Genomic DNA, 115,343 nt, shown 5'->3' on the forward strand with positions numbered 1-115,343 from the left:
TGCACTGAGTGTCTATAGTTGTATAGTCTGCTTGTTAGTTGTTAAGTATAAGGCAATCAAGCTGGGTATGTAATGTTGTTTTGCTTGTGAAACGGTTGGCGTGGCAACCGGCTTCATGCCACAATACTTGTTTGTTAACTAATGTGAATACATGCCATGACTCCGATTTTGGCTTTCGATATTGAAACCGTTCCAGACGTAGCCGGTATTCGTGTGCTGAATCATTTGCCGGCAGAAGTAAGTGATGCAGAGGTGGTGGAATTTGCCTTGCAGCAGCGACGTGCTAAAACTGGTGGTAATGATTTTATGCAGCTGCATTTGCAGCAGGTGGTGGCCATATCATGCTGTATGCGTTGGGGTGCGGATAAAATCCATATTGGTAGTATCGGCACACCTGAAGACAGTGAAGAAACACTGATTGCGCGCTTTTTTGAGTTGATAGAAACTCATACGCCACAGCTGGTAAGCTGGAATGGTGGTGGTTTTGATTTGCCGGTATTGCATTATCGTGCTCTGATTTATGGTATCAGTGCTGCGCGTTACTGGGATATGGGGGAGGGGGATTTTGGCGACAGCCGCGATTTTAAATGGAATAATTATATCAGTCGCTATCATGCGCGCCATTGTGATTTGATGGATTTACTCTCCTTATATCAGGCACGTGCCTGTGTGCCACTGGATGACATGGCCAAGCTGTGTGGTTTCCCGGGGAAGCTGGGTATGGATGGCAGTAAGGTATGGGCGGCCTATCAGCAGGGTGAGTTGGCGCAGATTCGGCACTATTGTGAAACCGATGCTGCCAATACTTATTTAATGTATCTGCGCTTTAATCTGTTGCGCGGATTTCTGAATGCGGATGAGTACGAGCAGGAAATCCGTTGCCTGAAAGCTTATCTGAACGGGCAACAGGCACCACACTGGCAGGAATTTCTGGCTGCATGGGGAAGCTCAAGTTGACTATCAATGTGAAAGAACCGGGTGCCGGGATGATGGTTTGTGTGGGGTATTTGCTGATATGAGTATGCACAGGCTGGTGCTGATTGGGGTAGGCCTGATTGGTGGTTCGCTGGCACTGGATTTAAAACGTGCCGGATTGGTAGACAAGGTAGCCGGTATTGACATTGATGCAGATAATCTGACCCGGGCTGTGGAACGACACGTAATTGACTATGCCTATACACGGATTGATGCTGAGAGTGTGGCTGATGCTGATATGGTGTTGATTGCCACGCCGGTTAATACATTACCGCTAGTCTGTCGCGAGCTGGCGCCATATCTGCCTGAACAGTGTATTGTTACCGATGTGGGCAGTACGAAGCAGCTGGCACTACAGGCTTTTGCGTCTGAGCTACCGCATCACTATCCGCGCTGTGTTGCAGCTCATCCGATTGCCGGTTCTGACCGGCATGGTGCACTGGCGGCGCAGTTTGGCCTGTTTGTGCAGAAAAAATGCATTATCTGTGCGCATGAACATCAGGATGAAACAGCATTGCAGGCAGTAGTGGCGATGTGGCAGGCAGTACAGGCGCAGATTTATCATCTAGATGTGGCCAGACACGATGCGATTTTTGCAGCAGTGAGTCATTTGCCACATATGCTGGCTTATGCGTATGTTCACCAGTTGGCAGAAGCAGCGAATGCAGATGAGCTGTTGCAGTTTGCCGGTAGTGGTTTCCGTGATTTTACGCGGATTGCCGCTAGTCATCCGCAGATATGGACGGATATCTGTCTGGCCAACCGTAAGGTGCTGGCTGGTTTGTTACAGCAGCAACAGCAGGAGCTGGTGTATTTGCAGCAATGTTTGCAACAGGGTGATGCGCAGAAATTGACTGCTTTTTTTGCCAAAGCACAGAAAATACGCGAAGGCTGGCAGAATTAGAAAAAAAAGCACTGTAAGGGGTAATTGTGGCAGATAAAGACATTATTCTAGCTAAGTTGTGGTTGAATAAAGTATTTTTTGGTGTTTTTGACTGCGCCAGATAGATGCAGTTAATCAAATTTGCGGCATTTTTAATTAAAATGACTCTATTTTATCGAATTAATACAAAATATGACTTGCCATGCATGCGTATTTGATGCATAATTCGCTTCGTTAAATCAGCTCCTAGTTGGTTTAACAGTTTCTCCTCTATTTCTCCTTTGTAGACTTGGCGCACACTTAACCGTGTGCGCATTTTTTTATCTATTTTTCTTTATGCTTATGGAATATATGACTGGTTATGCCCGATTGCAGTATCTCTGCCTATATATGTGTCATCTGAAAATGTTGCTTTAGCTGATTGTTGCTCATGTGTATCAGAATATTTGTCACTTTGTCGATGCGGTGACTGGTTGGATAGTGCTATTGTCTGAACATAAATACTGCTAGGATAAATGTTTTATATTTTGAACAGGAAATGACGATGTCTGGTGAACAGAATCTGCGAATTCTGCTGCAATCAGCTGCGCCGCAGCATAATCCGGGGAAATATGTGTTCTGTACTGTGCAGCAGCCTGAACCGGCATTGTTGACTGCTGCTGTGGCTACTATGCAGGAGAGTGAGGGCACTACGCTGATTCTGCCACAGGCTGTGGCTGATGCACAGCAACTGGGCTATGAATATATTGCTGGCTGGATTACTTTGAAAGTGCATTCTTCTCTGGCGGCAGTAGGGTTAACCGCAGCGTTTTCGCGTGCACTGGCGCAGCAGAATATTAGCTGTAATGTGGTAGCTGGCTATTATCATGACCATATTTTTGTGGCTGATAATGATGTGCCGCAGGCTTTGCTCATTCTGAACAGTTTGGGTGAATAATTGTGGTCGGATAATGGGAATTTGGCTGGCTGATAGTAAAGCTGAATAATTGGCGGAAATGATGAATGTACAAATGTACAGATGATGCAATATCAAACTCCCTATACAAAAGAGATTGGTGATTTATTGCATGTTGTAGTTCATGTCATTGATGCTGATATTTACATGTAAGGCTAGCAGGAAGTATGGTGCTCTACATCTGCTAATCACCAATATGTAGCTGAATGATTGCACTGCATAAATCAGTGGATGGTTATGTTAAATGGCAGTTTGACAGGGTTTATCAAACCGATTTTAAAGCACTGAAAAATTGTTCCTGTGTCCTTATGTTTATTATTAAGTCAGACGTTGAGATGATGCAGCAAGGTAAGTTATTGCCGGAAGTAAATTAGGTTGCTGTTGTGCGGTACTCATACTGGTTGCTGGCATGACCGGCATTGCATGGTTAGGATGTGCTTAGGCGTTATCCACTGATTGAAACTGCTAGCTATAAACAGCAGCAGTTGTCTTTCCAATAGATTACTGTAGCCGAAAACAGGGCATTCACCACAGTTGATACAGTTAATCAGGGTGCGGGCTTACGGCTGGTTGCCAGAAGAGTAGATTCAGGCTCAATTGACCAGTACTTAATACAGCCGGCATTTATTCCAGATGTAACATCTGTTCTTCTTTTACTTCTTCCATAACAACATAACTGCGGCTTTCGGCTGCGGCTGGTAGTTGCAACAGGATATTGCCTAGCAGGTTGCGATATGCATGCATATTGGGCAGGCGTACTTTAATTAGGTAATCGTATTCGCCGGAAATCAGGTGACATTCCAGTACTTGCGGAATGGTCAGTACTTCACGGCGGAAATCTTCAAAAATATTGCCGGATTTGGAACGCAGTTTGATTTCCACAAACACCAGCAAGCTCTGGTTTAAGGCGCGTGGGTTCAGGCGTGCGTGGTAGCCGGTAATGATGTTTTCTCGTTCCAGTCGCCGTACGCGTTCGGTGACGGGAGTAGTGGACAACCCTACCTTGTCAGCCAGTTCGGTCATGGTGGTACGGGCGTTTTTTTGTAGTAAGGACAATATCTTCATGTCCACTTTGTCAATATGGTGCATGGTTTATCTATGATATAAATGTGATAATTTGTCAAAATACTCCTTTTTTTGGTTTAAATAAAGTGAAATTCACTATCATTCTTTGTTTACACTATGAAAAGTAACTAAATGGGCTGTTTGAGGATTATACAATTGAACGGCTGAGCTTATTCCGTTTGATTACTAAGGAGACGAGGGAATGAAAGTATTGATTATGGGGGCAGGTATTGTTGGGGTGAGTACTGCCTGGTATCTGGCTAAAGCCGGACATGAAGTTACTGTGCTGGAGCGTGCTGATCAGGCCGCGATGGAAACCAGTTTTGCCAATGCCGGCCAGTTATCCTATGGCTATACCACCCCATGGGCAGCACCGAATATACCGGCTAAGGTATGGAAATGGCTGTTCAGGGAGCATTCTCCTTTACTGATTCGCCCTGATGGCAGCCTTTCTCAATTGCAATGGCTGTGGCAGATGTATCGCAATTGTAATGCACAGAGCTATGCAACTAATAAAGAACGCATGGTACGTATTTCTGAGTATAGCCGTGAGATGTTGCAGCAGCTGGAGGCAGAAGAAAATATTCAGTATGAAGGGCGCAGGCAGGGTACTTTGCAGATTTTCCGCACGGAAAAAGAGGTGATCGACTCCCGTTCTGATATAGCTGTTTTGCAGGAATTCGGGGTGCCGTTGCAGGTACTCAATAGTGTTGCTGAATGTACGCAGTATGAACCGGCGCTGGCGCATATGGCCGGAAAGCTGGCCGGTGCATTGTATTTGCCTCAGGATGGTACGGGCGACTGTCATTTATTTACTACTCAGTTGGCCGAAAAATGTGCGGCTTTGGGCGTGAAATTTTTATACCGGCATGCTATTTCGGCCATCCATCAGGATAAATGCTCGATTAAAGGCGTGCAGGCTAATGGCCAGTGGTTTACTGCCGACCATTATGTCTGTGCGTTAGGTAGTTTCAGCCGCAATATGCTGAGCAAGCTGGGGATTAATCTGCCGGTTTATCCGGTGAAGGGATATTCACTGACTATCCCGATAATTGATCAGGATAAAGCACCGGTTTCTACGATTATTGATGAAACTTATAAGGTGGCGATAACACGTTTTGATGAACGCATCCGAGCTGGTGGCATGGCTGAACTGTCTGGTTATCGTATTCACCTGAACCCGAAACGCAAGGCGACGCTGGACTTAGTGGTTAATGATCTGTTTCCGGGCAGTTGCCATACTTCTGAGGCTTTTTTCTGGAGTGGTCTGCGCCCGATGACACCGGACAGTACGCCGATTATTGGTGCCAGCCGTTTTGTGAACCTGTCGTTGAATACTGGCCACGGTACGCTGGGCTGGACGATGGGGCTGGGTTCGGGAAAAATTCTGGCAGATTTAATTAGTGGGGTTAAGCCGGAAATTGAAACCAGTGATTTATCGTTGGCGCGTTATGTTTAAGCAAACAGTATCGTTTGAATAAATGTATTTGTCTGTGTGGTACTGGTGCCAGAAAATGCAGTTTTTTAAAGATATACAAGAGCTGTAAGAGCTTTATTATGTTTAATATGTTATTGATTTGTCCTGTTTGTGGATAAGGTATATATACGGCCAATGATAAAGTTCTGTTACGGGAAGTTGCTCCTGTTGGCCGGATTATAGAATTTGATACGCTAACGGCTACGCACCGAACACAGGTGAATGAACTGCATGATTTTCATGATGGTATGGCTGTTGACCGACACCTCCAGCGGCTGTTTTATTCGAGCATGGGACGGATAAAGGAACCGGAGTCACTTGAATTTTTTCAGGCTGATGGCATGATTGCAGAAGTTTTGCTGGATGAGGCTCATCGGCATGAGCTGGTGGGCAATGGTTTGTTTATCACTGGTAAACAGGTAGTGTTTGATGAACAAGAACAGCAGATTTACTGGTGTGGCCGTTCGGGACTGCGTGTCTGCTGTTATGATGTGGTAAACGGTAGAATAGAGGTACTGGTACAGACTGGTTTGTATCCGCGTGATGCGCATCAGTTCTGTGATCTATATTACAGATCTGGGCGGTAATCTGTGGCGGTATGATATACAGCAGCGCAGATCATTGCGTAAATTGGCATAATTTGGTTCGTTTACAGGGATTGCTTTGCTTAAACAATAAAATTTGGTAACCATGATAACAGGGGAGTCATTATGCGTCCGTTAGTTGCGCATATTCGTGTAAATCACTTACGTGATAATTTTCTGGCTTTAAAACAGATGCATGGCGGTGGAAAAATGCTGGCAGTGGTGAAAGCCAATGCTTACGGACATGGTGCAGTGCGTTGCGCTCAAGCGCTGGCCGATATGGCCGATGGTTTTGCGGTAGCTTGTATCAGTGAAGCGGTGCAATTGCGGGAAGCGGGCATACAATTGCCGATTGTGATGCTGGAAGGTGTTTTTGCCGCTGAAGAATATGCGTTGGTAGATCGTTACCAGTTATGGCCGGTTGTGGGTAATTTGTGGCAGTTGGAAACTCTGCTTGCTTATGACTGGCAAAAACCAGTAACGGTATGGCTGAAAATGGACTCGGGCATGCACCGTACCGGCTTTTTTCCACATGATTATGCACCAGCCTATCAGGCGCTGGCACAAAGTGACAAGGTAGCCGATGTGGTGAAAATGACCCATTTTGCCTGTGCCGATGAGCCCATGAAGACGATGACTGCTGAGCAGATTCACACTTTTGAGATGGTATGTGCCAATTTGCCCGGAGACGTGAGTCTGGCCAATTCAGCAGCGATAATGGCCTATCCGCAAACCCAGTGTGGCTGGGGACGAACCGGACTAGCACTGTATGGAGTTTCACCCATGGGTGGTGCGGATAGCCGCTTTAAGCCGGTGATGCGGCTGGTAAGCAAGGTATTTGGTGAGCGGGTGTTGCAGATGGGCGAACCGATTGGCTACGGTGCCAGTTTTGTTACTAATCGTTCAACCCGGGTAGGGCTGGTGGCCTGTGGTTATGCCGATGGCTATCCGCGCCGTGCTGCGACAGGCACGCCGGTAGCCATTGATGGCGTACGCAGTAGGGTTCTGGGGCGGGTTTCCATGGACATGATGACGATACAGCTGGATGACCATCGGCAGTCATTGGGTAGTGAGGTGGAATTATGGGGCGATGTTGTCAATGTGAACGAGGTGGCCGCTGCTGCCGGAACCATTGCCTATGAATTACTGTGTAATGTCAAACGGGCAGACATGGTATATGAATAAATTGCCATGGATTGTCAATTATTGGGTAAATGTTTGGCAAGACAGAAAAATTGGTTTATAAAGATGTAATATGTTCTCAGGCAGCCTCTCAAGCTGCCTGAAGTTATTTTTTTTGAGTTTATGATAATGGAAATAGAAACACTGAAACTGGCCAAGGCTTTGATTGCACAGCCCTCTGTTACACCAGATGATCATGGTTGCCAGCCGCTGCTGATGAACCGGCTAACAGCACTGGGTTTTCGCATTGAGACCCTGCGGTTTGGGGAGACTGATAATTTTTATGCGGTTTATGGCGAACAGGGGACACTGGTGTGCTTTGCTGGTCATACTGATGTGGTGCCGGCCGGAGATGAAAACTGCTGGACTTCGCCACCATTCACGCCTACCGAGCGTGATGGCCGGCTGTATGGTCGGGGTGCTGCTGATATGAAAAGCAGTGTTGCTGCTTTTGTCACTGCCTGTGAGCGCTTGCTAGCGCAACAGCCGGATTTGCCACTGCGTCTGGCCTTGCTAATTACTTCTGATGAAGAGGGCGACGGACATAATGGCACTAAACGCGTGGTCGAAATTCTGCAACAGCGTGGTGAGCATATTGATTACTGTATTGTAGGTGAGCCTACTGCTGTTGATACGCTGGGGGATATGATAAAGAATGGCCGGCGTGGTTCGTTATCCGGCACGTTACGGGTACATGGCCGTCAGGGACATGTGGCTTATCCGCATCTGGCAGCTAATCCTATTCATCTGGCCACAGCGGCACTGGCTGAGTTAACAGCCACACACTGGGATGATGGTAATGCCTATTTTCCGCCTACTGGATTTCAGATTTCCAATATTCATGCTGGTACTGGTGCTACCAATGTGATTCCGGCTGAATTAACGGTGCAGTTTAATTTCCGTTTTTCGACTGAATCCAGTGCCGAAAGTTTGCGCCAGCGTGTGCATGCCATTTTGGATAAGCATGGTTTACACTATGATTTGGACTGGGCATTGTCGGGACAACCATTTCTGACCGCAGCCGGGCGTTTAACCACCGTGGCACAGACAGCCATTGACCGTGTATGTGGAGTAACTGCACAGTTATCTACTACCGGTGGTACTTCTGATGGCCGCTTTATTAAAGCCATTGCCAGTGAACTGATTGAATTGGGGCCGGTGAATGCAACCATTCATCAGGTAGATGAGTGTGTGGATATTGCTGCCATAGCACAGTTATCGGCGATTTATGAAGATATACTGCAACAGCTTGCCCAGCCTGATTCCTGCCAATCTGCATAAGGAGAAAATAATGAGTCTTGTAAGCCAGAAACATTTTTTAAAGCTGCTGGACTATACACCAACAGAAATCCAGACGTTGCTGGATTTAGCCGCCAGACTGAAAACCGAGAAGAAAACCGGTGCAGAGCAGCCACGTCTGACGGGTAAAAATATTGCTCTTATTTTTGAAAAAACTTCTACTCGTACCCGTTGTGCCTTTGAAGTGGCCGCACATGATCAGGGTGCGCATGTAACTTATCTGGATAGCAGTGGCAGCCAGATAGGCCATAAGGAAAGTATTCGCGATACCGCAAGGGTTCTCGGACGCATGTATGACGCCATTGAGTATCGTGGTTTTGGTCAGGAGATTGTTGAGCAACTGGCCGAATATGCGGGAGTTCCGGTAATTAATGGGTTAACCAATGAATACCATCCTACGCAAATGCTGGCTGATTTGCTTACTATGAAGGAAAACAGCAGGAAACCTTTAAACCGGATTACCTATGCTTATGTAGGCGATGCCCGCTACAACATGGGTAATTCTTTGCTGGTGGCCGGTGCTCAAATGGGTATGGATGTACGTATTAGTGCCCCACGCGCTTTTTGGCCGGATGATAATCTGGTGGCACAGTGTCGCGAGATTGCGGCGCAGACAGGTGCGCGGATTACCTTAACAGAAGATGCAGCCGCCGCAGTTAATGAAGCTGATTTTATCCATACCGATGTCTGGGTATCGATGGGAGAGGCGAAAGAAATCTGGAAAGAACGTATTGAGCAGCTCACACCGTATCGGGTCGATGCCCGGCTGCTTGCAGCCAGCCACAATCCTGAGGTGAAATTCATGCACTGCCTGCCAGCGATTCATAATCGTGATACTCAGCTAGGGCAATGGCTGTTCGATGAATTTGCTCTGGATGGTGCGGAAGTGAGTGATGATGTATTTGAAAGTACCGCTTCTATAGTATTTGAGCAGGCGGAAAACCGGATGCATACGATTAAAGCCGTACTGGTGGCGTTACTAAACACCTGAACGGATTTAGCCTGTTGTTAATGGAGAAAATGGTTATGCAAGCTTCCCCCAATCAGTTACTGATTAATCCGCACTATCTGGCATTGCTGCTGGCGGTGATGGTGGCCATTATGCCATTTTCCACGGATATCTATCTGTCTTCTGTGCCAGAAATGGCTACTTCCTTACATGCACCGATTTATCAGGTTGAACGCAGTTTATCCAGTTTTATGTTTGGAGTAGCGCTTGGACAATTGCTTGGGGGAGCACTATCGGATATAAAAGGGCGCAAAGTTATTGCCATGATTGGCCTGAGTATTTATCTGCTTTCAGCCATTGCCATTGTCTTCATTGATTCAGCCGGCGAACTGCTGTTCTGGCGCTGGATTCAGGCTCTGGGTGGTGGCATGGCAACTGTCACTGTAGGCGCTACGGTACGTGATTTTTTTCAGGGCAATGAAGCGGCCAGAATGTTCGCTACCATAGGCATTATCACTCTGGCGGCACCGCTGGCTGCTCCGATGCTGGGTACAGCACTGGCCGCGCTGGGTGGCTGGCGTATTATCTTTATTTTTCTGCTCGTATATGCTCTGATCGTGCTGATGTGTGTGTGGCGGTTTATGCCACAGGTTAAAATGGACTTTCAGCCATTAGACAGTCAAATTTTTCATAAAATAAAACAGAATTTTTCTGTGGTTTTTCATGAGCGCGAAGCGCTTGGCTTCATGTTTTTACAGACTGCTGCTTTTGCGGCCATGTTTGTCTTTTTGACTGAATCTTCATTTATTTACATGAATATCTATGGCCTGAGTGCACATCAGTATTCTTGGGCTTTTGCCGCCAATATAATTACCATGATGCTGTTTAACCGGGTCACTGCCTATCGTTTGCGTACCACGCCGGCGCGAAATATTTTACTTAGTGGTGTGCTCCTGCAACTGGGCTGTAATTTATTATTAACCATGGTGGTGTGGAGTATGGATCGGCCACCGTTTTTCCTGCTACTGGCGCTAATCATGTTTTCCATTGGTTCGCAGGGGCTGATTGGTTCCAATACGCAGGCGTGTTTCATGAGCTATTTTCGTAAAATAGGCGGCAGTGCCAACGCCGTGCTGGGTACCATGCAGTTTCTGATTGCCGCTATAGTGGGCTGGCTGACTACATTGCTGCATAATGGTTCGACACATGTGATGCCGACGATGATGCTGATTTCCACCAGTTGTGGTGCCATTTTGCTATGTGTTTTGTCACGTAGTGCATGGCAGAAAAAACATAAATAATTCTGGGCAGCCGTAGCAGGCTGCCTTTTTCATGTCTTTCTTGAACAAACTATTAATAACACTACTAATTATGTCTGATAATGATAAACTCAAACCACATCGCGATGCCATAGACCAGATTGACAGCGAAATTTTGCGGTTATTAAACCAGCGTGCCGGCCATGCTCAGGCTATTGGTACGTTAAAAGGAGAAGGTATAGTATACCGCCCTGAGCGTGAAGCAGCGGTTTTACGCCGAGTACAGGAGCAGAATCCGGGACCATTATCCGGTCAGGCGGTTGCCCGTTTACAGCGGGCAATTATGAGCGAATGTCTGGCATTGGAACGGCCGTTAACTGTGGCTTATCTTGGCCCGCAGGGCACGTTTACCGAACAGGCTGCCATCAAACATTTTGGTCAGGCAGCACAGACACATCCGTGTGCTTCTATAGATGAAGGCTTTCGTCTGGTAGAAGCGCAGCAGGCTGATTACGTGGTAGCACCCATCGAAAACTCTACTGAAGGTTCAGTGGGGCGTACGCTTGATTTGCTGGTAACCACACCATTAAAAGCCTGTGGTGAAGTCAATTTGCGCATTCATCATCAATTGCTGCGTGCTGTTGCTTCTGAAAAGGGCATCAATAAAGTTTACGCGCATGCTCAGGCATTGGCACAGTGTCGTAACTGGCTGGATAAGAACTTGTCTGAGCAAGTGGTACGGATTGCCGTGGCCAGTAATGCTGAAGCAGCAAGGTTGGCGGCCGCTGACAGTGGTGCCGCAGCCATTGCCTCACTGATGGCTGCGAATCATTACCAGCTCCAGACACTGGCACAGAATATCGAAGATGAACCCAACAATACCACCCGTTTTCTGGTGTTGGGGCGCAATATCACCACTAGCAGCGGGTGTGATAAAACTACGCTGATTGTGGCTGCACCCAATAAGGCTGGTGCTGTACATGATTTACTCCAGCCTTTTGCAGACCATCATGTTTCCATGACCAAGCTCGAAAGTCGCCCTAGTCGTGGTGGTTTATGGGAATATGTATTCTTTATCGATATTGAAGGCCATCAACAGGATACAGCTGTAGCAGCAGCGCTGACTGCCTTGCAGCAGCGTTCGGCATTCTTGAAATTGATTGGTTCTTATCCGCAAGCTGTGATTTAAACGTAAAACAAATATTGGCCTGAAACAGGCGCAAATCACCTCTGGCATGGAGATAACAAGTATGAAAAATATCGTTGTATATTGTGGTTCCAATTTGGGACAGAACAAAGCCTATTTCGATGCTGCACAGCAGCTCGGACAGGAAATGGCACAACAGGGATACCGTCTGGTTTATGGTGGTGGCAATATCGGTCTGATGGGCACAATCGCTTCGGCCGTGCTGCAACATGGTGGTGAAGCCATTGGTGTGATTCCGAGTTTCCTGAAAAATATGGAAGGCGCACATCCGGGGCTGACTGAATTGTATGAAACAGCTAATATGACCGAGCGCAAAAACAAAATGATTGAACTGGCTGATGGTTTTATTGCCATGCCCGGTGGTCTGGGCACTTATGAAGAGTTGTTTGAAGTGTTATCACAGGCACAATTAAAGCTGCATCCTCATCCGGTTGGGATTCTGAATGTAGCCGGCTTTTTTGATCCGTTAATTCAGATGTTGCAAAATACCGTGACAGCCGGCTTCATGCCACCAGAAAACATGGATTTACTCTGCTGTGCCACCATACCGGCAGAACTGCTGGAACAGATGCGCCACTGGCAGCCACGGGATGCGGTGAAATGGGTTACCCCGCAATGGGCGCAGCAAACCAGAGAAACGCTATGTTAACTCTGGCGCTGCTTAATCACCTTATTCAGCAGAATGTAGAGCTCAAAACGCGCTGGCAGCAGCACCAGCAGCGGGTTATTGCATTGGTGTTACCCATGCTCACACTTAAGGGACGGATTGATGCACAGGGTTTCTGGCAGGAGGATTGTGCCGAAGCTGACACCACAATTACGATTGCCTCAAGCGCACTGAGTAAAATGCTCAGTGGCACACAGCCGGGTGTGGGCGATGTGCAGATTAGCGGTGACCGTGCACTGGGTATGGCCATTCTGCCGCTTATACAGGCATTACAGTATGACTGGCGTGATGACCTTGCTCGGCTGCTTGGTGATGCTGTAGGCGGAAAAGTGGCACTGGAACTGGAAAATCTCTATCAGCATGGCCGTGCAATCAGCCACAGTATTGCAGCGCAGGTAGCTGATTATGCGCGGGAAAGCGATGCTGCTGTGGTGGGGCAGATGCAATTGCAGCAGTTTGCTGCTCAGGTGGAGGCATTACGCGATGACAGCGCACGTCTGGCCGCCCGCATTGCTCGCTTGCAGCAGAAGCTTAACTAAACTCCACTATGCCCGAACAGGATATAAGCCGTTACTGTAGCAAAGAAACGGCTCTGGTATAATTTCGAGAATTTTTACTGGATTTCAACGATACATCAATCATGACACAACAACGCAAAATACTGGTTACCTCTGCCTTGCCCTATGCAAACGGGAACATTCATCTGGGGCATATGGTTGAACATATTCAGACAGATATCTGGGTGCGTTTTCAGAAAGCCCGCGGACATGAGTGCTACTACGTCTGCGCTGATGACACGCATGGTACGCCGGTGATGCTGGCTGCACAAAAACAGGGTGTAACACCAGAAGAAATGATTACCAGAGTACGTCAGGATCATCTGGCAGATTTTACTGGTTTTGGTATCGGCTATGATAACTATTACAGTACCCATTCTCCTGAGAATGAAGCCTTATCCCGCAGCATCTATCTGGCTTTGAAAGCCAATGGCAAAATTGAAAGCCGTACCATTGAGCAGTTGTTTGACCCGGAAAAAAACCTATTTCTGCCCGACCGCTTTGTTAAAGGTGAATGCCCGAAATGTCATGCGCAGGATCAGTATGGCGACAATTGTGAAGCATGTGGTACTACCTATAGCCCAACCGAGCTGATTAATCCGTATTCTGCCATTTCTGGTGCTACTCCGGTGCTGAAAGAATCAGAACATTTCTTCTTTAAGCTAGGGGAGTGCGCTGATTATCTGAAGCAATGGACTGCCGGCAACACCCAACTGGCAGATGGCCGCCAGCAGCCACATTTGCAGGCAGAAGCCCTGAATAAAATGAATGAGTGGCTTCAGGATGATAATCTGAGTGACTGGGACATCAGTCGTGATGCGCCTTATTTTGGTTTTGAAATTCCGGATGCGCCCGGTAAATATTTTTATGTCTGGCTGGATGCGCCTATTGGTTACATGGCTTCGTTTAAAAATCTGTGTGAGCGCAGCGGAGTGGATTTTGACCAGTGGTTCCGTGCTGACACCGATACCGAAATGTATCATTTTATTGGTAAGGATATTCTGTATTTTCATGCACTATTCTGGCCGGCAACGCTGCAATATGCAAACCTGCGTGCACCGACAGGCGTATTTGCTCATGGTTTTCTCACCGTAGATGGGCAGAAAATGTCCAAATCGCGCGGGACTTTCATTACAGCACGCTCCTATCTGGAACAGCGTCTGAATCCGGAATGGCTGCGGTATTATTTTGCGGCCAAGCTCAATAGCAAAATTGAAGACCTGGATTTAAATCTGAACGATTTTATTGCCCGTGTTAACAGCGATTTGGTTGGTAAATACGTAAATATTGCTGCCCGTGCTGCTGGGTTTATCAGCAAGCGTTTTCAGGGTAAATTAACCGATGTCAGCACCAGTAAGCTGTTGCCACAGTTACAGGCACAAAGTGAAACCATTGCAGCCTGCTTTGAAGCACGGGAATATGCGCGTGCCTTGCGTGAAATCATGGCACTGGCCGATGTGGTGAATGAATATGTAGATGCCAACAAGCCATGGGAGCTGGCACGGCAGGAAGGTCAGGAAGTGCGTTTGCAGCAGGTATGCAGCGAGCTGATTAATGCTTTTCGTATCCTTACTGTTTATCTGTCGCCAGTATTACCGCAGCTGGCTACTGAAGCGGCAGCTTTTCTGAATGTGGCGCCTCTAAGCTGGATAGACAGCACATCTTTATTGCCAGCAGGTCACAGTATTAATGTCTATCAACACTTGATGCAGCGGGTGGAACAAAAGCAGATTGATGATTTGGTGGCGGCTAATCGCCAGAATATCCAGCCAGCACCAACAGTTGCTACTGCCGCATATGAAGCTGTGGCTGCTACAGCTTCCTTTGATGATTTCATGAAAATCGATATGCGTGTGGCCAAAGTGCTGGCATGTGAAAAAGTTGAAGGTAGCAGCAAACTGCTCAAATTTCAGGTTGATCTTGGCTTTGAACAGCGTACGATATTCTCTGGTATTGCAGCCAGCTATCCTGAGCCCGAAAAACTGGTTGGACGCATGGTAATCGTGGTGGCCAATTTTGCACCGCGTAAAATGGCCAAATTCGGTATGTCTGAGGGCATGATTACTTCGGCTGCCGGTAATGGCAAACTGTTTTTACTGGATGTGGACAGTGGAGCTGAACCGGGTATGAAAGTCGGCTGATTATTCATTCTCAAAAAAACAGACCAGTTGATATTAACTGGTCTGTTTTTTTGTGTCTAAACAGAAGAGCTTATACTTGAATGAAATGATTATTTCAACACTTCATGCAAGCGCTCTGAATCCAGACCTTTTTCCCAGCGTGCAACAACAATAGTGGCACAGGCATTGCCAACCAGATTGGTCAGGGCGCGGCATTCAGACATAAAGCGATCAATACCCAGAATCAGCGCCATTCCTTCTACCGGCACAGACGGTACAACGGATAATGTGGCCGCCAGTGTGATAAAGCCGGCACCGGTTACCCCTGCTGCACCTTTGGAACTAAGCATCGCAACCAGCAGCAACAATATCTGTTGTTCCAGTGTCAGATCAATATTACAAGCCTGCGCGATAAACAACGCGGCCAGAGTCATGTAAATATTCGTACCATCCAGATTGAAAGAATAACCGGTAGGTACCACCAGCCCAACAATCGATTTCTTGCAACCAGCTTTTTCCATTTTTTGCATCAGCGTAGGCAGGGCGGCTTCAGATGAGCTTGTGCCTAGTACTAATAGCAGTTCTTCCTTAATGTATTTCACCAGCTTGATAATAGAAAAGCCGTTATAGCGTGCTACAGTACCTAAAACAATTAGAATAAACAATACTGAAGAAATATAGAAAGTCAGAATCAGATAGAGCAGATTGCCAATGGAATCAATACCGTATTTACCAATGGTAAAGGCCATCGCCCCGAATGCGCCCATAGGTGCCGCACGCATCAGAATGGATACCATTTTGAAAACCGGTGCTGACAAATCGTGGAAAATATTGATCAGCGGGCGGGCTTTTTCACCAATCAATGCCAGAGAAACACCAAACAGAATAGCAATAAACAGGGTTTGCAGGATATTGCCATTGGTAAGCGGACTCATTGCTGTAGTTGGAATGATGTCCATCAGAAAACCAGTCAGACTGGATTCATGCGATTTCTGCACATATTCATGAACCTTGGCACTTTGGAGGGTGCTCGGGTCAATATTCAGACCGTGTCCCGGCTGGGCAATATTGGCCACAAGCAAACCAATAACCAGTGCCAGAGTAGAGAAAGTGAGAAAATAAACCATAGCCTTGCCGGCTACACGTCCCATGGTTTTCATATTGGTCATCTCGGCAATACCGGTTACCACGGTGAGGAAAATAACCGGGGAGATGATCATTTTGACTAATTTGATGAAAGCGTCGCCCAAAGGCTTCATGCTTTCGCCAACACTGGGGAAAAAGTTACCAAGTAAAATACCAATAATAATGGCGATAATTACCTGTACATATAGAATCTGATACCACCGCTGTTTTTTTGGTGGTGGATTCATTTCCTCAATTTCGAGTGGTAACATGTTAATCTCTCAAGGATTAGTGTTTAAAAACTACAGGGTTTTAAAGTTATTGTGAGCAATATTGAGACATAGTTCACTGATTATAAAGCCTACGTAACTTAACGGAAAAGCATTATTAATTACTAAATGATAAACATACAGTCAAGAGAAGCATACTATAAAGGATTTTTTTATAAAAACATTAGTTTGGCAAAGATTTAATTCCGTTTACGATGATTTGTTTTGTTTCTACAAAGTATAAATATTATTCTTTATATTGTAATAATAAAGTCATTTGACATAAATTACCCGGTTGTAAAAAAACCGTCTGCTCATGTTGAACAGACGGCTTTAAATATATGGTCGGAGTGAAAGGATTCGAACCTTCGACCCCCTCGTCCCGAACGAGGTGCGCTACCGGGCTGCGCTACACTCCGAAAGAAGTTGTGCATTATAGGCAGCGCGGTGCACCTTGACAAGAGCAGGGCGCAAATTATTCTCAAAAAATGTCAAGGGGGTATCAGCCAGCATACAGCACAAACAGGCATGGCCTTTTTTTCAGTTGCGGCAATACTTTCATGCTTCTCCATGCTGCAATGCTCTGACTAATAATGGTTTGAGTGGGCATGGTTAAATCAGCCGCAATACACAGGCGGGTTTGCGGATGCAGACTGGCAATCGCATCAGCCAGTAAAGCATCATTCCGATAAGGTGTTTCAATGAAAAGCTGGGTTTCATTTTCCTGTCGCGAACGATTTTCCAGCACACGCAGGCGTTCAATACGTGTGGTTTTCTCCGCAGGCAGGTAGCCTTTAAAGGCAAAACACTGCCCATTGGCACCAGAGGCCATCAGTGCCAGCATGATACTGGAAGGGCCAACCAGCGGCATAACGGTAAAACCCGCCTGATGTGCCAGTGCTACCAGTTGTGCTCCCGGATCAGCTACTGCCGGACAGCCGGCTTCACTAAGTAGACCCATACTGCGGCCAGCCTGTAAAGGTTGCAATAATGCAGCAATATCGCGCTCTGCTGTGTGTTCGTTCAGCGTATGCAGATTCAGTTCACGAATCGGCGTGCGTACGCCAAATGCCTTTAAATGAGCACGTGCCGTTTTTTCGGCTTCAACAACAAAATCGGTCAGATTAACAATGTATTCCCGTTCATATGCAAGCAGACAGGGCGTGTCTGCCGTTCCTAGTGGTGTAGGAATCAGATAGAGTACAGGGCTGCTCATAAAATATTTATTCCTTCAGCCAGTAGAAAGTCCACCAGACGAAAAACCGGCAAACCAATTAGCGCATTTGGGTCTGTGCTTTCAATACGTTTAATCAACAGTGCGCCCAGTCCTTCACTTTTGGCCGCACCGGCACAATGTATTGCATCAGGTTCCAGCGTCAGATAATAATTAATCTGCGCATCTGTTAAAGTACGCATCATAACGCGCGTTTCATCAATATGTTGATGCAGGCGGTTTTCCGCAACATTCAGTACTGTCAGGGCACTGTAAAACACCACCTCCTGACCACTTAAAGAGTGTAACATCTGTTGTGCTTTTGCTACGGTTAGTGGTTTACCCAGTTGCTGTTCGTGACACCATGCTACCTGATCGCAGCCGATAATCAATGCATCCGGATAAAGACTGGCTAGCGAATATGCTTTACCACTGGCCAGACGCAAGGCAGTTTGTGGTGCGGTTTCGTCAGGTAGTGGTGTTTCCACAAAATCAGGGTTGACTGCCTCAAAAGGGATGTGCAATTGCTGAAGTTGCTGCTGGCGAAAACATGAACTGGAAGCCAGAATCAGCTTTTTCTCAATTGGCATAATTGCGAACTCATTGACATTAGAAGACTTAAATTATATCATCCGCCGTTTATGTTAGACCCTATTTTGATTGATACAGCCACGTTCACACGTGAACAGCAGCAACGCGGTGGTCAATTGCAGCTTCAGGCGCTTGACCGGCGGGTTTGGTCACATGAACTTTTGGCGCAACGCGATGGCATCATCCAGTATAAAGTCAGCGGTGGTATTGACCGCTGGCAGCGTCCTTTTATCGATATCAGCATAGAAGGTGAGTTGCAGCTGGTGTGTCAGCGCTGTTTACAGGCAGTTTCCTGGGCGCTGAATGACCAGTCGCATATAGTGCTGTTTGCCAGCGAACAGTTGCTGGACGAGGCCATGGCCGCTGATGAATCACTTGAAGGCGCAGTATGGAGTGCAGAATATAATCTTACTGCACTGCTGGAAGACCAAATTTTAATGGCGATTCCGGTTGCGCCGCGACATGAAGATTGCGATCACACTCTGGCAACCCAAACCAATCAAGACTCTGGCAATCCTTTTGCCAGACTGGCAGGACTGAAAAGCGGCCACTAACGAATTAACTTAAATTATCCAGGAGCTTTAACATGGCAGTACAACAAAACAAAAAATCACCTTCAAAACGTGGTATGCACCGTTCACACGATGGTCTGACCGCTGTACAGGTTTCTACTGACACCACTACTGGCGAAGTACATCTGCGTCACCACATTTCTCCAAACGGTATGTACCGCGGACGCAAGGTAATCAAAGCCAAAGGTGAATAATTCACACCTGTGATTATTAAATGCGTATGAAAGCCAGACATTGCATTAGCAATCACTGGCTTTTTTGTATCCATTGTTAGCAGGATAATTTATCCTGTTAAAATAAAATACTTCCACTTTTCCAGCAGCCATCAGTGGCCTGCTCTTTATATTGACCCGGGTTTCCCATGAAAAAAATCTGGTATAACTACGAAGACATACATCGTGCCATCAAACAGTTGGCAGAAAAAATCCAGAAATCAGAACATTCATTTGATGCAATGATTGCTATCGGTGGTGGTGGATTTATTCCGGCTCGTATATTGCGTAGTTTTCTGAATATTCCTGTATATACTGTTACTTTGTCTTATTATGACATCAACGACTGTCCGACCGACTGTCCACAGAAAATCCAGTGGACTAATGGTTTTGATGAAAAAATGAAAGACAAAAAACTGCTGATTGTTGACGAAGTGGATGACAGTCGAGCCACACTCGAATACTGTATTCGTGAATTACAGCATGAAGGTTTCCAGCAGCTAGGAGTTGCCGTATTGCACGAAAAACGCAAACCCAAAAAAGGGGTATTGCCAGCTGATTTACCTTTCTATAGCGCAATACAGGTTGATGACTGGTGGATTAATTATCCTTGGGATGCACTTGATATTGATGAGCACTATGAAAATGTTGCAGCCCAAACGACACCTGAGGCATAACATATGACCTTGAAAACCATCGCAGTTGATGCAATGGGCGGTGACTTTGGACTGGAGGTAACCATTCCGGGGGCGCTGACATTTTTACAGCAGCAAGCAGATGCGGCACTGATTCTCGTTGGTGATGAGACTAAAATCAGAAATGCATTAACTGAAGCTGGCGCCTCCATGGAGCGGATTACTATCTGTTCTGCCAGTGAAGTGGTAGGGATGGATGAAGAACCAACGTCAGCGCTGAAGAATAAAAAAGATTCTTCCATGCGTGTAGCCATCAATCAGATTAAGGAAGGTCAGGCGCAGGCTGCCGTATCGGCTGGTAATACCGGTGCCCTGATGGCCACCGCACGTTTTGTATTAAAAACTATTGCTGGTATTGATCGTCCGGCTATTGCCAAATTTTTACCCGGTCGCAATAATCATGTCACACTGGTACTTGATCTTGGTGCTAATGTTGATTGCAGTAGTGCTCAGCTTTTGCAGTTTGCCATTGTTGGCAGCCAGCAGGTAGCGGCGCTGTCGCCTGAAAATACCCGTCCGCGGGTGGGTTTGCTCAATGTTGGTACCGAAGATATCAAAGGTAATGCCGCCGTCAAGGAAACCCATCAGCTTTTACGGCGCAGCAATCTGAATTTTGTCGGCAATGTTGAAGGTAATGCCATTTTTACGGCTGAAGTCGATGTACTCGTAGTCGACGGTTTTACCGGCAATGCCATGCTGAAAAGTATTGAAGGTGCTGTTAAATTCATTGGTACAGTTGTTAAAGAGGAATTTACCCGCAGTTGGTTTAATAAACTGGCCGCTTTAATCGCGTTACCAGCATTAAAAGGCTTTAAACAACGGCTGGACCCACGACGCTTTAATGGTGCTATTTTTCTTGGTTTGCGTGGTGTGGTAGTCAAAAGCCATGGTGGCACCGATGCTACCGGTTTCTGTTTTGCACTGCAGGAGGCTTACAAGGCTATCAAGGCAGATTCAATCACGAAAATTCAGACCGGCGTAGCCCAGCAACTGGCTGCACTGGAAGAATAAATCATCCTGTTACAAAGGCAGACAAGTTAAATAACTTTGTTTAAAATGTGGCCTTTGTCGTAAATAAAGACTATGCCATGCTAAATGCTCATATTCTAGGTACAGGCAGTTATCTGCCTGCACGCCGTCTATCCAATGATGACCTGAGCAAAATTGTTGATACTTCTGATGAGTGGATTGCCACACGCACTGGTATCAAAGCGCGCCATATTGCTGCTCAAAATGAACAGACCAGTGATCTAGCTGTTGCTGCAGCAAAGGCCGCACTCGCCGATGCTGCTATAGCCGCAGATGACATCGATCTGATTATTGTCGCTACATCAACACCAGACATGACGTTTCCGGCTACTGCCTGTATCGTACAGAACAAACTTGGCATTTCTGGTTGCCCGGCATTTGATGTTCAGGCAGTCTGCGCCGGATTTATGTATGCAATGGCTACGGCCAACGCCTATATCAAAAGTGGTATGGCGAGCAAAGCACTAGTTATTGGTGCTGAAACTTTCAGCCGCCTGCTAGACTGGCATGACCGGCGTACCTGCGTACTGTTCGGTGATGGCGCCGGAGCCGTGATTCTGGGTGCCTCCGAACAGGAAGGTGGTATCATCAAGACCAGATTACAGGCAGATGGCGGCTATAGCCATATCTTGCAAACGCCGGGAAAAATTGCAGCCGGTGCCATTGAAGGGTCACCCTATCTTTATATGGATGGTCAGGCAGTATATAAATTTGCTGTCAAGGCGCTGGCCAATATTGCCAAAGAAGTTATTGAAGAGTCTGATTTACAGCCAGCTGATATAGACTGGATTATTCCCCATCAGGCCAATCTGCGTATTATCGAATCCACTGCCCGTCATCTGGGTGTACCGATGGACAAAGTCATTGTTACGCTGGCAGAGCAGGGTAATACCTCTGCTGCCTCTATTCCGCTGGCTCTGGATGAGGGGATTAAAAGCGGTCGCATCCAGCATGGCCAGACTTTATTACTCGAAGGTATTGGTGGTGGCTTTGCTTGGGGTGCGATTACCCTGAAATACTAATATCGTTCTTATCAGAGTTAGATTATGCTACCTCAATCTGCGTTAGCTAGTATGTATCCGGTTATCATGTCACCTAGTCATGATGGCCGTTACTTTGGTAATTATGTGCAGTCGTTGCTGGCTTTGGTGGCGGCGCATACCAGTGCTGGTTTTCCGATACAGGTATTTATGCATCAGGGTGAAAGTCTGATTACTCGGGCGCGCAATAATTGCGTAGCCGAGTTTCTGGCGCATCCTGAATGGACACACTTGTGCTGGATTGATACCGATATCGGCTTTTCACCGGAAGCATTTCAGCGCCAGCTGCTGGCAGATCGCGATATTGTTGCCGGCGTGTATCCGCTCAAATGTGAATCATGGCCAGCAGAAGGTATTGATGCGCATATGACTCAGCAGCAGTTCAATGCCACCTATACCCGCTATACCATCAATATCAGTCAGGCTGATACCAATAATGAAGTGCATGTACAGGTTGATGACGAAGGCTTTATCGAGCTTCCGGAGGCACCAACTGGATTCATGGTTATTAAGCGTCAGGTTTTTACCCGTCTGATTGAAGCTTATCCTGAACTGCAATATCAGCCTGATTCTCTTGGTGTTGCCGATCAAGGCTATCATTACCGTTTTTATGACTGTATGATTGATCCGGTAACCAAACGCTATTTGTCTGAAGATTTCAGTTTTTGTCGTTTGTGGAATTGGCTGGGCGGTAAAATTTATATTGATGCGCGTTCTAATCTGACCCATATGGGCAATAAAATCTATCAGGGGCCGTTTGCCCAGTCATTGGAAGCCAATCTGGCCTATGCAATAGGGGCTCCAGTCGGTGCCAGAATGTTTCTGCATCATAACCAGCTTTCACCGGCCAAGCAGCCCCCATCGAAATAATTATCTGGACATTAGCTCCATTCAAATCAAGGAAAACCATGACTATTGCTTTTTTCTTTCCCGGTCAGGGGTCACAAAGTCTCAATATGATGGCCGGTTTCAACGACATGGCCGTTGTTAAAGAAACGTTTGAACAGGCCTCGGCAGTACTTGATCAGGATTTATGGGCACTGATGAATGGTGAGGATAACACTGCCCTGAATGAAACTGTTAACACTCAGCCACTGATGCTGACTGCCGGTATTGCTAGCTGGCGCATATACCAGCAACTGCACGGGCAGATGCCGGTGATGCTGGCAGGCCATAGTCTGGGCGAATACACTGCTCTGGTAGCAGCCGGTAGTCTGTCCTTTAATGACGCGGTTAAACTGGTTCGCTTGCGTGCTCAACTAATGCAGGAAGCTGTACCGGCTGGTCAGGGCGCAATGGCAGCAATATTGGGACTAGATGATGATATCGTGCGTCAGGTTTGCTTACAGGCGCAAAACGAATTGTCTGGTACCGTTGCTGAAGCAGTAAACTATAATTCGCCCGGTCAGGTAGTGATAGCCGGAAGTACTGCGGCCATCTCCCGTGCCTGTGAATTGGCTAAAGCGGCCGGTGCCAAACGTGCCCTGCCTTTACCTGTATCTGTACCTTCTCACTGCTGCCTGATGAAACCGGCTGCCGCCAAACTGGCTACAGCTTTGGCACAGATTAAAGTTGAAACACCACAGATTCCAGTATTACATAATGTAGATGTTGCCGTGCATTCAGAGCCGGAGGCGATTAAACAGGCACTGGTGCAGCAATTGTATTCACCTGTGCGCTGGACCGAAACAGTGAACAAGCTGGTGGCAGAAGGTATTACTGAATTTGCAGAATGTGGCCCGGGTAAAGTGCTGGCTGGTCTGGCCAAACGAATTGATAAAAGTGCCAGTTGTGCCGCATTAACCAGTGTGGAAACCATGGAAAGTTTTATTGCTGCGCACTCTGCCAGCTAAAGGAAGGAATTATGAATCAGGATTTAACAGGTAAAATCGCTCTGGTAACTGGTGCTACCCGTGGGATTGGCGCAGCTATTGCTCGGCTTCTGGCTGAAAAAGGAGCTAAGGTAATCGGTACGGCAACTTCTGCTACCGGTGTGGCCAGTATTAATCAGGCACTGGCTGATGTTGGCGGTGAAGGACGGGAATTACGTATTACTGAGGAAAACAGTATTGAAAATCTGATTGCGGATATCGAAAGTAATATCGGCAATATTGCGATACTGGTGAACAACGCGGGTATTACTCGCGATAACCTCTTGATGCGCATGAAAGAAGCAGAATGGGATGAAATCATGCAGATCAACCTAAAATCAGCCTTTCGTGCTAGCAAAGCAGTAACGCGCAGCATGATGAAAGCACGCTGGGGGCGAATTATCAATGTGACTTCCGTGATTGGCTTTACCGGTAATGCCGGTCAGACAAACTATGCTGCTGCCAAGGCCGGCCTGGTTGGATTTAGTAAATCCATGGCGCGCGAAGTAGGTTCACGTGGGATTACCGTGAATTGTGTTGCACCCGGATTTATTGAAACCGATATGACACAAGCCTTACCTCAGGAGCAACGTGATTTCTTTGCAGCGCAAACTGCATTGAATCATTTTGGTACTGTGGAAGATGTGGCTGCAGCTGTATTATTTCTGGCCAGTGAAGAAGCACGTTATATCACAGGACAAACGCTGCACGTTAATGGCGGAATGCTAATGCCCTGATACTTGATATCAGTTAAAAATGCTTACATAGCCATTTTGTACAATGTGTACAAAATGGCTATAGTATAAGTAAATTGTTAAATTGAAAAATCTTCTTCGAAAGAAGAATACAGCGCAGATTCAATCCGCGCACGGGTTAGCCTAGGAGCGAATAAAGCCAGAAATTCATAGCCAAAGCCGCGCAGATAAACATCCTGCCTGAGTATAACCTGTGAAAACGAAGGTTCAAATAAATGTTCAGCACTAATTAACTGCAAACCCTGATCCTGTGTGCTGTCAAAAGCCATGCTGGCCAGTAGCCCAATACCCAATCCTTGTTTTACATAAGTTTTTATTACATCTGTATCAGTTGAAGCCAGTACCACTCTGGGTAAACTACAACCCTCCTGAGTAAAGGCACGGGCGATTTTGGATTGTTCACTGAAAGCAATATCATAGGTAATCAGCGGATAAGCAGCAATGTCTTCCAGCCGTAAGGGTCGTTTCAGACCTAGCAAGGAATGGTTGTCGGGAACAATGACACTGCGATTCCATGCCTCACAGCTCAGTTTACGCAATTCGGGGTGCTCAATTCCCATTCCCATGCCAATGGCAAAATCCACCTCTCCATCCAGTACCATATGGCTGATGGTTTTCGGACTGGCTGTATGAATGCTTAATTGAACCTGAGGATAGCGCTCAACAAAAGCAGATACAACTTCAGGTAAATCATAGCGCGCCAATGTATGGGTAGTGGCAATAGTCAGAGAACCAATATTCTGATCCGCAAATTCTGTGCCGATGCGCTTGATATTCTGTACTTCACGCAAAACCCGTTCGGCAGTTTCCAGTACAATTTTGCCCGGTGCCGTCACTGCAACCATACGTTTGCCATGGCGGATAAATAGTGGTACGCCCAGCTCTTCTTCCAACATACGAATCTGCTTGGAAATACCCGGCTGGGAAGTAAACAGTACCTCTGCTGCTTCCGAGACATTCAGATTCTGACGATAAACCTCAACTGCATAGCGTAACTGTTGCAGCTTCATATTGCTTCAGCCCCTTTATAAGTTTGGCATTATTTTAATTGTCGCTCAAATACAACAAAAAAGCTTCTTTATCTGTATCATAACGCAATTTACCCATTCTGACATGGAACACTTTCACTTAAGGCAGAACAAATTTACAAGCTAATCAGCCTGCTGTGGGTGATCAGGTCAATAGAAGCTTGCATGTTGTTTTAATGCAACTTAATTGGAGTGAAGGCGTGAATTTAGTTGTAAATAAGTGACACAAAGCTATTTTTTAGGCATGATGCACAGTTAGGAAGCGGGTCGTCTAGCAGCTTCGCCTTGGTGGTTTGCATATTGACAGTTTATACTGCGGTTTTTTATAGTATAGACCTGATTTACCAAGCTACCCGCCCGGTTTGAGCGGCCTGTAAATGGTATTTGTGTTTTGATCAGGCGAATTTTCAGGCTGAATCAACACATAACAAATTTTTTGATGAGGGAATAACATGACCAAACAGCTAAAATTGAGCGCATTGATCGTTGCTATGGCTGCTTCAACTGCCGCTTTTGCCAATGGTGTTGTACCGGGTGCCGACTGGACCGGTGAACCTGCTGGTGCTTACAATGGCTATACTACTAGTTCTGCTCCTGAAAAAGGAACTGGCGAAATTCTTGTCACCCGTGAAAACGGTGCTGATGGTACACCTGAATGTGTAAAAAACCGTTTCAACAACGATAACGAACCTACTCTGGGTAACAACTGTGGTCACCCAGTTGTTGCTCAGGCTGCTCCTCAAGCACCTAAATTTGTTGATGAAACTATATCTTTGTCTGCTAATTTCTTGTTTGGCTTTGATAAATATAACTTGCGTCCGGAAGCAATTGATACTCTGAATCAATTGGCTACCCGTTTGGCTGACAGCAGCGTACAAACTGTACGTGTTGAAGGTCACACCGACTTTAAAGGCTCTGAAGCATATAACCAGACTCTGTCTGATCATCGTGCTCATGCTGTTGCTGAATATCTGGTTTCCAAAGGCGTTCCAGCTGAGAAAATCTCTGCTGTTGGCCTGGGTAAATCTGAAGCACGCATGACCGAATCCTGTCAGGCTGAAGTTGCCAAGCTGGGCAAAAAAGTTTCAGCTGCCAAGAAACGTGCTGCTTTGATCGAATGTATCGCACCTGACCGCCGTGTAGACGTTAAAATCCGCACTATGGTAGCTAAAAAAGTTAGATAATTTTCTACCTTACTGATAAAAAACCCTGCTCTAAGCAGGGTTTTTTTGTATCGATGATAATTCAGATAACTTCAAAATTTTTTAGATTAGTGCTAGCGTGATTTACAAAAATCGTTACTTGTTTCAGTCACTAATTACGGTAATATTTTGTTTGTTACTACTGCTTTTTGCTAATTCTATTAATTATAAATGTTAATACATGTTATTATGTGAATAGGAAATGCTTTAATGTAAAGTTTATTGGTTGGATTTAATTGTATTGCTGAATTTTGTTAAAAATGTATTCAGCATATAGGATTGTTGCTCAAGTAAAACGAGAAAATGTCGATTAAATTCTTATCCGTTGGGTTTAAACTGAAACCAAGCGCTGAATAATGATAAATATTTATAAAATTCAAATTAATATCGTTTCAATGATGCAACATGTAAAATTTCTGTTTTTAATTTTATGTTGTTATTTTTGTGCTGCCTGTACTGCCCAGTTTCATCGAATCCCTAATATTTCTGGGGAAAAAAAACATGTTATCGTAAAATTTCAACGGCAAAATACAGCTCCGCAAACTGGCGTAGTATTAATTGAACCAATGGACTTACAAAGTGGTGATATTTTATTTTCTGCTGATTCTAGCCTGAATTCACGCGTTTTGCGTCTGTTTGGTAATACATCGGTCAGCCACGCATTTCTGTATCTGGGCGATGGGGAAATCGCTGAGGCTGTTGGCGGCGGTGTGCATATTATGTCACTAGCTGAAAGTGTTGATGAAAGCCCATTACTGGTGGTCTATCGCCATCCACATTTGAATAATTTGCAGGCTGAAAAAATTCGGCAATTTGCCAAGGCCGAAGCTGGGGGAAAATATAATTATCTGGGTATTATCAAACAAACTCCTTATACTTTCACGCGTAAAGTATGCGAATTACCAGTAATTCCCCGTGCTTTTCGCCACCTGTGTCTGAATACCATGGCATTGGTGCAGGTGACTCCTTTCTCTTCTGATCGCTATTTCTGCTCGCAGCTAGTAGTAGCCGCCTATGATTATGCTGGGCTACCTTTAACCAAAACCCCGGCTGAGTGGGTTGCACCCGGTGATTTACTGCATATGCGCGCTGGTGATATTCCTTCTGTGCTGCCGATTTATCCATTGCAATATGTTGGCCATTTGCGTTGTAAAACATCCTTATGGCAACGCAGTTGCACTCTGGCAGATATCTGAATATTTAATATTATTGTATAAATTGACTGTAAGGCAATGGTTACTATTCTGGTTAAATAAAACCATCAGTTCGATGTCGATGAATCAGATAGCGAAGAACCATTATTCGGTTGATTAATTGTGATAAAACTGTGTTGTCCCATGAATTAGACTCACTATCGAGTTGGTGTGCTAATGAAATATTTGTGGCTAATATAAGCAGATTAACTGGATTATTTATCTAGTCTGAAAAATACATTAATTCGCAGTATAAATAATTAACTGTATCCAGTTCATGGATATTGTCAGCTTTGGTTGCCTGATGAATACTGGGATATTTTAAATGCAGAATTGAAAGGGAATAGTTTCAGCCAGTGCTGCAGGTGCATACAGAAAGTGTAATACCCGTCTGCCATTTGTTCGGATGGCTTTAGAAGATGAGTGCACAATAAGCGGGCGCATAATAACTGCACCACCTTTAGGTAAAATACATTCCTGCTCTCCTTGTTGATCACGGAGCAGGGGCAGTTCTGATTCAGCAATTCTGCCGTGCTGATGTGTACCGGCAACCACTTTGAGCGGACCATGCTCATGCAAGCAGTCGTCTATGTGCAATCTAACTGCAACAAGTTGTTGCATATATTGCACGGGTGGTTGCACAAATAATATATTTTGTTTGTGAGACCAGCCTGTGAAGCGGCTGTCAGAGAATCGGTGTCTGACAGCTATACTTAAATCCTGATGTAGCGGTACTAACCAGTTTTTGTCTGCTGATTTTTTGAATAAGGTGCATTGAATCGCAATCGGTTTTTCTGGAAGCAGGGCAGATAGTAGAGTGTTGTTTTTTAAATTGTTGGCAAGTAGCTGACACCATGGCTGTGTAAGTAATTCATGGTTACCAGCAGTGGTTAAATTAACCTGTTCTAGCTGTTGTTCTATTTCTGTTAGTTGTTGCGGCGTAATTAATGCATTAATAACAGCATAGCCATTCTGTTCGAAATAATCTTTTGTGTACATATTTATTTCATAAGAGTTTATTCAGTTCAATGGTAGAATAATTTACTCTGGAAATATATATTATTGAGTAATTACATTTTAGCTTTAATATTAGTTTTTTGTGAATATTTTTCTGAATGCCGCATAAAATTGCGTATAACAGTCAATTTGCAGTATAAAAAATGAAAGTTAAGTGCTTGCTGGATAGTATAATTAACACATTTAATCTGAATAATAGGGTGAGAAATATGGCGATGATTAACTTATATTCTCTGCTAAAGGTTAGTTTATCTGCTAGCGATGATGAAATCCGTTGTGCATTGAAAAGGGCAGCAGATGAGCAGATTTTAGATTGGGAAAGATGGCAAACCTGTCGCAAAGTATTGCTTAACCCTGATTTGCGGGCAAAATATAATGCTAAATTGCTTACAGAAAATCCACAGTTAAGGCAGGAGATAATTCCTGAACTATTAGAACCTGTTGAAACTAAAGTAGGGAAGTCTGAGGAGTATAGACTGTTTAACGAAAATGAGTATCGGCCAAAGTATTCATTTACTATTAAAATTCCTTTTTTGGCTTTAAAACGTAAGCTAACGCCTATGTTTAATCCAGATACAGGTGAATTTAAAATAGCATATACGGGACTATCTATAACGCCTTTTTTTATGGGTTTCCTTACTCCATTATTAGTTAAAGATGTGCGAGGCTCATTGTACTGGTTTATCTGGTGCGTAATAATTTCCTTTCTTAGTGCTCAGCTTAATTTTCCCAGATTGGGGACACTGCTATTTATTGTAGTCATGTGCTTTTGTTACTGTAATCAGTATACAAAGCATTTGCTTAAACAAGGATTTAAATTTTGTGGTACTTCAGAACAAAATTATTGCGCGGCCAGAATTTTAAAAATGGAATTAAATTCAGCCAATACAGTATCTGATGTTAAAGTAACTCAGATTAAGAATGGCATACTTGATAACCTTGTCAGGTTATTTATTTTCTTTCCAATAGCAATAGTTTGTTTATATCTAATACGAATAGTTTATTCAGTGCTGACTGAAGTATTTATAAATTTATCTCTTATATTTATTTCTGCAAAATAAATATCTATCCCAGTAAGAAATATATTACAAGATAATGCTATTACCGTAGTAGATAATCTGAATGATTAAGATTCTGGGATATTGTGAAGATATAAATATGCCTTTAATGAACCTAATACAGCTTATACTTTAATATGGCACTATAAAAAGCTTGATGGTTTAGTTGAAGTCATATTACGGCATGTGGCTAGTAGTACAAGCTATAATAGTAAAAGAAGTTGATTGTGAAAGGCACAGTTCGCGTTCTGTCGAAGAGGAAGATGGTATTGTCGAGGCATTTCTGGTCATTTGCTGATCATTTAACGTATGAAGATTATGGCACAGCTGGTGCAATAATCGACACGGTAAACGCATTGGTCAAATGATTGAACCTAATATTTATAGATGCCAATTAGATTATATTTGCAATAAAAAACCGGGTGGCGCATAAATGCCATCCGGTTTTTGAATTTTTTAAATTATGAATCTTACAGAATATTTTTTTTATCAGTTAATTGAGGTAGCAATGCATCCTGATTTACTGATAACAGCCCACTCTTGGTATAGATTCCCAGTTTATTACGGGTATCGGCAATATCCAGATTACGCATGGTGAGCTGGCCTATACGATCGGCTGGAGAAAAGGCAGTATTATCGACTTTTTCCATACTTAGCCGTTCCGGCTGGTAGGTCAGATTCGGCGATTCGGTATTAAGAATAGAATAATCGTTACCGCGACGTAATTCCAGAGTTACTTCACCAGTAATGGCTTTAGCTACCCAGCGCTGTGCAGTTTCGCGCAGCATCAGTGCCTGTGAATCAAACCAGCGTCCCTGATACAGCAATCTGCCCAGACGCAAGCCATTGATGCGGTACTGTTCGATGGTATCCTCATTATGAATACCGGTGAGCAGACGTTCATAGGCAATATGCAGCAATGCCATCGCCGGCGCTTCATAAATACCACGCGATTTGGCCTCAATAATGCGGTTTTCAATCTGATCAGTCATGCCCAAGCCATGACGGCCACCAATTCGATTGGCTTCCAGAATCAGTGCTACCGGATCATTGTATTCAACCCCATTTAAAGCTACTGGTACGCCTTCTGCAAAACGTACGCGTACTTCTTCTGCTTTGATGGTTACCTGTTCGTCCCAGAAAGCAACCCCCATGATTGGCTGTACGATTTTCATGCTGCTATTGAGCATTTCCAAGTCTTTGGCTTCATGGGTTGCACCAAGCATATTGGAATCGGTTGAGTACGCTTTTTCTACTGACATTTTGTAGTCGAAGCCCTGAGCAATCAGGAATTCCGACATTTCATGCCGCCCGCCCAGTTCATCAATAAACTGCTGGTCCAGCCATGGTTTGTAAATGCGCAAAGCCGGATTGGTTAACAGGCCATAGCGATAGAAGCGTTCAATATCGTTGCCTTTATAAGTTGAGCCGTCACCCCAGATATGGACATCGTCTTCTTTCATTGCAGCCACCAGCATCGTACCGGTAACAGCACGACCTAACGGTGTGGTGTTGAAATATGGCATACCACCGGTATGTACATGAAAGGCACCGCTTTGAATGGCTGCAATGCCTTCATGAGCTAGCTGGGTGCGGCAATCAATCAGACGTGCTTTCTGTGCACCGTATTCCAGTGCTTTTTCTGGAATGGCATGGTAATCGTCTTCATCCGGCTGTCCCAGATTGGCTGTATAGGCGTAGGGTAACGCACCCTTCAGTTTCATCCATAGTAATGCTGTTGAGGTGTCCAGCCCGCCGGAAAAAGCAATGCCGACTTTTTCGCCCACGGGCAGGTTTTGCAGGATAGTACTGTGATTGCTCATATTCACTCCTTTGAGTTGTGCATTTGTAGCATCTGAAAAAAATTATTGCCACATCAATAAGGCATGGTTGCGTTTACCGCGACGTACAATGGTGTATCGTCCGAAACGTTTATCGCTGTCGCTGAATACATAATCAGCACTGTCAATTTTTTGCCCGTTAACCATTACCGCACCCTGACTGATAAAGCCACGCGCTTCGTTGTTGGATTTGGCCAGTGTTGCTGTGGTTAATGCCTGTACGATATTAATGGAATCGGTAATGGTAAAGGCGGGCAGACCGTCCAGAGATAATTGCTGGAAATCGCTTTCAGTAAGGGCACTCTGGTCTTCGGCAAACAGGCTGGCAGAAATACGCTGAGCAGCTGCCAGTGCTTCTTCACCATGAATTAACCGGGTCATCTCTTCAGCCAGAATACGCTGCGCTTGCGGCTTGGTGCCGCTGGCCTGATCATTTGCTTCAATGGCATCTATATCGGCAACGCTGAGGAAAGTAAAGTATTTGAGGAATTTGTATACATCGGCATCAGCAACTTTTAACCAGAACTGGTAGAACTGATAGGGGGAGGTCTTCTCTGCACTTAGCCACACTGCGCCACCTTCGGTTTTGCCGAATTTGGTGCCATCAGCTTTGGTCACCAGTGGCAGGGTTAAACCATATACAGTCGCCTGATGCAGCCGGCGGGATAGGTCAATGCCACCAGTGATATTGCCCCACTGGTCTGAACCACCAATTTGCAGTACGGTACCATGGCGGCGATACAGCTCGGCAAAATCATAACCCTGTAGCAGTGCATAAGCGAATTCAGTAAAAGAAATACCCACATCATCACGGCTTAGGCGCTGTTTTACAGACTCCTTATTCAGCATGGCGTTCACGGAAAAGTGTTTACCGATATCGCGCAGGAAATCCAGACAGTTCATATTGCCGAACCAGTCGTAATTATTAGCCATGATGGCCGCATTTTCACCGCTAAAGCTGAGAAATGGCTGCAACTGGGCACGGATTTTGGCTACCCACTGCTGTACGGTTTCCAATGTATTGAGTGAGCGTTCCTGAGCCTTGAAACTGGGGTCGCCAATCATACCAGTGGCACCACCTACAAGGGCAATGGGCGTGTGTCCGGCCAGTTGAAAACGGCGCAATACCAGAATAGGTAATAAATGTCCGATATGTAGACTGTCGGCAGTGGGGTCAAAACCACAGTAAAGAGTGATTTTCTGTTCGTTTAATAAGGTATCAAGAGCCTGAGCATCAGTGGTTTGGGCAATCAGGCCACGTTGCTGTAAATCGTGAACAACACTGGTCATGGTGAGATTTTATACTTTCAAATTAAATAAAAATGGCTTAAACCGGTTTTTTCTGGTGGCATGAAAAAGCCAAAGTAGCAAATATCATAAAACGTTTTGGCTGATTCTGGCTAGTTAGCCTGTTTTCCAGTTAGCTAATTAATAATGATGCATTATTTTACACGATTTGTTTGTTACTGCATTTGTGCTTGCCATAAATTGATAAATCATTAGTTTGGCTATGGTAAAAGAAGTTGTATCTGTTTTTGTCGGTGCTAAGGCTGTTAATATGCGCATTTGCATTTTTGATGCATTAATTATCATTAAAATCAGTGTTTAAGCTGGTGTGTATAGCCGTTTTACCGATATATTGTCATGCAGAAATAGGAAAATTTTTGTCGGCTGAAATCAGGGAATTTAATTTTTACTGTCTGGTGAGGGGATTTTGCCAGTTTAGATCATGACTTGCTATGAACTGAAATGCATAAAAAAGCAACAGCCCGGGCAGGGCTGTTGCTGGGTAGTTGTTACTATTAGTTAAACATTAAACAGGAAGTGGATGACATCGCCGTCGTTCACTACATATTCTTTGCCTTCGGCACGCATTTTACCGGCTTCCTTGGCTTTGGCTTCACCACCACAGGCAATAAAATCGGCGTAGGCAATTACCTGTGCGCGGATAAAGCCACGTTCAAAATCAGTATGTATTACTCCCGCAGCCTGTGGAGCGGTATCACCTTTATGAATAGTCCATGCTCTGACTTCCTGCACACCGGCAGTAAAATAGGTTTGCAGGCCAAGCAGGTCATAGCCGGCGCGAATCAGGCGATTCAGTCCGGGTTCTTTTAAGCCCATTTCTGCTAAGAATTCTGCTTTATCAGCCTCGTCCAGATCTGCAATTTCACTTTCCATGGCGGCACACAGGGTAACAACAGGCGCATTTTCCTGTGCGGCTAGTTGTTGCAGGCGTTGCAGATGGGGGTTGTTATCGAAGCCATTTTCGGCCACATTAGCCACATACATGGCAGGTTTAACTGTCAGCAGGCACAGTGGTTTAATTAGCGCCAGCTCGTCCTGATCCAGCCCGGCTGCGCGAACCGGTTTACCTTCCAGCAGGTGTTGCTGTAGGCGTTCCAGAATCGCCACCAGTTTTTGTGCTTCCTTATCACCGGATTTGGCTCGTTTACCTTCACGCACAATGGTTTTTTCCACGCTGGCCAAATCGGCCAGTGCCAGCTCGGTACCAATAACCTCAATATCGGAAATTGGATCTACTTTGCCGGCAACATGGACAATATTGTCGTCATCAAAACAGCGTACCACATTAACAATGGCATCAGTTTCACGGATATTGGCGAGAAACTGGTTACCCAGACCCTCGCCTTTGCTAGCACCAGCTACCAATCCGGCAATATCGACAAATTCAACAATGGCCGGCTGGGTGCGTTTCGGGTTAACAATTTTGGCCAGTTCAGCCATGCGTTCATCTGGTACTTCAACAATGCCGACATTTGGCTCAATAGTACAGAAAGGGTAGTTGGCAGCTTCAATGCCAGACTGGGTCAGGGCGTTAAACAGGGTGGATTTGCCCACGTTGGGTAAACCCACAATGCCACATTTCAAACTCATGATATTCCTTGGAAATTGGCTGGATATAAAAATGGCTGAATTGTATCATAAAGCATAGTGATACCTGTGCTGAACCAGCGAAGAATTGCGCTGTTTGCTGCAAACGCTAGTTGAGGCTGATTTGACTGTATAACAAAATTAAATAAGCGCGAGTGAAATAAAATTATTTTTTAAAACAATTATATAATAATTTTTTGCTTAGCTGGTACTTGCATGTGCGAAAAAATATCGTATAATTGCGTCTCTCTTGAAAACGAGATACGGCGAATTAGCTCAGTCGGTTAGAGCAGAGGAATCATAATCCTTGTGTCCGGGGTTCGAATCCCTGATTCGCCACCATATAAATCGCAAATTCCGATTAGGATTTGCGTTTTTTTATGCCTTTTTATTTTTATGCTATTTAAATATTTTGACATGATAAGTTAATACGCCTATATTTAGTAGTCATTGATCAGATATATGGCTAGTTAATAGGTGTTGTGTCTGGAGCAAATTCAATCCAGATAATCAGTCTTGTTATTCTATCCAGCTATCAGCCATCATTAAATAAATGTGATTTATCCAGACGGTTGATTGCATCAATTTGTAGGCGGCCTTTAGTGTAATTTATAGGCGGCCTGTCACGCTGGAAGCAGATTGATGCCTGAATTTTCCAGTTAGATTGCGCGATAGCTGTATTTTTAAGATGTCTGAACAAACTATAATTCTAAATACGCTGATCCATTTCCTGCGCCGGACTTTCATGCTTATCTGTTTTGCTAATAACTCGTGCGGGTACACCTACTACTGTTGAGTATTCCGGAACATCGTTAACTACTACGCTGCCCGCACCCACTTTGGCACAGGTGTGTACCCGAATATTGCCCAGTACGGAAGCATTGGCACCAATCATAACGCCATCACTGATTTTCGGATGTCGATCTCCGCTTTGTTTACCCGAACCCCCGAGAGTAACACCATGTAGCAGGGAGATATTATTGCCTAGTACTGCTGTTTCGCCAATGACCACGCCGGTACCATGATCAATCATGATGCCATATCCCATTGAGGCGGCAGGGTGAATATCAACACCAAATACTTCAGAGGCACGGTTTTGCAAGAAATAAGCCAGCGTATGGCGATTCTGCTGCCAGAGCCAATGGTTAATCCGATGAGTCTGTATGGCATGAAAACCTTTGTAATACAATAATGGCAGGGAGTAGGTATCACAGGCCGGATCGCGCTCATAGTAGGCAATAATATCGGCCAGTGCAGCATGAATAATTGCTGGATCCTGATGCAATGCTTCCAGATATATTTCGAACAATGCCCGCGTATCCATTACCGCACTGGACATTTTGGTGGACAGGTGAAAGGCGAGCATACGGGCAAAGTTTTTATGGCGTAGTACGCTCAGATGCAGAAAGCTGGCCAGTATCGGCTCGTTACGCACCGCATTTTCAGTTTCATGGCGAATAGTTTGCCACAGGCTTTCTGCCTGAGCAGCATTAGGTAAGTTCATACGTCCAGTTTCTCTGTTGCAGAACAAAATTATTGCAGCACAATGTCATATTGTTCCTGATTGTAGGTGGCTTCTACTGCCAGAGCAATCGGTTTACCGATAAATTGACTTAACATGTGTAGAGAGTTGGCTTCTTCATCCAGAAATAAATCAATGACACTTGGTGAAGCAAGTATGCGAAATTCTTGTGCATTTATACGGCGTGATTCACGCACAATTTCGCGCTGAATCTCATAGCATATGGTTTGTGCGGTTTTCAGTCGGCCGCGCCCTTGACAGGCCGGGCAGGGTTCGCACAGGATTTGGGACAGGTTTTCGCGTGTACGTTTGCGTGTCAGCTCAACTAGTCCGAGACTGGTGAAGCCGTTAAGGGTCACTCGAGTGCGGTCATAAGCCAGTGCCTGTGCCAGCTCAGTCAGAATTTCCTCTTGATGTGCTTCGTTAATCATGTCAATAAAGTCAATAATAATGATGCCACCCAGATTACGTAAGCGCAGCTCGCGTGCAATCACGTGGCATGCTTCCAGATTAGTTTTAAAGATGGTTTCTTCAAAGTTGCGCGCACCTACGAACCCACCAGTATTGACATCAATGGTGGTCATGGCTTCAGTTGGCTCTATAATAATATAACCGCCAAAGTCCAGATTTACCCGAGGCTGTAGAGATTGGGTGATTCTGGTTTCGATATTGTGTGCTTCAAATAGTGGGCTGTCATTCTGGAATAATTTTAGTTTATCCAGTGCGCCTTGAGAGTAGTTCATGGCAAATTCACGCATGCTCTCATAATTGGTTGTTGAATCTACAATGATATGGTCAATATTATCACTATACATATCGCGCAATACGCGTAGACTTAAAGGTAAATCCTGATACAACAATGTTTCCGGCGGGCTGATTTTGGATAACTGTTGAATATGCTGCCATCGTTTGGTTAAATAGTTGATATCAGCCTGTAATTCTGTATCCGTGGCATTTTCTGCACTGGTACGGATAATATAGCCATGGCCTGCATCATCTGGTAACAGCTTTTGCAGCCGTTCACGCAAATGGTTGCGTTCTTCTTCGTCTTCAATACGTTGCGAAATACCGATATGCTGATCCTGTGGCAGGTGTACCAGAAAGCGACCGGCCAGCGATATCTGCGTAGACAGGCGCGCCCCCTTGGTGTTGATCGGGTCTTTAATTACCTGTACAACAATTGATTGTCCTTCATGCAACATGTGTTCAATACGTAGGGGTTGCTCGGGTTTCTGACGCTGCTCCAGAATATCAACAATGTGCAAAAAAGCAGCACGTTCCAGACCGATGTCAATAAAGGCGCTTTGCATGCCGGGCAATACGCGCCGGACAACACCCAGATAAATATTACCTACCAGACCATGTCCGCTGTTACGTTCTATGTGAATTTCACATAGCCTGTTTTCTTCCATAACAGCTACTCTGGTTTCTTGCGGGGTAATATTCACCAATACAGTTTCTGCTGGCCGCTGGATATCCTTTGGCAGCGGTATGTCGCTGTTATGCATGATGTGGCTTTCAATTTAATCAAATTACTTTGTGCAGTTTTTGCCTGTACAGATAAAAACTGCACAAAGTAATCTAGGCGGATATTTACATGGAAGCTGATATCATAGCGCAGGCATGAGCTTACTGCCAAACGCAGTCGCATAAAGTTGTATAGCAGAAAATGCAAAGCAGGAAAGAAAGCAAAATCAACTCATAGCTACAGAGAAGACTGTTAATATTTGCAGTGAGTCCGGATGAGGTGTGATTAGCAAAAATATAATGCTGATACAAGAAATTGTTGTAAATTTTACTACCCGGAAAGGATGTTATTTTAGCTGGCCGCAGGCATTGATGCATTCTTTGATTAGCTTGGGGCCGCGAAAGATCAGACCGGAATACAGTTGCAATGCAGTAGCACCAAGGCGAATTTTGTCAGCGGCATCAGCACCAGAGGTAATTCCGCCGACACCAATCAGTGGAATTTGCGAATCAAGCAGGGCAGATAGTTGGCGCAGTACATGGTTACTTTGTGTCTGTACTGGCAAACCAGACAGACCCCCGACTTCCTGGGCAAATTTGTGGTTACCCAGAACAGTTTTATCAATGGTGGTATTGGTAGCAATAATCCCGTCTATCTGTGTGTTCAGTGCGACATCAGCAATAGCTGTAATTTGTTCTTCATCCAGATCAGGTGCAATTTTAATGGCAATAGGTACATAACGGCTTTGCTGGGTTGCCAGTTGTGCCTGCCGGTTTTTCAGATGATTTAATAATCTGTCCAGTTCACTGGCACTTTGCAGGCTGCGTAAATTACGCGTATTGGGCGAAGAAATATTGATGGTTATGTAATTAGCGTAAGGGTAGGCTTTTTCCAGACAAATCAGATAGTCGTCTGCCGCTTTCTCCAGTGGTGTGGCCGCATTTTTGCCAATATTAATGCCGAGTATCCCGCGATACTGGCTGTTTGCAATATTGTTAATCAGGGTATCAATACCATAGTTGTTAAAACCCATGCGATTAATAATTGCCTGTTGTGCTGGTAATCTGAATAAACGCGGTTTGGGATTGCCAGCCTGCGGTAATGGGGTAACAGTTCCTACTTCTATAAAGCCAAAGCCAAGCATAGCCAGTGCATCTATATATTCACCATTTTTATCCAGCCCTGCTGCTAAACCTACCGGGTTGGGCAAAGTCAGACCCATCAGCGTCGTTGTACTGCTGCTATTGCTTTCGGCCAGTGTATTATTGGCATGATTGTGTTTGTCTTTAAGTAAAAAACCGCAATGATAGCGGTGCAGTAACTGCAAACATTTTAATGTCAGGTGATGGGCAGTTTCTGGATCCAGTTGGAATAACAGCGGCTTGATGATTGAATACATGGTATTGGGGCTGGATAAGGGGAAAATATTATAACCAACAACTCTATCAAATCGAGTGGAAAACAATTAAATTCAGTATGTGTTGGTGAAATACACTGCTTGATTACAGGCAGAGCAGGTTTGATAAATTTGTGTCACTAAATAGTGCTGGCACAAAAGTATACTTAAATTTGTGCGAGTAGTGATACTGAGTCATATAACGATATGCCCATTGCTGCTCCTGAAGAGATTGCGGAAACATAAATGGGCATATATAGTCAGAAAGCCGGATTAGCTATTGGTGTCAATAGCAGAAGTTACCATGGTTTGTTCGCCATGCCCTGAATATTTTGCTGCAATGTACTGCTAATACCTTTGCCAAGGCGTGAGCCCCAGCCGGTTTCAGAGGTGTAATCTACCAATTCCGGTGCACCAATGACATCGCGTGCAACAGTATAGACATTCCCAAAGTCATCTATCAGGCCAACTGCTTTGGCTTCTTCACCGGTATAGGCACGACCACTGAAGATGTCTGGATTGTCAGCAATTTTTAAACGGTTACCGCGCCCCTGTTGCACGGCCTGAATAAACTGCTTGTGAATGCTGCTTAACATTTGTTGCCAGATTTCTGCCTGTTCCGGTGTTTCTGGTACAAACGGATCGCCCATATCTTTATTGTTACCGGCAATTTTTACCCGGCGTTTAATGCCTAGTTTGTCTATCAGGCCGGTAAAATCAAAGCTGCTGCCAATAACCCCGATACTGCCAACAAGACTGGATGGATCCGCATAAATTTTATCTGCGGCACTGGCAATGTAGTAGCAGCCAGAAGCGCACATATCTTCGGTAACAACATATAAAGGTATGCGTGGATGCTTAGCTTTCAGGTGACGGATTTCTTCATAGGCGATACTGGAAATGACCGGAGACCCGCCCGGACTGTTGGCACGAATAATAATGCCCTTGACGTTACTGTTTTTATAGGCTTCTTTCAGGCTTTTACGTAATAAATCTGCCTGATTATTGTCGCTGCTGATAATACCATCCAAGTCTATAACCGCAGTATGTGCACCGCTTGGTTTTGTGCTTCCTAAAGAAGTAATGACGACGACAATAATGCAAATCCAGAACAGCCGCCAAAACCAGCGCCAGATTCGATTACGCCGTTGCTCGCGATAAACTTCAAGTAATAGTTTTTCCAGCATATTGCGTTCCCAGTTGCTGTTTTCTTCTGGATTGCCGTCTGTTAGGCCTGATCCTTTAATTTTCATTTTCATCTGGTTTATTCTCTGGTTTTTGTATTGATATTTGAGCATTAGCTGATTTATCGAGCAAGTCTACTCTATTGTGTTTAATCAGCAAAATAAGTGATGTCTGAAATTATATCTGAATTTTATCGTGATGCATCTTTTGTTGTGGTGAAATCTCTGGCTAAACTTTATCCACTCAAGTGTCTACATTATAATAGCGCTGTTGCCACCTTGCTAGCACAAGTCAATCAGGTGGGCTGGATGTAAAAAAACAACATAAAGTAATATATTGTCTTGCAGGCAAGCAATATATTTTATGTGTGCAGTTTGCATCTTATGTTGAATGCTGACAACAGGCTGTTTTTGCCACAATGTCCAGATAGCCTGAAGATTGAATCAATTACTCTTTGTATTAATTATACCTGTCAATTATTTATTATAACTTTGGAAAATTATGTCCAGATTCTTTTTTAATGAACGTAAACAATTGGTTAATGAGGCTGTTGAGGGTTTGGTGATTTCGGCGCCGCAGGGCAATCTTGTTAAACTGGATACGGATCCTGCAATACGGGTAGTTGTACGAGGTGACTGGGACAAAAGCCGGGTAGCCGTTATTTCTGGTGGTGGTTCTGGACATGAACCTGCACATGTCGGTTTCGTTGGCAAAGGCATGTTAACTGCGGCTGTGTGTGGAGATTTGTTTGCTTCACCCAGTGTCGATGCGATATTTAACGCTATTGTTGCGGTAACCGGTGAACAAGGTTGTTTGTTAATTGTTAAAAACTACACTGGAGACAGACTAAATTTCGGGCTGGCGGCAGAAAAGGCTAAAAGTCATGGCCTGAATGTAGAAATGGTTATTGTCGCAGACGATATTGCGCTGCCTGATAACAGACAACCCCGTGGTATTGCTGGTACAGTACTGGTGCATAAAATAGCAGGCTATGCTGCTGAAGAAGGCAGATCATTAATTCAGGTACGTAATCTGGCGCAGCAGGCGTGTGACAATCTATGGAGTTTGGGCGTAGCCATGCAAACCTGTAATTTGCCAGACTATCAGGAAGAAAAGCGTATTAAAGACGGGCAGGTAGAGCTGGGGTTGGGTATTCATGGCGAACCCGGCGCGTTGGTAGTGAATACACAAAATAGCAAGATACTTATTGATACTCTGGTTAATACATTGCAACAGGCGGCAGGAGAAGGACGTTTTGCTGTGTTAATTAACAATTTGGGTGGTGCTTCTGCTCTGGAAATGGCTTTATTAACCCGTGAATTGGCACATTCTGCTTTAAGTAAACAGATTGAATGGCTGATTGGCCCTGCACCGCTGGTTACTTCGCTGGACATGAAAGGTTTTTCCCTGTCATTACTCAAGCTGAACGATGACTTTAAGCAGGCGCTTAATGCGCCAGTTGAAACGCAGGGATGGCAGAAACCAGTAGTGTTAAAGCCATTAAAAACACTTGCCTGTAAACCTGTATACACACAGTCAGATTACACGCCGTCTGAAAATTCTCAGGTAGCTGCCTATGTGACCGCTATAACAGATACGCTTATCGGGCTGGAAAGTCGCCTAAATGCGCTGGATGCAAAGGTGGGTGATGGTGATACCGGCAGCACTTTTGCTCATGGTGCTCATGCCGTTGCTCAGCAACTGGCACAACAGCGCTTACCTCTGAATGATTTGTCGCAGTTATTACTGTGTATTGGAGAGCGGCTGGCTGTTGTGATGGGCGGTTCAAGCGGTGTCTTGATGTCGATTTTCTTCACCGCAGCCGGCCAGAAGTTGCAGACAGGGGGTACGCTGGTAGAGGCTTTGTTAAACGGGCTGGCACAAATGAAGCATTATGGTGGTGCAGACCTGGGTGACCGTACCCTGATTGATGCCTTGCAACCAGCATTGCATGCATGGCAGAAACAGAATATTCAGGCTGCGGCTCTGGCAGCTAGAGAGGGGGCTGATGCAACTGCTACCATGCATAAAGCCGGAGCAGGCCGCTCATCGTATGTTAATCAACAGAATTTGGCCGGAGTGGCAGATCCGGGGGCAGTTGCTGTAGCTGAGGTATTGGCTGCACTGAACGAACTGGAATATAAGCTGGCAGATTAAGTTTATCCGATGTTGCTACATAAAAGTTTTCATCATCAGTAGTAACAAGCGGTTCTACTTGGCAGAGTGTATATCTGAATTGAGCAAAGATTTTCTTTTATATTTTGTTTGTATATAAATCATATGTTTGCGTGAATAATCATCTTATTGGAATGGAAAAAATTAAATGAAAGCTGTTATCCCTGTAGCTGGTTTAGGTACACGTATGTTGCCCGCAACAAAAGCCATTCCTAAAGAAATGCTGACGGTAGCCGATAAACCACTCATTCAGTACATCGTACAAGAGTGTGCTGCTGCAGGGATCAATGAAATTGTTCTGGTCAACCATGCTTTTAAAACTGCGATTGAAAACCATTTTGATACTGTATTTGAGCTGGAAACACAGTTGCTAAACAAGGGTAAAACTGCTTTGCTGGCTGAGATTCGTGCTGTTTTACCTCCTGAAATGCAAATTATTCAGGTACGTCAAAGCGAAGCAAAAGGTCTGGGTCATGCAATGCTGTGTGCACGTTCTGTGATTGGTGATGAACCATTTGCTGTCTTGCTGCCAGATGTATTGATAGATGAAAGTACCTGTAATCTAGCTACAGATAATCTGGCGGCAATGTTGAGGCATTTCGACAAAACACAGCGTAGCCAGATTATGGTTGAACGCGTGCCGATGAGTGAAGTCAGCAAATACGGTATTGTAAATTGCAATAATCAGCAGGCTGCTGCCGGAAGCAGTATCGCCATGAGTGCTATTGTCGAAAAACCTGCGCTAGAACAGGCTCCATCTGATATGGCGGTCGTTGGTCGCTATGTACTTTCAGCCAGTATCTGGCCGCTGCTGGAGAAAACAGTGCCAGGCGCAGGTGGTGAGATTCAGCTTACAGATGCCATTGCTGCACTGATGCAACAGGAAGCTGTAGATGCGTTTATGATTCAGGGTTATTCACATGATTGTGGCGACAAACTGGGTTATATGAAAACCTTTATTGAATATAGCTTGCGTCATGATAAATGTGGCGCTCAACTCAAACAATGGCTACAGCAACAATCATTTTAGGCACCACTAAATTCAGTTTTAACTCTGCTGTGACAGTTTGTCCGAAACTGCTGGCAGATTATGCAGAAACTGCTGCAAGTCATCCGGTAGAGGGGCGGTAAGTTGTAAAATATCGCCACTAACCGGATGTGCCAGCGTTAATTCTGCGGCATGTAAAAACATTCTTTTCAAACCGGTTTTGTGCAGGCGCCTGTTTATCTGGTAATCACCATAACGTTCATCCCCAGCGATCGGACACAACTGTGATTGCATGTGCACACGTATCTGGTGGGTGCGGCCTGTTTTCAGCGTCGCTTCCATCAGGGTTAATGCTTTTATGCCTACGGCGTGTAACTGAGTACCTGCATAATGTTGCAGTACCCGAAACTGTGTATGTGCCCGTTGTCCCTCCTGAGCATTACTAGCAATGCGTACCATTTTTTCTCCCTGAGCTCCAGTGTATTTCAGTAGTGGCAATTTGACTTGATGTACTTTTTCCGGCCATGTGCCGACGGCCAGAGCCAGATACACTTTATGTGGATGATTCTGGCGAATTGACTCATGCAGTTTGACCAGAGCACTGCGTTTTTTGGCAATCATAAGTAAACCGCTGGTGTCTTTATCCAGCCTGTGAACCAATTCCAGATAACGTGCCTCAGGACGGGCACGACGTAACTGCTCAATGACACCAAAGCTGATACCACTACCGCCATGGACTGCGATACCAGAAGGCTTGTTAATCACCAGCAATACATCATCTTCATACACAATAGCAAATTCCTGCGCAGGAATAGCCGGTGCAGTGGCAGACGCATGACTGGAGGCTACACGAATGGGTGGTAAACGAATCTGGTCATTGGTGGCAATACGATCTGTGCCTTTGCAGCGTTTCTTGTTCAGACGTACTTCCCCACTACGGATAATGCGCTGAATATGACTTTTTGGCACACCTTTCAACTCCCGTATCAGATAATTATCCAGTCGTTGCCCAGCGCTTTCCGCACACACAGACAAAAACTGCACTGAATCTTTGCTTAAAACCGTCATATTGCTTATAATCCGTAAGCTTTTATAAATAAATAGAAGTCATCAGTTGTCATGGCCAGAAGCATTAGTGGCAGACGATACTGAACCGAAAAAGGGCGCATTTGCCCGGAGCTGAAAAGCGCCTGAACGCGCATTTTGGCTGCAAATAATGAAATGTTAACGTATTTACTGGAAAAACGCACTGTTGCAGGCGTATTTCCCCGTGTTGTTGACCAGCCGTCAATAGCAAGGGTTAGTGATTAAGTTTGACTCCATCAGGTGGCAAGCCACGGCTTCAGACGTGATCTGGCAAGACAAAACCGGATAACGCAGCCGCTACTGCGCCCAAGCACCTGACAGAATAACAGAAGAATGGCTACCCCAATTAAGTGCTGTGACCGTTTTTATCGGCTATCGGGCACACGCTGTTTAGCAGGTATTGTGATGCTGGATAGCGAATATGATCTTTACACCTTCTTTATGATGAAAGCCTGCTTAATTTGCCGTGAACAATTCAATCTGGCAAGGCTGCGGGTGTCAAATACTAATTACAACGCCTCGTCAGTGCACATCACGAGGTTTTCATGAAACGAATGTTATTCAATGCCAAGCAGGCGGAAGAATTGCGCGTGGCAATTGTGGATGGACAAAGTCTGCTTGATCTGGACATCGAAACACTGGGTAAGGAACAGCGCAAAGGCAATATCTATAAAGGTATTATTACCCGTATCGAACCTTCACTGGAGGCGTGTTTTGTTGACTATGGCACAGATCGTCATGGTTTCTTGCCATTTAAGGAAATATCACGCAGTTATTTTCAGAATTATGAAGGTGGTCGTGTCCGTATTCAGGATGTACTGTCAGAAGGCGTAGAAGTCATTGTACAAGTGGAAAAGGATGAGCGTGGTAACAAGGGGGCAGCCCTAACCACTTTTATCAGTCTGGCCGGACGTTATCTGGTACTGATGCCGAACAACCCCCGTGGTGGTGGTGTTTCCCGCCGTATTGAAGGTGAAGACCGGCAGGAACTCAAGCAGGCCATGAGTGAGCTTGATACACCGCGCGGCATGAGCCTGATCGCACGTACGGCTGGTATTGGCCGCAGTGCAGAAGAATTGCAATGGGATCTGAATTATCTGGTGCAGCTATGGCGTGCAATTGAGCAGGCTGCACATCAGCATAATGAACCCTATCTGCTGTTTATGGAAAGTTCACTGCTTATCCGTGCCGTTCGCGACTATTTCCAGCCAGATATCGGAGAAATTCTGATTGATTCGCGGGAAGTTTATGATCAGATTCGTGAATTCATGTCTTATGTTATGCCGGCCTATATCAATCGCTTACGGCATTATACTGATCATACCCCTCTTTTCTCCCGTTTTCAGATTGAGCAGCAGATTGAATCTGCCTTTTCCCGCGAAGTCGCCTTGCCATCAGGTGGTGCTATTGTTATCGATCACACCGAAGCACTGGTATCCATTGACGTTAACTCAGCTCGCGCAACACGCGGAGCAGATATCGAAGACACAGCATTCAAAACCAATATGGAGGCTGCTGAAGAAGTTGCACGACAAATGCGTGTACGCGATCTGGGTGGGCTGGTGGTTATTGACTTCATTGATATGGAGAACAGCAAAAACCAGCGTGATGTTGAAACCACTCTGCGGGAAGCGTTGAAAAAAGACCGTGCACGGGTACAAATGGCCAAACTGTCCCGTTTCGGCTTAATGGAATTGTCGAGACAGCGCCTGAAACCATCTCTTGGAGAAAGCAGTCATACTATTTGTCCGCGCTGTGCAGGTACTGGTTTTATTCGCAGCATTGAATCAACAGCATTACATATCTTGCGCATCATTCAGGAAGAATCGATGAAAGATAATACTGCTGAAGTGCGGGTGCAAGTACCTGTAGATGTTGCCACTTTTCTATTGAATGAAAAACGTGCTGAATTGTTTGGGCTGGAAGAGCGGCTGGATGTCTGTGTACTGCTGATTCCGAATATTCATCTGGAAAATCCACATTACAGTGTTACCCGTGTACGCACAGATAATGTCGAAGAAAAAACCATTCCCAGCTACCATCAGGTACAGGAACCGGAAAACCTCGGTGAACTGCCATTCTCTATAGGGCAGAACAAACCTGTCAGACCTGAAGCTGCAGTTAAAGGTATTCATCATACTCAACCTGCTCCTGTCATTGAGAAGACGCCCACAGTTAAAACTGTAGCAGCGCCAAATATGTGGAAAAAACTGTCTGGTTGGCTGAGTAAACTGTTAGGTGGTCAAACTGCCGAATCTGCTGTGCAAAACAGTGCCATACCAGAAAAAGCAGTTAAAACCACACAGCAGAAAAGAAATCAGAAAACCCAGCCACAGGAACGACGTCAGTCGCGTGCTAACCGGCTGGCTAAAAATACCGATTCTGGCAAAAAAGCTGACGTTACTGCTGAAAGTAAAACAGCAGTTGATGGCACACTGGCAAGTCGGCCAGTAAATGAGCAGCGTAACCGGCGCGAAGAGAAACGTGCCGACAAATATGCAGCAGCACAAACCGATACAGCAACCGATACCGCTCAGGGGCACAGTGGCCTTAAACAGGAGCAAAATCCTTCTCGTCGCCGCCGTCAACGGGCATCAGGTAAAACAGAGACGCCAGCACAGCAGACAAACGTTATTGATTCGATTGACGAAGCTCAGGCCGGTGATCCACTGATTATTACCCTGTCTGCTGGTGAGGCGAAAACTGAGCATCATAAAACACGACACGATAAAAACAGCCGGCGCCAAAATGGCAAGAAAAAGCGCAGCTACATTATATCGGCTAGAAAAGTCAGCCGGAATATTGATATCCACACTATTACAGCACAGATACAGCAGACTACTGAGCATGTGCTTAATCCTGTGCAGCACAGCAACAGTGTTAATACTGCCCAGTTAAGTGAAACTCATGATGGCATCGTGCAGCATGCAGTAGTGCAGGCACAACAGGCCATTATCCGTGTTCTTGCCCAGTTAGAGCACGATCAGCAGAGATCGACTGGTGATAAACCTGTTGTGATTAACCTTGAAACGACAGCACAAATTCAACCGGTTGTTGTCACTCAGGTAGAATCAGTAACGACGAATACAGCAGCAGATATTAATCTGTGCCATATAGCTGAACAGGGTGGGCTGATACTGGTTGAGACTAACGCGGATAAAACTGCATCAATCAGTGATGATGCAGTCATTGTGTCGGAGCCGCCTAAATTGCGGCGCAAAGATAGAGTGCTTAAGCAGCCAGATAGTGTGCTAGTAGTGCCAGCAGTACTGGAACAGGTTGAAACCAGAATATAGAGATATCTGTTTCATCCAATGGTATTTTATTTGTTGATATATTTGCCTGTATCAGTAAAATCCTTATTGCTGATATAGGCAACTTGATGCATAAACGAAGGTATTTACAAGTTATTCATTACCTTGCAAAATAGTATCAGTATTGTAGTAAAGTACAAAATGATGGATTACACCTTGTACACTAGATGTGTGGTGACCATTTTGCTGTAACTGCTCAATATGATTATTTAATTCAGTTATTGTGTTGAAAAACTACAACACTTTTATATGCTGAAAATATTTTATTTTAATGTATTATTTTTTGAATAATATATTGAATTTATTGAATAATATTGTTTTTTGGTTATTGTTTGCCTCAGTTTGATTTGTCAAAAGTGTTGTGTGTTTGCAAATGAATTTGTTTTTTTGCAACTAAAGCATTATATTGACAGCCATGAAATCGCTAACGCGGCGATTAATGCAAAACTTTAAAAGCTCTTCATTAGGTTTTTGAAGTTTGTTTTTTCGACATAGAAAAGGAATACAGCAATGAAAAAAACCCTGATTGCTTTGGCTTTGACCACTTTGCCGGTTGCCGCTATGGCTGAGGTTGTTTTGTATGGCCAAATGAAAGCAGGCTATGAAGTTAATTCATCAAAAACTACTGGATCACCAGATGTTAATGAAGATCGTGGCCCATACTTAAACGGTATCGCTGATTATGGTTCTCGTATCGGTGTCAAAGGTTCTGAAGACTTGGGTAATGGCCTGAAAGCTATTTGGCAGGTTGAATCTCGCATTCACTTGGGTCACAGCAATGGTGGATCTGATGGCTGGGCTAACCGTGACTCATTCATCGGCTTGCAGCATGACCAATTGGGTACTGTACGTGCCGGTCGTATCAGCAATGCTATCAATGCTAACATGGACGTTGTGGATGCTTGGGAATATGGCGATGGCAGCGATGCATTGGGTCTGGGTAAATTCACCCGTACTGATGCTCGTTATGTAGGTATTGCCTATGATTCTCCAGAGTGGGCTGGTTTCAATTTCAACGTATTGTACTCTCCACGTGATAACGTGAACGGTGGCAATCGTGATGGTAAAAATGGTGAATACGATCGTGGTATCGGTTCTGGCGACAAATACAGCCTTGGCCTGAACTATAAAAACTCTGGTTTCTATGCTAAATACGGTTTTGATTATCTGAAAAACTCAGCAGTAAAAATTGATGAGTCCTCTATCATTGAAAATGAAGATGGTGAAGTAATTGGTTGGACTGGTCAAAGAAAAGATGGTCAGGTACACCGTATTGAAGGTGGTTATGATGCCAATAACCTGTTTGTAGCTGTGGGTTATCAATACACCAAAAATGCAACTTCTTATTCTAAATTTACGGATGAAGTGAATGAGTATGTTAAAATTAAAGCACTTGGTGTAGGCGACCACAATATGACTGTAGATAACCAAGGTCAGGAAGCTGCTCTGACTGTTGGCTACCATTTTGGTAACATTTTTCCGAAAATCTCCTATGCTCATGGCTGGGATGTAAAAATCAACGGCACCAAAGAGAAAAACACCAAATACGATCAGATCGTGTTAGGTGCTGACTATGACTTCTCTAAACGCACTACTGCTAACGTACAAGCTGGCTGGTTGCGTGAAGGCCTAGGCGAAGATGAAGGCAAAATCAAAACTACCGCTTTTGGTGTTGGTCTGAAACACACTTTCTAATTAGTCTTTAACCCTTACTAATTAGTAGTTGAACCTAATCCCTGACTGAAGAACAGATTGCACTGTTCATCAGTCAGGGATTAACTTATTTTATAAACATCATTGAATTGCATTAATAAAATCTTGATGCAGATGAAACTGCATATAGCAATAAAAGCATAATTATTATTACTTATTAAGCATATCGGATATTAAAGATTAAGGGATAAAACCTTAGCCATAATGACAAATATGTAGTTAAAATCATTGAAAAAATGGCGCAGGAAATCACAAGTAAAATAACTTACTTATCTACTAATTATATCTATTTGATATTTAATAATTAAATTGCTCTATCCATAGCTGGAAATTAGATAGATAAGCAATATGATAGACTGCATCTATAACCATACCTGAGCATGGTTTTAAGGATTATGGGTTAATACATTGACAATAGTTGCGTGAAAATTTTTGTTTTCCGTAAGCATTCTTGTTTTGGTTGTTGTATACGACTTTTCTGAATAATATTTTGCCTATATATAAAAATGTATTGCTAATAGTAGGTAATGTGAAAATACTGTAGCAGAAAGTCAGTTTAACGATAAAACCAGAGGCTTTCACCGTCATTTGGATACATTTCTGATATTTATTTAACCTGTTCTTTAATAGCAGAAACTATCTCAGTCTGCTATTCAGAATCAGTGGTTTGCTTTTTTATAACCTGACCAGTATATTCCGCACACTCGTCATGATGGCGATTGATGTAAAACTTCAAAAGCTCTTCATTTGGTTTTTGAGGTTTGTATTTTTGACGTTGAAACTAGGAATACAGTAATGAAAAAAACCCTGATTGCTTTGGCTTTGACTACTTTGCCAGTTGCTGCTATGGCAGAGGTTGTTTTGTACGGCCAAATGAAAGCAGGCTATGAAGTATCTTCTACTAAAACCAGTGGTGACAGCCGTGGTCCATACCAGAATGGTATTGCTGACTATGGTTCAAGAATTGGTTTTAAAGGTTCTGAAGATTTGGGTAACGGTCTGAAAGCCATCTGGCAAGTAGAATCTGCCATTCATTTAGGTAACAGCAATGGTAAAGCAGATGGCTGGGCTAACCGTGACTCTTTTATCGGTTTACAAACTGATTTCGGTACAGTTCGTGCGGGTCGTATCAGCAATACCATGAAAGCCAATATGGACGTTGTTGACCCATGGGAATACAACAATGAAGTTTTAGGTTTGGGTAAATTTACCCGTACTGGTGAGCGTTATGTAGGTATTGCCTATGATTCGCCAGAATGGGCTGGTTTTAAATTCAATGCCTTATACTCTCCACGCGATAATGTGAATGGTGGCAATCGTAACAGTGAGTATGATTATGGTATGGGCGCTGGCGATAAATATAGCGTAGGCCTGAATTACCATAATGCCGGTTATTTTGCAAAATACGGCTTTAACTTCCTGAAAAATTCTGCTGCCATGATTTCTGAATCTGGTCATACCAAACTTAAAGATGGTCAGGTGCATCGTGTTGAAGGTGGCTATGATGCCAATGACCTGTTTGTAGGTGTGGGCTATCAATATAGCAAGAATACCAGCTCCTATTTCCGTGGATTGAAAGGCGCATCAATTCCCGTGGGCGGAGAGGGTAATTTAAACACTATGAATGTTGGTGATCATAATGTGACCTTGGATAATCAGGGACAGGAAGCTGTTTTGACCCTCGGCTATCACTTCAATAATGTTTTCCCGAAAATCTCCTATGCTCATGGCTGGGATGTAAAAATTAACGGTAGCAAAGAGAAAAACACCAAGTACGATCAGGTTGTATTAGGTGCAGATTACGACTTCTCTAAACATACTACTGCTAATATTCAGGCGGGTTGGCTGCGTGAAGGTAATGGCTACGATGAACTGAATCAAAGTAAAGGTAAAAACAAAACCACTGCTTTTGGTGTTGGTTTGAAACATACTTTCTGATCAGGCAGTGTGAGCTGATTTTAGAAAAACAATAAACCCCGCTGTGGCGGGGTTTATTGTTTTTGGCTATCTGGGTAAAACAGATCAGGCTGTATTAAAGTTGTCTGTTTATCGAAAAAATAATGTACATTTTTACTAAAAAAGCAGCTTAGGTAGAGATAGTAATTGCTGGTATGAATGAGGGACAAACTTTCCGTTTTATCTATTACGGCGCTGTTTGCTATACCAGTATATGGATAGGACAATCACAGCTACCAACAGAATAATGGCAAACAATAGCTTTGTATATTGATGAAACTGGGCAAACATCCATTGCGCTGATTGTCCGAACAAATAGCCAAAACTAACGATGATGATTGCCCAGAATAATGCGCCCAGCGCGTTCAGTAAGAGAAAACGAGGGAACGATACTTTACTCATGCCGATGGCAATGGGGCCGGCAATACGCAGGCCATACATAAAGCGCACACCAATAATAATGATTGAGCTGTGCTTGCATAGTAACCGGTTGGTTTTTTCTACCAGCGGATCCAGTTTGGGAAAATGTTGCAACAGGCGCGTGCCATAATAGCGGCCGAGTAGAAAGCACACCTGATCACCAAGCATGCCGCCAGCAGTAGCACACAGAATGGATGGTACAAATAACAGATAACCCCTATGCACAAAAAAACCGGCCAATGTGAGGATGGTTTCGCCTTCCAGGATACTGCCAATAAAGATGGCCAGATAGCCATAATGATTGAGTAACTGTTCAATATTCATCTGGTAAATGCGCGGCAAAGGTAATCAATTCATAAACATAAGATTACTTGAACCATTAAGGCAATCTTTTTTGCCAGAACCAGACAAATTTTACACACCATATTGCTGGCGATAAGCTGCTACCGGTTGATGGTAGCTGGCCAGTGTGGGATCATTTTCCAGCAAGCGCAGCAGATCCTCTAGTGTAGCAATTGCTGTTACAGGTATATGATACTGCTGTTGTACTTCCTGTACGGCTGATTGTGTTCCGGTACCTTTTTCCATGCGGTCAAGTGCAATGGCTACGCCAGCAGTAATCGCACCTTCACGCTGAATAATGGACACTGATTCCCGTACTGAGGTACCGGCTGAAATGACGTCATCAATAATCAGTACACGTCCCTGTAATGGCGCACCCACCAGTACACCACCTTCACCATGGTCTTTTGCTTCTTTACGGTTATAGGCATATGGCACATTGCGTCCTTCTTCTGCCAGCATCATTGCGGTAGCGGCGGCCAGTATAATACCTTTGTAGGCAGGTCCGAACAGCATATCAAATTCTATGTTGCTGGCCAGAATGGAGCGGGCATAAAAGCGAGCCAGTTGCAGAATACTGTAGCCATCATTAAACAAACCGGCATTGAAGAAGTAGGGTGACTGTCTGCCGGCCTTGGTGGTGAACTGGCCAAACTTTAAAACATTCTGTTGCAGGGCAAAGTGGAGAAAGTCCTGACGGAAATCAGACATAATTATCCTTGGTGATAAAATGACGTATTAAACAAATTAAGCTTTAAATTTTAGCATTAAACGAAAGGACATGCGGATGCGCATTATCTCTGCTAATGTAAATGGTATACGCTCAGCCACCAGTAAGGGTTTTATTGATTATCTGGCACAGGCACAGGCCGATATTGTGTGTGTACAGGAGTTAAAGGCTCAGGAAGCTGATCTGACGGAAGAGATGAAGCATCCGCAGGGCATGTATGGGGTATGGCATACTGCCGTGAAACGGGGTTACAGTGGTGTGGCCATATACAGTAAGCAAGAGCCCGATGCTGTTCAGATTGGGCTTGGCTGGGAAGATTTTGACCATGAAGGGCGTTATGTGCGCGCTGATTTTGGTAAGCTGACGGTTATTTCATTATATTTGCCATCGGGCAGCAGTTCGGATGAGCGGCAGCAGGCCAAGTTTAGTTTTCTGGACAAGTTCCTGCCCGTGCTACGTGAATTACAGGCATTGCAACGGGATGTGGTGATTTGTGGTGACTGGAATATTGCGCACCAGAATATTGATTTGAAAAACTGGCGCGGAAATCTGAAAAATTCTGGCTTCCTGCCCGAAGAACGGCAGTGGCTCAGTCAGGTAATTGACGAACTGGGCTGGGTGGATATCTGGCGTACCCTGTATCCGGAAATACCTGGCTATACATGGTGGAGTAATCGCGGACAGGCTTATGCAAAAGACGTGGGCTGGCGCATTGATTATCAGTTGGCAACACCAAATCTTGCTGCCTGTGCACAAACTGCATCTATCTATAAGGATGAAAAATTTTCTGATCATGCACCGTTAATCGTTGATTATGCTTACGAGTAACTTTAAATAAGTTACAAAGTGGTGTTTGCAGCCAGTCATTTTTCAGCAAAATACGCGCATACAATGATAAGTTCGAATTGCGTGGCTTGGGAATTGTATGTGCGTCAACGCAGTGAAGCCCTTGGTTTGTTTCTGGCGGCGCGGGGATAATCAGACTGGAAAAGGTATATCTGTCATCCAGTATCAGATGGTTAATGATGCTTATTTATCTGATTTTATTATGTTTAATTAATGGTTTCTACAATTTCGTATTCCTGCATTTTATATAATAATGTTCTTTTACTGACCCCCAGTGAACGGGCGGTGTTTTCCCGATGTCCATGGTTTAGTTTCAATTCATTGATGATTAATTCTTTTTCATAAATTTTGACTTTTTCCTTTAAAGTGGCACCATGCTGCTCATCTTCACCAAAATCCGGATTGAAATCAGGCGTTTTTTTATGGGCAATGATATGTGCAGGCAAATCTTGCGGATAAATAAACAGCCCATTGGACATTACCACGGCATGCTCAATGGCATTGGACAATTCGCGCACGTTGCCCGGCCATGGATACTGGTTGAGTACTTCTACGGCGCTGATGGTGAAGTCGAGCAATTCCTTGTTATTTTCATGGCAGAACTGATTGGCAAAGTAGCGTGCCAGCAGCATGACATCATTTTTTCTGTCGCGTAATGGTGGTAAGCTTAATTCCATAACATTAAGCCGATAGAATAAATCTTCACGGAATTCACCAGTGCTAATCATGTCTTGCAGGCTACGATTGGTGGCTGCAATCAGCCGGAAGTCGGTTTTAATTAATCTGGTACCGCCGATTGGTTCGAATTCCTTTTCCTGAATGACGCGCAGAAGTTTTACCTGTAGGTTAGTCGACATTTCTGCTACTTCATCCAGAAAAAGTGTGCCCCGATGTGCACGTTCAAATAAGCCAAGCTGGCGTTGATAAGCACCCGTAAATGATCCTTTTTCATGCCCGAATAGCGTACTTTCCAGCAAGGTTTCCGGCAATGCGCCACAATTTACTTTGATAAAGGGGCCGGTTGAGCGTGTACTATAGTAATGGATGGTTTTTGCCACTAATTCTTTACCGGTTCCGCTTTCACCCGTGATTAATACGGTAGTTTTGGTTTGTGATATTTTAGCGATATTGCGGCACAGCTCCATCATATTCGGGCTGTTAGTGAGAATATGCCCTTTGGTATCGGAGTTGGTTAATTCGATTTTCGGCGATAAATCAATTCCTTGCTTTTTAGCCCTGCTTAACTCTAATGTCCGCTTTATCAATGCTTTAAGCTCATTGAGATCAAAGGGTTTAACAATGTAATCAATCGCTCCCTGTTTTAATGCTTCAACCGCTGTATCAACACCAGCATAAGCCGTCATCAGTATGATAAACATCTCTGGATGGCTTTCTTTAATTATTTTCAGTGCTTCCAGCCCGGTCATTTGCGGCAGGCGGTTATCCATTAAAATTAAATCAATGGGTTGCTGCGCTAATAGTGCAATAGCTTCTTCTGCATTATCAATAGCGATAACTTGATACTGTTGTTGTGATAAAAAAATGGATAACAATTTGCGCAGATTGAGTTCGTCTTCGACAATTAAGATTTTTTCCGACATAAGTTCCAGATTATTTTGTTTCAGTTGACGGGAAGTGCTATTTCAACGGTAACACCACTGCTGTGCTCATTATTTTTAATGCTAATTTGCCCTTTATGGGAAGAAACTATTTTTTGTACCATGGCCAGCCCAAGGCCGGTACCAGAAATTTTGGTAGTAAAAAACGGGGTAAAGATTTTATCCATTAATTCTTTTTTAATGCCTTCTCCGTTATCTTTTATCCGAATCAATTGATATTTGTGGTTTGCTGACAATAATGTAGCTATTTCAATTTTACCGTGATCCCTGATTGCCTGAATGGCATTGATTAATAAATTCAGTAATGCCTGTTTGATTAATTCTTTATCCAGATACAACGGTGGCAACTCACGGGTTAATGCAAGAATCAGGCTGATATTATTTGACCGGTGGGATGAGTTAATCAGCACCAGTACTTCTTCAATTAAAGTATTTAACTGTACGGAAACATAGTAGTTTTTGGAGGGCACGGAAAAGTCCAGCAGTTGCTGGATAACCTGATTGATTGAATCAACTTCTTTCAGAATAATTTCAATATATTCATTTTGTTCTGTGCGCGGTACATCATTTTGCAGGTACTGGACAAAACCGCGTACTGCTGCCAGTGGATTGCGGATTTCATGGGCAATGCCTGCCATCAGTTCACCCAGTGCAACCAGACGTTCTGTTTGCTGGATTAATTTTTCTACTTCTTTGCGTTCAGTGATATCTTTAAAAATAACCACTGCACCAATTATTTGCCCCTGATGATTTTTCAGATGGCTGGTACTGGCAGAGATTCTGATAATGCGTCCGGCAACTGGAAAATCTACTTCAACCCCTACATGATCGATACCATTGTATAAGGTATCCAGTAACGGACTATGAAAATTTTTATCATCGACGATGGTTGAATAAGGCTGGCCGAGTATGTGTTGAAGTTGATAACCGGTTATTTTTTCTGCTGCCGGGTTTAACATGGTTATGGAACCATTATTGTCTACAGTAATCACGCCATCCAGTGTATTTTCCAAAATCAATTCGTTCATGGTTTTGGTTTTTCTGAGTTTTTCAGCCAGACTGTTAATTCCATTCACAATTTCATTTAATTCTCCGCGAATCAGTGGCAGACGAAAGTCAAGCGAATAGGGTAGTTTTTCCAGCCCCTGCTTGATTATATTAATATCAGTATTCAGTTTTCTGGATAGAAAAGAAGCAATACAGATACAGCTCAGCATACAGATCAGGCTGATGATTATGACATTTTTATCAAATACAAATGCTTGCTTTTCAATATCATCCAGTGTTTCATTCGCCCAGATATAACCAAGTATCTGGTTATTGCGCACAATGGGAATCATGGCGTTCATGATATTGCCCCTGACCTGTTCACCAGTATCAATCATGTGCCGGCCACTATGCATCACTTCACGCCCTTTATGCGTGGCTGCAATTGATTTACCCACATTCACGCCATATGCAGATTGTGGCGCATAGACGACAATGGCATCCAGTTGTTTGTGATAATAACCGGCTGCAACACTCGGCATATCTTTTAGTAACGGTTCAATTCTGGGAGACAGATACTGATTAAGCTGTGCAATCTGCTGTGTTTTGGGCAGATTTTCATCCACCTGCTGATAGGCATCCCCTAAAAGCAAATCCAGTGTTTTGGTAATAGCATAAAGTTTTTGGCTTTTTTCCTGCCTGAGTAGTTCACGTCCTTCTTTATCGATTAATACTGCACAGATACAAATTGAAAAACAGGACAGAAAGGTTACCAGCAAAAAAATACGGGCACTGATTCTGTCTGGATATAGGCGCTGAAGGAAACGGGCGTTCATAAGTGCTCAGATATCCATTATTATCAATAAATTAATGTCGTAACATTGGGCTGATTATTAGCCGAAATATTTATCTGAATTATTTTGAATTATCGGATAGATTATGTGGATTAACAACTCAGGCAATATCAGATAAATCCAATACTGCCTGATTGCCTAATCTAATACATATCTGCTAACCAGATATAATCATTAGTATTATTTGGTGGTTGTTAACAGCGTTCCAGAATAACAGTCGTACCCTGTCCGCCACCAATACATAATGTTGCCAGTCCCAGTTGTTTATCACGATGAAGCATGGAATGAAGCAGGGTAACCAGAATACGTGCGCCGCTAGCACCAATAGGATGGCCGAGGGCAATGGCACCGCCATGAATATTGGTTTTATCCATATCAAAATTCAGTTCGCGCCCAACACCGAGAAATTGAGCAGCAAAAGCCTCATTTGCTTCAATTAAATCAATATCAGACAATTCCAGTGCTGCTTTTTGTAGAGCCAGTCGGGTTGCTGGTACCGGCCCCAGTCCCATTACGCTCGGATCTACACCACCTGAAGCATAGCTGCGAATATACGCCAGTGGTTTTAAGCCTAACTCTTTGGCTCTGGTTTCTGACATCAGTACTATGGCTGCTGCACCATCATTAATGCCTGAAGAATTACCGGCTGTGACTGTGCCATCTTTTTTAAAGGCAGGTCGGAGTTTGGCCAGACCGGCCAGACTGGTATCTGCTTTGGGGTATTCGTCCTGTTTAAAGATAATATCGCCCTTACGTGAACTGATGGTCACCGGCACAATTTCTTCGATGAATTCGCCATTATTAATGGCCTGAGTGGCAAGCTGCTGGGAACGCAGTGCCAGCTCATCCTGTTCCTGCCGGCTGATAGCATACTGTTCGGCAATATTTTCCGCCGTAATTCCCATATGATAATGATTGGTGGCACAGGTTAAACCATCATTCACCATTGTGTCATATAGTTCCGCATTCCCCATTTTCAGCCCCCATCGTGCTTTGCTGCCAAGCAGATAGGGAGCCTGAGACATGTTTTCCATTCCACCGGCCACAACAATATCATTGTCGCCAGTTAAAATGCTTTGTGTGGCCAGTACAACCGATTTAAGGCCACTACCACATACCTTATTAACGGTAAATGCGGGTACTGTACTGGGAATACCTGCACCCAGTGCAGCCTGACGGGCAGGGTTTTGCCCCAGTCCGGCCTGTAGCACATTACCCATAATAACTTCATTCACCAAACCGGCATCAATCGCAGCACGTTTCAATGCTTCATCAATAACGGTTTTGCCTAAATCAAGCGCACTCACCGTGGCAAGTGCACCATTAAAACTGCCGATGGCTGTGCGGGCAGCACTAACTATTACGGTTTTTGTCATCATAAACACCCTTTTTATTTAGAAAAAGTACAAGCCAATCAGGAATATGGGCGTAGTGAAAATTAATGCCGTCATGCAGTAACCCATAATGTCCCGCACCCCGAGTCCGGCAATTGCCAGTGCAGGTAATGCCCAGAATGGCTGCAACATATTCATCCACTGCTCGCCATAGGCAATTGCCATCGTGGATTTACCTAAATCAGCCCCCAGAGCCTGCGCAGCAGGAATGACAAATGGCCCTTGAATAACCCAGTGACCGCCACCTGAAGGTACGGCAAAGTTGATAATGCCGGAGCTGAAGAATGTCCAGATAGGGAAGGTATCCTTGCTGGCAATATTGATAAAGAATTCAGTAATCAGACCGCCCAGACCGGAATGTTCCATCATCAATTGAATGCCCGCATAAAACGGGAACTGAATAACAATACCGGCTGTGCTTCTGGCTGCATTGGATACCGCACGCATATAGGCCATAGGCGTACGGTGCAATAAAACACCAGCAGTCAGGAAAATCAGATTAACGGTATTAATTGTGATATTAAAACCACTGTGATGGAAGTAAATCAGCAGATAACTGATACCCAGTGTACCTACCAGTAAAGAGAGCAGTTTGCTTTCTTCCAGCTTTTCAGCTACGGTGGCCGTTTTCCGGTCAAGTTTACGTTGAAAATCAGGTTCCGGTGCCAGTAACTCAGGGTCAACCACATTTACCTTGCCGTCGGTTCTGACCATAAAGCGTACCAGCAGAGGTAAGCAGATAATCAGCATGGTGGTAATAAAAATATTACTGGCAGAAAACATTGTTTGTGAAATCGGCACAATACCCTGTGGATTGGACTCAGTAACCATAAGGTGTGCAACCGGATTGCCGGGAGTTGCCGCCATTAAAGGCATTGAACCGGACAAACCACCACCCCATGTCATAAAGGCAATATAAGCGCAGGCAATCAGCAAGCCATAATCAACATTCTTAACCTGTCGGGCGACTTCCTTGGCCAGCATCGCGCCTACAACCAGCCCGAAGCCCCAGTTTAGAATACAGGCAATGCAACCCACAAAAGTTACCAGCATCGCTGCCTGAGTAGGAGTTTTGGCCAGTGAGGCAATAGAAACCAAAACAGATTTAACTGGTGGTGAGCTGGCTAAAGCATGGCCGGTAACCACAATCAGCGCCATCTGCATGCCAAAGGCCAATAAGTTCCAGAAGCCATCCCCCCACATTTTTACCAGACCGAGCGGTTGGGAATCGGTTAAACCCCAGGCCATAAAAAAAATGATAAAGGTAAGCAGTAAAGCAAAAATCAAAGGATCGGGCAGGTATTTACTCACCAGATTGGTAGTATGTCTGGATAAACGTGAAATCATAAAGCCTGTGCCCCTGTAGCAATGGACATCGTTTGCAGATCATCCGCGACAATAAATTCTGCTGTGGTATGCGCTTTCACTGTATCAATATCTACTCCTTCAGCCGTTTCAATCAGATACAGTTGCCCATTTCTGAATTCAAATACTGCCAGCTCAGTAATAATCATGCTCACCTTGCCTTTGGCCGTAAGCGGTAAACTGCATTCAGGCAGGATTTTAGGTTCGCCGGTTTTAGTGCAATGTTCCATGGCAATAATTACCTTTTTTGCCCCAGTAACCAGATCCATTGCGCCGCCCATGCCCGGTATCATTTTGCCCGGTACCATCCAGTTTGCCAGATTGGCATGCTGATCAACTTCCAGTCCCCCGAGTACGCAGGCATCCACATGCCCGCCCCGAATCAGCGCAAAAGAAAATGCACTATCAAACATGGCTGCGCCGGGAACAACACCACAGGGCTGTCCACCCGCATTGACAATATTGGGTTCGTCCACGGTTTTCGGCCCTAGTCCGAGAAAGCCATTTTCTGATTGCAGAGTAATATTGATACCTTCTGGTAAATAGTTAACTACCTGTGTTGGCAAACCAATCCCCAGATTAACAACATCACCATCACGCAGTTCCTGAGCAACACGGCGAGCAATTAATTCTTTTTTATCCATTGTCTTTTTCCTTAATCGTTAGTGCTAACCATAAAATCAATTAATGCTGCTGGTGTCATCACGGCATCAGGATGAATTTGACCAACTTTTACCAGCTCATTAACCTGAGCAATCACGGTATCGGCAGCGGTAGCAATCAGAGGATTGAAATTACGTGCGGCATATTGATAAATCAGGTTACCGTTATAATCAGCCTGATGAGCATGGATGATGGCTAAATCAGCCCGCAGCGGCAGCTCAAGTAAATATTCACGACCATTAACTGATAAAATTTGCTTGCCATCAGCAACAATCGTACCGACGCCGGTAGGTGTTAAAACACCACCCAATCCGGCACCGCCGCAGCGGATGCGTTCAGCCAGCGTACCTTGAGGTACCAGCTCAACTTCAATCTCTCCGGCAATCATTTTTCTGCCTGTTTCACGATTGGTGCCAATATGGGAAGTAATTACTTTCTTCACTTGATTATTGGTAATTAGTGGGCCAACACCAGTATCAACAAAGGCTGTATCGTTACCGATAAGCGTTATGTCTTTAATACCTGATTCCAGAATCGCATTGACAATCTTTGACGGCGTACCACACCCCATAAAACCGCCAAACATAATCGTCATACCGTCTTTAAGGAAATCCCGGATTTTATCGGTAGTGATTAATTTTTTTTGCATCAACGACTCCTTGTTACATGTTAGACATTTATCTTTGCTTAAAAGCAGGCTGCTTTACTATTGCAATTCATGTACCAGTTTGGCGTCATAAAGTTAAAAATATAATATATTGATTTTTAAATATAAATTTATTTTGTTAAATAGATTTATGCTGTAAGCAGTGCAGAAATCTGCACTTGAGCGCAAAAAAAATTGCATAAAGAAAACAAGATAATACTCATTAATCATTGGTGAATAAGTGCGGTAGCCATAGCCCGCCACGCTTAGAAGCAAAATAAATAGTTTTGCCGTCTGAGCTGTATCGGCTATTAATCATTTTTTATAGTTATTAAAAAGCATTGCTGTTAATCTGGATAAACCCATCCAGTATGCATTTGAGGTTAATGAATCAAGTAGTATGGTTCCAGATTGGTGGCAAGCTGGAACAACAGCAGAAGCAGATAATGAGGCAAATACGATATATCCAGCCGTGCAATTAATAAAGCAAAGCAATAATTGCAATTAAATATCTATAACTACCAAATATTTGCATTATTTATGGCCTGTTTTAGGGTAGAAGTAGCCAAAAATGCTTGACGAGTTTAATAATGCTCCCTATAATGCGCTCTTCCTTTCCCTGATAGCTCAGTCGGTAGAGCGACGGACTGTTAATCCGCAGGTCCCAGGTTCGAGCCCTGGTCGGGGAGCCAAAGGGTCGTTAGCTCAGTCGGTAGAGCAGCGGACTTTTAATCCGTTGGTCGAGCGTTCGAATCGCTCACGACCCACCAAAAACCCTTACTTAACGGTAAGGTGAATTAAACCTCACGCTGATGAGGTTTTTTTGTATCTACACAAACCTTAATTAATCTGGTTGTTTGTTCATTATCATAATTTGTGAGCTAATCAGAATGATTAGATTAGGCTGGTTCCTAAAGTATTTTGAAAATGCTTTAAAGCCCAGTTGTGTCCTGTAGCATCAAAGCTGGCAACGGTATGTTGATGGCTGACTATTTTATAATTAAGGTTATAAGCATCAACTGCGGTATGTAAAATACAAATGTCTGTACATACTCCAGTTATATGTATTTGTGTGATGTTTCTTTCACGCAGGCGTAAATCCAGATCAGTACCACTGAATGCTGAATAATGACGCTTGTTTAATCAGTAAACTTGCGGATTAAATTGGTTTATTGTGTACAGCTGCTTCAATGAACTATATAAATCCTGCCCCTCTGTGCCGATGATGTTGTGTGATGGAAATAATTTATTTTCTGGATGATACCGATCATCTGGTTGATGGGCATCAATGGCAATTACCACAAAATTGCCTTGCTCAATAAATGTTCTGGCCACATTCACTATTTCTTCTTCAATTGATTGTCCCGCCAATCCGGTTGTTAGCGCGCCATCTGTGGCGATAAAGGCATTGGTGCAATCAATTGAAATTAGTGCTTTCATATGTCATTTTGTTCTTGTTAGTCTGTATTTTTCAGTATTACTATTGTACCTATTTAGTATTTAGTTATTGTATTGAGTAGATGTACTTTGAACGATTTCAAAATTAAAAGCATTTTCGATTTAGCGAATAGGCCAATTTGAGGCGTGAAGAGTAATAGTTGTCTATCAATAAATATGGCTAAGGTTTTAAGTAATATTTATAATAAAATAAAATTTTTAAATAAAAATTTGGGAATGCTGTTCTGTTGGCCGATTGTTTGAATAGTTTACGGACTATCAAAATCTTTTTAGGAAAAATAAGAAAGCTAGGAAATCATATAAATTTATCCTGTTTTTTAGCTTTTATTAGTATGATAAATAATTATAAAAGCCAATCTTGTAATTTGGTAAGAATATAATCATTTGGTAAACGTTCTTGTTCTAGGCGATTGTCATCGTATTTCCCGGATTGTAGTATAGTAAACAGTTTTTTTTCTGCTGGATTCAGGTGAGTTGGAATATCATAATAAGATTCCAATTCTTTTGTCATGTAATAGTGATGTCTAGATAATGTTTCTTCATCCATCATCAATGTATGAATATGCGGGCAAAGCATTTTAGCCTGGCTCAATATTTTTAATCCCCAGCTATCAATATCTCCCCAGTATCCTACTTTTTTTTGTCTTAACCATGGTGCAGAAAGCCAGCTAACATTGTTGCCTCCACCAAAAACGGCAATGCTATCTGGTAGTTGGGGTAATGCTAAACCTGACTGAATATTTTCGACTACTAAAATGTTATTAGCAGGTAGTTCATATTTCATCAGTGTATGTTGATCCATTTGTAAGATGGGTAGTTCAGCTAAAGCACTTTGTGCTTTTTTGCATAATGGTTTGACCATTAGCCAGCCTTTAGGGTTCTCTAGGCATCCGAGCCAGTTAAGCAAACCACCTGTTTTTGTGATTGCGTCATTATGCAAAACATCAAGTAAAGCACTGATTAATATTGTGTTATTTTCCAAAAATTTGGTATCAATTCCATGTAAAGGTAGGGAACGCAGATATGAGCCAGTACCCATGCCTGGATATAGCTGTTTTAATATATTAATGATATTATCCGATTGTTGGACAGTTAGCTGTTGAACAATGGATAAATGGTCAATTAAAACTGGGTAAAAGCGTTTCTCAAATTCTATTAATGGTTGTATTACTTTCTCCCATTTGTGGACTTCTTGTTGTACCTCTGAACCTAAAAATTCAAATAGTTCGGTTCGATTTTTAAGTATTAGCTTGGTAGGTATGCGTTGTTGACAGACCTTATTTAATGTTTTTTTTTGCCAGTTTATCCATTGTTGTTGTGGGTATTTGTCCCATTGATTAATGAAATTTTTAAAATGCATCATGTTATCAAGTACCTGATTACCTGATGGTGGCAGCAAGGAAATTTCAATTGGAAACTGACGCTGATTCAGTAAGCGCTCTTTGAGATGCTTTGGGTGATCCCATTCCCGTTTTTTGATTTGTGTGTAAACTTCCGCTGGAAGTTTACCCCATTTGGGGCTTAATTCTGTCATATTCTGATTGTCTCTAGGTATGTTCAGATGCGGTTAATATTGCTGTAATTCACTTTAAAATTTATAGTGTAATGGATCATATTCATACCTGCGGTGTTTTGTTTGTTAGGTTTTCCATGAATTCGGTTTTCTATGTTGAGCATTCGGGCACGTCATAAGAAATATGAAGTTAAGTATATTTGATTGGGGTAAGTTCAATTCCTAATGATTGGACTTGTTTGATAATTTCAGGATTTTTTATTTGTGCTAGTTGTGTATCTATCTCTTCCCAAGTTACTTCGCATAAATGACTTTCATGAGTTTGCTGGTTACGCTCGGCAATGAGCAGGGAGTGTGCTGTTTCGCGTGCTAGGTTAAGGTTTTTATAAGGTGTAATCAAATTGATATGGATATGCAATGCTTTAAAAACATTTAAAACTCGACGGCTGACTGTTTCTGCGGTATTGGAAAATGCTTCGTCTAAAAATACTGTGCAGTAAACAGGTTTATCATGCCCATCTGGTGTTAGTGCATAGGCTAGGCTGGCTGCGACAATGGTGCCGGCAAACGATTCTTTTTCACCACCCGATTTACCACTGGATGATTCCAGTACATCTATAACAGCTGCGGTTTCATTATCTAGTTCTTCTGCAAAAAATGACATCTGATAACGTGGATCAAGTAAGCGCAAGCTTTCTAATGTGTTTGCTGAGGCTGTATTGCTGGCTTTATCCAGCAGTGAGATTATTTTTTTTAATGTATTAAATTGATATTCATGGTCATCACTATTAAAACTACTTAGAGCCTTCTTAAGTGTCTCTGAAAATTCTATTACATTGGAATGTTTATCATTTTTGGTATTTAATTTAAGATATGTATTCTTTCTGAATTCGGTACGTTTTAATACGGTATTAATAACCTGAATACGTTCTTTTATTTCATTTTTTTCTGCATCTAACTGTTGCTGGATTCTGGCCAGTGATTGTGTTGTGTGTTTATTTAAACGTTTTTTAAAACGTTCCTGTAATTGTGGCAGTCCTTCCTGCTCCAGTTCGAGCAGATGAGTTATATAATCTGCAATACTTGCAATGTCTGTATTCCAATCGTTGGCGATTATAGGCCAGCGAGATTTAAAATATGACATGACACGAATCAGGTTGTCGCGCGTTTTTTCATTTTCTTGGTTTTTTTCCTTCAATGAATCTTCAATCTGTTTTAGGTAAAAACTTTGTTTTTTGATTAGTGATGGCAATATGTCATCATTATATTGACCAATACGATGATTTAATAGTTGTCTTACTATGTGTTCAATGCCTTGATCTGCATCATCTTGTGCGCGCTGAAGTTCTCTTTTTATGTTTTCCAGCTCGTTATTTCTACTCCCTTGTTCCTGATTGAGTTGTAATTCTTGTTCGTGTAATTGTTGTAAGTCTGTTTTGGCCGTTTCCCAGCGTAATTGTGCTTGGTTTAAATCATTGCCGTTTTGTAATAGTTCAGCTAATTCTTTTTCTATTCTACTGAGTTTAGCTTGCTGCCTTGGTAGATCAATCTCTTCCCAGCAGTAATCTTGTAATTTTTGCCATAGCTGTTTCTGCTCTCCGATTATGTCTAAATCGTTACGCTTTTGCAGAACGATTTGTTCCTGCGCTTCTAATTTTTGTGTCAGTAAGGTTAAGTCCTGTTCTAATATCGCTAGTCGTGCTTTGTTGGAAAAGCCTAGTTGCCAAACTGTTTGATCATTTATTTTATTCTGATCTTTCTTTTCAAAACGACCCTGTTCCAGATGGATTAAACCTGCCTGTGTGATGGAAAAAGGCGTTTTATCCAGCTCTTCGGTAGAATCTACACAAGTTAAATCGAAACGCTGCAAATGCTTTTTTAACCAGTCCCGATAAGGATGATCGCGCCAGATTAATTTGTTTAAATAGCCTTCCGATTTAAATTCGGCTCTTATTTTTTGGTGTTGAAATAATTCTGGTACGACTTGTACTCTGACATGCAAGCCAGTGTGACGGGTGTTTAACCAGCGTGTTACTTGTGAGACAACGTTATAAGGAACAATCATGGTAGTTCTGAGCCCACCTAATGCTCTTTCAATGGCTCCTTGCCAATCCCTTTCGCTTTCTTTAACGTTAATTAATTCGCCAATAAAGCGACATTGTTCGATTGTTAAATTTAGTGATGCAATCATTTCATCGCGGAGCTGTTGAAATTTGAGTGCAATATTGGAATCTGGTCTTGCCTTAATTCCGGTAATTTGTTCTTGGGTTTGGTTGAGTTGCGCTTGTAAGTTGCTTAATTCGCCACTGACGTGTCCAAATCTATCTTGGGCATTTTGGGTATCCTGCTTTAGGTTTTGCAGTTTTTCTGTTGCTAGCTGTTGGTTGTTTTCAAATTGTATTCGAACCAGTTCTGGATTTAACCCTAATGTTTGGGTTTCCTTCTGATATTTTGATGCCTGTAGATTTACGCGTTCTAATTCAAGTTGTACTTGTTTACGCTGTTTTTTTAGTGGTTCAATGCTCTCGCCACCAGCGAGAAGATAAGCTGCATGGTAATTTTCGACCTGGCTTTTTAACTCTTGCTCATTTTGATTTAGTTCGTCGAGCTTTTGTTGTAAGTGATCAATTTGTTTTTGAAGCTGCTGAAGCTCGTTGGTGTAGAGTTGACATTTTAGTTCGCCAAAATAGGCTGTTAATCCGTTTTTTTCCTGTTCAAGGTTATCTGAGATTTCTAGACAATTATTATATTTCTGATTGAGTTCAGGTAATTTAATCAAATGTCGTTGCTGCTCTTTTGCGTCAAGCAGTTGTGCATGTGTAGTTTCTAAGTCTGCAAATTCTTTTACAACTTTACGGGCTTCTTCTTTGATTTCGCTTGGTTCAAGTACGAGCTCACGAATCAGGGCTGTTAAGTCGTCGATTTTTTTTAAACCTAGGGCTCGGGATAATAGAGCAGGGGTGTTTTTGTTATCCATGTGCAGCAATTTTCGGTAGAGTGCCTGATAGTCAGAAAAATTGTCGTTTGAATAAGCAATTGTTGCATCATTATTTAATCTCTGTTTCAGTAGGCGTCGTTCACCATCTTTAAAGTGTTCCAGTAATTCTTTAAGCTGAAGGTTGCGATTGGCAATGACGTAGTGACGATTGATATCTGCTGAAGAGGTTGCAGAAGGCGCTGCCCAAAATAATACGGCCAGTGTGATGTAATTACCGTCATCAGCTAGATAACAGGCGCGTAATCCTGTGATAACTGATTGGTTGCGTTTGCTTTTTACTTTGGTTTTGGCGCCATCATGTGCTGAACCGAAGTTGCCACGCATATATGAAAGCAGGGTTCTGTCGCTGCGATCACCTTGTGCTGCGGCAACGTTAAAACTGGCGCGTCCGGCTGGCAGTAGTAATGCCATCAATCCATCAATAAGTGTGGTTTTACCCGAGCCGTTATCGCCGGTTACCAGTGTACCAACCGGATCGATTTTGGCTGTATGCAAACCATGGAATGATCCCCAGTTATACACAGATAGTTCATGTAAGCGAATTTGACCAACTTTGAATAGCTCATTATCTATCATGGGTTTATTCATTTGATTCTTCTTTCTCTGCTTCTACTGTATCGGACTGTGCTTTTTCGCTTAATTTTCTGTACTCTGTAAGCATGTTTTCCAAAAAACTGGCGTTAACAATATAGCGGATAATGGGTGTGATTTCATAACGATCCTCGCTGCCTCGTACGTTTGCCAGTATATGACGCTCTTTCATGCGGCTTAGTGCGGCGTTAAGAGCCTTTTTTTCAAGTGTCGAATGATTAGTTAGGGATGAAAAGGGGGTTAAAAGTTCTTCAATATGCTCAAAACTAATAATTATTTTGCTTTCACCTATCGCTTCTCGTTCCTGAAAGTATTTACGCAGGACCAGTAATATTAATGTGTCATGAACTGTCAGTTGTCGCTTATTAATTAATAACGGTATTTCATCATTTTCTTCTATGGCCTCATTCATTTGGGCTACATAAGCTATTCCGTAGGGCTGATCTAATATTAATTTTAGATATATATTGGCTAAATGAGTCTCTATTTGAACTTTATAATGACAGATACTAGTAAATATATTGTTTTTTTGCGCAGCTAAAATCACACCATGTTTGAGTAAGGCTACTAAAGCATGTCTGGCTTCTGTTGGTAGGAAGCTAGACTCTGGTTGTGCGATATTGTCAGGCTGCAATATTGGCGACTGTGCGTATTCTGTGTCATTATTAATAATTTCATTGTCTGGTTGATTAACAGAATCGACGGGGATCATTTCTGCACAAAGCTGATCAAAAAATTCGCCAGCTGATAATTTTTTGTCATTTTCTTCTTGGTTCATAGTGAAAGCTCTTCCAGATTAGCAGGAAAAAGTGAGGCACTGAGTAGGTATTTGGGGAGAGTGGCTTTTATCTGAACTCCCTGTTTATCCTGAATGATAATAGATTCTTTAGTGTTTAGTTCGGTTGCCTGAATATGCTGGGCAATCCTTAAATAGGCCACGAGTTCTTCCAGTCCAAAGTTAATTGCTTTTTTCTCAACCAGACCGGCGATAGTTAATGGTCCAAATGTACAAAGGTTGTGATAAATGGTGGCAGCTAATTCTTTAATCTGTACTGTATCTAGTAAGATTATGATTGCTTCACTTGGGGCGGTTGAGTTGGTATGTTCGGTGATGTCTGCGATTTGTATTGCTTCTATGGGTTCTTTTAAAGATATTGAATCGGGAGAGTTAATTTCTATGTTACCGGTAGGTAATATTAGGCTAGTAGCTTGTTTAAAGTTAATCTTATTTCTGGTGAAATTGACTGCTAGTTGTTCTAATTGTGTGATTAGACGATCAACAGTACGTTTTTCCTGTGCTGCGCCACTTTCGATATAGGTTTTCAGGCTTTCTTCTGTTCGACGACGGATTTGAAATATATGTTTACTTTCCTGATTGAGTTCCTGTAATAAACGTTTGAGAAATTTACGTTGTGGTGGTTGCAGGTGACTGGCTGAGGTTTGGTTGAGAATAATATCCAGTTGTTCTTTGAATTCGGTTGAACGGTTTGAATCACAAAGTAGTTGAAAGAATCCTTCAAATGCGCTGCCAGCGTCGCTTTGGGCAAGTAAGGCTTCCTGATCCATAATGGTTTGCAATACTGCTCCACGATTATTATCTTTTTCTATCATTTTGACGCGGATATTTTGATCTAGACGGCGAATTTCCTCTTCAACATAGCGGAAATCGTTAGTTAATACGGAAGCAAGTTGGTAGATTTCTCGTAATCTTTCTCGTTGTTGTTGGTCAGATAGTGTTTTGATACCTTTGGTTTGTATGGTTTCTATTTCTTTTTCCAGTTCTGCTTTGCGCTGATTGAGCAGGGCAATTCTTTCTTCGGGATTTTCGCTTAATGCAATGACCAGTTCCCGAACAGCCTCTTGTACAATCCGTAGATGTGAAGCGCTGATATTGATGTTACGTTCGTCGAATCCCTGACAGAAACGCAATGCAATTTCGCATGCATCGGTTTTAGTTAGTTTATTGTCCATTTCACGTAACCAGCCATCTTTAATCCATTGATTAATATAGGTGGATGCTGATGTATCTGCTTCCCACAGGTTGTCTTCCAGTTCTGCATCTAGTAATACGCGAGCCTGACTATAAGATACTTCATTTTGACCGGGAGAAAACAATTGCTCAATAAAGGCAAGAATGAGTGGGGCAGTAGTTGCTCTAAGTAATTTCCAGACCTTACTTTCATTATAAAAGCGGTTATATTTTGCCAGTGAATGTGAAAAGCTCATTATTTAATTTTTTATGCTAATGGAAATCTAATATTAACCTATTTTAAATTTGAATCATATTGTTAGCAGATATATGACAAATTCCATTACTAATTATTCACTTTTTTACAACTGCTTATATGGATAAGCATTAATTATGCTGTGGTTTAAAGATAATAATTTTAAAGAAATTTAATTGGTTACTATTAGTAATTCATGCCATTGGGTGGTATAGCATGGGCTGAGTTGGGTGCGGGTCATGTGCCAGTGGCTGGATTGCAGTTCGCTACCAAGCTGAATGCTGTTGCGGCCGTAACGGCTGGTGATGTTATCCCATGCGCTCATGAGTTCGGAGCGGTGGTTGTGCTCGCTGGAGTAGAGTAAGTCCGGTTGCTGGAAAGTCTGTGCTGGTTCGATACCGCTTAGTTCGATACCACATTTTTTGTATTCGTGGCCGGGGCGGTAGATGCTGCGTAGCAGATTCTGGGCGATATGGTTTAGGGTGAGGGTGTCGGCACTGGGTTGTGGCAGTTTGATAAACTGATAGCCGTTGTATTGGGACTGGTCGTGGCGAAAGCGGTTGGTGTAGATAAAAACGCCGATGATATGGGCATGGCTGTTTTGTTGGCGCAGTTTGGCTGCACCAGCACTGATGTGGTGGCTGATGGCAGCTTGCAGGCCGTCGAGGCTGGTAATTATGTTGCCAAAGCTGCGGCTGCGAACGATGTGTTGGCGACTGGCTTCGTTGATGATGAGTTCGCTACAAGGAATACCCTGCATTTCGCGCTGGGTGCGCTCGAGCACGACACCGAACTGTTTTCTTAGGGTGGGGGTATGGGCGTTGATGAAGTCGAGGGCGGTATGGATGCCTTGAGCAGCGAGTTTTTGGCCGATTCTGCGGCCGATGCCCCAGATTTCGCTAACAGGGGTGCTGGCAAGGGCGCGTTGCTGGATATTGGGATTCCAGTCTGTCCAGACGATGACGCCGTTGAAATGGTGGCGGTGGCGTTTGGCCAGATGGTTGCAGAATTTGGCCAGAGTACGGGTGGGGGCGATGCCGACGCAGGTGGGGATGCCTACCCATTGCTGGATGCGGTTGCGGATGTTGTGGCCGAGCTGGTGCAGGTTGTTCAGGCCGTGCAGGTCGGCAAAACATTCGTCGATGGAGTAGATTTCGATGGCCGGCACGAGGGAGACGATGGTGTTCATCATGCGTCGTGACAGGTCGGCATACAGTTCGTAATTGGAGGAAAAAACGGTTATTTTGCCCCGCTGTATGAGGTGCTGAATCTGGAAATAGGGGATGCCCATTTTGATGCCGATGTCTTTGGCTTCGCTGGAACGGGAGATGACGCAGCCATCATTGTTACTCAGGACGATGATGGGCTGTTGCTTGAGTTCCGGGCGATAAACTCTTTCGCAGGAGCAATAGAAGTTATTGCCGTCAATCAGGGCAAACATGAGCGGGGTTTAATGCTTGCAGGCGGTGCTTGTGTTGCTGGATGATTTGATAAACGTCGCGATCCAGTTGACCTTGTGGCTGGCTGAGGATGGTGTGCAGTTCATCGCTGTTGCTGGCGCTGCCCAGATAAATCCAGTTGTGGAAGATGTGGTATTTCTGCCGTTCTTTGATGTAGGCATAGCTGGTAAATGGCCATGCAGCCAGTTTGATTTTTTGTAAGGCCAGTGCCAGTTTGAGGTTGTGGGTAGTGGCGGTAATTTTGTTAATGCAGGCTCCGCTGCATTGGTGTAGCTGGTGGCGGAAGCAGGGGCGGTTGCTGCTGCCTTTTTCGATACCAAGAGTTTGCAGGCACAAGTCGGTGTTGCTGATGGTGCTTTTGATGGCTTTCTGGGCATCGCTTTTGCTGTGAAACAGGCCATAGTAACGTTGTTGCTCATTGAACTGGACGTGACGCATGGATACGATGTTCAGGGTATCGTAGCCGTGTGTGTTGGTGCTGAGCTGGAAGCTGAACAGGTCTTTCTGGCGGCGCAGGCGGCGGTTGAGGATAGGCTGGCGCTGTTTGATTTGCGCCGATTCGGTGAGCAGGGCATCTAGTTCGCCACTACAGGGGATAACGTCGATTTTTTTGGCCTGCTGTGACAGGCTCATTTCTTTGCTGTTGTGCACATCCTGACCAAAATGGCTCAGCAGACGGGTTTTGACTTGCTTGCTTTTGCCGATATACAAGGGGAGGTCGTTGTCGCCGTATATAAGGTACACGCCGTAATCGTCGCTGATGTTTTTCAGGACATCGTTGTTGAGATGGGCGGGCAGGCTGGGACGTTGCATAATGGTTTTGCAGGCCTGATGCAGGGTGCTGGCCGGAAAGTTGTGCTTGAGCTGCTGCCAGAAGTCGTAGATGGCGCGTGCATCGGCAAAGGCTCGGTGGCGGTTGTGCATGTCGATGTTATGACGGGCAATGATTTTGTCCAGTCCGTGGTGTTTGTGTTCAGGGTAAAGCTGACGTGACAGTTTGACGGTACACAATTGTTGCGGATTGAAGGTTCTGCCCAGACGTTTGAAAGCGGCTTTGATGAAGCCGTAATCAAAACGTACGTTGTGAGCAACGAAGATGCGCTCTTTGAAAATGACGCTGAGCCGGTCGGCAATTTCGTCGTTGAAATGCGGTGCCTGTTCTACCATCTGGTTGCTGATGCCGGTGAGTGCCTGAATGAAAGGGGGAATGCTGGCGTTGGGATTGAGCAAGGTATGGAAAACCTGTGGCTGCTGCTGGCCGGATTCGGTGTAGACGACGGCAATTTCGGTAATGCGGTCGCTGGTGGTACGGCCACCGGTGGTTTCGATGTCGACAAAGGCAAGTTGCTGGTCTGGAAACATGATTTCTGGGTTAGCGGATGTGTTTGATAACGTAGGTGACTATGCCGACGATGGTAAGGGTGTCGCCTTCTTTAAAGCTGAAGTTGGGATAGGTCTGGCTGCTGTTTTCGGAATGCAGTTCAATGCAGCCATTATTCAGTTTGTGCAGGCGTTTGATGGTGAATTCGTTCCCCAAGTCGGCCATGACGATGTCGCGGTGTTTAGGGGTAAGGGAACGATCGATGATAAGCAGGTCGTTGCGGCTGATGCCGGCGTCGTGCATGGAGTCTCCGCCACAGCGTACGGCAATGGTGGCCGCCTGATTTTTTATCAGATACTGGTTGAAATCCAGATAATCGCTGATGTAAGGTTCTGCCGGGCTGGGAAAGCCAGCAGGAATGGTTTCTGTGGCTAACGGGATGTTTAGCTGGCTGAGGTTGTCGGCTATTTTCCAGCAATCGGCCGGCAGATTTTGCGCTGGGCGCAGCGGGGTATTAGCTAGCTGGCTAATCAGGTGTTCTACTGTGGGTATCAGGCTTACGGGGATGCGTTTGACTATTTTCGGCCCGGCAATTTTGGCTTTGCGTCCGGCACCGGCTCTGGCACCACCGTGTCTACTGGATTTTGCTGCTGTATCAACCACTAGTCTGCTCATTTTGATTAAGTTATTTAATCAAGAATGGTAGGATTTTGATTTTGCTGCGTCAATTATGCTTGCTGTGGATGGCTGGTAATGGTTTGTTTTTTTATGCTTTATGCCGTTGGATATTACTTGTGTTGATGCAAGTTAACTGATTCTGTAATTGATTGTTTATTTTAAATAATTGTTATTGATTGCTGTTGACTGGATGGCTTATGGTTAAGCTGTGTATGAATTATTTATCTAAGAAGAGTTTGATGCTGATAAATTAATCTTTCAGATAATGGGCTTACTGCTGTTGCAGGTGCGCTGAAGCGGGTTGGGCTGAATAGCTGTGTGAAGCTGGTATGCTGCTGGCTGAGGCTATTTGATCCGCAATCTGGTCGAGGGTGGTGATGGTTTCCAGATGGGCTTTTTGTACGTCTGAAGCGGTGATGGCTGCGGCTTCACTGGCACTATGCTGGTTTTCGTGATGTGAGCAGGCGACCATGCAGGTAATAACGAAAACGAGCAGTAATGAAGAGGTTTTCATGATTTTGTGCTGGTATGGGACTGATTTATTATTTTATTATGCTTGGTTTAGTGGTGTACAGCCGCATTGGCTGAGTAGCAGGGTGGTTTCATATACGGGCAGACCCATGATGCCGGTAAAGCTACCGCTGATGTGTTCGACTAACATGCCACCCAGCCCCTGAATGCCGTAGGCTCCTGCTTTATCCAGTGGTTCGCCGGTAGCAATGTAGGCAGCAATCTGTTCGTTTTGTAAGGAGGCAAAGTGAACGGTGCTGGTTTGCAGGATATGGCTGGTTTGGTTGTGCCAGTAAATGCAAACTGCGGTGTGAACCTGATGCTGGCGGCCTGAAAGTAATTTGAGCATACTGAATGCATCGTCGGTATTGGCCGGTTTGCCCAGAATCAGGTTATTCAGGCTGACGGTGGTGTCGGCGCTGATAAGGGGAAATTCTGGTGGCTGCTGCTGGGTTTGTTGCCATGTGGTAAGTGCAGCGCTGTTTTTCATGCGCGCCATGCGCTGGACGTAATCTGTTGCGTTTTCGCCCGGATAAGGTGTTTCATCAATCTCTGCGGGTAAGCGCAGGACATGGTAGCCAAGATTGGTGAGGATTTCACGCCGGCGCGGGCTGCCTGAAGCCAGATAGATGGTTAGCGGGTTCATTGTCTTGTTTGGTGCAGATAATTGTGTATTGTGTGGGTTTGCTGTGGTTATTTTAACATTGCTTTAGGCTGCATTGTTTGCTGTTGGTAATGGGGTATTGTGTTCTGGCTGCGTTGGCTGGGTGGTGACTTGTATTTTGTTAGTTGTCAGCTTAACGGTTTACGTCGACGATAAAGCGGCCTTTGGTTTGACCACTGATGATGTCTTGTGCGATTTTAGGGCATTCGTTCAGGGAAATAATTTGCCCAATGTGTTGTAATTGGTCGGTGTTCAGGTGTTTGGCTAGAAAATCCCATGCGGCAATGCGTTTTGGCTGGGCTGCCATAACGCTGTCGATACCGGCCAGTGTTATGCCTCTGAGGATAAAGGGGGCAACTGTTGCAGGAAAGTCCATACCCTGTGCTAAGCCGCAGGCTGTAACGATGCCACCATATTGGGTTTGGGCACAGATATTGGCCAGACTGTGTGAACCGAGTACGTCAATGGCTGCTGCCCATTGTTCTTTTTGTAATGGTTTGCCAGCGCAGGCCAGAGTTTTGCTGTCGATGAAATGTTGCACACCCAGTTGTTGCAGGTAATCTGTATTGTTGATTTTGCTGGTGGCAGCGGTGATGGTGTAGCCCAGTTGGGTGAGTAATATGATGGCAACTGAACCCACGCCGCCGGTTGCACCGGTGATAAGGATGCTACCCTGTTCTGGGGTAATGCCATGTTCGATTATGCGTTGAACGCACAGAGCGGCTGTATAGCCGGCAGTGCCGATAATCATGGCTTGTTGGGCGCTGATACCTGTGGGTAGGGGGATAAGCCAGTCTGACTTGAGATAGGCATACTGGCTCAGGCAGCCCCAATGGGTTTCGCCACAGCCCCAGCCATTTAAGATGACGCTGTCTCCTGACTGGTATTGTTTGCTGCTGCTGTGGATGATGGTTCCAACGCCGTCTATGCCGGGTATCATCGGCCACTGTCGTACTACTGGGCCAGTATTGGTGATGGCCAGTGCCTCTTTATAGTTTAAACTGGAATACTGTATTTGCAGCAGGGTATCGCCTGTTTGCTGCAATAGCTCTTCTTCGGTGATGTTCTGGATGTTACAGGAAAACGCGGTCTGGTTTTTTTCTAATAGTATGGCTTTAGCTAACATGGTTGAATTCCTGTTGTTGATAACTAGACGGCGAGTCTAATTTTTATTATAGGCTGTCTGGTTACAATCCATTATGAAGTAGATTAATCGGTTTTCAGGATAATCTTGGCTAAATTTTTGAAATAATGGTAAAAAAGAATTTTTGGGTGCGCCTGTTTTTTCAGTATGCTTGCTTTTAATATCCGCACTGATGTAGCCATGCGTGGTCATCATTTTTACGCTACTGTGGATAAGGGCAATTCGGGTGTTGTGGCCTTAGCAGGATAATGGTTGCGTACTGGATGGTTTTGTCATGGCGGTAAGATTTTTGTTTGCTGTAAAGATAAGAGGGCTGGTTGATTCAGTGTTACTTTCCCTGCTTGCTGACGGCAATACGACACAGCCAGTCCAGCCAGCTAATGGGTAAGAGCTTTTTTAAATACCAGAATAGATGTGCCGGTACGGTAACCGGATAGCGTGCTTTGGGTTTGCGGGCATTCAGGGCGCGTACGCAGACGTTGGCGCATTGTTCGGCAGTTAATGTAAATGGTGCTACAGCGCCAGCAGTTTGCAGGCGGTTGAGCTGCGCCTGATAGGCGGCACGATGTACGCTGTTTTCAACATCTATATACTGTTTGAATTTGACTAGAGCATTGGGGCGGAAGCGGGTGGCAATTGGCCCCGGTTCGAGTAGGCTGATATGGATACCGCTGGCATGAGTTTCCTGTCGCAGGGTGTCGCATAATCCTTCCAGTGCGAATTTGCTGCTGATGTAGGCACTGCGCCATGGCATGGCTGCATAGCCCAGTATGCTGGAGTTAACCAGAATGCGGCCATATTGCTGGCGGCGAAAGACTTTCATGGCTGCATTGATGCATTGCCAAGTACCAAATACATTGGTGTTGAACTGCTCCTGCAAGGCTGTGCGGCTGATGTCTTCGGCAGCACCAGTCTGGCCATAGCCAGCATTGCAGAATAAGGCATCCAGTCGGCCGAATTCAGTGATTACGGTTTCGATAGCAGTCTGTATTTGTTTGTCATTAGTGATATCCAGTTGCAGACTATGAAAACCTTCGGCACGTAAGCGTTCTACATCTTCTGCGCGACGGCAGCTTGTATAAACGCGCCAGTTGTCCTGACGCAGTAATTGTGCTGTGGCGTAGCCAATGCCACTGGAGCAGCCGGTGATCAGGATAGTTTTTTGCATGTTTATACTTGGTTGAAATCCGTTTTAACGGTTCTAGTTTAACATGCTGGATGGCATGTATTTTCTAAGGTTGTATGTTTAGCCTGTTTATATCCATAAATGGTAAAAATGTTGTCTTCTTCATCATAAGGGATACGCAGGCGTTCAAGGATTGCTCTGAATGTAGTGGTTTCATCAATGATTGCATCGGCAATTAATCTGCCTCTATGCTGGCTTAGTTGTGGTCGAACTTTCAGCCACTCAATCATAAAGAGTGGAGGCATACCTTCATGATAGTAGTTACTCCAGTCACCTAGCCAGTTTGGTACTTCGTTTAAGTAGGTATGACAGGTTTTATCTTTATTTGCGATACAGCGCAATACATAAGGCGGTTCGAAAGCTAAGCTGCTCACAGCATGCTGCAATTTAATCCATTTGAGGTCGTTCATCATGGGAATAAATTGTTTTGCTACTATGATTTCCACTACTTTCTGTTTTAGTTGCTATATGTCTTTATGCACTGTTATGTAATGTTTATATTCATTATATAAGGAAGTGATACCATTTAAATCATTGAATTCCATTATTGTGGATTAAATATTCTGGTTATTTTGATAAACACCATTGTGGATTATTGCTCTTTTTCGGCCGCAGCATCATAGGCATCTACGATTTTCTGCACCAAAGGATGGCGGACTACATCTTCGCTGGTGAAAACGTGAAAATAGATACCGTCAATGTTGTTGAGCTTTTCGCGTGCGTCTTTCAGGCCGCTTTTGATGTTTTTGGGCAAGTCAATCTGGCTGGTATCACCGGTGATGACTGCCTTGGCGCCAAAGCCTATGCGGGTGAGGAACATTTTCATTTGCTCGGGTGTGGTATTCTGGGCTTCGTCCAGAATAATATAAGCGCCGTTAAGTGTACGTCCGCGCATATAGGCTAAGGGGGCGATTTCAATCAGCCCTTTTTCCAGTAGTTTGGTGACGCGGTCAAAACCCATCAGGTCGTAGAGGGCATCATATAAGGGGCGCAGGTATGGATCGACTTTCTGTGCCAGATCACCGGGCAGAAAACCCAGCTTTTCACCGGCTTCTACGGCAGGACGTACCAAAACAATACGTTCTACCTGATGTTTTTCGATGGCATCTACGGCCGCGGCCACGGCCAGATAGGTTTTGCCGGTACCGGCTGGACCCAGACCGAATACCACATCATGTTTTAACAATGCTTGTATATAGCCATTCTGGCGTGGCGTACGGCCACCGATATTGCCGCGGCGGGTGCGTAATGTCCAGACTTTGGGCTCGTGATGTTCTGTATCTTGGTGAGTGCTGGTTTTGGCTTCTACAGCGGCCAGTTGAATATCGCTATCGTTCAGATCACGTTCCCGCGCGATGCTGGCCAGATTTTCCAGTGCTTTGATTCCCTCGCTGATTTGTTTTCCGGTCAAGGTAAAATGGTCGAAACGGCGGGTAATTTCAAGATTCAGAGCTTTGCCCAGACTGATAATGTGCTGGTCTAGTGCACCACACAGACGTTGCAGGGCTGTGTTGTCTATTTGTTCAAGCTGATAATGGCTGGTTTGACTCATGATTACGCTGAATGAAATTAAATAATTATTAATATGTAGTCAAGCTGGTCGAAAGCAAGGGTGAATTGTCGGATAATGTTATGTCTGGTAATGGTGCTGTTTTTAAGATGATATGACAGCAAATGATTAAGCGGCCTTGTCGGTAAACATGAGTTAGTATAGATTGTGGCTGTAAATGGAGGCATGCTGCTGGCAATTTAAGCTAACAGGCATATAAATGATTTTGTGAATGGATAATTGCATGCGAACTGCGAAGATTACACGTAATACCAGTGAAACAAAAATACAGATAAGCATTAATTTGGATGGCACTGGTGTGGGGAATTTTGATACTGGCGTGCCCTTTCTGGAGCATATGCTGGATCAGATTGCCCGCCACGGTCTGATTGATCTGGATATCCGCTGTCGCGGAGACGTACATATTGATGACCATCATACGGTTGAGGATATAGGTATTGCGTTGGGGCAGGCATTGAAACAGGCTTTGGGGGATAAATGCGGGATTACGCGTTATGGTCACAGTTATGTACCGCTGGATGAGTCGTTAAGCCGGGTAGTGCTGGATTTATCCGGTCGGCCGGGGCTGGTGTATAACGTTGAGTTTACCCGTGCTTTAATTGGACGCTTTGATGTTGATTTGTTCAGTGAGTTTTTTCATGGTTTGGTGAATCATGCGATGATGACACTACATATTGATAATCTACGTGGTGTGAATGCACATCATCAGGCTGAAACGATTTTCAAGGCATTTGGCCGTGCATTGCGGATGGCTGTGGCTGCGGATGAACGCATGGCAGGGGTGATGCCGTCAACCAAGGGTACGCTGACTGCTTGATGTTATTGAGTGAATAGGCTATCCGTTAATGTGTGTACATTAACGGATAATTTTATTTGTGCTTCAGTTAATTATATTGTTGATATTGCTGTTGATTTTATCTATATAGCAATAACCAAAATGTGAACTTTTGCAAATATAAAGTTGACTATGATTAATATATATAAATAATATTTTTATTTATATATTTATTTGTTTATTTGTGATAATGTTTTCCTGTAAAATATGGTGACTACATTATTGGTTTTTGCCGGTTCTGGGGGCATGACTAATAGATGGCAGGTGCTTTAAATGTGCTTGATAAAGATAAATTAAACTGTCAGTCGAATGATAAAACCAGTGTAGCCGGTATTGGGTCAATTGGTATGATTGATGGTGAGCATGGGCAGTTTCTTTATAAAAAGCCCGTTAAGTATAATCGGATTCGTGGTAAGTTTTGTTCAATATAGGTTCAGTTGATTTTAATAAAAATAAAGATGCGAAGATGAAAGTAGCCATTGTCAATTATGGTATGGGTAATTTGCACTCTGTTCTGCAATCGGTACAGGCAGCAAGTCAGCTACAGCAGACGCAGGCTGAAATTATTCTGACGGCCGAACCGGATGAGATATACACGGCAGACAAAATTATTTTTCCCGGTCAGGGTGCCATGCCGGACTGTATGGCTGCTTTACAGCAAAGCGGGCTGGCAGAGGCGCTGACCGATGGTTTACGGCGTAAACCGTTTTTTGGTATTTGTGTTGGTGCTCAATTGCTGTTTGAATTCAGTGAGGAAGGCGATACTGCTGGATTAGGCTGGTTTCAGGGAACTGTACCGCGTTTTCAGGCTGTTACAAGTGCAGATGGAAGACCGTTGAAAATACCTCATATGGGCTGGAATCGTGTACATCAGACTCAAAATCATCCTTTATTTGATGGGGTGGCACAGGATGAGTGGTTTTATTTTGTTCATAGTTATTATCTGTTGCCGCAAGATTCGTCCATTGTTATGGGTAAGGCAGAATATGGCAATGATTTTGCCTGTATAGTGGGTAAAGATAATGTTTTTGCTACACAATTCCATACTGAGAAAAGCCATGTGGCTGGTTTGCGCTTGCTGGGTAATTTTTTACGGTGGGATGGTACGTTTTAGTTTAATTTAATGGTAGCGGTGTTTAACTTGTTGGTGTAATGCGAATTTGATATGTTATTGATTCCAGCGATTGATTTAAAAGGTGGACAATGTGTGCGCCTGCAACAGGGGCTGATGGACAGAGCCACAGTGTTTTCTGATGAACCGGCAAAGATGGCTGTGCACTGGTGCCAGCAGGGCGCGCGCCGTTTACATCTGGTGGATCTGGATGGCGCTTTCGCTGGTAAACCAGAAAATATGATTTCCATCAAATCTATACTGGAACAAGTGGCGGATAATGTGTCCGTACAGCTTGGGGGGGGGATTCGTGATCTGCATACCATTGAACAGTATTTACGACTGGGACTGAGTTACGTCATTATTGGTACTGCTGCGGTAAAGAATCCACAGTTTGTCCGGCAGGCATGTGAAGCCTTTCCGGGGCAGATTATTGTCGGGCTGGATGCTAAAGAGGGTATGGTTGCGATTGATGGCTGGGCAACGGTGACTGATTTACATGTGACTGAACTGGCTAAACGGTTTGCAGACGATGGTGTTAACAGCATTATCTATACTGATATTGGTCGTGATGGAATGATGGGCGGCGTTAATATAGATGCTACAGTGAAGCTGGCTAGGGAAGCTTCTGTGCCAGTGATTGCATCCGGTGGTGTAACCAATATGGCGGATGTAGAAGCGCTATGTGCAGTAGCTGGGCAGGGGGTTGCTGGTGCTATTGTCGGGCGGGCTATTTATGAAGGCACGCTTGATCTGGCAGCAGGCCAGCGCATGGCTGATCAGAATAAATATTAGTTTCTAGCTTTTATGCATACAGTAAGACAGCAGATAGTCTGTTTCTGGTAAAAAATATTGATAATAATTGTTTGATGCTTGGGATTGTTGGAAGCTGTTGTAATTTATTTAATAACAAATAACTAAGTACAGTAATTAGGGAGGCAGTGTGGTGGCTAGTATATTTGGTTCGCTGATATTGGCGTTATGGTTATTTCTGGGGATGAATCGCTCACGGCAGAATTTTTTTGAGGCCAGTATATTTATTATGGCCATGATGGGGATAGAATGCATTATGCAACATGCCTGGCCTGATGTGAATAATGCCTGGTTAGTGGGATGGATGGTGCAGTGGGTTTATGTGTTTATTGCCATGTGGTTATTTGATATTGTTTGCCTCAGTAATGTAAGTGCTGTGATTTATTCGATAATAGCGGGTGTCGCCTACTATTATTTACAGCTCAATATACCTGCTCTGGTTGAGCATTTGCTGAAATAATTATTGCCATTGCATAGCTGAGAAAGATAATATCATGGCTTTAGCCAAACGCATTATTCCCTGTCTGGATGTTGATAATGGCCGTGTAGTGAAAGGCGTTAATTTTGTTTCCCTGCGCGATGCCGGTAATCCTGTGGAAATAGCTCAGCGCTATAATGATGAAGGTGCAGACGAGCTTACTTTTCTGGATATCACAGCCAGTGCGGATAATCGTGATACGATTTTACATGTCATTGAGGCAGTGGCCAGTCAGGTGTTTATTCCGCTGACCGTGGGCGGTGGGGTGCGCAGTATTGAAGATATACGCCGACTGCTCAATGCGGGGGCAGATAAAGTGTCGATTAACACGGCCGCAGTGACAAATCCCGAGCTGGTTAACGAAGCAAGTGCTTTTTTTGGCAATCAGGCGATTGTTGTGGCTGTAGATGCCAAGGCTGTAGATGCTGAAAATACGCGCTGGGAGGTTTTCACTCATGGCGGGCGCAAGCAGACTGGTTTGGATGCGGTAATGTGGGCACGGAATATGGCATTGCGTGGAGCTGGTGAGATTCTGTTGACCAGTATGGATCGTGATGGTACCAAAGCCGGTTTCAATTTATCTCTTACCCGAGCTGTAAGTGATGCTGTTAGCGTACCGGTAATTGCATCCGGTGGTGTGGGCAATATTGAGCATCTGATTGAAGGTGTGCTAGTAGGTCATGCTGATGCCGTGCTGGCGGCCAGTATTTTTCACTTCGGTGAAGTGCGTATTCAGGATGCCAAAATGGCCATGAAACATGCAGGTATTGAAATGCGTGTATAGTTCAGGCTTGATGGTAGTTGTATGTTTACCTGAAAATAAGGACAATTGCTGTGGTGAATACGCTGGATGCGGTAAAGTGGGATGATAATGGTCTGGTTTGTGCAGTGGTGCAGGACAAGCATACTTTGCGTGTGTTAATGGTCGCATGGATGAATGCAGAGGCCTTGCGCCAGACGATAGCTACGGGCTTCGCTCATTATTATAGCCGTTCGCGGCAGCAGCAGTGGATGAAAGGTGAACGGTCTGGCCATACGCAAAAAGTATATGAACTGCGTCTGGATTGTGATGGTGATGCTTTGGTGTTACTGGTTGAGCAGCGCGAAGGTATTGCCTGCCATACTGGGCATGCCAGTTGCTTTTATCGGTTGTATCAGGATGGTAATTGGCAAAGTATTGAACCGGTTATCAAAGATGAAAATGAAATATACATCCGTTCTGCTCAAAGGCAGACGGATAATGATTAAAAAGAGAACAGGATGACGCAGACGCCAGAAGCAGTAGATGTAGCGATGGTATTAAGTGAGCTGGCTGATGTGCTCGACGCCAGACGTCAGGCTTCACCGCAAACTTCTTATGTTGCGCAGTTATTGCAAAGCGGTGAAGATAAAATCCTGAAAAAAGTTATTGAAGAGGCAGGTGAAGTGCTGATGGCCTCCAAAGATGGCGACAGGCAGCATCTGGTTAAGGAAGTGGCTGATGTCTGGTTTCATACCATGGTGTTGCTGACTTATCATCAGATACGGGTTGAGGATGTATTGCAGGAATTGCAGCAGCGACAACATATTTCTGGTTTGACAGAAAAAGCCAGTCGTCAGCCGCAGTAATTACAATGTATTTTAAATATGCGCTGCTGTAAATGAATGGCAGGCGCATGTTTTTTTTTGGCAGTTGAAGTAAAGGATAGTATTATGGGCAGCTTTTCAATTTGGCATTGGGTAGTGGTATTGCTGATTGTGGTACTGATTTTCGGTACCAAAAAGTTACGCACTATTGGTAAGGATGTGGGCGGTGCAGTACGTGATTTTAAGCAAGGACTGAATGAAAGTGATCAGGAAATTGCAAAAAAGGATGCTGTAATCGAACACGATAAAGATGACAATAAAGCATAGAAGACGTTTATGTTTGGCTTGGGTTTTGGTGAAATTTTACTGATTGCCGTGGTAGCACTGGTGGTACTTGGGCCGGAACGACTGCCCAAGGTAGCGCGCAGTGCTGGTTTGTGGGTTGGGCGTATTCAGAATTTCATTAGTAATGTGAAAACCGAACTGAGCCAACAGGCCGGTGTGGCTGAATTCAGGCAGGCACGTGACAGTATTGAGGCGACCGCCCGTTCGTTTGAGCAGGATATTAACACCAATGTGCGCAGTATTCGTGGTGAGGTGGATACGCTCAGGCGCCAGCTGGCCGAAGATGAACAACAGATGGATACAGACAGTATGTCCGTATTACCACAACCGTTGCATAACTATCGCGCAGCGGTAGCGGAAGCACCATTGCTACATCGGGTTTCATTACGCCGGCAGGCTTTACAGCGCCGGCGGGATATGCGGCCACGGCGTAGCATAACCCCGAAATTGCGCGTGCGCCGACATTGATGGATGAATGATTGTGATGCCGGTTGATGAAAATACCGAATTGACGCTAATTGATCACCTGCTGGAATTGCGTCGCCGCTTGATGTGGATTCTGGGTATTCTGTTGCTGTGTTTTGCGCTTATGGTGCCTTTTGCGCAGAAAATTTATACTTTTGTGGCTGAGCCGTTAATGGCGAACCTACCAGCCGGGCAGCATATGATTGCCACCGAGGTGATTGCGCCATTTTTTGTACCGTTAAAAGTAACATTGATGGCGGCATTTTTGCTGACGCTGCCACATACGTTGTATCAAATCTGGGCTTTTATTGCACCAGGTCTGTACAGACATGAAAAACGCTTGATTTTGCCACTGTTAATTGCCAGTATATTGTTATTTGCTCTGGGAATGGCATTTGCCTACTATCTGGTTTTTCCAGTTATCTTCCGTTTTCTTACTGGTATTACCCCTATTGGGGTGAGTATGGCGACCGATATTGATAAGTATTTATCCTTTATTCTGGGGATGTTTGTGGCATTTGGGGTGACATTTGAGGTGCCGGTACTGGTGATTCTGTTAAACAGAATTGGGGTGGTATCAGTTATGCAGTTAACAAAAGCCCGTGCTTATGTCGTGGTAGGAGCTTTTGTTGTGGCAGCCGTGGTAACGCCACCGGATGTTTTGTCGCAAACCTTGCTGGCTATTCCGCTGATCCTGCTTTATGAGGTTGGGATTTTGGTATGTCGCTGTCTGGGTGGTGACAGGAAAGAGACAGCTTTATCTGTCCAGTCGCGGAGACAATAAATTTTTTATTACTTTATACTGAAATAAACAGGCTGCCTGAAAATTTTCAGGCAGCCTGTTTATAAATACTAAGCCAGTTGACGACATTGTTCGTTGGAGAATCGTATGAATCAGTCGCAAATTGATTCGTGTCCAAATATTTACCGCTCATCCACTCTGATCTGGTGGCTGGGGATGCTGACTTTATGCATCGTGCCATTTATGTCGAGCTGGCGTGTTGGTACGCTGTCAAGTTTCTATCTGGAAGCGGGAACCTTATTTTTTGCACTCAGTCTGGCTGGGTTAACGGTATTGACACGCAAAACACGGTTTTCCCTTCCAGCCACTAGTATTGGACTGTTATTGCTGGCCGCTTTGCTGATGCTACAGGCACGACTAATGCACCTTCCTTATGCCAGCCAGTCCGACCTGACTGCGCTGGTGTTTGTGGTGCTTGCTATGCTGGCCTGGGCTGCGCGCGACTGGGTAATTCGCATTGGTCAGACTCAGGCGGTGACGATTCTGGCCATGGCTCTGGTGCTGGGGATATTGTTGCAGTCGCTGGTATGTGTGATGCAGTTTACCGGTGTGACTGGCTGGATACCGGGCGTATTGCGCGGCCCGGGTAATCATTACATCTATGGGCAGTTGGCACAGCGCAATCATCTGGGGCATTACCTGATGTGGGGTGTGCTGGCTTTGTGTTTTTTGTGGCAACAGCGGCGTTTACCTAATTGGCTGGTATGGCTATTATTAATCTGGTTTACCGGTGTGATGGGGCTAATTGGTTCACGTACGATTATTGTGTATGTGCTGGTTATTGGTCTGTCTCTTTTTTTCTGGCGCTGGCGTGCCGGTGCCGCAGCCAATCGTTTGTTACTGATGCTGGCCACTGCTATCGGACTGGTATTACTGTTTCAGCTAATATTGAGTCCTTTGTTTGAAATGTTGTTGCACATCAATTTTCAGTCTGGTACAGCGCGGCTGGAGCAGGGTGGATTTGCTCAGTCTGGACGCCAAATGGAATGGCATAAGGCGTGGCTGATATTCAAAAGTGCCCCTTGGTTTGGCTATGGCTGGGGCAGTTATGCTTATCAGGGTTTTGCCATTGCTGATATTTATCCGAATGGGTTTCGCCAGTATGAAGATACAGTGCTGTTTACGCATTGTCATAATCTGGTACTACAATTACTGGCTGAAACCGGAATCATCGGATTTTTAATTGCTGGCATGTGTTTTATCTGGGCAATCTGGCCACATTTGCACAGGGGATTTAATCCAGCCTCAATTGTGCTGATGAGTATGATTCTAGTGTCTTTATGCCACAGTATGCTGGAATATCCGTTGTGGTATAGCTATTTTCTTGCAGTATTTTTGCTGTTTATCGCATTGACACCGTTATCACAGGTTCAGCAGGCACAATCAGCCCAGCCTGCTTCCGTTCAAGCAAATCAATCTTGGGCTGTATTAGTGTTGATATTCATGATATTGATGTTATGGCAGATGTTGGCCTATCAACGTTTTTTAAAAGTCCGTGCTAATCGTGGCCTGCCACAGGTGGAACAAATTAGTCGTATGCAAGATTTGCGTAAGCAAATGTATTTTCTGCGTTATTATATTGACATGGCTGTTATTGAAAAACTTAATGTTACTGATTCTTTTTTACCTATGTGGGGTAAACAGGCTGCATTGCTCTGTGGCCGGTATCGACCTTACAGCAACACTTTCATACGAGGCCTTTACTTACAGCAGGAGCATCAGAATGTAGCTGCACAACAGTGGTTTAGTCAGGTAAGTCATTACTATCCGAGATTAGTTCCTAATTTCATAAGCAGAATTAGACAGCAGCCTCAGGCAGTGGCAGTGATACCACAGTTACAACAGGATTGCCTGAAATATCAGCAGCAAAGCGCTCAAAAAATGAATTGTTTATAGGGTTTAGACAGATATTTAACATAGTGGTTTTTAATGAAAAAGTGAGCAAAAGACTTGCCACTGTAAAGATAATTTCAACCTACATGTTAAGATACAAAGTGTAAATAAAGTAAATGCGTTTGTAGTGTATACAGACTGTGCACTTACATTTAGGAGGATGATATGAATCGTGTATTATTAATTGATGACGATAACTTGTTGACTGAATTACTCACTGAATATCTGACAGCAGAAGGGCTGGAAGTGAGTCGTGTCGCCGATGGCGAAGCCGGTGTTAAAGAAATTTTAACTGGTCAGTATAACGTGGTGGTGCTGGATTCCATGATGCCAAAAATGAACGGTCTGGATGTTTTGAAAACCGTACGGGTACAAAGCAAGATACCGATTATTATGCTGACAGCCAAAGGTGATGATATTGATCGCATTATTGGTCTGGAGATGGGCGCGGACGATTATGTACCGAAACCTTGTCAGCCACGTGAGCTGCTGGCACGTATCAATGCGATTTTGCGCCGTACGCACCAGAGTCATGACAGTGACCAGAATGGTATTCCGAACAGTATTGCAGCTAGTGGTGTAGTACTTTATCCAGCCAAGCGTCAGGTTACCATCGAGGATGAACCTCTCGAGCTGACCAGTACAGAATTTAATCTGCTTGAAGTATTGATGCGCCATGCCGGGCAAGTAGTAAGCAAGGAAACCCTGTCACTGGAAGCACTGGAGCGCAAACTGGCTAAATTTGACCGCAGTATTGACGTTCATATTTCCAGTATCCGGCATAAGCTTGGCAATGCCAGTCTGATTCAGACCGTGCGTGGTCTGGGTTATTTGTTTGTTAAAAATTGAACCAGAATACAGGCTGTTGGTAAACAGCCTGTTCTAATATATGAAACTGTTTCCCCGTATATTTGCTACGTTTTGCGCAGTGATTGTTTGTGCCATTTTTGTAGCCAGCTCTTCTTTCTGGCTGGTACAAAACACGTTGGCTGAAACCCGCTTCAAGCAGCAACGTAACTTTGAAGAAAACCTCCTCAGCAGCACCATGAATGCGTTTCAGGCACGTGGCGATGCCGGTATACGAGAACAGTTAATGGAGTGGGGTAATAGTCCTGGTGGTGAAAATCTGTATGTAATCACCGGTGACAATAAGAACGACATTCTTGGGCGTCCTATTGACCCCGAAGATATTGACAAAGCACATGAGTTTGCTCTGTCACATCCAAGCTCAAAACTGGTGCAGATTTCCTACAATTCACTTGGTGAAGAATACCTGTTTATGATTCGTGGTTGGAATTATGAGCGCACCCCCCGTCCGCCAAGTCCGTTTTTTATTCCCGGTCTGCCGATTGCACCGGTCTGGCACGAATTTATTATTCTCAGTTTTATTATTATTGTTGGTTTGCTCACCGCCTATATTCTGGCCAACAACATTACCCAGCCTATTCGTGTTCTGTGGCGGGGCATGGATCGCTTGGCGCATGGAAATTTGCAGACTCGCGTATCCCATCAACTATCAGAACGACGTGATGAACTGTATTCTCTGGCTGTACAGTTCGACAACATGGCAGATAAATTGCAGAAACTGGTTGAAAAAGAGCGTCATTTATTGCATCACGTTTCTCACGAAATGCGGTCACCACTGGCACGCATGCAGGCTATTATTGGATTGATTCATGTGCAACCGCAAAAGCAGGAACAGCACCTACAACGTCTGGAAAGCGAACTAGGGCGCATGGATTTACTGGTAGGTGAACTGCTTACCCTGTCGCGGCTAGAAACTTCTGATTTGCCAATTACGCTGGAACCACTGGCACTGGTGCCGGTAATCAAGCAGATTGTTGAGGACAATCAGGCAGTGGCCATGCAACACCACCAAACTTTATCATGGCAGTGTGACATTCCTGAAACTGCAATGGTAAAGGCTAACGAAAGCTATTTGTACCGCGCTTTTGACAATGTGGTACGAAATGCAATTAATTATAGTCCGGATGGCAGTGAAATCAGAATTCATCTGCATGAAGGCGGCAAGCAGCAATGGCAGGTTGATATCAGTGACAATGGCCCCGGTGTGGCAGAGAATCAGTTGCCGCATATTTTTACGGCCTTTTATCGTGCAGACAGCAGTGCCAATAAACCAGGTACTGGCTTAGGACTGGCTTTAACCAAACATATTGTTGATCGCCATCATGGCAAGATTTATGCGGATAATCAACAGCCCAAGGGCTTAAATATGCATTTTTTGTTGCCTAAATTTACGCCGGGCAGAAATAGAAATCGGCAGAAGAATAAAAGTTAAGCATCTTTCATCCGCTGGATAAAGTTATTGTCTTTATCCAGTTTTTTCACGTTCTGGGCACATGCTAGTGTATTCTGCTATTTGCACAATACTATTTGCTTAGAAATCAACTGTGATTTTAATATGCAGTTTTGGCAGCCAGTTAGACTAGCTTCTGCCATAACTGAAAATTAATCGACAGTTTTCTGGTCATTTGTTTCTGGCAGAGCAGAGTGTTGGGCAAACCAGCTAGCTACAATCTGATTGACTTCGTCTATACCGTGTTTTTTCAGGCTGGAGAATAGCTGTACGGTGACTTGCTGGCGGGCAAAATATGGTTGAAGTGCTTTTTTGACACTGGCCAGCGTTTTAATTTGCTCGTTTTTGGATAATTTGTCTGCTTTGGATAACAAAATGTGAACCGGTCGATTGGTTACCGCAAAAAAATCCAGCATCTGTTTGTCCAGCTCTTTGAGCGGATGGCGTGCATCCATAATCAGAATCAGCCCGATTAGCTGCGCTCTGGTTTGCAGGTAATCACCCAGTAAAGTTACCCAGTGTCGGCGTATTGCTTCCGGTACCTGTGCATAACCATAGCCGGGCAAATCCACCATAAAGCCGCCATTGGTCAGCTCAAAAAAATTAATATGCTGGGTACGACCGGGCGTTTTAGATACATAGGCCAGCCGGGTATGGCTGGTCAGGGTATTAATGGCACTTGATTTACCTGCATTACTGCGGCCTACAAAAGCAATTTCTGCGCTTGTTGCGGGCAGGTCTTTCAGATGATTAACGGTAGTATAAAAGCAGGCGTGACGGAACAGATTCATGGGTAACAAAAAAAGATAACAAGGTAGTAGCATACCATGTTTTTGCGCACAATCTGGGTTCGGCAACGCATGTTAACGCAGGTTTTAACGCACGACACTTGATTTTTTGCTTCATACTGCTAAACTTGATAGAAGTTTATTTCAAGGAAATGTTCAGATGAAAGACGAGGTCTCGGGCAGTTGTATTGTGCATGTAGACATGTTTTTCTCTGATTTCAGGCAGCTTTGCTCGCGTAGCAAGCTGCCTGTTTCTGTTTAACGCATAGGAAAAGAAAATGGATTTTAGCTGGTTGGGAGAACCGGCCACATGGGCAGGGCTGATTACTCTGGTGATTCTGGAAATCGTTCTGGGTATAGACAATCTCGTATTTGTGGCCATTCTGGCCAATAAGGCCAGTCCGAAACAGCGCGATCATGCCCGTATAGCCGGCCTAACTCTGGCGGTGCTGATTCGCATTGTCATGCTGGCACTGATGTCTTTTATTATTACTCTAACCAAGCCGTTTGTGCATATCAATGGTTTTGCCATCTCGGTTAAAGACTTGATAATGTTTGGTGGCGGGCTGTTTTTGCTCTATAAGGCCACTACTGAATTACATGAGCGTCTTGAAGGCCATACTGCCATAGCTTCCATTACCAATGTCGCTGTATATGCCAGCTTCTGGAGTGTGGTATTGCAAATTGTGGTGCTGGATGCGGTATTTTCACTTGATTCAGTGATTACTGCAGTGGCCATGGTGCAACATATCACAGTAGCGATGCTGGCAGTGATTATAGCTATGGCAGTGATGATTTGGGCTAGCGGGCCACTAACTGAGTTTGTGAGCCGACATCCTACGGTAGTGATGCTGTGTCTGGGTTTTTTACTAATGATTGGGTTCAGCCTGATTGCCGAAGGGTTGCACTTTGCCATACCTAAGGGTTATCTGTATGCTGCGATTGCCTTTTCGATTCTGATTGAAATTTTTAACCAGATTTCTACACGCAATAGCCGTCGCAATGACATGATTGGCCGTTCATGGCGCTATCGTACCGCAGACAGTGTACTGGGTATGATGGGGTTGCGTGAAAAGGAGCTGGCTAAGAATGGTACCCAAGCTGAAGATGATGAGCATTTTGAAGAGAATGAAAAATCCATGATACGGAGTGTGTTAACGCTGGCAGAACGGCCGATAATGGGCGTAATGACACCGCGCAGCGACATTGAACGGCTGGATTTATCGCAACCTCGTCAACAGCAGCATCAGCAGTTACAAAATACGCCCTTTTCCCGACTGGTAGTAGTCGGTAAGGCCGGTATTGATGAGCCTTTGGGATTTGTTAATAAAAAAGACCTGTTAAACCAACTTTTAAGAGGCGAATCGTTAAATATTCAGGCTGCTCTGCGGCAGCCGCTGGTTTTACCAGACAGCAGTACCGTGCTTGATGCCATGGAACTGTTCCGTTCACGAAGTGCGGATATTGCTCTGGTTGTGGATGAATTTGGCGCTGTACTTGGGCTCGTAAGCATGAAAGATTTGATGGAAACCATTGCCGGTGATTTCCCGGAAGAGTATGAGCGCGCAGATGCTCCCAGTATCCAGCAAAATGCTGACAACAGTGTTACCGTAGATGGCAGTCTGGAATATGCCATTCTGGCTCAGCATCTGTATTTGCCTACATTGCCGGAAGATGCTGAATATCATACTGTAGCTGGATTAATCATGGAGGAAATGCAGGATATTCCTGATGTGGGTGATACCATTGATTATGCCGGTTACCGCTTTGAAGTATTGAGCAAAGATGGCCATCGTCTGGAACGCGTGCGTATCAGCAAAATTGAACTGCCAGAAGCTGATTAATTCGGTACAATCAGCTAGCCATAAAAAAGCCTGCTATTTATAGCAGGCTTTTACATTTAATGGCTTAATTATTTAATCTGGCTGCCAATAACGCCACCCAGTGCAGCACCACCTAAAGTTGCACCAGTATCCTTACCAAGCAGATTACCAGCTACACCACCCACCACAACACCTGCAGCAGTATTGCGCTGAGCCGGAGTCATGTCTGCACAGGCAGAAAGAGATGCAGCTATTGCGGCTACTAATGCCAATGTTTTCATACTTGATTTCATGTTAATGCCTCTTTCAAATGTAATAGATTAATCGTGTATATCAACTCATATTTGTATTGTCAGTGAACTGATCACTAGCAAACAAAGTAACATTTCATATTAATTATATACCTGTAGCAAATCAGTTTAGCAGAAAAACTGCATTCATAACCACAAAGGCATTTATACAGCAGCAATTTAGCTATCTGCCGATTATTCGGGTTCAGTTACAATATCACCGGTCAGTATCTCGAGTGTCTGGTGTGAAGGTTGCTTTTTCTCCTTGTATTTAATCACCGCTCGATCCAGTTTATCCATCAGACAGTCAATCGCCGCATACATATCATTATCAACACAATCAATATGAATGTCTTTGCCAGATAAATGTAAATTGATTTCCGCTTTTTTCTGAACTTTTAAAACGGAAAAAGTAACAGTTGCACTGATTACCTGATCTGCATGCCGAATAATGCGTTCGAGCTTGCTCAAGGTATAGTCCTTTAAAGCTGCAGTAACATCAAGATTCTGTCCGACAAATTTCAGATTCATAGCCTAACTCCTTTTTAAATGTTTTTGCGAAAGACAGGATAAATTTTGTATAAGCTAACTGAAAATTAATGATTGTTGTATTGTACTTTACGTTGGTGCGCCGGTGGAATTTTCAAGGCCTCACGATATTTTGCTACCGTGCGCCGTGCCAGATTGATGCCCTGCTTGGCCAGTTGGCTGACCAGATACGCATCAGAGTAGGGGTGTTGTGGATCTTCTTCATTAATCATACTTTGCAGTAGCGATTTAATTGCCGTCTGGCTGTTGCCCGTACTATCATCCGTAGCCGCAACAGACTGGCTAAAAAAGTAGCGCAGAGGAAAAACACCCTGTGAGCAGGTCAGGTATTTCTGATTAATAGCACGTGAAATAGTGCTTTCTGCCAGTTCAAGTGTCTGAGCCGTTTCCTTAATTGTTAAAGGCGCCAATGCCAACGAACCAAAGCTGAAAAAATCTTGCTGTTGTTGCAAAATCCATTCCCCCAGACGTTGCAAAGTCGTTTTACGCATCTGCAAACTTTGCAGACAAGTTTGCGCTTCCTGCCATTTGCTTTTGCACATTGCATCCATTTCCGCGTCCTCCTGCTGTAACCACTCTTCCACACCAGCTTCTATTCTCAATTGTGGAAAGGCATCGCGCAGGGTACGGATTTGCCAATGGCCACTATTATCAGCATACACTTCCAGATCAGGACGGATAGATAGAATGCCATTGCGATCGGGTAAGCCATAACAGGGAAAAGGATTCAAAGTGCCAATCAATTTACAGGCAGCTTCAAGAGTAGTGGCAGAAAATTGTGGCAATTTCCGGCATAATTGTTTGAACTGGTGGGTACTGAGCCACTGACCAAAATGTTCACTAATCAGTAGACGCGCACAAGTCTGAATTGCATCACTATTAGTTGGTTCAGGTGACATATTTTCCAATTGCAGTAACAGTGATTCCTGTAAATTACGTGCACCAACGCCGGTTGGTTCGAACTGTTGCAGAATAGTCAGAGCATGAGCCAGCTCGGTTTCATCCAGTCGCCATTCCAGCGGCGCATTTTCCACCAGATCAGTTAAGCTGCCGTCTAGATACCCCTGTTCATTTAAATTATCAATCAGAAAGTAAATCAGAGCCGCCGTATCATCATCCAATTCGTATTCACATACCTGCCGGCGCAATAATGCATACATATCAGGGGCATCAGCCAGCGTGTCCCAGATATCGCTTTCGCCTTGTATCATGCTATGCTGTGGTGGCTGCACATACTGGGAGAAAGCCGTAGCATCCTCAGCAGTATTTTCTACTTCTTCGAGAAAAGGATTATCAGCCAACCAGCCAGAAACCAGTTCCTGTAATTCCAGTGTCGATAGCTGCAATACCTGTAACGATTGTTGCAGCTTAGCACTAAGGCGTGTTGAAAGATTGAGTTTGAGATGAGTAGCAGGCTTTTGCATACGCACTTAATACTCGAAATGTTCACCCAGATAAACAGCGCGGACTTGTTCATTATTAACCAGTTCTTCCGGTATGCCGGAAGCCAGTACACTACCCTGATTAATAATATAGGCACGATCACAGATACGCAGAGTTTCACGGACATTATGATCTGTAATCAGCGTACCGATACCGCGCTGTTTCAGGAATGAAATTAGATTTTGAATGTCAATCAGCGCAATCGGATCCACCCCAGCAAAAGGTTCATCCAGCAGAATAAAGCGCGGATTCATCGCCAGTACCCGCGCAATCTCGGCACGGCGGCGTTCACCACCAGACAGAGACCGCGCAGTATTATTACGTATATGCTCAATATGCAAGTCTGCCAGCAGCAATTCTAGTTGTTCAGCACGTTTTTCCGGCGGGTAGCTGATTTCCAGAATGGCATTGATGTTCTGGGCTACCGTCATCTTACGAAAAATCGACGCTTCTTGTGGCAGATAGCCCAAGCCCAGACGTGCGCGTTCATAAATCGGACGGTGAGTAATGTCCTGATCATCCAGCTTAATACAGCCGCCATCGGCCGCAATCAGCCCCACAATCATATAGAAGCTAGTGGTTTTACCGGCACCATTCGGACCAAGTAAACCGATTACCTCACCACTATTCACTTCCAGAGCAACATCATTGACTACCTGACGCTGTTTAAAACTTTTTTGCAGACCGCTGACACGTAGCTGGCTTTGCGGCACAGTTGGCGTTATATTCATGAACTTGGCTTATTTCTTTTTCTGTTGCGGTTGGATGATGACATGTACCCGCCCTTTAGGCGCGCTCTTCACCGTATAAACTTCAGTATTGGTGTTATAGACAATCACAGCACCACGTGCCATATCGCCACCGCGGTTTACCTGAGCATTACCAGTAATAGTAACAATACCACTCTGACTTTCATAGTGCACATTATCACCCTGACCAAATACCATACCGTCTTTTTCCAGTTGCTGGCCAAACGTAGCCGGTTTGCCATCAGCAATAATGGTCTGGTTACCGGCATTATCCTTATGCGCAGTCACACGGGCAGCATTCACATACATAGAACCCTGCCGCATTTTAACATTACCAGTAAACACCGTTGTCTGATTCTGTTTGTCCAGTGAACCCTGATCAGCCTCAATCTGAATCGGTTGCTGCCGGTCACTGTCCAGTGCCCATGCATGCACGCTGCCAGCAAGCAGCAACATAGCTGCTAAAACTTTACCATTAGTGCGAGTGCGGATCATAAATAATAGCCTTTACACGCGCGGGTAAATTCAGAAAACCGCGCTGTTTGTCATATTCAAAACCTTGCGATGTACCACGTGACATACCATACTGGTATGTGACCGGTGCATCCGTTTTAATCACCTGAGTTTGTGTATCTACATGTAAAACACTGGTTTGCAGCTGGCCTTTCGGTTCATTACCTACAGCATTCTTGAACCACATCACCTGCCCAAGCAAATCCACATTACGGCTGTCAGTATAATACTGGCCAGTACTGGCCTTAATACGATACAGTTCTGCGCCGTTTCTATACAAACTCATATCAGGATTATCAATATAGATAACCGTCTGCTGCGGAAACTGCCGTGCAGCAGTTGCATGGATAGTCTCACTCAACTGCCCGTGCTCATCAAAACGCTCACCGTTAATCGTATTAATCTCATATTTCGGTTCTTTCGGATTCAGCGGAATTTCCACCGTTTTCACTTCAGTAATGCGGTCGAGCCAGAAGCTTATACCACCAAGCGCCACCGCCAGAATCAGCGGGAATGCCCAGTTACTGCGACTGCGTAACACACTCATGCCAGATACTCCGCCATCTCTGCAGCCAGAAAGCCATGTGCATCCAGTAACAAATCACATACCTCACGTACCGCACCAGCTCCGCCCGATGCCCGGGTAACATAATCAGCATGCTGTAATACCAGTGCATGCGCATTGGGCACCGCCACCGCCAGTCCGCAATGTTTCATCACCGGTAAATCCACCACATCATCGCCGATATAAGCACATTGCTGTTCACCCAGCTCCAGTTGCTGGAGCAGTTGCTGATAACAACTGCGCTTATCCGTAATACCTTTAAAGTAATGCTGAATACCAAGCTGCTGGACACGAATCCCAACAGAGGGCGCATCACGTCCAGTAATAATTGCCGTCTGGATACCGTGCCGGTGCAGCATTTTCAGCCCGTGCCCGTCCAGCGTATGGAATGCCTTGATTTCCTCGCCATTATCACGGATAAAGATACGGCCATCAGTCAGCACACCGTCTACATCCATAATAAACAGCTTGATTTGGTGCGCAGCTTGCAATAGTGCAGTAGCAGACATCATTGCATTCATCAACATACCTTTAAAATAACTTGCCAATCCGTTTAAACAATGCGCGCCTGTAATAAATCATGCATATTCAGCGCACCCACCGGACGGTTATCCTCATTAATAACCACCAGACCATTTACCTTATTGGCCTGCATGGTTTTCAAAGCTTCCGTAGCCAGCCGCTCCTGAGTAATGGTTTTAGGCGCATGTCCCATCACATCCGCCATCACCCAGTCTTTCAATTGCTGGTTACTCTGAAACAGGCGGCGTAAATCGCCATCTGTAAACAAACCTGTTAACTGCCCGTTACAGTCTACCACTATCAGCATGCCCAAGCCTTTTTCGCTCATAGTCACAATAGCCTGCCGCAATAGCGTATCTTCCTGTACCAGCGGCATATCCTGACCACCATGCATCACATCGGCTACCGTTAACAACAAACGCTTACCCAAGCTACCGGCTGGATGGCTCAGAGCAAAATCTTCTGGCGTAAACTGACGTGCCCGCAACAACGCCACCGTCAGCGCATCCCCCAGTACCAGCACCGCAGTAGTACTGGATGTAGGCGCCAGTCCCAATGGACAGGCCTCATGTGATACATGAGCGCACAAATGAATATCCGCATGCCTTGCCATACTAGAGCTGGTTTTACCGGTGATACAAATTAGCTGCACATGTTTACGCTTGATGGCCGGTATCAGCGCCAGAATTTCCTCACTTTCACCGGAATTGGACAGAGCAATCAACACATCGCCATCAACAATCATACCCAGATCGCCATGTCCTGCCTCAGCCGGATGAACAAAATAGGCCGGTGTACCAGTGGAAGCCATAGAAGCAGCAATCTTGCGCCCGATATGGCCACTTTTACCCATACCGGTGATAATCACCCGCCCGTGGCAATCCAGAATAGTGGCCACAGCCGCGGCAAAATGCTCATCCAGACTGGCCGCAACTTCGCGTACAGCCTGCTCTTCAATAGCAAAAACTTCCTTGCCCCAGTCCAAATATTTATCCTGAACGTTCATAGCACCATCAGCAGCAATAATAAGCAAACAAAGACACAACAAATTTAACCTGATTATAACCTGATAACAGTCATTATGTTTGCTTAAGGAACTTGTCAAAATACCCAAGCCTCGTTAGAGTAAACCATAACCCATGAGTAACCGGTTCAATCAATTGATTAACCTAAACAAATCATATCTAACAGATATTTACCACAAGGAAATAATATGGCCGTATTATCACAAGTCAACACACTGGGACAGCAAATCTGGCTAGACAACCTTTCCAGAAGTCTGATCCAGTCGGGAGAGCTGGCACAAATGCTGGAGGCAGGCATCAGTGGCGTGACTTCCAATCCGGCCATTTTCCAGAAAGCCTTCGCCGGCGACAGCCTGTACCAGAGCGATATCGCCCGTCTCAAACAGCAGGCACTTACCCCAAAACAGCGTTACGAACAGTTAGCCGTGGCTGATGTGCAGGCTGCATGTGATATTTGCCTGCCTTTATATGAGCGCAGTCAGGGTAAAGCCGGTTTTGTCAGTTTGGAAGTCGCTCCCGATCTGGCCGACGACACACAGGCCACCGTTACCGAAGCTGTACGCCTATGGCAACTGCTTGACCGCCCCAATGTCATGATAAAAATACCTGCTACCGACAGCGGCATACAGGCTCTAACCACACTCGTGGCACAAGGCATCAACATAAACCTTACCCTGCTGTTTTCCAAAGCCCAGCTACAAAAATCATGGCAGGCGCATGCAGCCGGTATTCGCCAGCGTTTGACCAACAACCTGCCGGTTGACAGCATACAAGTAGTAGCCAGCTTTTTCCTGTCGCGGATTGACAGCGCACTGGACATCACCCTGCCAGCCTCTTTACAGGGCAAAACCGCCATAGCACTGGCCAAAACCGCCTATGCCGAATGGCAGGAATTTACCCAAAGCCGCGAATTCACCGATCTGGCTGCGCAGCAGGTAGCACCACTGCGCTTGCTCTGGGCTTCCACCGGCACCAAAAATCCAGCTTATTCCGATGTCTGCTACATAGAAAACATCATTGGTGCAGATACCATCAATACCGTACCAGCCAATACCCTCAACGCCTTTATCGACCACGGCAAAGCTGCTGCTACCCTAACGCAGGACGTACAACAGGCCAAAAGCGTACTGATTGAAATCGAGCAACTAGGTATTAACCTTGAATCACTAGCCAGCCGCTTGCAACAGGAAGGATTGCAACAATTTGTAGATGCCTTCGATGCCCTATTACAACCTTTAGCTTAAATGGTTTAGGTTAAAATAATAACAGGTATAAATTACATCATGTGTAATGTATGCCTGTTATTTTTAATTTTAAATATAAAATTTGTATCACATATAACCAAAATTATATTGTTAAAATATAAAATTTATCTGAAATTGTAGTTATAATTTAAATTTATTAAATTTAAATTATAAAATGAATAAATGAGATATAAACAAAAGATTATAAAAGTCACCAAAATTACTTTGTATAACAAAAAATCATCATATATTTATACCTAAAAATTAAACGCTATCCTTACAGACATCACCACCACTATTAACCGAGCATAGCAGAATACCACCACAGATAAACCAGCCTGAAACCGTACTGCCAGCACAACTGCCGCAATAAACCGCAAGAAAAAAGCCACAACAGCATACAAACCATCGTGGCCTTTTCAGTGATAATTAACACCTGTCCGTATTAATCACGCCTAAACAATACTAATGCAAGCCGACAATATTGCCCTCAGCATCAACATCAATCTGCCGGTAAGCAGGTAAAGTACCCAGCCCCGGCATCGTCATCACATTACCCGCATACACCCGAATAAAACCGGCACCGGCAGATAGCTGCAAACGTGTAATTTCAACATCAAAATCAGTAGGCACATTTTTCAGATTAGGATCGGCACTGATAGACAACGGCGTTTTCACCATACACAAAGGCAAATGGTCAAGCTTGAGCTGCTGGATTTCCGCCAGATTCTGCTCAGCCTGTGCAGACAGATTAGCCTGCCGCGCACCATATTTTTTCACCATCGTCTGAATCTTTTCCGCCAGTGGCATATTGTCCGCATAGGGCAGAGTAACCGCATTATTCTGTGCACACGCAGCCACCACATGCCGCGCCAGCGCTTGCGTACCCGCACCGCCCTGAGTAAACGCATCACTGATTTCACAGGCACAAGCGCCGTGTTCCAAAGCATATTGTTTAACAAAATTCAGTTCTTCATCATGATCGTATGGGAAGCGGTTAATCGCCACAATCACCGGCAAACCATAACTTTTCGCATTCTGGATATGCCAGCCCAGATTGGCACTGCCTTCTGCCAGCAGTTCCACATTGCATTGCGTTACCTCCGCCGGTAACGCCTGCCCGGGCTTAATATTGAAGCGGCCACTGTTGGACTTCAAACTGCGCACCGTAGCCACCAGCACCACACAGGACGGCGCAACACTAGTCTGGCGATACTTGATATTAAAGAACTTCTCCATACCCATATCCGAACCAAAACCAGCTTCAGTAACCACATAATCGGCTAGCTGCAATCCCACCTTATCCGCCAGCACCGAAGAATTCCCATGGGCAATATTGGCAAACGGGCCGGCATGAATCAGCACCGGCGTCTGTTCCGCCGTCTGCATCAGATTAGGATTAATTGCCTCTTTCAGCAAAACCGTCATCGCACCGGCTACCTCCAGTTGTTCCGCCGTAATCGGATTACCCTGAGTATCATAAGCCAGAATAATCCGCCCGATACGCTGGCGCATATCCTGTAAATCAGTAGCCAGAGCCAGAATCGCCATCAGCTCCGAAGCTGCCGAAATCTCAAACCCGTCTTCCCGTTCCACCCCATTAACACCACCGCCCACACCTACCTTAATCCGGCGCAGCGCACGGTCGTTATGGTCGATGACCCGTTTCCACACAATCCGGTTTTTATCAATATTCAGCCGTGGCAACTGCGTTTGCGCCGTAAACTCTTCACCCAGATGCTCCTCATGATATAAGCGTGCATCCAGCGCCGCAGAGGCCAGATCATGCGCCGCCGTAATCGCATGAATATCACCGGTTAAATGCAGATTAAGCTTCTCCATCGGCAACACCTGAGCCTTACCGCCACCCGCAGCACCACCTTTTACCCCAAACACCGGCCCCAGACTGGGCTGGCGAATACAGGCAATCGCCTTCTGCCCGATAAAATTCAGCCCCTGACTCAGCCCGATTGTCGTAACCGTTTTTCCTTCACCCAGCGGCGTAGGCGTAATCGCTGATACCAGCACCAGCTTGCCCTGTTTTGCATCCGGCTGAATCACCTGCAAATCCACCTTGGCTACTTCATGACCATAAGGGATAAGATATTGCTCTGGGATGCCGCAGTTGCGGGCGATTTCTGTGATGGGGAGGAGAGCTGAACTAGAAAGCATACTATTTTCCTTATTATAAAATTTTGGTTTAAATTGTATTAGATCTTGTAATTGTAGTCATATTTATCTATATGTAAAAGGTGATAATGGTTCTCTTAATTTATCAAATAAAAATAACTAAGTTTGAGTTTAAATAAGGTTAAATGTACTTAAATAGGAATTTTATTTAATTTTATAAATAATTTATTCAAATAGTTATGATATCCTTTTAATAATCTCTAGTATCTATGTGTCAAATTTATAAAATCAATAGAATACATTTTCTAATATTTTGATATATGATTAGGATCAAGGTAGTAATTAGAAATAAGCTTTACTATTGATAGATAGCATAAACCTACATATGTAGGTTTATGCTAAATAGAAGTAAGAGAATAATATATTAGTTATTGCAAATAATATATTTGTTCATTTGATCTTTATAACCAAAATAGAATTTTTGGTTACTTTTAATATATTTTTTATCAATTAAACTAGCAATTCCTAAATAATTACTTGGATTTTTTGATAGTTTAAAATGGATGATAAGATCTTCTCTTGACTCTCTTTCCCCTTCTGCATACAAGATTTTTTTATCATCAACAATAAAAGTTCCAATTTGTCCAGGCAGTTGCTGTTTTATTTCACCAGACATACTTGCCCATCCACTAATTTTATATATTGACGGATTATATGGAAATGCTTGACCAGTAAAATCAATACCAGTCATGCATTTATTTGAATATTCGTAGTTATTTTTTAATTCTATGACATTTGGCACAATAGAATTTGAACTAGTATCGGTGATTGGTAGTTGCTTTTTGTTTAGGCTAGAAAGATGCTTATATTTTTGCCAATAAATGAGTGGATCGACATTATCTTCTAATTTAGAAACCATTGGAAAACTGTATTTTTCATCAGTTATATTTGTTTTTATATTAATAAAACTTGAGTATAAATCTATTAAATTTAATCCACTAATTACTTTTTTGATATTTAAATGTTCTTTGGCCTCTGAGTCTAAATAAAATAATGGCACTTGGTATTCTTGATACAATTCCACATCATGGTATACTTCTTTTTTCTCAACAGACAAACCATGATCAGAAAAATACATTAATTTATATCTTTTTCCCTTTAAAGTATCTGTAACTTTTTTAATAAATAAATCTAGTTTTTCAATCGTAGCAATATAACAATCTGCTTCATTATAAATTTTAAAATTTGGTTCAAAATTACCCAATCTAGAACATACCGGCTCATGAGAACCTGCCATATGAATAAAAATTACTTTGCTATTTGAATTATCATTAATTACTTTTTTTAAAGTGGGTAACATTTCTTCATCATCTAAAGTAGTAGAAGAAAAATCTCCTTCTTTTGTGAAGTTTGATTGTGTAGCTAAATTTGATAATGCTAAAAAGGTATTTTCACCCGCAAATCCATCTTTACCTTGATTACTAATCCAATATGTTTCATACCCAGCTTTATTGGCTAAAGAAATGACATTAGCTCCCCAATCTATTTTATTTTTTTCAGGAATCGTTTTAAATAACATTCTGGTTAGGGATGGCTCTGTAGCTGGTCCAGCTGATACTAATCCGTCAATAAAAATACCTTTTGCAGAATTGAGATATGGGGTTGTATTCAACGGATAACCATAAACTGACATATAATCTCTACGTACTGACTCACCTATGATAACTATACGAATTTCCGTATTATCATAGATATCAATCATATTGATTTGAATATTTTTGCTATTTCCAATATTTTTTTTCAGTTCTTCTTTTTGTCTATATATAATTTTACTAGCAGCTATTATATTTTTTAAGAATGCCCCTTCATTTAATTTGGCGTGGTTAATTGATACACCGAATAAGCTTAATATATAAAAAAATATAAATAAAATCAATGTATTTAAATTTTTTTTAACTATTAATTTTTTAGATAAACTATAAATTATCAATTGAATTAATATAAATATTATCGATAATAAAATTTTGTATTTTATAGCTAAAAGATAACCAATTATTTCTAGTCTATTTGTTTGTAATAATGGGATTAATATTTCAGATGTTGGTTTTCCATAAATTAAACCGGTAGGAAAATAAAATGCTAGAGTAGAAAAAGATACTAATAAAGTAATTAATAATATTCGATGCCCTCTACTAAACAAATAACAACAGAGAAAAATTATTCCAACAATGATATCTTTATTTGACCACTCTTTTACGTACCCTAAACCAAATAATAATATTATTGTTGAGATTGTATACAATATGTATAAAAATACATTTCTTATGTTAAACATGTGCGGATTAATGAGTGTAATTGTAAATAACTAATTATATATGACTTAGCCATTTTTTGATTATTTATATTTTCTATAAGATTGACAAATTTTAATTAAACTATTAAATTTGGTATATATTATATTATATTTCTTTTATTAAATAAAACATTAAGATAGTCTTTAGTTTATTATATAAATGAAACTATCAATTTAGGTTGTTAAATAATGTAATATTAAATGTTAAATTTGATATTACGATAAAGATATCATATGACAAATATTAGTATTTTCCCATATTAATATTTACATATTTTGGTCCCGCCGACAGGAATCGAACCTGTATCACACGCTTAGGAGGCATGTGTTCTATCCGTTGAACTACGGCGAGACTGAAAAACAGGGCTATGGCTGGAATCAGCCATAGCCCGCTATTTTAAGAGATTCGGGCTAAAGATGCCAATGCTAAATCACGCATGGCCTGTGTGGCTTCGTTATCTGGTAAATCATTCAGGCAGTTAACTGCGGCATCTACTGCTTTTTTGGCCTGTGCGGTGCAATAGGCCAGTGCATCTGAATGAATGACATGGTCGTGGATTTTGTCGAAATAGCTGCGGTCGGCATGCTCCAGTGCATGGCGCACATCGGCAGCGGCAGCAGGGTTGCCCTGATTGAGCAGGTAAATCAGCGGTAGGGTGGGTTTGCCTTCAGCCAGATCGTCACCAACATTTTTACCAATGGTATCTACATCGCCGGCGTAATCCAGTACATCATCGATAATCTGGAATGCTGTGCCCAGATAAGTGCCGTAGTTTTTCAGTGCCAGTTCCTGTTTTTCGGTGGCTTTGGCCAGTATGGCGCTCACTTGTGCTGCGGCCTGAAACAGTTTGGCGGTTTTGTATTTGATTACCTGTAGATACTGTTCTTCGGTTACGTCGATATTGCCAATATTCATCAGTTGCATCACTTCACCCTCAGCGATGATATTGGTGGCTTCGGCCATTACTTCCAGAATACGCAGGCTGCCGGAACCTACCATTAGCTGAAAGGCACGGGTATAGAGAAAGTCGCCTACCAGCACGGCTGCGGCATTGCCAAACAGGTTGTTGGCGGTTTCGCGGCCGCGACGCAGGTCGCTTTCATCTACTACATCATCGTGCAACAGGGTGGAGGTGTGGATGAATTCCACCATGGCTGCCAGTGAAAACAGTGGATCCTCATTGTAGTCCAGTGCCTTGCCGGCAAGAATGGTGATTATCGGGCGCAGGCGCTTGCCGCCGGCGCTGATAATATACTGGCCAATTTGAGAAATCAGGACAACCTCAGATTCGACAGCACGGTTGATTACCGCATCAACTCGGTTTAAGTCTTCAGGCAGGTGTTTTTGGAAATAAGGCAGGTTTTCAAGCATGTGTTTAGCGTTTCTGCAACTGGTACTGGTGATGTGATTTAATCAATGTGTGCTCGTAACTGCTGAGCACTTTTGCTTATTATTATACTGGAAATCAATTTAGAAAAGAGAAAAGTTAGATTAGGTTAATACCAATGTGTTCTGGAGTGTGTGGCCGTAGTAAGGATATTGGCGACAAAATTTGCAGCAAAATTTTATGGTTATAATGATGTTCTAGTTAGGTGGTTGATTAAATAGAAATTTTTGATGTGAGTATGTTGCTTGCTTTGGCAAAGTGTGTGAGTGTTGTGTTGTTGAATAGCTGATTTTGCCAGACACAGACAGTGAGTATATTTTGCTAATAGGCTAAAGTGTTTGAATCGTGTATTGGCTGTCAATACAAGTTTATGGTTACAGATAACAGTTTTTCCGGTATTGCGACGGATATAGTGCTGCTTGCTGTGACTTTTTTAATGATATTATCATATGATAATTTATAACAAGCTGTTGTATCTGTGCACATATGATAATTGCCGAAATATCTGTAAGTGTTTGTCGTTATGATGTTGAGACATAAGTAGTAGCTGTCTTGGCTAATTTTGTAGGTGGATAACTATATAAATAGCTTTCGGTAGCAAAAAATGTGTTTTGCTGTTTTCTGTTAATGATTGATATTAGATAATCAGGCCGGATTTTGCGAATGGTGCATAGCCAGTCTGAAATGTTACGGGCAATAAAAAACTCCTTACGAATAAGGAGTTTGAGATGGGTATTTGATTGTTGCTTAGTTTTTGGGCATGGTGCGTATACAGCTACCAAGGCCAAGATGTGTCTGTTTCTCGGTTCTGGTGATGCCATCAATGCTAACAGTACTACGCTGCCAAGTACAAATGTACAGAATATATAGGATAGGTCTTGACTCAATCAATAACCAGGGAGTAGTGATCTCACTCGGTTTTGTAATAGTTGAATTACCATCGCCGATAGGGTGAGCTATGCTTCCACTGGACTTAGCGGCAAAGCTGCTGGCAGGAAGGGCTAAAAGTAAAGATGTAAAAAGTACGGCTAATTTTTTCATTTTATTTCCTAAATTGATTGATTAAGGAAAAATTATGTTAGCACGAATAAAGTCAAAATTTTTTCAATAGGTTGTATAAAAGACAAAAGTTCTGGACATCAGATTTGACTCAAATGGATATTAAATATTATTTAATATCCATTATTTATGCTTTTGGTTTTAATATTTATGTTGTTTGATTGTTATGAAGATAGATTATAAATTTATTTTAGCCTTGTATTTAGCTGGTTTTCAGCTTGCCTGCTATCGATATTATTTTACATTCGCTAGGGAATGTTAATTAAGGCGCTAAGCTATAGTGAGTATTTGTTTATAGGTAAATGCTGAATGAATTTGATGTGTGTAATTCTTTGTTTTGAGCGATTTATTTGTTATTTTGTTGCTTGAATATGCTGTAATTAATCGTTGAGTAGGTTTTTATTGATTTTTTCTGGCATTAAATGGCTTTTTGCAGATTGTTGTGTTCGGAAAGAAATTTTTTGTGGTTTTTGTGTGTATTTGTTGTGTTTTTAGGTAAATTAAATTTTCATATTTATATTAATTATTGATTGATATGATGATTTATCTGCGATATGGGATCAGTTGTTCGGTATTCGATTAATCAGGCAAGAAGGGGTTGTGGTCATGATTTTTGCCTGAAACAGAGCAGGGAGTTTAGCTATTGTTGCAAACCGAAAAGCTGTATACAGATGATGTAGTTTGTAGCGTTGAGTGCTATTGATAAAGTAATTGTTATGTGTTTGATTGTCGAATTTTAATTAATTGTTAGCCAGAGAATTGACTGGCAAGTGTGGTACTGGCTGTGAACTGGCGGATGCATACATACTGCAACAGTTACCTGTATAAGTGTTATTCTAAATTCTATGAATTCAGCAGGATATTTTATTTGCTGTTTTGACAGTAAATTCGGTGATTGTTATAATCGCCAATTCCGTTTTTGTGCGGAAATTTAGTTTTTGTTTTTTTAATTGAATTCCTATTGGAGTTGAGTATGTACGCGGTCGTAAAAACCGGCGGTAAACAGTATAAAGTTGCCGTTGGCGAAAAATTAAAAGTAGAACAGATACCAGCAGAACTCGACAGCCAGATCGAACTGAATGAAGTTTTGATGATTGCTGACGGTGAAGCGGTGAAAGTGGGTACGCCTTTTGTTGAAGGCGCGAAAGTAACCGCTAAAGTGGTTGCACATGGCCGTCACGATAAAGTACGTATTTTCAAAATGCGTCGTCGTAAACACTACCAGAAACGTCAGGGTCACCGCCAGAATTTTACCCAGATTGAAATCGTGGCGATTGCCTAATTGAGTGAAGGAATAACAGAATGGCACACAAAAAAGCAGGCGGTAGCTCCCGCAACGGTCGTGATTCAGAAGCCAAACGTTTGGGCGTTAAAGCCTTTGGTAATGAATTGATTCCGGCTGGTTCAATTATTGTTCGTCAACGCGGTACCCGTTTTCACGCTGGTGAAAATGTAGGTATGGGTAAAGACCACACTCTATTTGCTAAAGTGGATGGTTATGTGGAATTTGCCGTAAAAGGTGCGTTGAACCGTAAAACAGTAAGTGTGCGTCCGTATACTGGCGCAGACGAGTAAGTTTTTACTGATGCTAAGCCCTGCCTGTCTGGCAGGGCTTTTTTGTTGTAAAGTCGGTTGTGGTGAATAGTCAGCACTATTGTGCTGTAGTTTAGCTATAATCACGCTATGACGCTTTCACATGGGCAGGACGCTTTTTGTCTGTCCGGGCTAAATATTGCAGACTGAGAATGATATGAAGTTTATTGATGAAGCAAAAATCGAGGTAGTTGCCGGCCGCGGCGGCAATGGTGCGGCCAGCTTCCGCCGCGAAAAATTTGTGCCTAAGGGCGGCCCGGATGGCGGTGATGGTGGCAGGGGCGGTAGTGTTTGGGCGGTAGCGGATGAAAACATCAATACTTTGGTGGAATATCGTTTTGTTAAACGCTATCAGGCTAAAAATGGTGAAAAAGGCCATGGTTCTGACCGTTATGGACGTGGTGCTGATGATATTGAGCTGAGGATGCCAGTGGGCACGCTGATTCGTGATGTAGATACGGAGCAGGTAGTAGCTGATTTAACGCATCATGGTCAACGGGTGTGTCTGGCTAAGGGGGGTAAGGGTGGTTTGGGTAATATTCACTTCAAATCATCAGTTAATCGTGCACCTAAGCAGGCTACGCCCGGTGAAGAGGGTGAGGCACGCTGTTTGCTGCTGGAATTGAAGGTACTGGCTGATGTGGGCTTGCTAGGTATGCCGAATGCCGGTAAATCTACGCTGATTAGTGCGGTTTCAGCTGCACGACCCAAGGTGGCTGATTATCCGTTTACTACTTTGCATCCCAATCTGGGGGTAGTACGTAGTGATGATAATCACAGTTTTGTGATGGCTGATATTCCCGGGCTAATTGAAGGTGCTGCCGAAGGTGCCGGTTTGGGGCATCGTTTTCTGAAACATCTGTCGCGTACAGGACTGCTGCTGCATGTGGTGGATTTAGCACCTTTTGATGAAGGTGTGAATCCGGCGGCTGAGGCTCTGGCAATTATTGAGGAGTTGCGCCGCTTTGATGAGGCGTTACACGATAAGCCACGCTGGCTGGTATTGAATAAAATTGATATGTTGGCTGAGGATGAGCGCGCAGCCCGTGTGGCTCAGTTTCTTGACGATATTGGCTGGGATTATCCGCAGCCGGATGATGAGTTTGAATTTGACCTGACAACGCCACGAGTGTTTGAAATCAGTGCACTGGCACATCAGGGAACGCAGGAGCTGATGCAGACTATCCAGCGCTATTTGGATGCACGACATAAATTATTGGCACAACAGCAGGATGCACAACCGGCTGTAGCAGAGGTATCGACTGCGAACGGGTTGATTCAGCCTGAATAAATTAACTATTGATATTGCTTGGCCACCTGTTGCAGGTGGCTTTTTTGTGTTTGAGAATAAGCTAGGGCATATGGGAAAGGGAAAGCTTAGTTTGTTTGCTGATGGTGAGGACGATGGCGGTGCAGGAATCGGTATAAAAATTGCAGAGCCAAGACGCTGATTAAGGCCAGTACCGCTGCTATGGGTATCTGGTCTACCGCATAGACTGTGGATTTGATGGGAGTAACAGTACTGGCCGTTGCCTGATATGTAGCGATAGTAATGCTGCGGGATGTGCGCAGGCTGGTTTGTATCAGTTGCTGTTGTGCTGTTTGCTGCACAACTTTGTAGCTAAAGGTGTCGTTGTCATTCTTCTCTTTGCTGCCTTCTGGCTTTTTAGCCAGAAAAGTCATTTTGTCCAGTGGATGTTGCTGGACATAAGAATAGGGTAGAGCCAGAAAGGAGCCATCTGGTTCAAATGTGGCAATCGTGAAATCTGCATGCCACGGTTTTTGATTACTGGCTGTTCTGCTATCCAGACCGGCTAGCAGATAGATAAACAGAATCAGGAAACCACAGAATAATACTAGCTTGAGCAATCGCTGTTTAAATTGCCGGGGACGTGTTTGGGGCTGCTTGGCCGCTGGATTATACTGATTGCGCATGAGGCTGTACCGCTGCTGGTTGGTCGAATTTATTTTAAAGTGTTGCTGGTGGTTGGCTGGTGATTTTACCTAATTTTTGAGGTTGTCGAAGGTTAATGTTTTTATTGCTACTGCAATACGGGCTGGCAGATGTAGATTATGTTGATGCAGATCAGATATTTGTGTTGATTATTGATTTAAGAATCATTTTTTATCTGTATTGTTGGGTACCGGTATTTTTGCTGGCTATAGCTGATGGTGCAGACTGTAAATGGTATTTGAATTTTCAGATGAAAATTATTATCATTAATTTTTGATATGGTTAATCTGATTTAGGAATAAGTCTATGAGCGAGCAACATGATGTAGCTGAACTTCAGGCAGCCGTTACACGGTTACAACAGTTAAATTCTCTGGTTCTGGCTACGGTAGGGCAGGATGGTGTGCCGTTGGCGAGCTATGCGCCATTTGCCGAGCATGATGGCTGTTTATATGTTTTGTTATCCGGTTTGTCGTTACATACGCAAAATTTGCAGCGGCAGCAGCAGGCGAATGTGATGCTGATTGAAGATGAAGCTTCTGCTCGCAATGTATTTGCTCGTGCACGGCTGAATTATACGGTGTCGGTAACGACTATTGAAAAAGACACAACTGATGGTATTGCGGCTTTGCAGACAATGAAAGCTAAGCTGGGCAATACGGTAGATGTGCTGAGCGGGCTGCCGGATTTTATGCTGTTTCGTCTGCAACTGGAAAAAGCGCGTCTGGTAACTGGTTTTGGGCGTGCTTATGTGTTTGTGCCGGGTGATGTGGCTGGTGCGGTACAGTTAACGGAAAAGAATGCCAAAACAATGTGATACCGGTGTGTGTGGCTATTGCTCGGTAAAGGAGGATAAAATCCCGTACAATAACCACTTTATTCGGATAAACCGGAGCTGTGTACATGTGGTGTTGGCCTAAACGAATTTGGGTAATTATCCAGACGGTCTATGTATATGGTCTGCTGGATTTGGTACAGGTACATATACGGTCATTATGGTTGCAAAGAATTGTCCGTCTGCTACCTCGTGGCCGCAAATACCAGCAGTTAACGGCAGCAGTACGCTTGCGTCTGGCGCTGGAAAGTCTGGGGCCGATTTTTGTTAAATTTGGGCAGGTATTATCCACGCGGCCGGATTTGATACCGCCTGATTATGCTCACGAGCTGACTCTGTTGCAAGATCGGGTGCCGCCATTTGACAGCGATGTCGCAATTAAGGTTATTGAAAGTGAGCTGGGTAAACCGCTGGCGGAGATTTATGCCCGTTTTAATCCACAACCGGTAGCCAGCGCCTCTATTGCGCAGGTACATGAGGCTTATTTGTTTAATACCGATGGTGGTGTTGGCCAGAAGGTAGCCGTAAAGGTTTTGCGCCCGAATATTGCTCCGGTGATTGATCAGGATTTGGCTCTGATGGCCGTGGGTGCGCGCTGGGTGGAATGGCTGTTTGCTGATGGCAAGCGGCTAAAGCCGCGAGAGGTGGTGGCAGAATTCAAGAATTATCTGCATGATGAGCTGGATTTGATGAGAGAGGCTGCCAATGCCAGCTTGCTCGGGCGCCAGTTTAGTAATAGTTCGATGCTGATTATTCCGGCAGTTTATTATGATTATTGTGCCCGCCGGGTGCTGACAATTGAATGGATGGATGGTATCCCTGTTGCCAGTCTGGACAAGCTGCGTGAGAGAAATATTGATTTACAACAGTTGGCTCGCTATGGGGTAGAGATTTTCTTTACTCAAGTGTTTGATAATGGATTTTTCCATGCGGATATGCATCCGGGCAATATTATGGTGGCGAATGACGGCCGCTATATTGCGCTAGATTTTGGTATTGTCGGTACCTTGACTGATTACGATAAACGTTATCTAGCAATTAATTTTCTGGCTTTTTTTAATCGTGATTATCATCGGGTGGCCATGGCGCATGTTGAGTCTGGCTGGGTACCTGCAGATACAAGGGTAGAGGAGCTGGAGGCTGCGGTACGCGCAGTATGTGAACCGATTTTTAACAAGCCGCTGGCTGAGATTTCTTTTGGTATGGTGCTGATGCGCTTATTTGAAACCAGCCGCCGTTTTAATGTGGAAATTCAACCACAACTGGTGTTGTTACAGAAGACGTTGTTGAATATTGAGGGGCTGGGACGACAGCTTGATCCTAAGCTGGATTTATGGGCAACGGCCAAACCGTTTTTAACTCGCTGGATGCATAATCAGATTGGTCTGAAAGCTTTGTGGAAAACGGTACGGCAGGAAGCGCCGGACTGGGCGCAAATGCTGCCAGTGCTACCGCGCAAGCTGAATGCTCTGCTAGATGAAAGACGGCAGCTAGAATGGCGTGATGCTTATGTACATTTACTACGTACTCAGCGCCAACAGAATTTCTGGTTGGCGGTGATTGCGCTGGTAATGCTAGCTGTTTTTCTGTTTAAATGATTTTTGCTGCATATGCAGCCTGAAGTTATTGTGTGTATTCGTTTTAATATTGTTCATATTGTGAAATCTGCTTATAGTTATGTGCAGTGCTTTAGCTTTAAGAGGCGGATTTCAGGTTATAATTTTGTCATTGCTTTTGCTGGCGGTCTGTCCGCAGTATCTCATCTGTAAAGGAGTAGTCTTGTGTCACGTATGTATCCTTATCCTTTGATTGCAAAGGAAGGCTGGCCGTTTATTATCGGCAGTCTGGTGCTGAGCATATTAACTGTTATCTGGTGCGGATGGTGGTCGCTGCCGTTATGGGTACTGACGGCATTTGTGGTGCAGTTTTTTCGTGATCCTGCGCGCGATATTCCTGTTGCTCCAGAGGATGTGCTGAGTCCGGCAGATGGGCGTATTGTGGTGGTGGAAAAAACCACTGACCCGTATCGTGGTGTTAATGCGCTGAAAATCAGTGTGTTTATGAATGTATTTAATGTTCACTCCAATCGCAGCCCGATTGATGGCAAGGTGGAACGGGTAGATTATTTTAAGGGCAGTTTTCTGAACGCTGCGCTGGATAAGGCCAGTGCGCAAAATGAGCGTAATGCGGTTCTGGCCATAACAAAAACTGGCCGGCCTGTGACTTTTGTACAGGTAGCCGGTCTGGTGGCACGGCGTATCCTGTGCTATGTCAATGCACATGATTTATTGCATCGCGGTGACCGTTATGGTTTTATCCGGTTTGGTTCGCGTGTGGATGTTTATCTGCCGGAAGACGCTACGCCGCTGGTAGCAATTGGTGATAAGGTAAGTGCCAGCAGTACAGTACTGGCTACTTTGCCATTACATGCGCCGGCTGCCGGTTCTGTGCCAGAAAATAGTGCCAATTCTGTTGACAGTACTACAGAACAGGCTGATATGGTGAAAGAAGCCACTGACCGGGCAGCGGTAGCGGCACAGCATGTTCTGTCACAGGAATAGATATTATTTATTGTTATACAGGCTGTTTGCTCCTTTTCAGGATCAGGCAGCCTGTTGTTATTCAATTACATAGCTTATGAGTGGATTTGCTAAAGCCGGTTTGTCAGCCCGACCCGCACCCGAGCGGGTGTTGCTGGTAGGTGTCATGCTGGATAAAGATTTCCCGGTAGCGGCGGAACGTCGTACAACCCTGTTTCAGTCGGCACTGGCTGAGGCTCAAGAACTGGTGCGTGCCAGTGGGGCTGAACTGGTGGCAGTGGTGCCATGTAAACGTCAGCAGCCGGATAGTGCATTATTTGTCGGTAAGGGCAAGGCAGAGGAACTGGCACAGCAGGTAGCAGAGGCTGAGATTGATCTGGTGGTATTCAATCATGCGCTGACGCCAACGCAGGAGCGTAATCTGGAACGGCTGCTACAATGCCGGGTATTAGATCGGGTTGGCTTGATTCTGGCCATTTTTGCCCGGCGTGCGCATAGTCAGGAAGGCCGTTTGCAGGTTGAGCTGGCACAGTTGGTACATTTGTCCAGCCGGCTGGTGCGTGGTTATGGGCATTTGCAAAGTCAGCGCGGCGGGATAGGATTACGCGGGCCGGGAGAGACACGGCTGGAAACCGATCGTCGCCTTATCAAGCAGAAGATCACTCGTTTACGCCAGCAGTTGCAGCAGGTACGGCGGCAGCGGGCAACGCAGCGTAAAAGCCGTAATCAGGGTATGTTGCCTGCTTTTGCATTGGTAGGCTATACCAATGTGGGTAAATCCAGCTTGTTTAACCGCCTGACCAAAGCACAGGTACTGGCAGAAGACCAGCTATTTGCTACGCTGGATAATACGGTGCGTCGCTTATACCTGAATGACCAGACCAGTGTATTGCTGTCGGATACTGTGGGCTTTGTGCGCGATTTGCCGCATAGTTTGGTGGCTGCTTTTGCAGCTACGCTAGAGGAAACGGCGCTGGCTGATGTGCTGTTGCATGTGGTGGATATTACTCATCCAGAGTTTGAACGGCAAATTGATGATGTGAATGCGGTGCTGAAAGAAATTGATGCAGCAAACATACCACAATTGATTATTTATAATAAAATTGACAAGCTGGCTGCTGCGCAGCGGCCACAAGGTATCGTATGTGATATACGCGGCCGTCCACAGGCCGTTTATATTTCAGTACAGGATGGTAGCGGTCTGGCTGATTTGCGTACGGCCATGATTGAATTGGCTAACATGAAGTATGTGATGCATGATGAACAGGCTGGTTTGATACTACCTGTCGAGGATTTGACTAAAGATGATACAAGAACAAACTGATGTGATTAAACATAATCGCCCTAATCGTCCGAGCCGGCGCCGTCGCCTACGTGACAACAGTATTTATTTGCTACCGAATGCGTTTACGCTGGCTGCGCTGTTTGCCGCCTTTTATGCGATTACCCAATCTATGCATGGTCATTATGAAATTGCAGCGATTGCAGTGTTTATTTCCATGCTGCTGGACGGGATGGATGGACGTGTTGCACGCCTGACCAATAGCCAGAGTGCGTTTGGTGAGCAGCTAGACAGTCTGGCGGATATGGTGAGTTTCGGCGTAGCGCCAGCGCTGATTGCGTATAAATGGCAGTTATTCCATTTCGGTAAAATTGGCTATTCAGTGGCCTTTATTTACTGCGCCTGTGCGGCTTTACGACTGGCACTCTTTAATACCCTGATTGGCAAGGTGAGCAAAAAATGGTTTATTGGTATTCCCAGCCCGACAGCCGCTGCTCTGGTGATTGGTTTAATCTGGGTGAGCCATACGTTTCAGGGTTTACCTCATTTAAACTGGCTTTGCCTAATTATTACCCTGTTTGGTGGTTTATCCATGGTGGTGCAGATACCTTTCTGGTCATTTAAGGAAATCAATGTTTACCGTAAAGTCCCTTTTTTTGTGATGATTCTGGCTGTTATCGTCCTGCTGGTGGTGACATGGGAACCATCGGTGGTGCTGTTTGCCTTTTTCCTGCTCTATAGTTTATCTGGTTATGTGATGTTTATTTGGCGCGTGCTGACTAAACGCAAGTTTCAGCCAGAATCGTGATGAAAATTTATTTGGTTGGGTAAAAAAATAAGCTGATGCATTCAATATAAAGGAGGATAGTTATGGCGGTTAATTTGTCTGTACCGAGTGATGAGCAGGTTTTGGCCATTGATGGTGTGCAGGTTTTCGTTGGTCAGGCCGGAATCAAAAAATCAGAACATGATGATTTAACTTTGGTAGTGCTCAATAGCATAAACAGTATTGGGGCTATATTCACACAAAACCGTTTTTGTGCCGCACCAGTGCAGATTGCCAAACAGCATCTGGCAGCGGATACAGGAGTGCGTGCACTGGTCATTAATACAGGTAATGCCAATGCTGGTACTGGCCAGCAAGGGTTGGCTGATGCAGAATTTATTTGTGAAAAGGTAGCGCAACAGATTGGCTGTCGCGCCTCAGAAGTACTGCCATTTTCTACTGGTGTGATTCTTGAACCGTTGCCAGTAGATAAGATTGTGGCAGCACTGCCAAAGGTTAAGGTTGTGCACTGGCCG

Annotated in this window: 105 protein-coding genes, 5 tRNA genes and 2 pseudogenes (1 of these 112 cut by a window edge); 59 read left to right on the top strand and 53 right to left on the bottom strand. The window is 44.2% G+C overall.

Features of this window, described 5'->3' with window-relative positions; translation table 11 throughout:
* Positions 1-156 precede the first annotated feature (156 nt).
* The 3 genes from MJ764_RS04715 (at position 157) to MJ764_RS04725 (ending at position 2,795) form a co-directional block, all read left to right on the top strand.
* Positions 157-957 (top strand): 3'-5' exonuclease, encoded by an 801-nt coding sequence (locus MJ764_RS04715; protein WP_100113624.1) that lies wholly within the window; start codon positions 157-159, stop codon positions 955-957.
* A gap of 58 nt (positions 958-1,015) precedes the next feature.
* Positions 1,016-1,879: a prephenate dehydrogenase gene (locus tag MJ764_RS04720; RefSeq protein WP_239325085.1), complete on the top strand. Its 864-nt coding sequence runs from the start codon at positions 1,016-1,018 to the stop codon at positions 1,877-1,879.
* A 523-nt stretch (positions 1,880-2,402) separates the two neighbouring features.
* Positions 2,403-2,795 carry an ACT domain-containing protein gene (locus MJ764_RS04725; RefSeq protein ID WP_239325087.1) on the top strand — a complete coding sequence of 131 codons (393 nt, stop codon included), beginning with the start codon at positions 2,403-2,405 and terminating at the stop codon, positions 2,793-2,795.
* 642 nt (positions 2,796-3,437) lie between these two features.
* Here MJ764_RS04725 and MJ764_RS04730 read toward each other — a convergent pair.
* Positions 3,438-3,902, bottom strand: a complete 465-nt coding sequence (locus MJ764_RS04730; RefSeq protein WP_100090793.1) for an Lrp/AsnC ligand binding domain-containing protein — start codon at positions 3,900-3,902, stop codon at positions 3,438-3,440.
* 178 nt (positions 3,903-4,080) lie between these two features.
* On the opposite strand from MJ764_RS04730, the gene MJ764_RS04735 reads away from it, so the two are divergent.
* The 10 genes from MJ764_RS04735 (at position 4,081) to metG (ending at position 15,200) form a co-directional block, all read left to right on the top strand.
* Positions 4,081-5,337 carry a D-amino acid dehydrogenase gene (locus MJ764_RS04735; RefSeq protein WP_239325089.1) on the top strand — a complete coding sequence of 419 codons (1,257 nt, stop codon included), beginning with the start codon at positions 4,081-4,083 and terminating at the stop codon, positions 5,335-5,337.
* 236 nt (positions 5,338-5,573) lie between these two features.
* Complete coding sequence (locus tag MJ764_RS04740) at positions 5,574-5,942, top strand: hypothetical protein (RefSeq protein ID WP_239325091.1); 369 nt, start codon at positions 5,574-5,576, stop codon at positions 5,940-5,942.
* A gap of 123 nt (positions 5,943-6,065) precedes the next feature.
* Positions 6,066-7,124 (top strand): alanine racemase, encoded by a 1,059-nt coding sequence (alr, locus tag MJ764_RS04745; RefSeq protein ID WP_239325093.1) that lies wholly within the window; start codon positions 6,066-6,068, stop codon positions 7,122-7,124.
* A gap of 120 nt (positions 7,125-7,244) precedes the next feature.
* The gene (gene dapE / locus MJ764_RS04750) at positions 7,245-8,402 is read left to right on the top strand and encodes a succinyl-diaminopimelate desuccinylase (protein WP_239325095.1); all 1,158 of its coding nucleotides are present in this window, start codon (positions 7,245-7,247) and stop codon (positions 8,400-8,402) included.
* Positions 8,403-8,412: 10 nt separating this feature from the next.
* The gene (argF, locus tag MJ764_RS04755) at positions 8,413-9,411 is read left to right on the top strand and encodes an ornithine carbamoyltransferase (RefSeq protein WP_239325097.1); all 999 of its coding nucleotides are present in this window, start codon (positions 8,413-8,415) and stop codon (positions 9,409-9,411) included.
* Positions 9,412-9,446: 35 nt separating this feature from the next.
* Positions 9,447-10,670: a multidrug effflux MFS transporter gene (locus tag MJ764_RS04760; RefSeq protein WP_239325099.1), complete on the top strand. Its 1,224-nt coding sequence runs from the start codon at positions 9,447-9,449 to the stop codon at positions 10,668-10,670.
* A 70-nt stretch (positions 10,671-10,740) separates the two neighbouring features.
* Positions 10,741-11,817, top strand: coding sequence for a prephenate dehydratase (gene pheA / locus MJ764_RS04765; protein WP_239325101.1), 1,077 nt, complete (start codon positions 10,741-10,743; stop codon positions 11,815-11,817).
* A gap of 61 nt (positions 11,818-11,878) precedes the next feature.
* Entirely contained in the window at positions 11,879-12,484 is a 606-nt protein-coding gene (locus tag MJ764_RS04770; RefSeq protein ID WP_239325103.1) for an LOG family protein, read from the top strand.
* Entirely contained in the window at positions 12,478-13,041 is a 564-nt protein-coding gene (locus tag MJ764_RS04775; protein WP_239325105.1) for a ubiquinone biosynthesis accessory factor UbiJ, read from the top strand. The genes MJ764_RS04770 and MJ764_RS04775 overlap by 7 nt, the downstream gene beginning before the upstream one ends.
* Positions 13,042-13,142: 101 nt before the next feature.
* Entirely contained in the window at positions 13,143-15,200 is a 2,058-nt protein-coding gene (gene metG / locus MJ764_RS04780) for a methionine--tRNA ligase (RefSeq protein ID WP_239325107.1), read from the top strand.
* 89 nt (positions 15,201-15,289) lie between these two features.
* On the opposite strand, the gene MJ764_RS04785 is transcribed toward metG, so the two are convergent.
* The 4 genes from MJ764_RS04785 to MJ764_RS04800 all read right to left on the bottom strand — a co-directional run bounded on the left by MJ764_RS04785 (position 15,290) and on the right by MJ764_RS04800 (position 18,376).
* Positions 15,290-16,576, bottom strand: a complete 1,287-nt coding sequence (locus MJ764_RS04785; RefSeq protein ID WP_239325109.1) for a dicarboxylate/amino acid:cation symporter — start codon at positions 16,574-16,576, stop codon at positions 15,290-15,292.
* A 339-nt stretch (positions 16,577-16,915) separates the two neighbouring features.
* Positions 16,916-16,992: transfer RNA gene (locus tag MJ764_RS04790), tRNA-Pro, on the bottom strand.
* A gap of 83 nt (positions 16,993-17,075) precedes the next feature.
* Positions 17,076-17,789, bottom strand: a complete 714-nt coding sequence (locus MJ764_RS04795) for an SAM-dependent methyltransferase (protein WP_239325111.1) — start codon at positions 17,787-17,789, stop codon at positions 17,076-17,078.
* Entirely contained in the window at positions 17,786-18,376 is a 591-nt protein-coding gene (locus tag MJ764_RS04800) for a Maf family protein (RefSeq protein WP_239325113.1), read from the bottom strand. Before MJ764_RS04800 ends, MJ764_RS04795 begins: the two co-directional genes overlap by 4 nt.
* A gap of 51 nt (positions 18,377-18,427) precedes the next feature.
* Between MJ764_RS04800 and MJ764_RS04805 the strand changes: the two genes are divergently transcribed.
* The 8 genes from MJ764_RS04805 (at position 18,428) to fabG (ending at position 24,533) form a co-directional block, all read left to right on the top strand.
* The gene (locus MJ764_RS04805) at positions 18,428-18,931 is read left to right on the top strand and encodes a YceD family protein (protein WP_239325115.1); all 504 of its coding nucleotides are present in this window, start codon (positions 18,428-18,430) and stop codon (positions 18,929-18,931) included.
* Positions 18,932-18,963: 32 nt separating this feature from the next.
* Positions 18,964-19,143: a 50S ribosomal protein L32 gene (rpmF, locus tag MJ764_RS04810; RefSeq protein WP_037404788.1), complete on the top strand. Its 180-nt coding sequence runs from the start codon at positions 18,964-18,966 to the stop codon at positions 19,141-19,143.
* 167 nt (positions 19,144-19,310) lie between these two features.
* A complete protein-coding gene (locus tag MJ764_RS04815; RefSeq protein ID WP_239325117.1) occupies positions 19,311-19,838 on the top strand; it encodes a phosphoribosyltransferase in 528 nt (175 codons plus the stop codon).
* A gap of 9 nt (positions 19,839-19,847) precedes the next feature.
* Positions 19,848-20,867, top strand: coding sequence for a phosphate acyltransferase PlsX (gene plsX, locus MJ764_RS04820; RefSeq protein ID WP_239325276.1), 1,020 nt, complete (start codon positions 19,848-19,850; stop codon positions 20,865-20,867).
* Positions 20,868-20,944: 77 nt separating this feature from the next.
* On the top strand, positions 20,945-21,907 hold the full coding sequence (locus MJ764_RS04825) for a beta-ketoacyl-ACP synthase III (RefSeq protein WP_239325119.1): 963 nt from the start codon (positions 20,945-20,947) through the stop codon (positions 21,905-21,907).
* A 24-nt stretch (positions 21,908-21,931) separates the two neighbouring features.
* Entirely contained in the window at positions 21,932-22,795 is an 864-nt protein-coding gene (locus MJ764_RS04830; RefSeq protein WP_239325121.1) for a hypothetical protein, read from the top strand.
* A gap of 38 nt (positions 22,796-22,833) precedes the next feature.
* Positions 22,834-23,778 (top strand): ACP S-malonyltransferase, encoded by a 945-nt coding sequence (gene fabD / locus MJ764_RS04835; RefSeq protein WP_239325123.1) that lies wholly within the window; start codon positions 22,834-22,836, stop codon positions 23,776-23,778.
* An 8-nt stretch (positions 23,779-23,786) separates the two neighbouring features.
* Complete coding sequence (fabG, locus tag MJ764_RS04840; protein WP_239325278.1) at positions 23,787-24,533, top strand: 3-oxoacyl-ACP reductase FabG; 747 nt, start codon at positions 23,787-23,789, stop codon at positions 24,531-24,533.
* Between the two features lie 77 nt (positions 24,534-24,610).
* Here fabG and MJ764_RS04845 read toward each other — a convergent pair whose 3' ends face one another.
* Positions 24,611-25,561 carry a CysB family HTH-type transcriptional regulator gene (locus MJ764_RS04845; protein WP_239325125.1) on the bottom strand — a complete coding sequence of 317 codons (951 nt, stop codon included), beginning with the start codon at positions 25,559-25,561 and terminating at the stop codon, positions 24,611-24,613.
* Positions 25,562-26,031: 470 nt separating this feature from the next.
* Between MJ764_RS04845 and MJ764_RS04850 the strand changes: the two genes are divergently transcribed.
* Both MJ764_RS04850 and MJ764_RS04855 read left to right on the top strand, forming a co-directional pair.
* Complete coding sequence (locus MJ764_RS04850; RefSeq protein ID WP_239325127.1) at positions 26,032-26,763, top strand: OmpA family protein; 732 nt, start codon at positions 26,032-26,034, stop codon at positions 26,761-26,763.
* Positions 26,764-27,347: 584 nt separating this feature from the next.
* Entirely contained in the window at positions 27,348-27,977 is a 630-nt protein-coding gene (locus MJ764_RS04855) for a C40 family peptidase (protein WP_239325129.1), read from the top strand.
* A gap of 318 nt (positions 27,978-28,295) precedes the next feature.
* Here MJ764_RS04855 and MJ764_RS04860 read toward each other — a convergent pair whose 3' ends face one another.
* Entirely contained in the window at positions 28,296-28,973 is a 678-nt protein-coding gene (locus MJ764_RS04860; protein ID WP_239325131.1) for a phytanoyl-CoA dioxygenase family protein, read from the bottom strand.
* A 227-nt stretch (positions 28,974-29,200) separates the two neighbouring features.
* On the opposite strand from MJ764_RS04860, the gene MJ764_RS04865 reads away from it, so the two are divergent.
* Positions 29,201-30,052 carry a hypothetical protein gene (locus MJ764_RS04865; protein WP_239325133.1) on the top strand — a complete coding sequence of 284 codons (852 nt, stop codon included), beginning with the start codon at positions 29,201-29,203 and terminating at the stop codon, positions 30,050-30,052.
* Positions 30,053-30,519: 467 nt separating this feature from the next.
* On the opposite strand, the gene argG is transcribed toward MJ764_RS04865, so the two are convergent.
* From argG to ychF, 3 genes are all read right to left on the bottom strand, one after another.
* Positions 30,520-31,872, bottom strand: coding sequence for an argininosuccinate synthase (gene argG / locus MJ764_RS04870; protein ID WP_239325134.1), 1,353 nt, complete (start codon positions 31,870-31,872; stop codon positions 30,520-30,522).
* 42 nt (positions 31,873-31,914) lie between these two features.
* Positions 31,915-33,180: a tyrosine--tRNA ligase gene (gene tyrS, locus MJ764_RS04875; protein WP_239325136.1), complete on the bottom strand. Its 1,266-nt coding sequence runs from the start codon at positions 33,178-33,180 to the stop codon at positions 31,915-31,917.
* A gap of 516 nt (positions 33,181-33,696) precedes the next feature.
* Positions 33,697-34,788, bottom strand: a complete 1,092-nt coding sequence (gene ychF, locus MJ764_RS04880) for a redox-regulated ATPase YchF (RefSeq protein WP_174828310.1) — start codon at positions 34,786-34,788, stop codon at positions 33,697-33,699.
* Positions 34,789-35,050: 262 nt separating this feature from the next.
* On the opposite strand from ychF, the gene MJ764_RS04885 reads away from it, so the two are divergent.
* Positions 35,051-35,127, top strand: a tRNA-Met gene (locus MJ764_RS04885).
* A 367-nt stretch (positions 35,128-35,494) separates the two neighbouring features.
* Here the strand turns inward: MJ764_RS04885 and cysE are convergent.
* From cysE to sppA, 4 genes are all read right to left on the bottom strand, one after another.
* On the bottom strand, positions 35,495-36,289 hold the full coding sequence (gene cysE / locus MJ764_RS04890; RefSeq protein WP_239325138.1) for a serine O-acetyltransferase: 795 nt from the start codon (positions 36,287-36,289) through the stop codon (positions 35,495-35,497).
* A 29-nt stretch (positions 36,290-36,318) separates the two neighbouring features.
* Entirely contained in the window at positions 36,319-37,815 is a 1,497-nt protein-coding gene (gene rng / locus MJ764_RS04895) for a ribonuclease G (protein ID WP_239325140.1), read from the bottom strand.
* 306 nt (positions 37,816-38,121) lie between these two features.
* On the bottom strand, positions 38,122-39,174 hold the full coding sequence (locus tag MJ764_RS04900; RefSeq protein WP_239325142.1) for a quinone-dependent dihydroorotate dehydrogenase: 1,053 nt from the start codon (positions 39,172-39,174) through the stop codon (positions 38,122-38,124).
* A gap of 296 nt (positions 39,175-39,470) precedes the next feature.
* Positions 39,471-40,430: a signal peptide peptidase SppA gene (gene sppA / locus MJ764_RS04905; protein ID WP_239325144.1), complete on the bottom strand. Its 960-nt coding sequence runs from the start codon at positions 40,428-40,430 to the stop codon at positions 39,471-39,473.
* Between the two features lie 93 nt (positions 40,431-40,523).
* Here sppA and MJ764_RS04910 point away from each other — a divergent pair, with 93 nt between their 5' ends.
* The 3 genes from MJ764_RS04910 to galU all read left to right on the top strand — a co-directional run bounded on the left by MJ764_RS04910 (position 40,524) and on the right by galU (position 43,561).
* Positions 40,524-40,670: a hypothetical protein gene (locus MJ764_RS04910; protein WP_239325145.1), complete on the top strand. Its 147-nt coding sequence runs from the start codon at positions 40,524-40,526 to the stop codon at positions 40,668-40,670.
* A gap of 187 nt (positions 40,671-40,857) precedes the next feature.
* Positions 40,858-42,513 (top strand): dihydroxyacetone kinase subunit DhaK, encoded by a 1,656-nt coding sequence (locus tag MJ764_RS04915; RefSeq protein ID WP_239325146.1) that lies wholly within the window; start codon positions 40,858-40,860, stop codon positions 42,511-42,513.
* A gap of 166 nt (positions 42,514-42,679) precedes the next feature.
* Entirely contained in the window at positions 42,680-43,561 is an 882-nt protein-coding gene (gene galU, locus MJ764_RS04920; RefSeq protein ID WP_239325147.1) for a UTP--glucose-1-phosphate uridylyltransferase GalU, read from the top strand.
* A gap of 18 nt (positions 43,562-43,579) precedes the next feature.
* Here galU and MJ764_RS04925 read toward each other — a convergent pair whose 3' ends face one another.
* Positions 43,580-44,587 (bottom strand): RluA family pseudouridine synthase, encoded by a 1,008-nt coding sequence (locus MJ764_RS04925; RefSeq protein WP_239325149.1) that lies wholly within the window; start codon positions 44,585-44,587, stop codon positions 43,580-43,582.
* 563 nt (positions 44,588-45,150) lie between these two features.
* On the opposite strand from MJ764_RS04925, the gene MJ764_RS04930 reads away from it, so the two are divergent.
* From MJ764_RS04930 to MJ764_RS04940, 3 genes are all read left to right on the top strand, one after another.
* Positions 45,151-47,901 carry an Rne/Rng family ribonuclease gene (locus tag MJ764_RS04930; RefSeq protein ID WP_239325151.1) on the top strand — a complete coding sequence of 917 codons (2,751 nt, stop codon included), beginning with the start codon at positions 45,151-45,153 and terminating at the stop codon, positions 47,899-47,901.
* 528 nt (positions 47,902-48,429) lie between these two features.
* Positions 48,430-49,614 carry a porin gene (locus MJ764_RS04935; protein WP_239325153.1) on the top strand — a complete coding sequence of 395 codons (1,185 nt, stop codon included), beginning with the start codon at positions 48,430-48,432 and terminating at the stop codon, positions 49,612-49,614.
* Positions 49,615-50,427: 813 nt separating this feature from the next.
* A complete protein-coding gene (locus tag MJ764_RS04940) occupies positions 50,428-51,570 on the top strand; it encodes a porin (RefSeq protein ID WP_239325155.1) in 1,143 nt (380 codons plus the stop codon).
* Between the two features lie 198 nt (positions 51,571-51,768).
* Here the strand turns inward: MJ764_RS04940 and MJ764_RS04945 are convergent, their stop codons facing one another.
* Entirely contained in the window at positions 51,769-52,332 is a 564-nt protein-coding gene (locus MJ764_RS04945) for a DedA family protein (protein ID WP_239325157.1), read from the bottom strand.
* Between the two features lie 90 nt (positions 52,333-52,422).
* Positions 52,423-53,061 (bottom strand): orotate phosphoribosyltransferase, encoded by a 639-nt coding sequence (gene pyrE / locus MJ764_RS04950; RefSeq protein WP_239325159.1) that lies wholly within the window; start codon positions 53,059-53,061, stop codon positions 52,423-52,425.
* A gap of 76 nt (positions 53,062-53,137) precedes the next feature.
* Here pyrE and MJ764_RS04955 point away from each other — a divergent pair, with 76 nt between their 5' ends.
* A complete protein-coding gene (locus MJ764_RS04955; protein WP_239325161.1) occupies positions 53,138-53,908 on the top strand; it encodes an exodeoxyribonuclease III in 771 nt (256 codons plus the stop codon).
* A gap of 224 nt (positions 53,909-54,132) precedes the next feature.
* On the opposite strand, the gene MJ764_RS04960 is transcribed toward MJ764_RS04955, so the two are convergent.
* The 6 genes from MJ764_RS04960 to atoD all read right to left on the bottom strand — a co-directional run bounded on the left by MJ764_RS04960 (position 54,133) and on the right by atoD (position 61,457).
* Positions 54,133-55,527, bottom strand: coding sequence for a sigma 54-interacting transcriptional regulator (locus tag MJ764_RS04960; RefSeq protein WP_239325163.1), 1,395 nt, complete (start codon positions 55,525-55,527; stop codon positions 54,133-54,135).
* A 20-nt stretch (positions 55,528-55,547) separates the two neighbouring features.
* Positions 55,548-57,368 carry a two-component system sensor histidine kinase AtoS gene (gene atoS / locus MJ764_RS04965; protein ID WP_239325165.1) on the bottom strand — a complete coding sequence of 607 codons (1,821 nt, stop codon included), beginning with the start codon at positions 57,366-57,368 and terminating at the stop codon, positions 55,548-55,550.
* A 212-nt stretch (positions 57,369-57,580) separates the two neighbouring features.
* Positions 57,581-58,762 carry an acetyl-CoA C-acetyltransferase gene (locus MJ764_RS04970; RefSeq protein WP_239325280.1) on the bottom strand — a complete coding sequence of 394 codons (1,182 nt, stop codon included), beginning with the start codon at positions 58,760-58,762 and terminating at the stop codon, positions 57,581-57,583.
* 18 nt (positions 58,763-58,780) lie between these two features.
* Positions 58,781-60,127 carry a TIGR00366 family protein gene (locus MJ764_RS04975; protein ID WP_239325167.1) on the bottom strand — a complete coding sequence of 449 codons (1,347 nt, stop codon included), beginning with the start codon at positions 60,125-60,127 and terminating at the stop codon, positions 58,781-58,783.
* Complete coding sequence (locus MJ764_RS04980; RefSeq protein ID WP_239325169.1) at positions 60,124-60,789, bottom strand: 3-oxoacid CoA-transferase subunit B; 666 nt, start codon at positions 60,787-60,789, stop codon at positions 60,124-60,126. The genes MJ764_RS04975 and MJ764_RS04980 overlap by 4 nt, the downstream gene beginning before the upstream one ends.
* A gap of 11 nt (positions 60,790-60,800) precedes the next feature.
* A complete protein-coding gene (gene atoD / locus MJ764_RS04985; protein WP_239325171.1) occupies positions 60,801-61,457 on the bottom strand; it encodes an acetate CoA-transferase subunit alpha in 657 nt (218 codons plus the stop codon).
* A 613-nt stretch (positions 61,458-62,070) separates the two neighbouring features.
* Between atoD and MJ764_RS04990 the strand changes: the two genes are divergently transcribed.
* Together MJ764_RS04990 and MJ764_RS04995 are read left to right on the top strand one after the other, a co-directional pair.
* Positions 62,071-62,146 (top strand) — tRNA-Asn (locus tag MJ764_RS04990).
* Positions 62,147-62,148: 2 nt separating this feature from the next.
* A tRNA-Lys gene (locus MJ764_RS04995) sits at positions 62,149-62,224 on the top strand.
* A 124-nt stretch (positions 62,225-62,348) separates the two neighbouring features.
* On the opposite strand, the pseudogene MJ764_RS11615 reads toward MJ764_RS04995, so the two are convergent.
* The 15 genes and pseudogenes from MJ764_RS11615 to MJ764_RS05065 form a co-directional block, all read right to left on the bottom strand.
* Positions 62,349-62,582: pseudogene (locus MJ764_RS11615) on the bottom strand (cysteine hydrolase family protein); the annotation flags it as partial.
* A gap of 15 nt (positions 62,583-62,597) precedes the next feature.
* Positions 62,598-62,894 (bottom strand): cysteine hydrolase family protein, encoded by a 297-nt coding sequence (locus MJ764_RS11515; protein ID WP_338053824.1) that lies wholly within the window; start codon positions 62,892-62,894, stop codon positions 62,598-62,600.
* Between the two features lie 361 nt (positions 62,895-63,255).
* On the bottom strand, positions 63,256-64,446 hold the full coding sequence (locus MJ764_RS05005; protein WP_239325173.1) for a Wadjet anti-phage system protein JetD domain-containing protein: 1,191 nt from the start codon (positions 64,444-64,446) through the stop codon (positions 63,256-63,258).
* 169 nt (positions 64,447-64,615) lie between these two features.
* Complete coding sequence (locus tag MJ764_RS05010) at positions 64,616-68,011, bottom strand: ATP-binding protein (RefSeq protein WP_239325174.1); 3,396 nt, start codon at positions 68,009-68,011, stop codon at positions 64,616-64,618.
* Complete coding sequence (locus MJ764_RS05015) at positions 68,004-68,792, bottom strand: DUF4194 domain-containing protein (RefSeq protein WP_239325175.1); 789 nt, start codon at positions 68,790-68,792, stop codon at positions 68,004-68,006. The genes MJ764_RS05010 and MJ764_RS05015 overlap by 8 nt, the downstream gene beginning before the upstream one ends.
* Entirely contained in the window at positions 68,789-70,240 is a 1,452-nt protein-coding gene (locus MJ764_RS05020; protein ID WP_239325177.1) for a DUF3375 domain-containing protein, read from the bottom strand. The genes MJ764_RS05015 and MJ764_RS05020 overlap by 4 nt, the downstream gene beginning before the upstream one ends.
* A gap of 171 nt (positions 70,241-70,411) precedes the next feature.
* On the bottom strand, positions 70,412-71,680 hold the full coding sequence (locus MJ764_RS05025; RefSeq protein WP_239325178.1) for a Y-family DNA polymerase: 1,269 nt from the start codon (positions 71,678-71,680) through the stop codon (positions 70,412-70,414).
* A complete protein-coding gene (locus MJ764_RS05030; protein ID WP_239325179.1) occupies positions 71,664-73,061 on the bottom strand; it encodes a 3'-5' exonuclease family protein in 1,398 nt (465 codons plus the stop codon). The genes MJ764_RS05025 and MJ764_RS05030 overlap by 17 nt, the downstream gene beginning before the upstream one ends.
* A gap of 10 nt (positions 73,062-73,071) precedes the next feature.
* The gene (locus MJ764_RS05035; RefSeq protein ID WP_239325180.1) at positions 73,072-73,683 is read right to left on the bottom strand and encodes a LexA family protein; all 612 of its coding nucleotides are present in this window, start codon (positions 73,681-73,683) and stop codon (positions 73,072-73,074) included.
* Between the two features lie 286 nt (positions 73,684-73,969).
* Entirely contained in the window at positions 73,970-74,212 is a 243-nt protein-coding gene (locus MJ764_RS05040; protein ID WP_239325182.1) for a hypothetical protein, read from the bottom strand.
* Positions 74,213-74,248: 36 nt separating this feature from the next.
* Positions 74,249-74,854: a Maf family protein gene (locus tag MJ764_RS05045; RefSeq protein WP_239325183.1), complete on the bottom strand. Its 606-nt coding sequence runs from the start codon at positions 74,852-74,854 to the stop codon at positions 74,249-74,251.
* A gap of 151 nt (positions 74,855-75,005) precedes the next feature.
* Positions 75,006-75,998, bottom strand: a complete 993-nt coding sequence (acuI, locus tag MJ764_RS05050) for an acrylyl-CoA reductase (NADPH) (RefSeq protein WP_239325184.1) — start codon at positions 75,996-75,998, stop codon at positions 75,006-75,008.
* Positions 75,999-76,344: 346 nt separating this feature from the next.
* Positions 76,345-77,184: an SDR family NAD(P)-dependent oxidoreductase gene (locus tag MJ764_RS05055; protein ID WP_239325186.1), complete on the bottom strand. Its 840-nt coding sequence runs from the start codon at positions 77,182-77,184 to the stop codon at positions 76,345-76,347.
* A 38-nt stretch (positions 77,185-77,222) separates the two neighbouring features.
* Positions 77,223-77,648, bottom strand: a complete 426-nt coding sequence (locus MJ764_RS05060) for a DUF6678 family protein (protein WP_239325187.1) — start codon at positions 77,646-77,648, stop codon at positions 77,223-77,225.
* A 146-nt stretch (positions 77,649-77,794) separates the two neighbouring features.
* Positions 77,795-78,754 carry a PhoH family protein gene (locus tag MJ764_RS05065; protein WP_239325189.1) on the bottom strand — a complete coding sequence of 320 codons (960 nt, stop codon included), beginning with the start codon at positions 78,752-78,754 and terminating at the stop codon, positions 77,795-77,797.
* 244 nt (positions 78,755-78,998) lie between these two features.
* Between MJ764_RS05065 and hisB the strand changes: the two are divergent.
* The 14 genes and pseudogenes from hisB to MJ764_RS05135 form a co-directional block, all read left to right on the top strand.
* Positions 78,999-79,589 (top strand): annotated as a pseudogene (hisB, locus tag MJ764_RS05070) (imidazoleglycerol-phosphate dehydratase HisB); the annotation flags it as partial.
* Between the two features lie 275 nt (positions 79,590-79,864).
* On the top strand, positions 79,865-80,038 hold the full coding sequence (locus MJ764_RS05075) for a hypothetical protein (protein WP_239325192.1): 174 nt from the start codon (positions 79,865-79,867) through the stop codon (positions 80,036-80,038).
* Between the two features lie 35 nt (positions 80,039-80,073).
* Positions 80,074-80,721: an imidazole glycerol phosphate synthase subunit HisH gene (gene hisH / locus MJ764_RS05080; RefSeq protein WP_239325193.1), complete on the top strand. Its 648-nt coding sequence runs from the start codon at positions 80,074-80,076 to the stop codon at positions 80,719-80,721.
* 51 nt (positions 80,722-80,772) lie between these two features.
* Positions 80,773-81,513 carry a 1-(5-phosphoribosyl)-5-[(5-phosphoribosylamino)methylideneamino]imidazole-4-carboxamide isomerase gene (gene hisA, locus MJ764_RS05085; RefSeq protein WP_239325195.1) on the top strand — a complete coding sequence of 247 codons (741 nt, stop codon included), beginning with the start codon at positions 80,773-80,775 and terminating at the stop codon, positions 81,511-81,513.
* 151 nt (positions 81,514-81,664) lie between these two features.
* On the top strand, positions 81,665-81,991 hold the full coding sequence (locus MJ764_RS05090) for a hypothetical protein (RefSeq protein ID WP_239325196.1): 327 nt from the start codon (positions 81,665-81,667) through the stop codon (positions 81,989-81,991).
* A 34-nt stretch (positions 81,992-82,025) separates the two neighbouring features.
* Entirely contained in the window at positions 82,026-82,793 is a 768-nt protein-coding gene (gene hisF, locus MJ764_RS05095) for an imidazole glycerol phosphate synthase subunit HisF (RefSeq protein ID WP_239325198.1), read from the top strand.
* Positions 82,794-82,846: 53 nt separating this feature from the next.
* On the top strand, positions 82,847-83,257 hold the full coding sequence (gene hisI, locus MJ764_RS05100; RefSeq protein ID WP_420853926.1) for a phosphoribosyl-AMP cyclohydrolase: 411 nt from the start codon (positions 82,847-82,849) through the stop codon (positions 83,255-83,257).
* A gap of 45 nt (positions 83,258-83,302) precedes the next feature.
* Positions 83,303-83,617 carry a phosphoribosyl-ATP diphosphatase gene (locus MJ764_RS05105; protein WP_174828401.1) on the top strand — a complete coding sequence of 105 codons (315 nt, stop codon included), beginning with the start codon at positions 83,303-83,305 and terminating at the stop codon, positions 83,615-83,617.
* 84 nt (positions 83,618-83,701) lie between these two features.
* Complete coding sequence (gene tatA / locus MJ764_RS05110; RefSeq protein ID WP_239325202.1) at positions 83,702-83,902, top strand: Sec-independent protein translocase subunit TatA; 201 nt, start codon at positions 83,702-83,704, stop codon at positions 83,900-83,902.
* Positions 83,903-83,911: 9 nt separating this feature from the next.
* A complete protein-coding gene (gene tatB, locus MJ764_RS05115; protein WP_239325204.1) occupies positions 83,912-84,388 on the top strand; it encodes a Sec-independent protein translocase protein TatB in 477 nt (158 codons plus the stop codon).
* Positions 84,389-84,404: 16 nt separating this feature from the next.
* Positions 84,405-85,169 carry a twin-arginine translocase subunit TatC gene (gene tatC / locus MJ764_RS05120; protein ID WP_239325282.1) on the top strand — a complete coding sequence of 255 codons (765 nt, stop codon included), beginning with the start codon at positions 84,405-84,407 and terminating at the stop codon, positions 85,167-85,169.
* A gap of 105 nt (positions 85,170-85,274) precedes the next feature.
* Complete coding sequence (locus tag MJ764_RS05125) at positions 85,275-87,083, top strand: PglL family O-oligosaccharyltransferase (RefSeq protein ID WP_239325206.1); 1,809 nt, start codon at positions 85,275-85,277, stop codon at positions 87,081-87,083.
* A 162-nt stretch (positions 87,084-87,245) separates the two neighbouring features.
* Positions 87,246-87,929 carry a response regulator transcription factor gene (locus MJ764_RS05130; protein ID WP_239325207.1) on the top strand — a complete coding sequence of 228 codons (684 nt, stop codon included), beginning with the start codon at positions 87,246-87,248 and terminating at the stop codon, positions 87,927-87,929.
* A gap of 40 nt (positions 87,930-87,969) precedes the next feature.
* Complete coding sequence (locus tag MJ764_RS05135) at positions 87,970-89,379, top strand: sensor histidine kinase (protein ID WP_239325209.1); 1,410 nt, start codon at positions 87,970-87,972, stop codon at positions 89,377-89,379.
* Positions 89,380-89,549: 170 nt separating this feature from the next.
* On the opposite strand, the gene yihA is transcribed toward MJ764_RS05135, so the two are convergent.
* Positions 89,550-90,188, bottom strand: coding sequence for a ribosome biogenesis GTP-binding protein YihA/YsxC (gene yihA / locus MJ764_RS05140; protein WP_239325211.1), 639 nt, complete (start codon positions 90,186-90,188; stop codon positions 89,550-89,552).
* 275 nt (positions 90,189-90,463) lie between these two features.
* On the opposite strand from yihA, the gene MJ764_RS05145 reads away from it, so the two are divergent.
* Positions 90,464-92,029 carry a TerC family protein gene (locus MJ764_RS05145; protein WP_239325213.1) on the top strand — a complete coding sequence of 522 codons (1,566 nt, stop codon included), beginning with the start codon at positions 90,464-90,466 and terminating at the stop codon, positions 92,027-92,029.
* Positions 92,030-92,097: 68 nt separating this feature from the next.
* On the opposite strand, the gene MJ764_RS05150 is transcribed toward MJ764_RS05145, so the two are convergent.
* The 8 genes from MJ764_RS05150 to MJ764_RS05185 all read right to left on the bottom strand — a co-directional run bounded on the left by MJ764_RS05150 (position 92,098) and on the right by MJ764_RS05185 (position 97,645).
* Positions 92,098-92,289: a glycine zipper 2TM domain-containing protein gene (locus MJ764_RS05150; protein WP_420853927.1), complete on the bottom strand. Its 192-nt coding sequence runs from the start codon at positions 92,287-92,289 to the stop codon at positions 92,098-92,100.
* 204 nt (positions 92,290-92,493) lie between these two features.
* On the bottom strand, positions 92,494-92,829 hold the full coding sequence (hpf, locus tag MJ764_RS05155; protein ID WP_239325217.1) for a ribosome hibernation-promoting factor, HPF/YfiA family: 336 nt from the start codon (positions 92,827-92,829) through the stop codon (positions 92,494-92,496).
* 65 nt (positions 92,830-92,894) lie between these two features.
* Positions 92,895-94,271: an RNA polymerase factor sigma-54 gene (gene rpoN / locus MJ764_RS05160; protein WP_239325219.1), complete on the bottom strand. Its 1,377-nt coding sequence runs from the start codon at positions 94,269-94,271 to the stop codon at positions 92,895-92,897.
* A 6-nt stretch (positions 94,272-94,277) separates the two neighbouring features.
* Positions 94,278-95,021: an LPS export ABC transporter ATP-binding protein gene (gene lptB / locus MJ764_RS05165; protein ID WP_239325221.1), complete on the bottom strand. Its 744-nt coding sequence runs from the start codon at positions 95,019-95,021 to the stop codon at positions 94,278-94,280.
* A 9-nt stretch (positions 95,022-95,030) separates the two neighbouring features.
* Positions 95,031-95,495 (bottom strand): lipopolysaccharide transport periplasmic protein LptA, encoded by a 465-nt coding sequence (gene lptA / locus MJ764_RS05170; RefSeq protein WP_239325284.1) that lies wholly within the window; start codon positions 95,493-95,495, stop codon positions 95,031-95,033.
* Between the two features lie 19 nt (positions 95,496-95,514).
* Positions 95,515-96,099 (bottom strand): LPS export ABC transporter periplasmic protein LptC, encoded by a 585-nt coding sequence (gene lptC / locus MJ764_RS05175; protein WP_239325223.1) that lies wholly within the window; start codon positions 96,097-96,099, stop codon positions 95,515-95,517.
* Entirely contained in the window at positions 96,096-96,629 is a 534-nt protein-coding gene (kdsC, locus tag MJ764_RS05180; RefSeq protein WP_239325286.1) for a 3-deoxy-manno-octulosonate-8-phosphatase KdsC, read from the bottom strand. The genes lptC and kdsC overlap by 4 nt, the downstream gene beginning before the upstream one ends.
* 41 nt (positions 96,630-96,670) lie before the next feature.
* Positions 96,671-97,645 carry a KpsF/GutQ family sugar-phosphate isomerase gene (locus MJ764_RS05185; protein WP_239325225.1) on the bottom strand — a complete coding sequence of 325 codons (975 nt, stop codon included), beginning with the start codon at positions 97,643-97,645 and terminating at the stop codon, positions 96,671-96,673.
* Between the two features lie 207 nt (positions 97,646-97,852).
* Between MJ764_RS05185 and tal the strand changes: the two genes are divergently transcribed.
* A complete protein-coding gene (gene tal, locus MJ764_RS05190) occupies positions 97,853-98,908 on the top strand; it encodes a transaldolase (protein WP_239325227.1) in 1,056 nt (351 codons plus the stop codon).
* A gap of 465 nt (positions 98,909-99,373) precedes the next feature.
* On the opposite strand, the gene MJ764_RS05195 is transcribed toward tal, so the two are convergent.
* From MJ764_RS05195 to MJ764_RS05215, 5 genes are all read right to left on the bottom strand, one after another.
* Positions 99,374-101,080, bottom strand: a complete 1,707-nt coding sequence (locus tag MJ764_RS05195) for a formate--tetrahydrofolate ligase (RefSeq protein ID WP_239325229.1) — start codon at positions 101,078-101,080, stop codon at positions 99,374-99,376.
* 382 nt (positions 101,081-101,462) lie between these two features.
* A complete protein-coding gene (locus MJ764_RS05200; protein WP_239325231.1) occupies positions 101,463-103,340 on the bottom strand; it encodes a phosphoethanolamine transferase in 1,878 nt (625 codons plus the stop codon).
* A 328-nt stretch (positions 103,341-103,668) separates the two neighbouring features.
* Positions 103,669-103,743: transfer RNA gene (locus MJ764_RS05205), tRNA-Arg, on the bottom strand.
* A 45-nt stretch (positions 103,744-103,788) separates the two neighbouring features.
* A complete protein-coding gene (locus MJ764_RS05210) occupies positions 103,789-104,763 on the bottom strand; it encodes a polyprenyl synthetase family protein (RefSeq protein WP_239325233.1) in 975 nt (324 codons plus the stop codon).
* 763 nt (positions 104,764-105,526) lie between these two features.
* Complete coding sequence (locus MJ764_RS05215; RefSeq protein WP_239325235.1) at positions 105,527-105,820, bottom strand: hypothetical protein; 294 nt, start codon at positions 105,818-105,820, stop codon at positions 105,527-105,529.
* A gap of 991 nt (positions 105,821-106,811) precedes the next feature.
* Between MJ764_RS05215 and rplU the strand changes: the two genes are divergently transcribed.
* The 3 genes from rplU to obgE all read left to right on the top strand — a co-directional run bounded on the left by rplU (position 106,812) and on the right by obgE (position 108,722).
* The gene (gene rplU / locus MJ764_RS05220) at positions 106,812-107,120 is read left to right on the top strand and encodes a 50S ribosomal protein L21 (RefSeq protein WP_100089455.1); all 309 of its coding nucleotides are present in this window, start codon (positions 106,812-106,814) and stop codon (positions 107,118-107,120) included.
* A 20-nt stretch (positions 107,121-107,140) separates the two neighbouring features.
* Complete coding sequence (gene rpmA, locus MJ764_RS05225; protein ID WP_025331257.1) at positions 107,141-107,413, top strand: 50S ribosomal protein L27; 273 nt, start codon at positions 107,141-107,143, stop codon at positions 107,411-107,413.
* A 175-nt stretch (positions 107,414-107,588) separates the two neighbouring features.
* The gene (obgE, locus tag MJ764_RS05230) at positions 107,589-108,722 is read left to right on the top strand and encodes a GTPase ObgE (protein ID WP_239325237.1); all 1,134 of its coding nucleotides are present in this window, start codon (positions 107,589-107,591) and stop codon (positions 108,720-108,722) included.
* Positions 108,723-108,808: 86 nt separating this feature from the next.
* On the opposite strand, the gene MJ764_RS05235 is transcribed toward obgE, so the two are convergent.
* Positions 108,809-109,366, bottom strand: coding sequence for a hypothetical protein (locus MJ764_RS05235; RefSeq protein ID WP_239325239.1), 558 nt, complete (start codon positions 109,364-109,366; stop codon positions 108,809-108,811).
* A gap of 325 nt (positions 109,367-109,691) precedes the next feature.
* Here MJ764_RS05235 and MJ764_RS05240 point away from each other — a divergent pair, with 325 nt between their 5' ends.
* From MJ764_RS05240 to argJ, 6 genes are all read left to right on the top strand, one after another.
* A complete protein-coding gene (locus tag MJ764_RS05240) occupies positions 109,692-110,201 on the top strand; it encodes a HugZ family pyridoxamine 5'-phosphate oxidase (RefSeq protein WP_239325242.1) in 510 nt (169 codons plus the stop codon).
* Between the two features lie 86 nt (positions 110,202-110,287).
* Positions 110,288-111,817: a ubiquinone biosynthesis regulatory protein kinase UbiB gene (gene ubiB, locus MJ764_RS05245; protein WP_239325244.1), complete on the top strand. Its 1,530-nt coding sequence runs from the start codon at positions 110,288-110,290 to the stop codon at positions 111,815-111,817.
* A gap of 183 nt (positions 111,818-112,000) precedes the next feature.
* On the top strand, positions 112,001-112,780 hold the full coding sequence (locus MJ764_RS05250) for a phosphatidylserine decarboxylase (protein WP_239325246.1): 780 nt from the start codon (positions 112,001-112,003) through the stop codon (positions 112,778-112,780).
* A 76-nt stretch (positions 112,781-112,856) separates the two neighbouring features.
* Positions 112,857-114,083, top strand: a complete 1,227-nt coding sequence (gene hflX / locus MJ764_RS05255) for a GTPase HflX (RefSeq protein WP_239325248.1) — start codon at positions 112,857-112,859, stop codon at positions 114,081-114,083.
* Positions 114,064-114,849 carry a CDP-diacylglycerol--serine O-phosphatidyltransferase gene (pssA, locus tag MJ764_RS05260; RefSeq protein ID WP_239325250.1) on the top strand — a complete coding sequence of 262 codons (786 nt, stop codon included), beginning with the start codon at positions 114,064-114,066 and terminating at the stop codon, positions 114,847-114,849. Before hflX ends, pssA begins: the two co-directional genes overlap by 20 nt.
* Before the next feature lie 62 nt (positions 114,850-114,911).
* A protein-coding gene (gene argJ, locus MJ764_RS05265) for a bifunctional glutamate N-acetyltransferase/amino-acid acetyltransferase ArgJ (RefSeq protein ID WP_239325251.1) crosses the window boundary here: on the top strand, positions 114,912-115,343 show its start. The gene runs 786 nt beyond the window's last position; the window shows 432 of its 1,218 coding nt (coding positions 1-432); the start codon lies at positions 114,912-114,914; its stop codon lies beyond the right edge, outside the window.

This window comes from Snodgrassella gandavensis (assembly GCF_914768025.1).
GTDB classification, from domain to species: domain Bacteria; phylum Pseudomonadota; class Gammaproteobacteria; order Burkholderiales; family Neisseriaceae; genus Snodgrassella; species Snodgrassella gandavensis.

Excerpts from the sequence above, each read along its gene's own strand:
- pheA (WP_239325101.1), top strand. The coding sequence starts at position 10,741 with ATGTCTGATAATGATAAACTCAAACCACATCGCGATGCCATAGACCAG.
- MJ764_RS04720 (WP_239325085.1), top strand. The coding sequence starts at position 1,016 with ATGAGTATGCACAGGCTGGTGCTGATTGGGGTAGGCCTGATTGGTGGT.
- tatB (WP_239325204.1), top strand. The coding sequence starts at position 83,912 with ATGTTTGGCTTGGGTTTTGGTGAAATTTTACTGATTGCCGTGGTAGCA.
- hflX (WP_239325248.1), top strand. The coding sequence starts at position 112,857 with ATGAGTGGATTTGCTAAAGCCGGTTTGTCAGCCCGACCCGCACCCGAG.
- MJ764_RS04970 (WP_239325280.1), bottom strand. The coding sequence starts at position 58,762 with ATGACAAAAACCGTAATAGTTAGTGCTGCCCGCACAGCCATCGGCAGT.
- lptB (WP_239325221.1), bottom strand. The coding sequence starts at position 95,021 with ATGAATATAACGCCAACTGTGCCGCAAAGCCAGCTACGTGTCAGCGGT.
- MJ764_RS04910 (WP_239325145.1), top strand. The coding sequence starts at position 40,524 with ATGTCTGAAATTATATCTGAATTTTATCGTGATGCATCTTTTGTTGTG.
- MJ764_RS05010 (WP_239325174.1), bottom strand. The coding sequence starts at position 68,011 with ATGAATAAACCCATGATAGATAATGAGCTATTCAAAGTTGGTCAAATT.
- MJ764_RS05235 (WP_239325239.1), bottom strand. The coding sequence starts at position 109,366 with ATGCGCAATCAGTATAATCCAGCGGCCAAGCAGCCCCAAACACGTCCC.
- tal (WP_239325227.1), top strand. The coding sequence starts at position 97,853 with ATGGCCGTATTATCACAAGTCAACACACTGGGACAGCAAATCTGGCTA.
- hisH (WP_239325193.1), top strand. The coding sequence starts at position 80,074 with ATGAAAGTAGCCATTGTCAATTATGGTATGGGTAATTTGCACTCTGTT.
- tyrS (WP_239325136.1), bottom strand. The coding sequence starts at position 33,180 with ATGACCAGTGTTGTTCACGATTTACAGCAACGTGGCCTGATTGCCCAA.
- galU (WP_239325147.1), top strand. The coding sequence starts at position 42,680 with ATGAAAGCTGTTATCCCTGTAGCTGGTTTAGGTACACGTATGTTGCCC.
- pyrE (WP_239325159.1), bottom strand. The coding sequence starts at position 53,061 with ATGTCTGATTTCCGTCAGGACTTTCTCCACTTTGCCCTGCAACAGAAT.
- MJ764_RS05105 (WP_174828401.1), top strand. The coding sequence starts at position 83,303 with ATGGTATTAAGTGAGCTGGCTGATGTGCTCGACGCCAGACGTCAGGCT.
- MJ764_RS05020 (WP_239325177.1), bottom strand. The coding sequence starts at position 70,240 with ATGAGCTTTTCACATTCACTGGCAAAATATAACCGCTTTTATAATGAA.
- MJ764_RS05025 (WP_239325178.1), bottom strand. The coding sequence starts at position 71,680 with ATGTTTGCCCTGATTGACGGCAATAACTTCTATTGCTCCTGCGAAAGA.
- metG (WP_239325107.1), top strand. The coding sequence starts at position 13,143 with ATGACACAACAACGCAAAATACTGGTTACCTCTGCCTTGCCCTATGCA.
- MJ764_RS04800 (WP_239325113.1), bottom strand. The coding sequence starts at position 18,376 with ATGCCAATTGAGAAAAAGCTGATTCTGGCTTCCAGTTCATGTTTTCGC.
- obgE (WP_239325237.1), top strand. The coding sequence starts at position 107,589 with ATGAAGTTTATTGATGAAGCAAAAATCGAGGTAGTTGCCGGCCGCGGC.
- MJ764_RS04760 (WP_239325099.1), top strand. The coding sequence starts at position 9,447 with ATGCAAGCTTCCCCCAATCAGTTACTGATTAATCCGCACTATCTGGCA.
- MJ764_RS04930 (WP_239325151.1), top strand. The coding sequence starts at position 45,151 with ATGAAACGAATGTTATTCAATGCCAAGCAGGCGGAAGAATTGCGCGTG.
- atoD (WP_239325171.1), bottom strand. The coding sequence starts at position 61,457 with ATGCAAAAAAAATTAATCACTACCGATAAAATCCGGGATTTCCTTAAA.
- MJ764_RS04955 (WP_239325161.1), top strand. The coding sequence starts at position 53,138 with ATGCGCATTATCTCTGCTAATGTAAATGGTATACGCTCAGCCACCAGT.
- argF (WP_239325097.1), top strand. The coding sequence starts at position 8,413 with ATGAGTCTTGTAAGCCAGAAACATTTTTTAAAGCTGCTGGACTATACA.
- hisA (WP_239325195.1), top strand. The coding sequence starts at position 80,773 with ATGTTATTGATTCCAGCGATTGATTTAAAAGGTGGACAATGTGTGCGC.
- MJ764_RS05065 (WP_239325189.1), bottom strand. The coding sequence starts at position 78,754 with ATGAGTCAAACCAGCCATTATCAGCTTGAACAAATAGACAACACAGCC.
- alr (WP_239325093.1), top strand. The coding sequence starts at position 6,066 with ATGCGTCCGTTAGTTGCGCATATTCGTGTAAATCACTTACGTGATAAT.
- MJ764_RS04980 (WP_239325169.1), bottom strand. The coding sequence starts at position 60,789 with ATGGATAAAAAAGAATTAATTGCTCGCCGTGTTGCTCAGGAACTGCGT.
- MJ764_RS04735 (WP_239325089.1), top strand. The coding sequence starts at position 4,081 with ATGAAAGTATTGATTATGGGGGCAGGTATTGTTGGGGTGAGTACTGCC.
- acuI (WP_239325184.1), bottom strand. The coding sequence starts at position 75,998 with ATGTTAGCTAAAGCCATACTATTAGAAAAAAACCAGACCGCGTTTTCC.
- hisF (WP_239325198.1), top strand. The coding sequence starts at position 82,026 with ATGGCTTTAGCCAAACGCATTATTCCCTGTCTGGATGTTGATAATGGC.
- fabD (WP_239325123.1), top strand. The coding sequence starts at position 22,834 with ATGACTATTGCTTTTTTCTTTCCCGGTCAGGGGTCACAAAGTCTCAAT.
- MJ764_RS04900 (WP_239325142.1), bottom strand. The coding sequence starts at position 39,174 with ATGTATTCAATCATCAAGCCGCTGTTATTCCAACTGGATCCAGAAACT.
- MJ764_RS05005 (WP_239325173.1), bottom strand. The coding sequence starts at position 64,446 with ATGACAGAATTAAGCCCCAAATGGGGTAAACTTCCAGCGGAAGTTTAC.
- MJ764_RS05075 (WP_239325192.1), top strand. The coding sequence starts at position 79,865 with ATGGCAGGTGCTTTAAATGTGCTTGATAAAGATAAATTAAACTGTCAG.
- MJ764_RS04940 (WP_239325155.1), top strand. The coding sequence starts at position 50,428 with ATGAAAAAAACCCTGATTGCTTTGGCTTTGACTACTTTGCCAGTTGCT.
- tatA (WP_239325202.1), top strand. The coding sequence starts at position 83,702 with ATGGGCAGCTTTTCAATTTGGCATTGGGTAGTGGTATTGCTGATTGTG.
- MJ764_RS04915 (WP_239325146.1), top strand. The coding sequence starts at position 40,858 with ATGTCCAGATTCTTTTTTAATGAACGTAAACAATTGGTTAATGAGGCT.
- MJ764_RS05015 (WP_239325175.1), bottom strand. The coding sequence starts at position 68,792 with ATGAACCAAGAAGAAAATGACAAAAAATTATCAGCTGGCGAATTTTTT.
- MJ764_RS05145 (WP_239325213.1), top strand. The coding sequence starts at position 90,464 with ATGGATTTTAGCTGGTTGGGAGAACCGGCCACATGGGCAGGGCTGATT.
- pssA (WP_239325250.1), top strand. The coding sequence starts at position 114,064 with ATGATACAAGAACAAACTGATGTGATTAAACATAATCGCCCTAATCGT.
- MJ764_RS04855 (WP_239325129.1), top strand. The coding sequence starts at position 27,348 with ATGGACTTACAAAGTGGTGATATTTTATTTTCTGCTGATTCTAGCCTG.
- yihA (WP_239325211.1), bottom strand. The coding sequence starts at position 90,188 with ATGAATCTGTTCCGTCACGCCTGCTTTTATACTACCGTTAATCATCTG.
- MJ764_RS05030 (WP_239325179.1), bottom strand. The coding sequence starts at position 73,061 with ATGTTTCCAGACCAGCAACTTGCCTTTGTCGACATCGAAACCACCGGT.
- MJ764_RS05185 (WP_239325225.1), bottom strand. The coding sequence starts at position 97,645 with ATGAACGTTCAGGATAAATATTTGGACTGGGGCAAGGAAGTTTTTGCT.
- MJ764_RS04815 (WP_239325117.1), top strand. The coding sequence starts at position 19,311 with ATGAAAAAAATCTGGTATAACTACGAAGACATACATCGTGCCATCAAA.
- MJ764_RS04805 (WP_239325115.1), top strand. The coding sequence starts at position 18,428 with ATGTTAGACCCTATTTTGATTGATACAGCCACGTTCACACGTGAACAG.
- rng (WP_239325140.1), bottom strand. The coding sequence starts at position 37,815 with ATGCATAACAGCGACATACCGCTGCCAAAGGATATCCAGCGGCCAGCA.
- MJ764_RS05210 (WP_239325233.1), bottom strand. The coding sequence starts at position 104,763 with ATGCTTGAAAACCTGCCTTATTTCCAAAAACACCTGCCTGAAGACTTA.
- MJ764_RS04795 (WP_239325111.1), bottom strand. The coding sequence starts at position 17,789 with ATGAGCAGCCCTGTACTCTATCTGATTCCTACACCACTAGGAACGGCA.
- MJ764_RS04725 (WP_239325087.1), top strand. The coding sequence starts at position 2,403 with ATGTCTGGTGAACAGAATCTGCGAATTCTGCTGCAATCAGCTGCGCCG.
- rpmA (WP_025331257.1), top strand. The coding sequence starts at position 107,141 with ATGGCACACAAAAAAGCAGGCGGTAGCTCCCGCAACGGTCGTGATTCA.
- MJ764_RS04925 (WP_239325149.1), bottom strand. The coding sequence starts at position 44,587 with ATGACGGTTTTAAGCAAAGATTCAGTGCAGTTTTTGTCTGTGTGTGCG.
- lptC (WP_239325223.1), bottom strand. The coding sequence starts at position 96,099 with ATGAGTGTGTTACGCAGTCGCAGTAACTGGGCATTCCCGCTGATTCTG.
- argG (WP_239325134.1), bottom strand. The coding sequence starts at position 31,872 with ATGAGCAATCACAGTACTATCCTGCAAAACCTGCCCGTGGGCGAAAAA.
- dapE (WP_239325095.1), top strand. The coding sequence starts at position 7,245 with ATGATAATGGAAATAGAAACACTGAAACTGGCCAAGGCTTTGATTGCA.
- MJ764_RS05045 (WP_239325183.1), bottom strand. The coding sequence starts at position 74,854 with ATGAACCCGCTAACCATCTATCTGGCTTCAGGCAGCCCGCGCCGGCGT.
- kdsC (WP_239325286.1), bottom strand. The coding sequence starts at position 96,629 with ATGATGTCTGCTACTGCACTATTGCAAGCTGCGCACCAAATCAAGCTG.
- hpf (WP_239325217.1), bottom strand. The coding sequence starts at position 92,829 with ATGAATCTGAAATTTGTCGGACAGAATCTTGATGTTACTGCAGCTTTA.
- MJ764_RS04785 (WP_239325109.1), bottom strand. The coding sequence starts at position 16,576 with ATGTTACCACTCGAAATTGAGGAAATGAATCCACCACCAAAAAAACAG.
- MJ764_RS04860 (WP_239325131.1), bottom strand. The coding sequence starts at position 28,973 with ATGTACACAAAAGATTATTTCGAACAGAATGGCTATGCTGTTATTAAT.
- rpmF (WP_037404788.1), top strand. The coding sequence starts at position 18,964 with ATGGCAGTACAACAAAACAAAAAATCACCTTCAAAACGTGGTATGCAC.
- MJ764_RS04975 (WP_239325167.1), bottom strand. The coding sequence starts at position 60,127 with ATGATTTCACGTTTATCCAGACATACTACCAATCTGGTGAGTAAATAC.
- MJ764_RS11515 (WP_338053824.1), bottom strand. The coding sequence starts at position 62,894 with ATGAAAGCACTAATTTCAATTGATTGCACCAATGCCTTTATCGCCACA.
- MJ764_RS05195 (WP_239325229.1), bottom strand. The coding sequence starts at position 101,080 with ATGCTTTCTAGTTCAGCTCTCCTCCCCATCACAGAAATCGCCCGCAAC.
- MJ764_RS04730 (WP_100090793.1), bottom strand. The coding sequence starts at position 3,902 with ATGCACCATATTGACAAAGTGGACATGAAGATATTGTCCTTACTACAA.
- MJ764_RS04945 (WP_239325157.1), bottom strand. The coding sequence starts at position 52,332 with ATGAATATTGAACAGTTACTCAATCATTATGGCTATCTGGCCATCTTT.
- MJ764_RS04830 (WP_239325121.1), top strand. The coding sequence starts at position 21,932 with ATGCTACCTCAATCTGCGTTAGCTAGTATGTATCCGGTTATCATGTCA.
- MJ764_RS05240 (WP_239325242.1), top strand. The coding sequence starts at position 109,692 with ATGAGCGAGCAACATGATGTAGCTGAACTTCAGGCAGCCGTTACACGG.
- rplU (WP_100089455.1), top strand. The coding sequence starts at position 106,812 with ATGTACGCGGTCGTAAAAACCGGCGGTAAACAGTATAAAGTTGCCGTT.
- MJ764_RS05125 (WP_239325206.1), top strand. The coding sequence starts at position 85,275 with ATGAATCAGTCGCAAATTGATTCGTGTCCAAATATTTACCGCTCATCC.
- MJ764_RS04715 (WP_100113624.1), top strand. The coding sequence starts at position 157 with ATGACTCCGATTTTGGCTTTCGATATTGAAACCGTTCCAGACGTAGCC.
- MJ764_RS05040 (WP_239325182.1), bottom strand. The coding sequence starts at position 74,212 with ATGAAAACCTCTTCATTACTGCTCGTTTTCGTTATTACCTGCATGGTC.
- MJ764_RS04935 (WP_239325153.1), top strand. The coding sequence starts at position 48,430 with ATGAAAAAAACCCTGATTGCTTTGGCTTTGACCACTTTGCCGGTTGCC.
- MJ764_RS04775 (WP_239325105.1), top strand. The coding sequence starts at position 12,478 with ATGTTAACTCTGGCGCTGCTTAATCACCTTATTCAGCAGAATGTAGAG.
- sppA (WP_239325144.1), bottom strand. The coding sequence starts at position 40,430 with ATGAAAATGAAAATTAAAGGATCAGGCCTAACAGACGGCAATCCAGAA.
- rpoN (WP_239325219.1), bottom strand. The coding sequence starts at position 94,271 with ATGCAAAAGCCTGCTACTCATCTCAAACTCAATCTTTCAACACGCCTT.
- MJ764_RS04960 (WP_239325163.1), bottom strand. The coding sequence starts at position 55,527 with ATGTCGGAAAAAATCTTAATTGTCGAAGACGAACTCAATCTGCGCAAA.
- ubiB (WP_239325244.1), top strand. The coding sequence starts at position 110,288 with ATGTGGTGTTGGCCTAAACGAATTTGGGTAATTATCCAGACGGTCTAT.
- cysE (WP_239325138.1), bottom strand. The coding sequence starts at position 36,289 with ATGAACTTACCTAATGCTGCTCAGGCAGAAAGCCTGTGGCAAACTATT.
- atoS (WP_239325165.1), bottom strand. The coding sequence starts at position 57,368 with ATGAACGCCCGTTTCCTTCAGCGCCTATATCCAGACAGAATCAGTGCC.
- MJ764_RS05150 (WP_420853927.1), bottom strand. The coding sequence starts at position 92,289 with ATGAAAACATTGGCATTAGTAGCCGCAATAGCTGCATCTCTTTCTGCC.
- MJ764_RS05215 (WP_239325235.1), bottom strand. The coding sequence starts at position 105,820 with ATGAAAAAATTAGCCGTACTTTTTACATCTTTACTTTTAGCCCTTCCT.
- MJ764_RS04825 (WP_239325119.1), top strand. The coding sequence starts at position 20,945 with ATGCTAAATGCTCATATTCTAGGTACAGGCAGTTATCTGCCTGCACGC.
- ychF (WP_174828310.1), bottom strand. The coding sequence starts at position 34,788 with ATGAGTTTGAAATGTGGCATTGTGGGTTTACCCAACGTGGGCAAATCC.
- MJ764_RS05135 (WP_239325209.1), top strand. The coding sequence starts at position 87,970 with ATGAAACTGTTTCCCCGTATATTTGCTACGTTTTGCGCAGTGATTGTT.
- MJ764_RS04845 (WP_239325125.1), bottom strand. The coding sequence starts at position 25,561 with ATGAAGCTGCAACAGTTACGCTATGCAGTTGAGGTTTATCGTCAGAAT.
- tatC (WP_239325282.1), top strand. The coding sequence starts at position 84,405 with ATGCCGGTTGATGAAAATACCGAATTGACGCTAATTGATCACCTGCTG.
- MJ764_RS05055 (WP_239325186.1), bottom strand. The coding sequence starts at position 77,184 with ATGCAAAAAACTATCCTGATCACCGGCTGCTCCAGTGGCATTGGCTAC.
- MJ764_RS04850 (WP_239325127.1), top strand. The coding sequence starts at position 26,032 with ATGACCAAACAGCTAAAATTGAGCGCATTGATCGTTGCTATGGCTGCT.
- MJ764_RS04865 (WP_239325133.1), top strand. The coding sequence starts at position 29,201 with ATGGCGATGATTAACTTATATTCTCTGCTAAAGGTTAGTTTATCTGCT.
- MJ764_RS05130 (WP_239325207.1), top strand. The coding sequence starts at position 87,246 with ATGAATCGTGTATTATTAATTGATGACGATAACTTGTTGACTGAATTA.
- lptA (WP_239325284.1), bottom strand. The coding sequence starts at position 95,495 with ATGTTGCTGCTTGCTGGCAGCGTGCATGCATGGGCACTGGACAGTGAC.
- MJ764_RS04770 (WP_239325103.1), top strand. The coding sequence starts at position 11,879 with ATGAAAAATATCGTTGTATATTGTGGTTCCAATTTGGGACAGAACAAA.